The 113,089-nt window shown below is 69.2% G+C and carries 110 protein-coding genes and 1 pseudogene (1 of these 111 only partly in view); 46 read left to right on the top strand and 65 right to left on the bottom strand.

What is annotated here, in order from left to right; all coding sequences use genetic code 11:
- Positions 1–577, top strand: partial view of a pirin family protein gene (locus ACZ6YV_RS28060; protein ID WP_465512444.1) — the 3' portion only. Its footprint begins 401 nt before the window's first position; 577 of the gene's 978 nt are visible here — the last part of the coding sequence; the start codon falls outside the window, past its left edge; the stop codon is at positions 575–577.
- Here the strand turns inward: ACZ6YV_RS28060 and ACZ6YV_RS28055 are convergent.
- The 5 genes from ACZ6YV_RS28055 to ACZ6YV_RS28035 form a co-directional block, all read right to left on the bottom strand.
- Positions 574–1,794 carry a GNAT family N-acetyltransferase gene (locus ACZ6YV_RS28055; RefSeq protein WP_465512443.1) on the bottom strand — a complete coding sequence of 407 codons (1,221 nt, stop codon included), beginning with the start codon at positions 1,792–1,794 and terminating at the stop codon, positions 574–576. The two genes, ACZ6YV_RS28060 and ACZ6YV_RS28055, sit on opposite strands and share 4 nt — an antisense overlap.
- A 45-nt stretch (positions 1,795–1,839) precedes the next feature.
- The gene (locus tag ACZ6YV_RS28050) at positions 1,840–2,235 is read right to left on the bottom strand and encodes a DUF4333 domain-containing protein (protein ID WP_465512442.1); all 396 of its coding nucleotides are present in this window, start codon (positions 2,233–2,235) and stop codon (positions 1,840–1,842) included.
- Positions 2,236–2,270: 35 nt separating this feature from the next.
- Positions 2,271–3,470, bottom strand: a complete 1,200-nt coding sequence (locus tag ACZ6YV_RS28045) for a GNAT family N-acetyltransferase (RefSeq protein ID WP_465512441.1) — start codon at positions 3,468–3,470, stop codon at positions 2,271–2,273.
- Between the two features lie 41 nt (positions 3,471–3,511).
- Positions 3,512–4,291 carry a DUF4333 domain-containing protein gene (locus tag ACZ6YV_RS28040; protein WP_465512440.1) on the bottom strand — a complete coding sequence of 260 codons (780 nt, stop codon included), beginning with the start codon at positions 4,289–4,291 and terminating at the stop codon, positions 3,512–3,514.
- Positions 4,292–4,808: 517 nt separating this feature from the next.
- Positions 4,809–7,586 carry a DEAD/DEAH box helicase gene (locus ACZ6YV_RS28035; protein WP_465512439.1) on the bottom strand — a complete coding sequence of 926 codons (2,778 nt, stop codon included), beginning with the start codon at positions 7,584–7,586 and terminating at the stop codon, positions 4,809–4,811.
- Between the two features lie 112 nt (positions 7,587–7,698).
- On the opposite strand from ACZ6YV_RS28035, the gene ACZ6YV_RS28030 reads away from it, so the two are divergent.
- Positions 7,699–8,286, top strand: a complete 588-nt coding sequence (locus tag ACZ6YV_RS28030; RefSeq protein WP_465512438.1) for a hypothetical protein — start codon at positions 7,699–7,701, stop codon at positions 8,284–8,286.
- On the opposite strand, the gene ACZ6YV_RS28025 is transcribed toward ACZ6YV_RS28030, so the two are convergent.
- The 7 genes from ACZ6YV_RS28025 to ACZ6YV_RS27995 form a co-directional block, all read right to left on the bottom strand.
- Positions 8,270–9,145, bottom strand: coding sequence for a diacylglycerol/lipid kinase family protein (locus ACZ6YV_RS28025; protein ID WP_465512437.1), 876 nt, complete (start codon positions 9,143–9,145; stop codon positions 8,270–8,272). The genes ACZ6YV_RS28030 and ACZ6YV_RS28025 overlap by 17 nt on opposite strands.
- An 8-nt stretch (positions 9,146–9,153) precedes the next feature.
- Positions 9,154–10,122: a twin-arginine translocase subunit TatC gene (tatC, locus tag ACZ6YV_RS28020; RefSeq protein ID WP_378240246.1), complete on the bottom strand. Its 969-nt coding sequence runs from the start codon at positions 10,120–10,122 to the stop codon at positions 9,154–9,156.
- A 110-nt stretch (positions 10,123–10,232) separates the two neighbouring features.
- Positions 10,233–10,577 carry a Sec-independent protein translocase subunit TatA gene (gene tatA / locus ACZ6YV_RS28015; protein WP_378240245.1) on the bottom strand — a complete coding sequence of 115 codons (345 nt, stop codon included), beginning with the start codon at positions 10,575–10,577 and terminating at the stop codon, positions 10,233–10,235.
- A 37-nt stretch (positions 10,578–10,614) separates the two neighbouring features.
- Entirely contained in the window at positions 10,615–10,824 is a 210-nt protein-coding gene (locus ACZ6YV_RS28010) for a bacteriophage holin (RefSeq protein WP_005150907.1), read from the bottom strand.
- Between the two features lie 9 nt (positions 10,825–10,833).
- A complete protein-coding gene (locus ACZ6YV_RS28005) occupies positions 10,834–11,811 on the bottom strand; it encodes a helix-turn-helix transcriptional regulator (RefSeq protein WP_378240244.1) in 978 nt (325 codons plus the stop codon).
- On the bottom strand, positions 11,808–12,788 hold the full coding sequence (locus ACZ6YV_RS28000) for a helix-turn-helix transcriptional regulator (protein ID WP_465512436.1): 981 nt from the start codon (positions 12,786–12,788) through the stop codon (positions 11,808–11,810). The genes ACZ6YV_RS28005 and ACZ6YV_RS28000 overlap by 4 nt, the downstream gene beginning before the upstream one ends.
- Positions 12,789–12,797: 9 nt before the next feature.
- Positions 12,798–13,229: a winged helix-turn-helix transcriptional regulator gene (locus tag ACZ6YV_RS27995; protein ID WP_465512435.1), complete on the bottom strand. Its 432-nt coding sequence runs from the start codon at positions 13,227–13,229 to the stop codon at positions 12,798–12,800.
- Between the two features lie 103 nt (positions 13,230–13,332).
- Between ACZ6YV_RS27995 and ACZ6YV_RS27990 the strand changes: the two are divergent.
- The 3 genes and pseudogenes from ACZ6YV_RS27990 to ACZ6YV_RS27980 all read left to right on the top strand — a co-directional run bounded on the left by ACZ6YV_RS27990 (position 13,333) and on the right by ACZ6YV_RS27980 (position 15,442).
- A pseudogene (locus tag ACZ6YV_RS27990) lies at positions 13,333–14,273 on the top strand (NADP-dependent oxidoreductase).
- A gap of 21 nt (positions 14,274–14,294) precedes the next feature.
- Positions 14,295–14,747, top strand: coding sequence for an SRPBCC family protein (locus ACZ6YV_RS27985; protein WP_465512434.1), 453 nt, complete (start codon positions 14,295–14,297; stop codon positions 14,745–14,747).
- On the top strand, positions 14,744–15,442 hold the full coding sequence (locus ACZ6YV_RS27980) for an SDR family oxidoreductase (RefSeq protein ID WP_465512433.1): 699 nt from the start codon (positions 14,744–14,746) through the stop codon (positions 15,440–15,442). The genes ACZ6YV_RS27985 and ACZ6YV_RS27980 overlap by 4 nt, the downstream gene beginning before the upstream one ends.
- 3 nt (positions 15,443–15,445) lie before the next feature.
- Here the strand turns inward: ACZ6YV_RS27980 and ACZ6YV_RS27975 are convergent, their stop codons facing one another.
- The 7 genes from ACZ6YV_RS27975 to pafA all read right to left on the bottom strand — a co-directional run bounded on the left by ACZ6YV_RS27975 (position 15,446) and on the right by pafA (position 21,476).
- On the bottom strand, positions 15,446–16,306 hold the full coding sequence (locus tag ACZ6YV_RS27975) for a TIGR03620 family F420-dependent LLM class oxidoreductase (RefSeq protein ID WP_465512432.1): 861 nt from the start codon (positions 16,304–16,306) through the stop codon (positions 15,446–15,448).
- A 71-nt stretch (positions 16,307–16,377) separates the two neighbouring features.
- A complete protein-coding gene (locus ACZ6YV_RS27970) occupies positions 16,378–16,719 on the bottom strand; it encodes an ArsR/SmtB family transcription factor (protein WP_378240237.1) in 342 nt (113 codons plus the stop codon).
- A 12-nt stretch (positions 16,720–16,731) separates the two neighbouring features.
- Entirely contained in the window at positions 16,732–17,775 is a 1,044-nt protein-coding gene (locus tag ACZ6YV_RS27965; RefSeq protein ID WP_465512431.1) for an oxidoreductase, read from the bottom strand.
- A 76-nt stretch (positions 17,776–17,851) separates the two neighbouring features.
- Positions 17,852–18,412: a hypothetical protein gene (locus tag ACZ6YV_RS27960; RefSeq protein WP_465512430.1), complete on the bottom strand. Its 561-nt coding sequence runs from the start codon at positions 18,410–18,412 to the stop codon at positions 17,852–17,854.
- Entirely contained in the window at positions 18,409–18,846 is a 438-nt protein-coding gene (locus ACZ6YV_RS27955; protein ID WP_465512429.1) for a hypothetical protein, read from the bottom strand. Before ACZ6YV_RS27955 ends, ACZ6YV_RS27960 begins: the two co-directional genes overlap by 4 nt.
- Positions 18,847–19,084: 238 nt before the next feature.
- On the bottom strand, positions 19,085–19,813 hold the full coding sequence (locus tag ACZ6YV_RS27950; protein ID WP_465512428.1) for a hypothetical protein: 729 nt from the start codon (positions 19,811–19,813) through the stop codon (positions 19,085–19,087).
- A gap of 304 nt (positions 19,814–20,117) precedes the next feature.
- Positions 20,118–21,476: a Pup--protein ligase gene (gene pafA, locus ACZ6YV_RS27945; RefSeq protein ID WP_465512427.1), complete on the bottom strand. Its 1,359-nt coding sequence runs from the start codon at positions 21,474–21,476 to the stop codon at positions 20,118–20,120.
- 147 nt (positions 21,477–21,623) lie between these two features.
- On the opposite strand from pafA, the gene ACZ6YV_RS27940 reads away from it, so the two are divergent.
- Positions 21,624–23,099 (top strand): phosphatase PAP2 family protein, encoded by a 1,476-nt coding sequence (locus tag ACZ6YV_RS27940; RefSeq protein ID WP_465512426.1) that lies wholly within the window; start codon positions 21,624–21,626, stop codon positions 23,097–23,099.
- On the opposite strand, the gene ACZ6YV_RS27935 is transcribed toward ACZ6YV_RS27940, so the two are convergent.
- Positions 23,096–24,070 carry an ArsR/SmtB family transcription factor gene (locus tag ACZ6YV_RS27935; protein WP_465512425.1) on the bottom strand — a complete coding sequence of 325 codons (975 nt, stop codon included), beginning with the start codon at positions 24,068–24,070 and terminating at the stop codon, positions 23,096–23,098. The genes ACZ6YV_RS27940 and ACZ6YV_RS27935 overlap by 4 nt on opposite strands.
- A 288-nt stretch (positions 24,071–24,358) precedes the next feature.
- Here ACZ6YV_RS27935 and ACZ6YV_RS27930 point away from each other — a divergent pair, with 288 nt between their 5' ends.
- On the top strand, positions 24,359–24,997 hold the full coding sequence (locus tag ACZ6YV_RS27930) for an RICIN domain-containing protein (protein WP_465512424.1): 639 nt from the start codon (positions 24,359–24,361) through the stop codon (positions 24,995–24,997).
- Positions 24,998–25,464: 467 nt separating this feature from the next.
- On the opposite strand, the gene prcA is transcribed toward ACZ6YV_RS27930, so the two are convergent.
- From prcA to dop, 4 genes are all read right to left on the bottom strand, one after another.
- Positions 25,465–26,226 (bottom strand): proteasome subunit alpha, encoded by a 762-nt coding sequence (gene prcA / locus ACZ6YV_RS27925; RefSeq protein WP_378240230.1) that lies wholly within the window; start codon positions 26,224–26,226, stop codon positions 25,465–25,467.
- 51 nt (positions 26,227–26,277) lie between these two features.
- Positions 26,278–27,114 carry a proteasome subunit beta gene (gene prcB, locus ACZ6YV_RS27920; protein WP_465512423.1) on the bottom strand — a complete coding sequence of 279 codons (837 nt, stop codon included), beginning with the start codon at positions 27,112–27,114 and terminating at the stop codon, positions 26,278–26,280.
- A 72-nt stretch (positions 27,115–27,186) separates the two neighbouring features.
- Positions 27,187–27,381 (bottom strand): ubiquitin-like protein Pup, encoded by a 195-nt coding sequence (locus ACZ6YV_RS27915; protein WP_037319666.1) that lies wholly within the window; start codon positions 27,379–27,381, stop codon positions 27,187–27,189.
- 97 nt (positions 27,382–27,478) lie between these two features.
- The gene (gene dop / locus ACZ6YV_RS27910) at positions 27,479–28,981 is read right to left on the bottom strand and encodes a depupylase/deamidase Dop (protein ID WP_465512422.1); all 1,503 of its coding nucleotides are present in this window, start codon (positions 28,979–28,981) and stop codon (positions 27,479–27,481) included.
- 43 nt (positions 28,982–29,024) lie between these two features.
- Between dop and ACZ6YV_RS27905 the strand changes: the two genes are divergently transcribed.
- Complete coding sequence (locus tag ACZ6YV_RS27905; RefSeq protein WP_465512421.1) at positions 29,025–29,543, top strand: NUDIX hydrolase; 519 nt, start codon at positions 29,025–29,027, stop codon at positions 29,541–29,543.
- On the opposite strand, the gene ACZ6YV_RS27900 is transcribed toward ACZ6YV_RS27905, so the two are convergent.
- Genes ACZ6YV_RS27900 through ACZ6YV_RS27890 form a run of 3 tightly spaced genes read right to left on the bottom strand, consistent with a single transcriptional unit; the run spans position 29,540 to position 31,495 of the window.
- Complete coding sequence (locus ACZ6YV_RS27900) at positions 29,540–30,145, bottom strand: hypothetical protein (RefSeq protein ID WP_465512420.1); 606 nt, start codon at positions 30,143–30,145, stop codon at positions 29,540–29,542. The genes ACZ6YV_RS27905 and ACZ6YV_RS27900 overlap by 4 nt on opposite strands.
- Before the next feature lie 55 nt (positions 30,146–30,200).
- Entirely contained in the window at positions 30,201–31,154 is a 954-nt protein-coding gene (locus ACZ6YV_RS27895) for an aldo/keto reductase (protein WP_465512419.1), read from the bottom strand.
- Positions 31,151–31,495 (bottom strand): hypothetical protein, encoded by a 345-nt coding sequence (locus tag ACZ6YV_RS27890; RefSeq protein WP_465512418.1) that lies wholly within the window; start codon positions 31,493–31,495, stop codon positions 31,151–31,153. The genes ACZ6YV_RS27895 and ACZ6YV_RS27890 overlap by 4 nt, the downstream gene beginning before the upstream one ends.
- 142 nt (positions 31,496–31,637) lie before the next feature.
- Between ACZ6YV_RS27890 and ACZ6YV_RS27885 the strand changes: the two genes are divergently transcribed.
- The gene (locus tag ACZ6YV_RS27885) at positions 31,638–32,549 is read left to right on the top strand and encodes a DMT family transporter (protein WP_465512417.1); all 912 of its coding nucleotides are present in this window, start codon (positions 31,638–31,640) and stop codon (positions 32,547–32,549) included.
- 59 nt (positions 32,550–32,608) lie between these two features.
- Here ACZ6YV_RS27885 and arc read toward each other — a convergent pair whose 3' ends face one another.
- Positions 32,609–34,411, bottom strand: a complete 1,803-nt coding sequence (gene arc, locus ACZ6YV_RS27880; RefSeq protein WP_378240221.1) for a proteasome ATPase — start codon at positions 34,409–34,411, stop codon at positions 32,609–32,611.
- A 363-nt stretch (positions 34,412–34,774) separates the two neighbouring features.
- On the opposite strand from arc, the gene ACZ6YV_RS27875 reads away from it, so the two are divergent.
- Together ACZ6YV_RS27875 and ACZ6YV_RS27870 are read left to right on the top strand one after the other, a co-directional pair.
- A complete protein-coding gene (locus ACZ6YV_RS27875; RefSeq protein WP_465512416.1) occupies positions 34,775–35,623 on the top strand; it encodes a hypothetical protein in 849 nt (282 codons plus the stop codon).
- 10 nt (positions 35,624–35,633) lie between these two features.
- On the top strand, positions 35,634–36,083 hold the full coding sequence (locus ACZ6YV_RS27870) for a hypothetical protein (RefSeq protein ID WP_465512415.1): 450 nt from the start codon (positions 35,634–35,636) through the stop codon (positions 36,081–36,083).
- 190 nt (positions 36,084–36,273) lie between these two features.
- On the opposite strand, the gene ACZ6YV_RS27865 is transcribed toward ACZ6YV_RS27870, so the two are convergent.
- Positions 36,274–37,098, bottom strand: a complete 825-nt coding sequence (locus ACZ6YV_RS27865) for a tRNA (adenine-N1)-methyltransferase (RefSeq protein WP_465512414.1) — start codon at positions 37,096–37,098, stop codon at positions 36,274–36,276.
- A 98-nt stretch (positions 37,099–37,196) separates the two neighbouring features.
- Complete coding sequence (locus ACZ6YV_RS27860) at positions 37,197–38,348, bottom strand: M50 family metallopeptidase (RefSeq protein ID WP_465512413.1); 1,152 nt, start codon at positions 38,346–38,348, stop codon at positions 37,197–37,199.
- 128 nt (positions 38,349–38,476) lie between these two features.
- Between ACZ6YV_RS27860 and ACZ6YV_RS27855 the strand changes: the two genes are divergently transcribed.
- From ACZ6YV_RS27855 to ACZ6YV_RS27845, 3 genes are all read left to right on the top strand, one after another.
- Positions 38,477–39,370 (top strand): RecB family exonuclease, encoded by an 894-nt coding sequence (locus ACZ6YV_RS27855; RefSeq protein ID WP_378240215.1) that lies wholly within the window; start codon positions 38,477–38,479, stop codon positions 39,368–39,370.
- 10 nt (positions 39,371–39,380) lie between these two features.
- A complete protein-coding gene (locus tag ACZ6YV_RS27850; protein ID WP_465512412.1) occupies positions 39,381–40,166 on the top strand; it encodes a thioesterase family protein in 786 nt (261 codons plus the stop codon).
- Between the two features lie 67 nt (positions 40,167–40,233).
- Positions 40,234–41,169, top strand: a complete 936-nt coding sequence (locus tag ACZ6YV_RS27845; protein ID WP_465512411.1) for a ParA family protein — start codon at positions 40,234–40,236, stop codon at positions 41,167–41,169.
- Positions 41,170–41,235: 66 nt separating this feature from the next.
- On the opposite strand, the gene hisG is transcribed toward ACZ6YV_RS27845, so the two are convergent.
- From hisG to ACZ6YV_RS27820, 5 genes are all read right to left on the bottom strand, one after another.
- The gene (gene hisG, locus ACZ6YV_RS27840) at positions 41,236–42,081 is read right to left on the bottom strand and encodes an ATP phosphoribosyltransferase (protein ID WP_465512410.1); all 846 of its coding nucleotides are present in this window, start codon (positions 42,079–42,081) and stop codon (positions 41,236–41,238) included.
- Positions 42,082–42,113: 32 nt separating this feature from the next.
- Positions 42,114–42,377 (bottom strand): phosphoribosyl-ATP diphosphatase, encoded by a 264-nt coding sequence (locus tag ACZ6YV_RS27835; protein ID WP_020635144.1) that lies wholly within the window; start codon positions 42,375–42,377, stop codon positions 42,114–42,116.
- 72 nt (positions 42,378–42,449) lie between these two features.
- Positions 42,450–42,941 (bottom strand): methylated-DNA--[protein]-cysteine S-methyltransferase, encoded by a 492-nt coding sequence (locus ACZ6YV_RS27830; RefSeq protein ID WP_378243605.1) that lies wholly within the window; start codon positions 42,939–42,941, stop codon positions 42,450–42,452.
- A 15-nt stretch (positions 42,942–42,956) separates the two neighbouring features.
- Complete coding sequence (locus tag ACZ6YV_RS27825; protein WP_465512409.1) at positions 42,957–44,420, bottom strand: DNA-3-methyladenine glycosylase 2 family protein; 1,464 nt, start codon at positions 44,418–44,420, stop codon at positions 42,957–42,959.
- Positions 44,421–44,476: 56 nt separating this feature from the next.
- Positions 44,477–45,157: an HAD family hydrolase gene (locus ACZ6YV_RS27820; RefSeq protein ID WP_465512408.1), complete on the bottom strand. Its 681-nt coding sequence runs from the start codon at positions 45,155–45,157 to the stop codon at positions 44,477–44,479.
- Positions 45,158–45,346: 189 nt separating this feature from the next.
- Here ACZ6YV_RS27820 and ACZ6YV_RS27815 point away from each other — a divergent pair, with 189 nt between their 5' ends.
- The 5 genes from ACZ6YV_RS27815 (at position 45,347) to ACZ6YV_RS27795 (ending at position 50,480) form a co-directional block, all read left to right on the top strand.
- Entirely contained in the window at positions 45,347–46,246 is a 900-nt protein-coding gene (locus ACZ6YV_RS27815) for a PAC2 family protein (RefSeq protein ID WP_465512407.1), read from the top strand.
- A 722-nt stretch (positions 46,247–46,968) separates the two neighbouring features.
- Positions 46,969–47,895, top strand: coding sequence for an ACP S-malonyltransferase (locus tag ACZ6YV_RS27810; RefSeq protein WP_465512406.1), 927 nt, complete (start codon positions 46,969–46,971; stop codon positions 47,893–47,895).
- The gene (locus tag ACZ6YV_RS27805; protein ID WP_465512405.1) at positions 47,892–48,875 is read left to right on the top strand and encodes a beta-ketoacyl-ACP synthase 3; all 984 of its coding nucleotides are present in this window, start codon (positions 47,892–47,894) and stop codon (positions 48,873–48,875) included. The genes ACZ6YV_RS27810 and ACZ6YV_RS27805 overlap by 4 nt, the downstream gene beginning before the upstream one ends.
- Before the next feature lie 68 nt (positions 48,876–48,943).
- Positions 48,944–49,189 (top strand): acyl carrier protein, encoded by a 246-nt coding sequence (locus ACZ6YV_RS27800; protein ID WP_004559006.1) that lies wholly within the window; start codon positions 48,944–48,946, stop codon positions 49,187–49,189.
- A 40-nt stretch (positions 49,190–49,229) separates the two neighbouring features.
- Entirely contained in the window at positions 49,230–50,480 is a 1,251-nt protein-coding gene (locus ACZ6YV_RS27795) for a beta-ketoacyl-[acyl-carrier-protein] synthase family protein (protein WP_465512404.1), read from the top strand.
- Positions 50,481–50,596: 116 nt separating this feature from the next.
- Here the strand turns inward: ACZ6YV_RS27795 and ACZ6YV_RS27790 are convergent, their stop codons facing one another.
- From ACZ6YV_RS27790 to ACZ6YV_RS27775, 4 genes are all read right to left on the bottom strand, one after another.
- A complete protein-coding gene (locus ACZ6YV_RS27790) occupies positions 50,597–52,957 on the bottom strand; it encodes a cation-translocating P-type ATPase (RefSeq protein ID WP_465512403.1) in 2,361 nt (786 codons plus the stop codon).
- Between the two features lie 66 nt (positions 52,958–53,023).
- A complete protein-coding gene (locus ACZ6YV_RS27785) occupies positions 53,024–53,617 on the bottom strand; it encodes a hypothetical protein (RefSeq protein ID WP_465512402.1) in 594 nt (197 codons plus the stop codon).
- A 41-nt stretch (positions 53,618–53,658) separates the two neighbouring features.
- Positions 53,659–54,162 carry a DUF3145 domain-containing protein gene (locus tag ACZ6YV_RS27780; protein ID WP_005154552.1) on the bottom strand — a complete coding sequence of 168 codons (504 nt, stop codon included), beginning with the start codon at positions 54,160–54,162 and terminating at the stop codon, positions 53,659–53,661.
- 434 nt (positions 54,163–54,596) lie between these two features.
- Positions 54,597–56,069 (bottom strand): S8 family serine peptidase, encoded by a 1,473-nt coding sequence (locus ACZ6YV_RS27775; protein WP_465512401.1) that lies wholly within the window; start codon positions 56,067–56,069, stop codon positions 54,597–54,599.
- Between the two features lie 193 nt (positions 56,070–56,262).
- Here ACZ6YV_RS27775 and ACZ6YV_RS27770 point away from each other — a divergent pair, with 193 nt between their 5' ends.
- Entirely contained in the window at positions 56,263–57,783 is a 1,521-nt protein-coding gene (locus ACZ6YV_RS27770; protein ID WP_465512400.1) for a hypothetical protein, read from the top strand.
- Here the strand turns inward: ACZ6YV_RS27770 and ACZ6YV_RS27765 are convergent.
- Complete coding sequence (locus ACZ6YV_RS27765; RefSeq protein ID WP_465512399.1) at positions 57,780–59,153, bottom strand: dihydrolipoyl dehydrogenase family protein; 1,374 nt, start codon at positions 59,151–59,153, stop codon at positions 57,780–57,782. The genes ACZ6YV_RS27770 and ACZ6YV_RS27765 overlap by 4 nt on opposite strands.
- Positions 59,154–59,311: 158 nt before the next feature.
- Here ACZ6YV_RS27765 and ACZ6YV_RS27760 point away from each other — a divergent pair, with 158 nt between their 5' ends.
- Complete coding sequence (locus ACZ6YV_RS27760) at positions 59,312–60,016, top strand: Lsr2 dimerization domain-containing protein (RefSeq protein ID WP_465512398.1); 705 nt, start codon at positions 59,312–59,314, stop codon at positions 60,014–60,016.
- A 54-nt stretch (positions 60,017–60,070) separates the two neighbouring features.
- Here the strand turns inward: ACZ6YV_RS27760 and ACZ6YV_RS27755 are convergent, their stop codons facing one another.
- The 5 genes from ACZ6YV_RS27755 to ACZ6YV_RS27735 all read right to left on the bottom strand — a co-directional run bounded on the left by ACZ6YV_RS27755 (position 60,071) and on the right by ACZ6YV_RS27735 (position 64,604).
- Entirely contained in the window at positions 60,071–60,814 is a 744-nt protein-coding gene (locus ACZ6YV_RS27755; protein WP_465512397.1) for a lipoate--protein ligase family protein, read from the bottom strand.
- Positions 60,811–62,196, bottom strand: coding sequence for an NAD(P)(+) transhydrogenase (Re/Si-specific) subunit beta (locus ACZ6YV_RS27750; RefSeq protein ID WP_465512396.1), 1,386 nt, complete (start codon positions 62,194–62,196; stop codon positions 60,811–60,813). The genes ACZ6YV_RS27755 and ACZ6YV_RS27750 overlap by 4 nt, the downstream gene beginning before the upstream one ends.
- The gene (locus ACZ6YV_RS27745) at positions 62,193–62,492 is read right to left on the bottom strand and encodes an NAD(P) transhydrogenase subunit alpha part 2 (RefSeq protein WP_007032801.1); all 300 of its coding nucleotides are present in this window, start codon (positions 62,490–62,492) and stop codon (positions 62,193–62,195) included. The genes ACZ6YV_RS27750 and ACZ6YV_RS27745 overlap by 4 nt, the downstream gene beginning before the upstream one ends.
- On the bottom strand, positions 62,492–63,610 hold the full coding sequence (locus ACZ6YV_RS27740) for a Re/Si-specific NAD(P)(+) transhydrogenase subunit alpha (RefSeq protein WP_465512395.1): 1,119 nt from the start codon (positions 63,608–63,610) through the stop codon (positions 62,492–62,494). Before ACZ6YV_RS27740 ends, ACZ6YV_RS27745 begins: the two co-directional genes overlap by 1 nt.
- A 337-nt stretch (positions 63,611–63,947) precedes the next feature.
- Positions 63,948–64,604, bottom strand: coding sequence for a TetR family transcriptional regulator (locus ACZ6YV_RS27735; protein ID WP_465512394.1), 657 nt, complete (start codon positions 64,602–64,604; stop codon positions 63,948–63,950).
- A gap of 90 nt (positions 64,605–64,694) precedes the next feature.
- Here ACZ6YV_RS27735 and ACZ6YV_RS27730 point away from each other — a divergent pair, with 90 nt between their 5' ends.
- Genes ACZ6YV_RS27730 through ACZ6YV_RS27710 form a run of 5 tightly spaced genes read left to right on the top strand, consistent with a single transcriptional unit; the run spans position 64,695 to position 69,093 of the window.
- Complete coding sequence (locus ACZ6YV_RS27730) at positions 64,695–65,786, top strand: ferredoxin reductase (RefSeq protein ID WP_465512393.1); 1,092 nt, start codon at positions 64,695–64,697, stop codon at positions 65,784–65,786.
- Between the two features lie 13 nt (positions 65,787–65,799).
- On the top strand, positions 65,800–66,915 hold the full coding sequence (locus tag ACZ6YV_RS27725; protein ID WP_378248081.1) for a fatty acid desaturase family protein: 1,116 nt from the start codon (positions 65,800–65,802) through the stop codon (positions 66,913–66,915).
- Between the two features lie 10 nt (positions 66,916–66,925).
- Complete coding sequence (locus ACZ6YV_RS27720) at positions 66,926–67,129, top strand: hypothetical protein (protein WP_101609572.1); 204 nt, start codon at positions 66,926–66,928, stop codon at positions 67,127–67,129.
- Positions 67,130–67,176: 47 nt separating this feature from the next.
- Positions 67,177–68,433, top strand: coding sequence for a sensor histidine kinase (locus ACZ6YV_RS27715; RefSeq protein WP_465512392.1), 1,257 nt, complete (start codon positions 67,177–67,179; stop codon positions 68,431–68,433).
- 15 nt (positions 68,434–68,448) lie between these two features.
- The gene (locus ACZ6YV_RS27710; protein WP_465512391.1) at positions 68,449–69,093 is read left to right on the top strand and encodes a response regulator transcription factor; all 645 of its coding nucleotides are present in this window, start codon (positions 68,449–68,451) and stop codon (positions 69,091–69,093) included.
- A 20-nt stretch (positions 69,094–69,113) separates the two neighbouring features.
- Here ACZ6YV_RS27710 and ACZ6YV_RS27705 read toward each other — a convergent pair whose 3' ends face one another.
- Positions 69,114–69,644, bottom strand: coding sequence for a GNAT family N-acetyltransferase (locus ACZ6YV_RS27705; RefSeq protein ID WP_465512390.1), 531 nt, complete (start codon positions 69,642–69,644; stop codon positions 69,114–69,116).
- Between the two features lie 31 nt (positions 69,645–69,675).
- Here ACZ6YV_RS27705 and ACZ6YV_RS27700 point away from each other — a divergent pair, with 31 nt between their 5' ends.
- The 3 genes from ACZ6YV_RS27700 to ACZ6YV_RS27690 all read left to right on the top strand — a co-directional run bounded on the left by ACZ6YV_RS27700 (position 69,676) and on the right by ACZ6YV_RS27690 (position 71,238).
- Positions 69,676–70,239 carry a helix-turn-helix domain-containing protein gene (locus ACZ6YV_RS27700; protein WP_465512389.1) on the top strand — a complete coding sequence of 188 codons (564 nt, stop codon included), beginning with the start codon at positions 69,676–69,678 and terminating at the stop codon, positions 70,237–70,239.
- Between the two features lie 10 nt (positions 70,240–70,249).
- Positions 70,250–70,654 carry a DUF3626 domain-containing protein gene (locus ACZ6YV_RS27695; protein WP_465512388.1) on the top strand — a complete coding sequence of 135 codons (405 nt, stop codon included), beginning with the start codon at positions 70,250–70,252 and terminating at the stop codon, positions 70,652–70,654.
- Positions 70,655–70,827: 173 nt separating this feature from the next.
- On the top strand, positions 70,828–71,238 hold the full coding sequence (locus tag ACZ6YV_RS27690; protein WP_378248073.1) for a YjbQ family protein: 411 nt from the start codon (positions 70,828–70,830) through the stop codon (positions 71,236–71,238).
- Here the strand turns inward: ACZ6YV_RS27690 and ACZ6YV_RS27685 are convergent.
- Complete coding sequence (locus ACZ6YV_RS27685; protein ID WP_465512387.1) at positions 71,176–72,174, bottom strand: YhgE/Pip domain-containing protein; 999 nt, start codon at positions 72,172–72,174, stop codon at positions 71,176–71,178. The two genes, ACZ6YV_RS27690 and ACZ6YV_RS27685, sit on opposite strands and share 63 nt — an antisense overlap.
- 127 nt (positions 72,175–72,301) lie before the next feature.
- On the opposite strand from ACZ6YV_RS27685, the gene ACZ6YV_RS27680 reads away from it, so the two are divergent.
- The 4 genes from ACZ6YV_RS27680 to ACZ6YV_RS27665 all read left to right on the top strand — a co-directional run bounded on the left by ACZ6YV_RS27680 (position 72,302) and on the right by ACZ6YV_RS27665 (position 77,161).
- Positions 72,302–72,988: an HAD hydrolase-like protein gene (locus tag ACZ6YV_RS27680; protein ID WP_465512474.1), complete on the top strand. Its 687-nt coding sequence runs from the start codon at positions 72,302–72,304 to the stop codon at positions 72,986–72,988.
- 95 nt (positions 72,989–73,083) lie between these two features.
- Complete coding sequence (locus tag ACZ6YV_RS27675) at positions 73,084–74,040, top strand: DUF8017 domain-containing protein (RefSeq protein WP_465512386.1); 957 nt, start codon at positions 73,084–73,086, stop codon at positions 74,038–74,040.
- Positions 74,037–74,900 carry a DUF8017 domain-containing protein gene (locus ACZ6YV_RS27670; RefSeq protein WP_465512385.1) on the top strand — a complete coding sequence of 288 codons (864 nt, stop codon included), beginning with the start codon at positions 74,037–74,039 and terminating at the stop codon, positions 74,898–74,900. The genes ACZ6YV_RS27675 and ACZ6YV_RS27670 overlap by 4 nt, the downstream gene beginning before the upstream one ends.
- Positions 74,901–74,971: 71 nt before the next feature.
- Entirely contained in the window at positions 74,972–77,161 is a 2,190-nt protein-coding gene (locus tag ACZ6YV_RS27665) for a bifunctional lysylphosphatidylglycerol flippase/synthetase MprF (protein ID WP_465512384.1), read from the top strand.
- On the opposite strand, the gene ACZ6YV_RS27660 is transcribed toward ACZ6YV_RS27665, so the two are convergent.
- Both ACZ6YV_RS27660 and ACZ6YV_RS27655 read right to left on the bottom strand, forming a co-directional pair.
- A complete protein-coding gene (locus ACZ6YV_RS27660) occupies positions 77,098–78,033 on the bottom strand; it encodes a DUF8017 domain-containing protein (protein ID WP_465512383.1) in 936 nt (311 codons plus the stop codon). The two genes, ACZ6YV_RS27665 and ACZ6YV_RS27660, sit on opposite strands and share 64 nt — an antisense overlap.
- On the bottom strand, positions 78,033–79,781 hold the full coding sequence (locus ACZ6YV_RS27655) for a proline--tRNA ligase (protein WP_465512382.1): 1,749 nt from the start codon (positions 79,779–79,781) through the stop codon (positions 78,033–78,035). The genes ACZ6YV_RS27660 and ACZ6YV_RS27655 overlap by 1 nt, the downstream gene beginning before the upstream one ends.
- Positions 79,782–79,907: 126 nt before the next feature.
- Between ACZ6YV_RS27655 and ACZ6YV_RS27650 the strand changes: the two genes are divergently transcribed.
- The gene (locus tag ACZ6YV_RS27650) at positions 79,908–80,261 is read left to right on the top strand and encodes a VOC family protein (protein WP_465512381.1); all 354 of its coding nucleotides are present in this window, start codon (positions 79,908–79,910) and stop codon (positions 80,259–80,261) included.
- Positions 80,262–80,292: 31 nt separating this feature from the next.
- Positions 80,293–81,207, top strand: coding sequence for a 2-hydroxyacid dehydrogenase (locus ACZ6YV_RS27645; protein ID WP_465512380.1), 915 nt, complete (start codon positions 80,293–80,295; stop codon positions 81,205–81,207).
- A 270-nt stretch (positions 81,208–81,477) separates the two neighbouring features.
- Here ACZ6YV_RS27645 and ACZ6YV_RS27640 read toward each other — a convergent pair whose 3' ends face one another.
- Both ACZ6YV_RS27640 and ACZ6YV_RS27635 read right to left on the bottom strand, forming a co-directional pair.
- Positions 81,478–82,413 carry an aminoglycoside phosphotransferase gene (locus tag ACZ6YV_RS27640; protein WP_465512379.1) on the bottom strand — a complete coding sequence of 312 codons (936 nt, stop codon included), beginning with the start codon at positions 82,411–82,413 and terminating at the stop codon, positions 81,478–81,480.
- Positions 82,414–82,486: 73 nt separating this feature from the next.
- Positions 82,487–83,455 carry a GNAT family N-acetyltransferase gene (locus tag ACZ6YV_RS27635; RefSeq protein ID WP_465512378.1) on the bottom strand — a complete coding sequence of 323 codons (969 nt, stop codon included), beginning with the start codon at positions 83,453–83,455 and terminating at the stop codon, positions 82,487–82,489.
- 59 nt (positions 83,456–83,514) lie between these two features.
- On the opposite strand from ACZ6YV_RS27635, the gene yaaA reads away from it, so the two are divergent.
- Positions 83,515–84,270, top strand: coding sequence for a peroxide stress protein YaaA (gene yaaA / locus ACZ6YV_RS27630; RefSeq protein WP_465512377.1), 756 nt, complete (start codon positions 83,515–83,517; stop codon positions 84,268–84,270).
- A gap of 87 nt (positions 84,271–84,357) precedes the next feature.
- Positions 84,358–85,809 (top strand): trypsin-like serine protease, encoded by a 1,452-nt coding sequence (locus tag ACZ6YV_RS27625; protein WP_465512376.1) that lies wholly within the window; start codon positions 84,358–84,360, stop codon positions 85,807–85,809.
- A gap of 61 nt (positions 85,810–85,870) precedes the next feature.
- On the opposite strand, the gene ACZ6YV_RS27620 is transcribed toward ACZ6YV_RS27625, so the two are convergent.
- The 3 genes from ACZ6YV_RS27620 to ACZ6YV_RS27610 all read right to left on the bottom strand — a co-directional run bounded on the left by ACZ6YV_RS27620 (position 85,871) and on the right by ACZ6YV_RS27610 (position 90,176).
- Positions 85,871–87,394, bottom strand: a complete 1,524-nt coding sequence (locus ACZ6YV_RS27620) for a phytoene desaturase family protein (RefSeq protein WP_465512375.1) — start codon at positions 87,392–87,394, stop codon at positions 85,871–85,873.
- Between the two features lie 71 nt (positions 87,395–87,465).
- A complete protein-coding gene (locus ACZ6YV_RS27615; RefSeq protein ID WP_465512374.1) occupies positions 87,466–89,013 on the bottom strand; it encodes a S8 family serine peptidase in 1,548 nt (515 codons plus the stop codon).
- Positions 89,013–90,176, bottom strand: a complete 1,164-nt coding sequence (locus tag ACZ6YV_RS27610; RefSeq protein ID WP_465512373.1) for a S8 family peptidase — start codon at positions 90,174–90,176, stop codon at positions 89,013–89,015. Before ACZ6YV_RS27610 ends, ACZ6YV_RS27615 begins: the two co-directional genes overlap by 1 nt.
- A 309-nt stretch (positions 90,177–90,485) precedes the next feature.
- Here ACZ6YV_RS27610 and ACZ6YV_RS27605 point away from each other — a divergent pair, with 309 nt between their 5' ends.
- The 4 genes from ACZ6YV_RS27605 to ACZ6YV_RS27590 all read left to right on the top strand — a co-directional run bounded on the left by ACZ6YV_RS27605 (position 90,486) and on the right by ACZ6YV_RS27590 (position 97,838).
- Positions 90,486–93,311 carry an ATP-binding protein gene (locus ACZ6YV_RS27605; protein WP_465512372.1) on the top strand — a complete coding sequence of 942 codons (2,826 nt, stop codon included), beginning with the start codon at positions 90,486–90,488 and terminating at the stop codon, positions 93,309–93,311.
- Between the two features lie 382 nt (positions 93,312–93,693).
- A complete protein-coding gene (locus ACZ6YV_RS27600) occupies positions 93,694–94,635 on the top strand; it encodes a serine protein kinase RIO (protein ID WP_465512371.1) in 942 nt (313 codons plus the stop codon).
- A gap of 355 nt (positions 94,636–94,990) precedes the next feature.
- Positions 94,991–96,499: a DEAD/DEAH box helicase gene (locus ACZ6YV_RS27595; protein WP_465512370.1), complete on the top strand. Its 1,509-nt coding sequence runs from the start codon at positions 94,991–94,993 to the stop codon at positions 96,497–96,499.
- Positions 96,500–96,656: 157 nt separating this feature from the next.
- Positions 96,657–97,838, top strand: coding sequence for an 8-amino-7-oxononanoate synthase (locus tag ACZ6YV_RS27590; protein WP_465512369.1), 1,182 nt, complete (start codon positions 96,657–96,659; stop codon positions 97,836–97,838).
- Here ACZ6YV_RS27590 and ACZ6YV_RS27585 read toward each other — a convergent pair.
- Positions 97,804–98,286, bottom strand: a complete 483-nt coding sequence (locus tag ACZ6YV_RS27585; RefSeq protein ID WP_465512368.1) for a GNAT family N-acetyltransferase — start codon at positions 98,284–98,286, stop codon at positions 97,804–97,806. The genes ACZ6YV_RS27590 and ACZ6YV_RS27585 overlap by 35 nt on opposite strands.
- Before the next feature lie 33 nt (positions 98,287–98,319).
- Positions 98,320–99,153: a S1 family peptidase gene (locus ACZ6YV_RS27580; RefSeq protein WP_465512367.1), complete on the bottom strand. Its 834-nt coding sequence runs from the start codon at positions 99,151–99,153 to the stop codon at positions 98,320–98,322.
- 132 nt (positions 99,154–99,285) lie between these two features.
- Here ACZ6YV_RS27580 and ACZ6YV_RS27575 point away from each other — a divergent pair, with 132 nt between their 5' ends.
- The 3 genes from ACZ6YV_RS27575 to ACZ6YV_RS27565 all read left to right on the top strand — a co-directional run bounded on the left by ACZ6YV_RS27575 (position 99,286) and on the right by ACZ6YV_RS27565 (position 101,656).
- Complete coding sequence (locus ACZ6YV_RS27575; RefSeq protein WP_465512366.1) at positions 99,286–99,534, top strand: hypothetical protein; 249 nt, start codon at positions 99,286–99,288, stop codon at positions 99,532–99,534.
- The gene (locus ACZ6YV_RS27570; RefSeq protein ID WP_465512365.1) at positions 99,524–100,186 is read left to right on the top strand and encodes a M15 family metallopeptidase; all 663 of its coding nucleotides are present in this window, start codon (positions 99,524–99,526) and stop codon (positions 100,184–100,186) included. Before ACZ6YV_RS27575 ends, ACZ6YV_RS27570 begins: the two co-directional genes overlap by 11 nt.
- A 75-nt stretch (positions 100,187–100,261) precedes the next feature.
- Positions 100,262–101,656: a mycothione reductase gene (locus tag ACZ6YV_RS27565; protein ID WP_465512364.1), complete on the top strand. Its 1,395-nt coding sequence runs from the start codon at positions 100,262–100,264 to the stop codon at positions 101,654–101,656.
- A 122-nt stretch (positions 101,657–101,778) separates the two neighbouring features.
- On the opposite strand, the gene ACZ6YV_RS27560 is transcribed toward ACZ6YV_RS27565, so the two are convergent.
- Positions 101,779–102,291: a hypothetical protein gene (locus ACZ6YV_RS27560; protein WP_465512363.1), complete on the bottom strand. Its 513-nt coding sequence runs from the start codon at positions 102,289–102,291 to the stop codon at positions 101,779–101,781.
- Positions 102,292–102,346: 55 nt separating this feature from the next.
- Positions 102,347–103,594, bottom strand: coding sequence for a CynX/NimT family MFS transporter (locus tag ACZ6YV_RS27555; RefSeq protein WP_465512362.1), 1,248 nt, complete (start codon positions 103,592–103,594; stop codon positions 102,347–102,349).
- Positions 103,595–103,642: 48 nt separating this feature from the next.
- On the opposite strand from ACZ6YV_RS27555, the gene ACZ6YV_RS27550 reads away from it, so the two are divergent.
- Positions 103,643–104,332 (top strand): FadR/GntR family transcriptional regulator, encoded by a 690-nt coding sequence (locus tag ACZ6YV_RS27550; protein WP_465512361.1) that lies wholly within the window; start codon positions 103,643–103,645, stop codon positions 104,330–104,332.
- A gap of 167 nt (positions 104,333–104,499) precedes the next feature.
- Here the strand turns inward: ACZ6YV_RS27550 and map are convergent, their stop codons facing one another.
- From map to dxr, 6 genes are all read right to left on the bottom strand, one after another.
- The gene (gene map, locus ACZ6YV_RS27545; protein WP_465512360.1) at positions 104,500–105,357 is read right to left on the bottom strand and encodes a type I methionyl aminopeptidase; all 858 of its coding nucleotides are present in this window, start codon (positions 105,355–105,357) and stop codon (positions 104,500–104,502) included.
- Between the two features lie 23 nt (positions 105,358–105,380).
- Complete coding sequence (locus ACZ6YV_RS27540; RefSeq protein WP_465512359.1) at positions 105,381–107,186, bottom strand: penicillin-binding transpeptidase domain-containing protein; 1,806 nt, start codon at positions 107,184–107,186, stop codon at positions 105,381–105,383.
- 63 nt (positions 107,187–107,249) lie between these two features.
- On the bottom strand, positions 107,250–108,104 hold the full coding sequence (locus ACZ6YV_RS27535) for a GNAT family N-acetyltransferase (RefSeq protein WP_465512358.1): 855 nt from the start codon (positions 108,102–108,104) through the stop codon (positions 107,250–107,252).
- A 154-nt stretch (positions 108,105–108,258) separates the two neighbouring features.
- Positions 108,259–109,410 carry a flavodoxin-dependent (E)-4-hydroxy-3-methylbut-2-enyl-diphosphate synthase gene (gene ispG / locus ACZ6YV_RS27530; protein WP_465512357.1) on the bottom strand — a complete coding sequence of 384 codons (1,152 nt, stop codon included), beginning with the start codon at positions 109,408–109,410 and terminating at the stop codon, positions 108,259–108,261.
- 118 nt (positions 109,411–109,528) lie between these two features.
- Positions 109,529–110,764 carry a M50 family metallopeptidase gene (locus ACZ6YV_RS27525; RefSeq protein WP_465512356.1) on the bottom strand — a complete coding sequence of 412 codons (1,236 nt, stop codon included), beginning with the start codon at positions 110,762–110,764 and terminating at the stop codon, positions 109,529–109,531.
- 3 nt (positions 110,765–110,767) lie between these two features.
- Entirely contained in the window at positions 110,768–111,973 is a 1,206-nt protein-coding gene (dxr, locus tag ACZ6YV_RS27520) for a 1-deoxy-D-xylulose-5-phosphate reductoisomerase (protein ID WP_465512355.1), read from the bottom strand.
- 95 nt (positions 111,974–112,068) lie between these two features.
- Here dxr and ACZ6YV_RS27515 point away from each other — a divergent pair, with 95 nt between their 5' ends.
- Positions 112,069–112,338, top strand: coding sequence for a DUF2631 domain-containing protein (locus tag ACZ6YV_RS27515; protein ID WP_378248013.1), 270 nt, complete (start codon positions 112,069–112,071; stop codon positions 112,336–112,338).
- 13 nt (positions 112,339–112,351) lie between these two features.
- Here ACZ6YV_RS27515 and ACZ6YV_RS27510 read toward each other — a convergent pair whose 3' ends face one another.
- A complete protein-coding gene (locus tag ACZ6YV_RS27510; RefSeq protein WP_465512354.1) occupies positions 112,352–112,954 on the bottom strand; it encodes a hypothetical protein in 603 nt (200 codons plus the stop codon).
- Positions 112,955–113,089: the final 135 nt, after the last annotated feature.

Here is a 113,089-nt window from a genome sequence, read left to right as displayed (position 1 = left end):
GCACGGCGTCCAGCTCTGGATCGCGCTGCCGGACGAACACCGCGACACCGCACGGGACTTCCGGCACTACGCGCCACCCTTGCGCCACCTGTCCGGTGCCACCGCACGGGTCTTTCTCGGCACACTCGCCGGCTCCACCTCACCGGTCCCGGCGTTCACTCCCCTGCTGGGCGCTGAACTCACCGTCGAGCCCGGGGCCACCGTGACCCTCGACGTCGACCCCGCCTTCGAACACGGTGTCCTGCAGGACATCGGCTCCGTCACCGTCGCCGGAACCGCGCTCGGCACCGGAGAGCTCGCCTATCTCGCGCCCGGCCCCGGACGGCTGGCGCTGGCGAACACCGGCGGCGAACCGGCCCGGGTGCTCCTGCTCGGCGGGACCCCATTCACCGAGGAACTCGTCATGTGGTGGAACTTCGTGGGCCGCAGCCACGAAGAGATCGCCGAGTACCGCGAAGCGTGGCAGGCACAGGCGGACCGGTTCGGCTCCGTGGAGGGTTATCAGGGCACCACGGCGTGGTTGCCCGCACCCACGCTCCCGCAGGTGCGGATCAAACCGCGGCGCAATCCGGCTTAGAAGAACGTCCCGCACCACGGGGCACGCGCGGTGTGGAACAGCGTGTCGGCACGGCCGACCGCGGCCTCGTCCAGAACCTCGACACGGCCTGACAACGCCAGGTCGGCGAAGAGGCCGTGGCCGAGATACAGCGACGACAGGGTGGCGACGTCCAGCCGCAGATCCGCCTCTGCGGTCGTGCGTTCCGCACCGCCGGGGCCGACGAGGTAGCGGCCGTTGTTGTCCGGAAGCTGCCTGTCGAGCACTTCGAGCACCACGGATTCGGCGGCGCCGTAGGTGCGCGCCCGCAGTGCCGCGAGCACGTCGACGAGCCGCACCCACAGGTCGTCGATGACTTCGGTCGTGTTCACCGCACGCGGGTCGGTGAGCAGTTCGGCGACGGGCTCGTCCATCGGGCGCCCCCGTCCAGCGACGGCGGAGACCAGGTCGACCGACAGCAGGAACCGCCACAATCCCGCCCAGGCCCGCGGTGTCGCGGCATCGAGTTCCCGGATGTCCAGGATCGCTCCGCGTTCCGGCGCCTGCCGATCGCGCGCGTCGATGGTCTGGTAGACGACGTAACCGTCGTCGCCGTCCGGTCCACTGTGGATGGCGACGCGATAGCCGTCGTTCCCGGTGACCAGCCTGTCGAAGAAGCCCGGCCACCAGTGGGCCGGGCGGGCGACGAATCCCGGCCGCGTTCCCGCGAAGCGGTTGTACAGCGCGGGAACGCGCTCGACGGCCTCGGCCGGGGTCACGAACCTGACCTCCCCGTCCCGCCCCACGCCGTCACGAAGCCGGGCACGCGGGCGTTCGACGGAGACGCCCTTGCAGAAGGTGGCCGCGCCGTAACCGAAGCGGCCGTAGATCACGCCTTCCGAAGCGTGGAGCGCGGCCAGCGGGACGCCGCGCGCGGCGAAGTCCTCCAGCTGGACGGCCATCATCGCGGTGAGGATCCCGCGGCGGGTCCAGTCGGCGCGGACGGCGATACCGTCGACGGCCGCGGTGGCGAGCTTCTGTCCACCGGGGACGGTGAGCTCGGTGTCGAAGGAACTCGCGATCCCCACCGGGGCGCCGTGGTCGTCGAACGCGGCGAACTTCCCGGCGGCGGGCCAGCTCGGCGCCATCTTGGCCCAGGCCTCGTCCGAAACCGGTTTGGCGTGCAGGGCCTGTTCGAGGACTTCGAGGCAGGCCCGTTGCTCGCCTTCGGCCACGACGCGGACATGGAATTCGCTCATGCCAGGAGATCCTGCCGTCCGTCACCGGCGAACCCCAACCGGTTTTCAGCCGGGCGCGCCGACTTCGTACCGGCCGTCTTCGCCGGTGACGGTGATCGTGACGGTCTTGCCCGCCCCGCCGACCTGGACGGTGCAGCTGAACGTGCTGCCGTCCTTGACCGTCTGGTTCGCCGGGCAGAGCACGTCGCCGACTTCGCCCACCTGATAGGTCTCGGTGAGGATCTTCCGCACATCCGCCTGCATGGTCCTCGGGTCGAACACCCTGCCCGGAGCGCTGGAGGACGAACCGCCGGTGGCCGGCGCGCTCGACGAGGCACTCGTCGTGGGCGGGACCGTGACGGTCTTCGTCGCCGGTGCGGGTGCCGGGCTGTCCGAACACGCCGCCAGCACCGCGAAAGCGGCACAGCACAGACCGACCGTCGCGACGGCTCGCCTGCTCAAGCTTCTCCACCCCCACCGAATGTGATCATCCAACGTCAGAAGAAGGTACCGCACCAGGGGTTCACACGCGTGCCGAACAGCAGGTCCGCTCGCTCCAAGGCCGCCTCGCCGGTGGCACGGACGCGTCCGGCGGCCGCGAGCTCCGACGCGCGCCAGCCCCCGAGGTACAGCATCGACAGGGTGTCGACGTGCATTTCGAGATCCGCCGGGTCGGTGGTGCGGGCGGCACCGTCCCCGGACAGGCGGTAGCGGCCGGAGTTGTGGTCCAGGAAGGGATCGGTGACTTCGATGACGACCGGTTCGCCCCGGTAAGTGCGGGCGTCGAGCATCGTGGCGACGTCGACCAGCCGGAGCCAGCCCTCGTCCTGGATCTTCTGCACGCTCACGTGCCGCGGATCCGCGAACAGCAACTCGACCGGTTCGTCGAGCGGCCGCTTTTCGGCGGTGATGCGGTCGACCAGGTCCACGGACAGCAGATACCGCCACAACCCGGCGAACGCCTCCGGGTTCGCGTGGTGGAAGTCCTGGATCTTCAACTGCGACGGATCACCGAATTTGGCTCTCTCGACGGTGTAGGTGGCGTAGCCGTCGATGCCGTCCGGGCCGCGATGCACGGCTGTCGTGACCGGCGTGGTCGCCCGGCGCACGTCCCGCTCGTAACCCGGCCACAGATGCGGGCTCCGCGCGATCATGCCGGGCCGGGTGCGCGGAAGGGCGTCGAAGAGCGACGGCCACTGCTCGATGGTGCTTTCCGGGTCCAGCAAGGAGATCTGTCCGCCCGCCGGGACCTCGGGGCGGAACCGGGCGCGGTGCCTGTCGACGTCGATCGTCTTGCCCCGTGCGGCGATGCCGTAACCGAACCTGCCGTAGATGGCGCCCTCGGACGCGTGCAGCATCGCCGCCGGGACGCCGCGAGCGGCGAAATCCTCGAACTGGGCGCGCATCAACGCGGTCAGGACACCACGCCGGATGCGGTCGGCGCGGACACCGACGAGGCTGACCGCGGCGAGCGGCGTGCTGCCGCCGCCGGGCAGCGTCACCTCCGAATCGAAGGACCGCACGGTGCCGATCAGGTCCGGGTCGAACGCACCGAACCCACGGTCCGGCTGCATCGACTCGCCGATGGCCGACCATTCCTCGTCGGTCATCGCCTTCACGTGCAAGGCGTGCCTGAACAGATCGATCGCGGCCCGTTCCTCGTCGGACCGCAACAGCCGCACTGAAAAGTCGCTCATGGGACGATCATGCAGGATCGACCGTCCCCGGCGCCCGCCGTTTACTTGGTGACGGCGGGTGGCGAGACCTCGTAGTTGCCGGTGTCACCCTTCACGGTGATCGGCACCTCCTGCGGCTTGCCCTCGATCGTGGCGGTGCAGGTGAACTTCACCCCGTCCTTGACCTCCTGGCCCGCAGGGCAGGTGACCGCGCTGATCTCCTTGATCCCGTAGGTCTCGGTGAGCAGCTTCTGCACGTCGGTCTGCATCTGGGTGTTGTTGAAGACCTGGGTGTTGAACCAGCCCGGCGTGACGAACCCGAGGACGCCGACCGCGGCGATGATCACCACGAGCGCGCCGATCCCGATGAACAGGCCCTTCTTCGACTTCGGCTTGTCCTGTGCCTCGCCCTGCGTGCCCGGGAACTGGCTCTGGCCGTACTCGTACTGGCCAGGCTGCTGCTGTTGCGGCTGCCCGTACTGCGGCTGCTGCTGCGGGCCGCTCTGCGGGTAGCCAGGCTGCTGCTGGGGGCCGCTCTGCGGATAACCCGGCTGCTGGCCCCACTGAGGCTGCTGTTGCTGCGTCTGGGAGGGGTCGTAGCCGGGCTGCTGCTGTTGCGGGTACCCCGGTTGCTGCTGGGACGGGTCGTAGGGTGCGGGCTGCTGGCCCCACTGGGGCTGCTGCTGCGTCTGCGACGGGTCGTACTGCGGCTGCTGACCCCACTGCGGCTGCTGCTGCGGACCGCTCGGCGGTTGAGCGCCGCCCGGCTGTTGCCCGTAGCCCGGCTGCTGGCCCCACTGGGGCTGCTGCTGCGGGTCGTTGCCGCCATACGGCGTGCTCATCGTTTCGCCTCCGCCTGTTCCGCCATCGTCACCGGCCGACCTGCATGGCCGTCGTGGGCGATCCAACCACAGGTCGGCGCCCCTGCCCACTGTTCCCGGGTGGTGTCGGGGCAACTGGCCGCGACCGTGCTCACACCGGTGGCGGCATCCGGTCCGCCGGTCAGCCCAATGCCTCGTGAATGGCGAGGCTGGTTCCAGCGGACTCGTAGTTGCCTGCCCACCGGGATCCGGTGTCTTCGTGCTGAGTGGAAGGTGTGACGATGGAGGAATCGGGACACTGAACGTCCCGATTCCTCCATCGTCGATCCCGGAACTCTCCCGAAACGCCACCTTCGCCGAGGTCAGGCGCAGGTAGGTAAATACCGGATCGCACTAACCGTCCTTGCCACCTGCTCGGCTGTCGGCCGCAGGGCTGGGTGGCACGACCTCGCGACGGTGAAGGATTTGGGACGTTGAGTGTCCCGATTCCTTCACCGTCGATCGGACCTCCGCTGGAATCGTGCAGGTCAGCGGCCGGTCAGGCGCCGCCGGCCGCCACGACTCCGCGCCTCAAAGCCTTCACCGCGTCCGAAGCGGCCGCCCCGACCGGATCGGCCCGCCCGAGGACGTCGCGGATCTGGTCCAGCAGGTCGATGACCTGCCGCGACCAGCGCACGAAGTCGCCTGCGGAGATTTCCTGCCCGTTCGCCTCGGCGGCGGTGAGGACCTTCTCCAGCGATTCGCCGCGCGCCCAGCGGTAGATCGGCCAGGCGAACCCGGCGTCGGGCTCGCGGGTGCGGTCCAGCTTGTGCTCTCGCTCGTCCTCGGTGAGCTCCATCCACAGGCGGGTGGTCGCCTGCCAGGCGTCGAGCACCTTGCCCGCGGGCAGTCGAGGCTCCCCCGCCGTGTCCCGGCGCGCCTCGAAGACCAGCGTCGAGACGACCGCCGCGAGTTCGGCGGGCGCCAGGCCTTTCCAGACGTCGTGCCGGATGCACTCGGCGGCGAGCAGGTCGGACTCGCTGTAGAGGCGGGTGAGCCGCTTGCCGTGTTCGGTGACGCGATCCTCGCCATCGCCCTTGGACTCGGGACCGAGGTAACCGCGCTCGCCGAGCAGGCGCAGGATGCGGTCGAAGGCGCGCGCGAGCGAATGCGTCGTCGCGGCGACCTTGCGTTCCAGCTGCTCGGTCTCCGCCGAGAGACGCTGGTACCGCTCGACCCAGCGCAGGTTCGCCTCGCGCTCGGCCAGGCCGTGGCACGGATGCGCGCGCAGCGCACGTCGCAGCGCGGCGAGCTCACCGTCCTCATTGGCCCCGGCGCGGCGCTTTTGCCTGCCGGGCAAGGAGATTCCCGCGTTACGGAGGCTCGCGGCGATGTCACGGCGGGTCTTGGGCGAACGCAGCTCGATGTGCTTCGGCAGCTTGATGTTCCCCAGCGCTTCCACCGGCGCCGGGAAGTCGGCGACCGAGAGCGGCCCGGACCACCGGTCCTCGGTGACCACGACGGGCCGCGGTTCGCGGATCGGGTCGAGCCCCGGGTCGACGACGACCGCGAGCCCCGCGCGCCTGCCCGCGGGCACGGCGATGACGTCACCCTTGCGGAGCTTCTCCAGCGACTCGGCCGTGCCTGCCCGGCGAGCGGAGGTGTTCTGCCGCGAGAGCGCCTTCTCCCTGGCGGAGATCTTCGCGCGCAGCTCGACGTACTCCAGCATCTCGTCGAATTCGCCGGTGATGGCGGTGGTGTAGCCCCGCAGGGCCTCCTTGTTCCGCTCGATCCGCCGCGCCGTCCCGACCACCGCCCGGTCGGCCTGGAACTGCGCGAACGACTGTTCCAGCAGGTCACGGGCCGCCTCGGCGCCAACCTGGGCGACCAGGTTCACCGCCATGTTGTAGCCGGGCCGGAAGGACGACCGCAGCGGGTACGTCCGGGTCGAGGCGAGACCGCCGACCTGCTTCGGGTCGATCCCCGGCTGCCAGGCGACGACGGCGTGGCCTTCGACGTCGATCCCGCGGCGCCCGGCGCGGCCGGTGAGCTGCGTGTACTCCCCCGGCGTCAGGTCGACGTGCGCCTCGCCGTTGTACTTGACCAGCCGTTCCAGGACGACGGTGCGCGCGGGCATGTTGATGCCGAGCGCGAGCGTCTCGGTGGCGAAGACGACCTTCACCAGACCCTGGACGAACAGTTCCTCGACGGTCTCCTTGAACGCCGGGAGCAGCCCCGCGTGGTGCCCGGCGATGCCGCGTTCGAGCGCCTCGCGCCATTCCCAGTAGCCGAGGACACCGAGGTCGCCTTCGGGCAGGTCCTTGGTGCGCTCCGCGACGATGCGACGGACCTTCTCGACCTCTTCGGGGCCGTTGAGCCGCAGACCGGATCGGACGCACTGGCCGACGGCGGCGTCGCAGCCCGCGCGCGAGAAGATGAACACGATGGCCGGGAGCAGACCGGCGCTGTCCAGGCGCTCGACCGTGTCGGTGCGGGACGGCGGCCGGAACCGCGGCATCCGTGACGGCGCGCCGCGCCGGCCCCTCGGCCCGCGCATCCCCGCCGGGGCGAAACCACGGCCGACCTCTTCGGTGCGGCGCAGCAGGCTCGGGTTGATCCGCAGTTCGGCGCCGGGCGCGTGTTCCTCCTGGCCGGCGAACAGGTCCATCAGCCGGTTGCCGACCAGCATGTGCTGCCACAGCGGCACGGGGCGGTGCTCGTCGACGACGACGGTGGTGTCGCCGCGGACCTCGACGAGCCACTCGCCGAATTCCTCGGCGTTGCTCACCGTGGCCGACAGGCCGACGACCCGGACGTGCTCGGGCAGGTGGAGGATGACCTCTTCCCAGACGGCGCCGCGGAACCTGTCGGCGAGGTAGTGGACCTCGTCCATCACCACGTACGCGAGCTCCCCGATGGTCGAGGACCCGGCGTAGAGCATGTTGCGCAGGACCTCGGTGGTCATGACCACGACCTGGGCGTTGCCGTTGATCGAGGTGTCGCCGGTCAGCAGGCCGACGGCGTCGGCGCCGTAGCGGCCGACGAGGTCGGCGTACTTCTGGTTCGACAACGCCTTGATAGGTGTCGTGTAGAAGCATTTGCGGCCCTCGGCGAGGGCGAGGTGCACCGCGAACTCGCCGACCACGGTCTTCCCGGCGCCGGTGGGCGCGCAGACGAGCACGCCGTGCCCGTCCTCGAGCGCCTCGCAACCGCGGACCTGGAAGTCGTCGAATTCGAACGACGACTCGGCCGCGAAGCGGGTCAGCTGGGGATACTGCGCACGGCGCTTGGAGGCGGCGTATGCCTCGGCCGGGGTCTGTGAAGGGCTATTGACCACTTCGTCAGCGTTCCATACCCCACCGACAGTTCGCACCCGGTGTGACGATCTCGGGAACGGCCGACACGGCTCTGTCATCCAAGAGGCTGATCCGTGATCGAGAGGGGACACCGTGGAGATCGCTTGCCCGCAGTGCGCGCAGGTCGACCAGGTGCAAAGCGTGCCGGCCGTGTTCCAGGGCGGGCAGACCACCTACCGGGTGCAAGGGGGCATGACGGCCGTCCCCGCCGGTGACGGCGTGGTCTACACCGCGACGACACACCGCGGCGTGTCGGTGACCGCGACCGCGGCGGCGCTGAATCCGTACCCGGTGGTCCGCGGCGGCGGGTGTTTCCTGGCGCTCGCGCTGGTCCTGCTGATCCCGGCCTTCGTGTTCGTCTCGTTCGCCACGGACATGCTCGCCGAGGACCCCGCGCCGACCGAAACCGGCCGCGTCGGGCAGGCCATCGGGGCCTGGATCTTCCCATTCGGAGCCTTCGCACTGGTCGCGCTGTTCGCCGTCCTGTTCGTGCTCCGGCTCCGGCGCAACGCGCGGATCCGGCGGGGCATCCCCGACGCGCTGGCGTACTGGCGGCAGGCGTGGTTCTGCCACCGGTGCGGCGGGGTGTTCTTCCCGCGCGGCGACCTCATGTCGGCCGCGACGTTCCGGGGGCAGGTGTGGCGCGCGGGCGACTACGCCGGGCTCAACCGACGACGGTGAGCGCGCCGGGGACGCAGGTGATGTCGATCGGCAGGCCGCCCAGCGGCTCGCCGTCGGCGTAGACGGGCAGGTCACTGCCCGCGACATGCAGCCGGGCAGCCTTGAGGGTCCGGACCGCCGGATGCTCGATGTGCCGGCCGGAGCGGACGCCGGGCAGCATGCGGAGAAGGTCGCGCCGGGTCGCGGCGCCCACGACGGTGACGTCGAACCGGCCGTCTTCCGGATCGGCTCCGGGGCAGATCCGCATCCCGCCGCCGTAGAACGGGGTGTTGCCGACGGCGATCATGGTGGCGTCGAGTTCGAGTGTCTCGACGTCGGTGCGGAGCACGACGGGCCGGGGCCGGAACGCGGCGAGTTCGGCCAGGATCGCGACGTCGTAGCGGCGCGGGCCGCGAGGCCAGGTCAGCCGATTGGCGCGTTCGGTCACGAGGGCGTCGAAGCCGGAGCACAGCACGGTGGCGAACCATTCGCCTCCGGCCCGCCCGAGGTCGATCCTCCGGCGATCGCCTTTCGCGAGTCGCCTGGCGACGAGATCGACGGCCGCGTGCGGGTTCTCCGGGATGCCGAGCGCCCTGGCGAAGTCGTTGCCGGTACCCGCGGGGACCACACCGAGGGCCACGCCGGATTCGGCGCAGAACTGGACGCCTTGGTGCGCCGCGCCGTCACCGCCGAGGACGACGAGGGCGTCCAGCCCGGCCGTGCGCGAGTCGGTCATCAGCGCGCGGGATTCCTCGACCGTTTCGGCGACGAGGACGTCGAGCCGGTCCACGACGGGCCGCAGCCGCGCCGCGACCGACTCCATCAGCCGTCCCGCGGCCCCGTTCCCGGAAGCGGGGTGGACGGCCAGTGCTGCGTGCATCCCGGGGATCAGGTGACGTCGTCGGTGTTGGTCCGCTTGCCACCCGTGGTGGCCGGGGGCTCGTCGTCGATCGTGCTCGGCGTGTAGTCGAACGGCGCGGCCTCGTCGTCTTCGAGCTTGTCCCAGCCCTCGGTGCCGCGTTCCTTGTCGAGCTTGCGGTCGTGGAAGCGCGCGATCTGGATGGACATCTCCAGCAGCAAGATCAGCGCCACGGCCAGGCCGAGCATCGAGAACGGGTCCGAACCGGGTGTCGCGAACGCGGCGAAGACGAACAGGGCCATGATCAGGCCGCGGCGCCACTTCTTCAGCATCTGGTACTTCACGACGCCGACGCGGTTCAGCATCACCACGAGCAGGGGCAGTTCGAAACTGACGCCGAAGATCAGCAGCAGCGACAGGATGAACGAGACGTACTTGTCCGCGGTGAGCGCGGTGATGAACTGATCGCCACCGAAGTCCATCAGCAGTGCGAGAGCGTGCGGGACGAGGAGGTACGCCAGCACGGCGCCGGCGGCGAAGAGCGCCGACGCGAACGCGACGAAGGTGAGCGCGTACTTGCGCTCCTTCGAGTACAGACCGGGCGCGATGAACGCCCAGATCTGATAGAGCCACAACGGCGAAAGCAAGACCGCGCCACCGGCGAGACCGACCTTCAACTGCGTCATGAACGCTTCGAAGGGCACCGTCTGCAGGAGCTTGCAGCCACCCGTGGGGCCGTCGAACCGGCGATCCGCGGGAACGGCGCAGTAGGGATCGGTCAGCAGCTTGCCCAGCGACGGGATCGGGCCGATCGTCGTCTGGAACCAGATGAAGCCGATGATTCCGCCCGCGACGAGGGCGAGCAGCGCGAAGCCGAGACGGCGCCGGAACTCGTAGATGTGCTCGACGAGTGTCATCGTGCCGTCGGGGTTGCTCCGACGACTGCGCTTGCTCCGCTTCGACCCGCGGTGCTCGTCACCTGAGGCGGAATCCGCCACTGAACAGTCCGTTCTCGTCAGGGTCCACCATGAGCGCGCCGTGATTCGGCGCGCTCATCCGCGAACAGGCTCAGCTGGGCTGGCTGGAAGCTGCTTGGCCGGAAAACCGCTCAGCTGGCGTTCTTCTGCGCCTGCTCGGCCGGAGCGGGCGTCGGGGCCTGCTGCTTCTTGAGCTCGTCGAGCTGACGCTGGAGGTCGGCGACCTGCTTGTCCTGTGCGGACGCGGCAGGAGCGGCGGGCGCGGGCGTGGTGGCCTGCGGCAGCTGCTTGGTGTCGACCTCTTCGGTCTCGGCGGCCTTGTCCTTGTCTCCGCCGGCCATGTCCTTGGTCTCGGCCTTGAAGATCTTCATGGACTTGCCGATGGACCGCGCGGCGTCCGGAAGCCTCTTGGCGCCGAACAGCAGAACAACGACGAGCACCAGGATGATGATGTGCCACGGCTGCAGCGCGTTCATCGTTTGCGGCCTCCTTCTCGAGTCTCTGGGTGAGATGTTACCGGTCTTCGAGCCCACGTCGTTGCGCGATCGCCACGCGGAGCGCGGCCGACCGGGCACGAAGCAGCCCTGTCCGTTTTCGGGTGTTCGTAGCCACCATGCTCATCGTATGGGTGAGTACGCGCAAGACTCTGCGTAATTTGATTAGCAGAACGAAGAGCAGGATCAGCCCGGCGACGGCGAGCGCGATGCTCGGCAGGTACGACACGGCGTCACCCTACTGCTCGTAGGTTGACGCAAGGTGACGAGCCCGGGCCAGCGCGTCGGCGGCCCGTCGACGAACCGCCTCACCGAGTGTGGCGGGGCTCTCGACCTGCGCGTCTCCCCCGAGACCGAGGATCAGCCGGACCATCCACGACTCGTCGGCGTAGCGCATCCGGATCCGCAGGCGCCCGCCGTCGAGCTCGTCGAGTTCCTCGCAGGGGTAGTACTCGGCTACCCAGCGTGCGTCGGGATCGAGGACGAGGACGGCTTCCTGCTGATCGGGACGCGGGCGGAAAACACCATCGGAAAGGTCAGTGGGCCGGGCGTGCGCCGGCGGCACCGCGGGTTCGTCGAGCACGGTGTGCTCGTCGATGCGGTCGAGCCGGAACAACCGGACCCCTTCGGCGCGGCGGCACCACGCTTCGAGGTAGCCGACCGCCTGGACGATGAGCAGCCGCATGGGATCGACGGTGCGTTCGGTGATCTCGTCCTTCGACGCGGTGTAGTACCGGATCCGCAACGCGCGCCTCGCGGTGAGAGCGGCGCGGACGGCTTCGCGGGTGCCGGCGGTCTTCTTGCCTTCCCGCACTCCCCCTCCGACGACGATCCCCGACGGCTGGGCCTGCCCTGCGGCGGCCTCGATCTTCGCGATGGCGCGGCGGACCGCGTCGGCGTCGACCACGCCGGGCGTCTCGGCGAGCGCCCGCAGCGCGACGAGCATGGCCGTCGCCTCGCCACCGGTGAGCCGCAGCGGGCGGTTCATGCCGGCGTCGTGCGTGACGACGATCGTGTCGCCCTCGAACGAGAGGTCGATCAGGTCGCCGGGGCCGTAGCCGGGCAGCCCGCACATCCACAGCAGTTCGAGGTCCTTGCGCAACTGCTTGGGCGTGACGTCGAAGTCGTGGGCGGCGTCGACGATCTTGATCCCCGGCCGGGCGAGCAGGTACGGCACGAGCGCGAGCAGGCGCGGCATCCGTCCGGTGGCGCTCATCGGGCACCACCGGCGTGCGCGACGGCTTCGAGGCGGCTGAGTACCGACTTCGCGAGGACCTCGGGTTCGAGGACCAGGACGTCCGGGCCGTGGGCGGTGAGCCAGTCGGCGGCGGATTCGGGGTAGTACAGCTCGATCTCCACGAGGTCGCCTTCTTCTCCCCCGGCGGTGCTGCGGCCGACCACCCGGCCGCGGCGGCGGATCCCGGCGGCCCGGCCGTCGGCGACCCAGACACTGGCGGTGGTCGGCGCGGACGGATCCTCGCTGCTGCTGGCGGACACCATCTGCAGCAGGTTGATCCCTTCCGGGCGCTCGACGACGCCGGTTTGCCCGAAGGCGTCGACCTTCCCTGTCACGCGCGACAAGCGGAAGCACCGCGGCGCGCCACGGTCCCTGTCGTGCCCGACGACGTACCAGCGGCCCCGCCACGACACGACGCCCCACGGTTCGAGGGTGCGGATCTTGCGCTCGGCCGAACCGCTGCGGCGGTACTCGAAGCGCACCGCCTGCCCGGCTTGGACAGCGGCGAGCAACGGGCCGAACGCCGGTTCGGCGCGGACACGGGGTTCGACGACGGTCGGGGCGTGGTCATCGACCTCGACCCCGGCGGCGCGGAGCTTCACCAGCGCGCCCTGGGCCTCGCCGGTCAGTTCCGGTGAATCCCAGAGCCGGACGGCAAGGCCGACTGCGGTCGCCTCGTCCGGCGCGAGGTCGATTTCGCCGAGTTCGTAGTCGCGGCGCGCGATGCGGTAGCCGTCGATCCCGTCGAACGCGGAGTTGCGGCCGGTCTCCAGCGGGATGCCGAGTTCGCGCAGTTCGGTCTTGTCGCGCTCGAACATGCGGAAGTAGGCCTCGTCGCTGGCCGCGTCGGCGTACCCGGGCACGATGCCCCGGATCCGCTCGGCGGTGAGGTACTGCCGGGTGGACAGGAGGGCCAGAACCAGGTTGACCAATCGTTCGGCGCGTGCGGTGGACACCCGGTTACCCTAGCCCGCGCCGTCCGACCCGATGGTGAGAGCCGCCGATCGCGCGTCGTAATGAACCCTGGCGGACTCGACCTCGTCGAACCGAGACTCGGCCCAGTCCTTGATCCCGGCCACCAGTTGCCGGAGGCTCCGGCCGAGATCGGTCAGTTCGTAGTCGACGCGGACCGGCACGCAAGCGGTGACGGTGCGGGTCAGCAGACCGTCCCGTTCCAGGGTGCGCAGGGTCTGCGTGAGCATCTTCTGGCTGACTCCGGCGATCCGGCGGGAGAGATCGCTGTAGCGCTGGGGCCCGTCGCCGAGGGCGACGAGGACGAGACTGACCCATTTGCCCGAGACCTCGTCGAGCAGCTTCCGGGCCGGGCAGGCAGCGAGATAGGCGTCGTAGGCCCGTTTCTCCTCGTCCCGCCGTTCCTGTGCCGTGCGCGTGACCACGTGCGCGTACCTCCGCGTGGGTTGGGCACCTCGAGGTGCGTACTTCCCGATGGAGAGTAACTCCCCATACGTTCGCCGGGTACGACACCTTGGAGGAGAAACGATGCGTGCGGTGGTGGTCCGCCGGTTCGGCGGCCCGGAGGTCCTGGAGCTCGCCGAGATGCCGGTCCCGACGCCGGGGACCGGTCAGGTGCGGGTGAAGGTGGCGGCGGCCGGGGTCAACCCGGTCGACGCCGCGACCCGGTCTGGATTCCTGACCGGGGCGGGGATCATCCCGCCCCGGGCGGTGCTCGGGATCGGCTGGGACGTGGCTGGAACGATCGACGCGGTCGGCGACGGTGTCACCGAATTCGCCACGGGCGACGCCGTGATCGGCCTGCGGGATCGGCCGTCGACAGCGCTCGGCGCGCAAGCCGAGTTCGTCGTACTCGACGCGGACGCGGTCGCCGCCGCCCCGCGGACCGTGTCCCTCGTGGAGGCCGCGACCCTGCCACTGAACGGGCTCACCGCGGCACAGGCGCTCGACCTGCTCGACCTGCCGCCGGGAGCGACGGTCCTGGTGACCGGCGCGGCGGGCGCCGTCGGCGGCTACGCGGTCGCCTTGGCCAAGGCCCGCGGTTTCCGCGTGGTGGCGGTCGCCGGTTCCGCCGACGAAGCGCTGGTCCGAGGCTTCGGCGCGGAGTTTTTCGTGCCACGCGGCGACTTCCTGGCCGATCGCGTGCGGGCGGCGTCGACGCGGCGCTCGACCCGGCCCTGCTCGGACTCGAAGCCTTGGACGCCGTGGCGAGCCGCGGCCGGTTCGTGGTGTTCGCGGCAGGCGCGGCTCCGATTCCCTTGCGCGGCATCAGGGTCGAGCACGTCTGGATCCGCGCGGACGGCGCCACACTGAAGGACCTCGCAGCCTTGGTCGACGACGGCGTGCTCACCCCGCGGGTCGCGGGCACCTTGCCGCTGACCGAGGCGGCGGAAGCACACGAGCGCTTGGCGTCGGGAGGGCTTCGCGGGCGGCTGGTCCTGACAAACGATAAGTTGACGCTTAATTAAGCCCACGGTTATCTTCACCTCATGGACAACGACGAGACCCGGCTCGAACTCCGGCGCGAGTACCCGGACCCGATCGAAGACGTCTGGTCGGCCCTCACCGAATCCGACCGCATGGCCCGGTGGATCGGCACGTGGACCGGCGAGGCCGGGGTCGGCAACACGATCATGCTGCTGATGACCGCGGAGAAGGAGACCGAACCGGGGCCCGCCGTCATCCGCGAATGCGATCCGCCGAAACGGCTGGTGGTGGATCTGGGCGTGACCGGGCAGGCCGCGTGGCGAGTGGAGCTGACCCTGACCCCGCGGGGCGACGGGACGGTGCTCGACTTCGTGCACCATCTGCCCGCGACCGACTGGGACACCTCGGACATCCTCAAGGGCTGGCACTTCTACCTCGACCGGCTCGGCGCTTCCCTGGTCGGCGAGCCGGTGCCCGAGTGGGAGACCTACACGCCGCCTAGTTTGGACGCATGAACGATCGAGTACTGCTGATCACCGGCGCCTCCCGTGGTCTCGGCGAGGCCACCGCACGCCGGGCCGCGGCGGCCGGATTCCGGCTGGCGTTGCTCTCCCGCGACCGCGAGGCGCTGCTCCCTCTCGTCGCCGAGTTCGGCGAGGACAGGGCTCTCGCGCTCGCGGTGGACGTCACCGACTGGGCATCGCTGTCCTCCGCCGTGGAGACGGTGAAAAAGACCTTCGGCGGACTGGACGCGGTGTTCGCCAACGCGGGGCAAAGCGTCGTGGTCTCGTTCTTCGGAGACGGCGGCGCGGACCCCGAGCAGTGGCGGGACATGGTGCTGACGAACGTCTACGGCACCGCGCTCACCGCGCGGGCGACCCTGCCGTCATTGGCAGAGTCGAAGGGGCATCTCGTGCTCACCGGCTCGGTCGCCGGGCGCTACCACCGGCCGGGCAACCTCTACTCGGCGACGAAATGGGCGGTGACCGGACTGGCCGGCTCCATCCGTGAGGAAGCCATCGGCACCGGGGTCCGGGTCACCGTGGTGCAGCCGGGACTGGTCGACACCTCGATGATCCCGGAGGACTCGAAGTCCAAGCCGAAACTCGAACCCGACGACATCGCGAGGGCGGTGCTCTACGCGCTGGAGCAGCCGCCCTCGGTCGACGTCAACGAGATCGTGGTCCGCCCGACCGGCCAGGTCCGCTAGTGGTCAGGACAGCAGCGACTCGGCCAGCCGCCGCCAGTGCGGCATGGCCGACTCGCCCGGTTCGACACCGATGACCTGGATGCCGACGTGGTCGGCGCCCGCGTCGAGATGCCCGTGCAGTTTCGCGGTGACGGTGTCGAGATCGCCCCAGAACACGAGGTCGTCGACGAGCCTGTCGCTGCCGCGGCCGCCGTCGATGTCGGCTTCGGTGTAGCCGAGACGGAGATACTTGGCGACGTTGTACTTCGACGTCAGGTACCCGTGCAGATGCTCACGGGCGATCTCGCGCGCCTTGCCCGGGTCGGTTTCGAACAGGACGGCGTGCTCGACGCCGAGGAAGGCCTTCTCCCCCAGCACTTCCCTCGCCTGGGCGGTGTGCGCCACCGTCACGTGATAGGTGTGCGCGCCTTCGGACCGGTCGCGGGCCAGTTCCAGCATCTTCGGCCCGTACGCGGCCAGCAGCCGCCGCATCGGCGCGGCGGGCAGCGGGTTCGCGCTGGTGACGGCGTCGAGTTCGTCGAGGTAGCCGTTCATCGCGTCCAGCGGCTTCACTCCGGCCTGAGCGCCGCCGAAGCCGAGCCCGAGGACGTGCCGGTCCGGATAGGCGTCGGCCAGCAGGACCGCCGCGCCGCGGGTCCAGCGCGCACCACGGGATCCGATCCGCGCGATCCCGTTGACCACGGCGATGCGATCGGTGGACGCGAGCAGGAACCCGGCGTGGGTCAGCGCCTCACGGCCGTCCCGCTCCGGGATCCAGATCGCGGGCCAGCCGAGCTCTTCCAGTTCCCTCACCGAATCGCGGAGCAGGCTCGCGGGCTGCTCCTCGAAGTCGAACGTCCAGATCCCGAAACGCCCCAGTTCCATCTGTCTCTCCTCAAGTCGGGTCTTACATATCGAAGTATCGCAGATTCTCGATATGTTATTCCCGACCGGATTCAGATGGAGCGTCCCAGCAGGTCGACGAGCTGGGCGATCCGCTGTTCGTCACGCCGATAGTGCGTCCACTTCCCCACCCGGGTGGACTGGACGAGCCCGGCGCGCTGCAGCAACGCCAGGTACGCCGACACCGTGGATTGCGCGAGCCCCAGCTTCTCCTGGAGATGGCTGACGCACACACCGACCTCGTTCTGGTCGGCGATCGCCCGCTCCGGCGGGAAATGCCTGTCCGGTTCGCGCAGCCAGCCGAGCACCTGGAGCCGGATCGGGTTGGCGAGCGCCTTCAGCACCTCGACCAGATGCTCGGTGGTCTCCGGGAGGGGTTCGGCGTGTGCGGTCATGGTCCTTCGAGTTTAGACCCCGCCGAGCCGGGCGGCCCGCCCCTTGGCGCCGCTCGCCCAGCACGCGCCGCGAGCGCAGTCGACCGAGTCCAAGGATCCGGTGTCGAACGACTTCCAGTGCCGTCCGCCGTCCGGGCTCAGGTCGCTCCCGCCGGGGCCGACGGCGATGACCGTGTTCCCCAGCCACGCCAGGCCGGAGCGGTAGCCGACCGGGGCCTCCGGCGGCGTCCGCCAGGTGCGGCCCTTGTCCGCGCTCAGCGCGACCGCCGGACCGGGCGCGTTCGGCGCCGCGTAGTCGCCACCGATGGCCACGCCGTGCCGCGGATCCCGGAACGTCACCGAGAAGACCCCGGCGGAAGCGCCGCTGGGCAACGGGGTGTCGGCGGCTTCCCAGGTGGTGCCGCCGTCGCCGGAGTGCAGGACCCGCGCACGGACCCCGCCTCCGGTGGCGATCCAGGCGTCACGCGGGCCCGCCGTGGTGAGACATTGGCCGCTGGCGGCAAACCCGAACTCGCCGTCGAGCGCGGGGACCATCCCCTCGGCGGGCACCGGCTTCCACGTCCGGCCACCGTCCGAAGTGGACTGCAACCGGAACTTGCCGTCCACCGGATCGCTCATCGCGAGGCCACGCCGGTGGTCGAAGAAGGCGACACAGTCGTAGAACGCGGCCGGGTCACTGTTCTGGAAGGACAGTGACCAGCTCTTGCCACCGTCGTCGGTGCGGTAGATGCGGGACGCGTCGCCGGGCCCGATGGACAGGGCGACCGCGTGATCGGCGTCGAAGGCCTCGATGTCACGGAAGTCGAGCGCCTCGGTGCCGGCCGGGGCGACCGGCTTCCAGGTGCGCCCGCGGTCGATGGTGCGCAGGATCGTGCCCTTGCTTCCGCTGACCCACGCCGTGCGGGAATCCACCGCGGAGAGCCCACGCAACTGCGCGTCCGTGCCCGTCGGGGTCTCCGTCCACGCGGGCTCGGGACAGTCCGGTGCGGCGTGCGCGACGCCGGTGAACGCCAACGGGACGATCGCTCCCAGCACGACCAGCAACGCACGGCGCATCGGCGTACCTCTCCCTCGGTCGAAGAATCGCGCGGGCCACCCTAGCCCGGCCGACGGCGACCTGGCGAGACCCGAGTCAGCCGGACTCCCGCGCCAGATGCTTCCGCGCCTTCCCGACGGTCGGGAAGAACAACCGGTGGGCGACGACGAGGTTGACGACCGTCAGGATCATCGCGAGCACCGGCAGGAGCGTGTACATCACGATGCCGGGCGTCACGTCGATGCGATCTTGCGGGTTGTACCGCCCGGACGAAGCCACCCCGGGCACAGAGAAGAACAAGAAAACTGCCATCGTGAAAATCGCGCCTGTGCACAGCCCCGCCTCGACTCCTCGCAGGAGGATGGCGCCTTTGGTATCGATCTGGCCGGTTCTCACGAGCGTCCGTGCGATCAGCATGGCGATTCCCGACAACAGCAACGCGCCGGCCGCGAAGGTGGCCATCCCCATGGTGACGACATTGGCACCATCGGTCGAGGTCGGAAGAACTCGCCCCGCGATCTGGATGGCGACCACCATGGCCAGTCCGATCGCGCCCGTTCCGACCCCGAGGCTGGTGGCGATTTCGCGAATGGTTCCGATCATTCCAGGCGGGAGGCGACGGTAGGGCTCCTCCGGCCACGCGGTCGAGTAGGTCACGGTTGTCGCTTCCAGTCAGTCGAGTGCGACATCGATTCCGTGTTGGTCCTGGGCCACGTGGCACCAAGAGAGTTCACCTTGTCCTGAATCGCGGTTTGTTCCACCCCGATGCCGTTGGTGAGCGTATCCACCGCGCTGATGGTGGTGATGATCGACGCGATGCCAGTGCCGATCATCCCGACCAGAATCGCGACCGCGGCCGGAATGCCGACAACACTGATGGCACTGAGGATGGCAGTGACGGCAGCGATAGCCAGGGCCGCGAAGGTTCCATATATCTGAGTCCAGAAGCTGTCCAGGCCGTTGGCGAGGTTGACCAGGGAGTTCCTGATCTGCAACCCCAGTTCCTTGAGTGAGTTCAGCCCCGCGACTTGAGCGGACACAGTGACTTTGTACGCCTCTGCCGCCTTGCCACTCCATTCGATGTTCGTCATTGATGAACCGGTTGATCGAGTCCCAGAACTCGGTCATCTTCCCGTTCAGCGCGTTCATTCCCCGGCGGACAGGTTCGATCAAATCCGAGAGAACGTCCGGCACCCAGCTCATCACGTCGTTCACTTTGTCGAACAGCTCACGGATCTTCTCTTCGATTTCACGAAGCTTTTCCAGCGACTGATCGATGACCGGATTGGCTCCAGCGGCCGTCATGGTGGATTCCCCTCGGATGTTCCGCTAGCCGCGGCCGACGCGATCGATGTCGGCCGCGCGCTGGTCCTCGTCGTGCGCGTACCGTTCGGCGGCCGCGCGCAAGGAAGTGGACAGTGCGCGGAAGTTGCTTCCGGCCTGGTCGATCATGTCCTGGATGAGCGCACGGGTCTGGTTGTATTGCTTGTCGAGCCCCTTCGCCGCCGCATACGACATGACGTCTCGCGGGGTCAGGCCCAGTGGCTCGATCGCCGCCCGCGGAGGGGCGAGAGCGTCCGCGGCCGCGTCCCAAAGGTCCACTCCACCCGAAGCGCGTCCAGCGCCAACGCGATGTCGTAGGCGTCCGCCATTACGGCCGCTCCTTACTGATCGATGGCTCCAGGCCGACCCTGCGCGCCATTCGGTGCGGATCGAAGAGCAGTCCCATGATCTCGGCGATCGCAGGACCACCACCCATGAAGGGTCGATTTCCACGGCGACGATCTGCCCGTTGGCCACCGTGCCCTGGACATGGCCGCCGCCGCTCTCGGCGGTGAGGCGGCGATCGACGACCGCGGCGGCCAGCTCGGTGAACTTCGCCAGCTCGGCGGTCGCGGCCTCGACGAGGCGAACCATGTCCTGAGTGCCGAGCGGCGACTCGTCGGCGTCGGACTCGGGTGTCGCGCCGAAGGTCGGCATCGGGGGCGGGTTGCGGACGACGTCGTCCACTTGCCTGCCCAAGGCGGCGATGGTGGCGGCGTTCGCGGCCGCCGTCACCGCGCTGTGCAGTCCGCGCGGGTCGACCGACTGTTTCCACTACCGCGAGAGGGCCACTGAGAGGGCATCGGCATCAGGCGACACGACCACGGTGACGACACCGTCCCGATCCTGCCCGCTGATCCGGTCCTCCTCGGGAACCTAGTCAGCCGCCGGCTACCTCGGTGGATCGTCGTCCAGTTCCAGCTCTTCCTCGAAAGCCCACCGCTCGTCGTCCATCCTCGCCCTCCCCGGCTCAGAACCCACAGCGATCTCCACGGTACCTGGAGTGACGATCACCTGTCGGTTCTGAGCCGGGTGCCGGTCAGAGCGAGGAGATGAGCCTTTCGACCCGTTCGTCCACCGAGCGGAACGGGTCCTTGCACAGCACGGTCCGCTGCGCCTGGTCGTTCAGCTTGAGGTGCACCCAGTCCACGGTGAAGTCACGCCCGGCGGCCTGCGCGGCGGCGATGAAGTCACCGCGCAGCTTCGCCCGCGTGGTCTGCGGCGGGGTGTCCTTGGCCAGCTCGATCTCGCCGTCGTCGGTCACCCTGCGCACGAGGCCCTTGCGCTGCAGCAGGTCGAAGATGCCGCGGCCACGCCGGATGTCGTGGTAGGCGAGGTCGAGCTGAGCGATCCTGGGGCTCGACAGGTCGAGGTCGTGCTTGTTGCGGTAGCGCTCGACGAGGCGGTGCTTGATCGCCCAGTCGATCTCGGTGTCGATCTTGCTGAAGTCCTGCTGCTCCACCGCCTCCAGCGCCCGGCCCCACAGCTCGACGACGCGCTCGGACTGCGGCGACGAACCGGTCTCCTTGACGTGCTGGACGGCGCGGGCGTGGTACTCGCGCTGGATGTCCAGCGCGGACGCCTCACGGCCGCCGGCGAGCCGCACCTGACGACGGCCGGTGAGGTCGTGACTGATCTCGCGGATGGCCCTTATCGGGTTGTCCAGGGTGAAGTCACGGAACTGGACGCCGGCCTCGATCATCTCCAGCACCAGGTTCGCCGACCCGACCTTGAGCAGTGTGGTCGGCTCGGCCATGTTCGAGTCGCCGACGATCACGTGCAGGCGCCGGTAGCGCTCGGCGTCGGCGTGCGGCTCGTCGCGGGTGTTGATGATCGGCCGCGAACGCGTGGTGGCGCTGGAGACGCCTTCCCAGATGTGTTCCGCTCGCTGGGACAGGCAGTACACCGCGCCGCGCGGCGTCTGCAGCACCTTGCCCGCGCCGCAGATCAACTGCCGGGTCACCAGGAACGGCAGGAGCACGTCGGCGATCCGCGAGAACTCCCCGGCACGGGTCACCAGGTAGTTCTCGTGACAGCCGTAGGAGTTGCCCGCCGAGTCGGTGTTGTTCTTGAACAGGTAGATGTCGCCGCCGATGCCCTCGTCCGCCAGCCGTCGCTCGGCGTCGACCAAGAGGTCTTCGAGGATCCGCTCCCCGGCCTTGTCGTGCGTGACGAGCTGCACCAGGTCATCGCATTCGGCCGTGGCGTACTCCGGGTGGGAGCCCACGTCGAGGTAGAGCCGCGAGCCGTTGGACAGGAAGACGTTCGAAGAACGCCCCCAGGACACGACACGCCGAAACAGGTAACGCGCCACTTCGTCCGGGGAGAGCCTGCGTTGCCCGTGAAAGGTGCACGTCACCCCGTACTCGGTCTCGATGCCAAAGATCCGCCGCTGCATTCCACCAGAGTAGGCGGTGAAGACCCACCGAAGGTGCGCCGTTCGGGCGGCGACACGCGGTCGGTACGTTGCATTCGGTGAAAGGTGTGCGGGAAGTCCCGATCGGGTATCACGCACATGACGTCCCGGCCCGGAAGTGGGGAACCCGTGTTAAAGCAGCTCAAGCGCCCTTTCCGCAAGGTCGGGCGGACCGACCGACGGCTGATGGCGCGCAGTGCCGCCCTGCCGAGGACCAGGACCGACGACGTGATCACCGCACTCTCCAGAAGTGCGGACAAGTCCAAGCTCTGGTGGTGTGTCGCGATCTTGCTCGCGACGAAGAAGGGGCCGACGCGCCGGGGCGCGCTCCGCGGCGTGGCCGCCATCGCCGGGGCCAGCGCCGCGGCGAACCTGATCGGCAAGCCACTGTTCCCCCGCCGCCGCCCCGCGGCCGAGGAGGTGCCGGTGCACCGCCGCCTCGTCCGGCGTCCGACCTCGTCGTCGTTCCCCTCCGGCCACTCGGCGTCGGCGGCCGCCTTCGTCACCGCCGTCGCGATGGAATCGCCCAAGGCGGGGGCGGCCCTCGTGCCGCTGGCCGCCGCCGTGGCCTATTCCCGGGTCCACACCGGCGTCCACTGGCCCAGTGACGTCGGCGTCGGGATCGGCATCGGCATCGGCGCGGGCCTGCTGACGCGGCACTGGTGGCCGCTGAACCCCGACTCCCCGGGCCGCACCGCGCACACCGCGGAAGCGCCCGAAATGCGCGATGGCGAGGACATGCTCGTCCTGGTCAACCCGCATTCGGGGATCGACGGCCAGGACCCGACCGAGGAAGCCCGCTTCGCCTGGCCCAAGGCCACCATCCTGTACCCGGACTCCAAGCGGGACCTGCGCGAGCAGCTCTGCGACGAGATCGCCGCCCGAGACAACACGGTGCGCGCGCTCGGTGTCGCGGGCGGCGACGGGACGGTCGCCGCGGTGGCCGCCGTCGCGGCCGACCACGACCTGCCGCTCGCGCTCATCCCGGCGGGCACCCTCAACCATTTCGCCCGCGACGTCGGCATGCGCTCGATGCCCGACGCCGACGCCGCCACCGAAGCGGGCAACGCCGTCGGCGTCGACCTCGGCGAGGTCGAGATCAACGACGACGACCACCGCTACTTCGTCAACACCGCCAGCCTCGGCGGCTACCCGGAAATGGTGCGGATAAGGGAAAAGCTGCAGAAGCGGCACCCGAAGTGGCCGTCCGCGGCGATCGCGCTCGCCCGCACCCTCCGGCGCGCGAAACCGCTGGAAGTGACCCTCAACGGCAAGCACACCAGCATCTGGCTGCTGTTCGTCGGCAACGGCACCTACTCGCCGAAGGGGTTCGCGCCCTCGCACCGCCCGGCACTCGACACCGGCCTGCTCGACGTCCGCTACCTGCGAGCCGACCTGCCCTATTCGCGGGCGCGGTTCATCCTCGCGACGATCACGAACAGCCTCAACGCCAGCCACGTCTACCAGGAACTCGACGTCCCGGAACTGCACGTCCGGCTGCTCGACGGCAACCGTCGCGTCGCCACCGACGGCGAGGTCGGCCCGCTCGGCAACGACTTCCTGTTCCGGTCGCGGTCCAGCGCGCTCACCATCTACCGGCTCTAAGCTTCGAGCAAGGCACTGCCCAGCGGCGTCAGCGAGTGCAGCACGGCGTTGCGGTCGCGTGCGGTGGTGATCAGCCCCGCGCGCCGCAACACGGTGGTGTGCTTGCTGGCGGCCGACGGTGACACTCCCAGCCTCGCGGCCAGCTCCGACGTGCTGCAGCCGACGGCGAGGACAGCGAGCGTGGCCGCGCGGGTCGGCCCGAGCAGGTCGGCAAGCGCGGCTTCCGGCGATCTCCGCACGTCGCGGCCGTACCCGGTCGACGGGGCCGCCTGCCGCACGGACGGATACAGCAGCCGGGCCGGCGCCCGTCCCGACGGCGGGACGACCACCGGGCACACCGCGAAGTACGTCGGCGAAATCAGCAGCCCCGCACCGTCCGTGCCACAGGAGCCGACGATCCCGTCGCCGATCTCCAGCACCGGGGACGACCAGCGCACCAGCGGCCGCAGGCTCGCCAGCACCGCGTCCACCCCGTCGTGCAGCAGCAGCTGCGCCCGCATCCCCCGGTCCGCGTCGACCTGGGCCCGTGCCGGTTCCCAGCCCGGCGCCAGCGACAGTTCGAAGTAGTCCTGCATCGCCTGGACGAGCTTCGGCAGCCCCGCGGTGTCCCCGTCCGGCAATCCCGCCGCCCAGGCGGGCAGCTCCCGGTTCACCGGTGCGTCGCGCAAAGCCGACTTCAAGCACACGGATTCGGTGCGGGCGATCTCCGCGAGCCCGGCCTCCAAACCGCATTCTTCCGCGCCCGGGACAAGGAACGCCGGGATAGGCGCGTACGGGCGGCACAGCCACAGCAGTACCGAAGCCGACTCCGCCAACCCGAGCCGGACCCGGTATCGCCATCGGTTGAAGAACGCCGAACCCGCGTCACGCCGCTGCAGGATCTGCAGGCTGGAAACGAGCTCGGCCAAGGGATCGGCTTCGGGCGCGAGCCGGACGCGCGTCAGGTCCTGCAACGTCAGCTCGATACGCACGGATGGTCCTCGCCTTTGCTCGGAGTCGTTGCCGTGTGATCGCGAGCCAGGTCATTCCGTTACATCGCTGAACTGCGGTATTGCCGCCATCGGAAATCTCCTCGACGGCCGTGGTTCAGACCTGAATGATGTTCACAGAAGGTCCGCTTCTCGGGGGTTTACGCGGAGCCTTCCACGAGGGGGATTCACCGGCAAGGCCACCAGGCCGCGTTTCGTCGCGGCCTGACGAGCCCTGCCGTTCCCCTTCACTTCACTGGGAGAAAACGCTTTCCACAAAGGGGAAAGAAAATGACGAAAATGAAGCGCCTGGCGGGAATCATCGCCGCCGCCGCGGGTGTCCTGACCCTGGCCACCGCGCCCGCCGCCACCGCGGCCCCGCAGCCCACCGGCGACGGGTTCAAGACGGTCACCGTGAACGGTATGAAGCTCATCCCGGTCAAGCGGACCTCCACCGGCGCCCGCACGCAGGCCGCCGGTGTCGCGGACGCGGACATGTTCCTCATCCCGTCCGGACTGGACTCGAACAAGTGCTGGGACGCCGATCTCGGCACCCTCAACCGCAACGGCACCAAGATGCAGGTCTGGGACTGCAACTTCGACGCGGACCACCAGGCGTTCTACATCACCGACAACCCCGAGGGCTTCACCCGCTTCCAGAACGTGGCCAGCGGCCGCTACCTGGACGCGGACCTCAACACCATGAACCAGAACGGCACCATCGTGCAGCTGTGGGACTACATCCCCGGTGCCAAGAACCAGTGGTGGGGCGGCAGCGTCAACCCCGAGAACTACATCCGCTTCCAGAGCCCGAGCAGCGGCCGTTACCTGACCGCGGAAGGCAACTCGGCCTCCAACGGCACGCGGCTCCAGCTGTGGAGCTTCATCGCCGGTGGCCGCAGCCAGTGGTGGGGCACCGGCGCCGCCTGATCGCAGGCAGGCCGCTGATCGTCCCGGCATAACGCCGTGAAGGCCTCCTTCCCTACTGTCAAGGTAGGGAAGGAGGCCTTCACGGGCTTTCGCCTCTGTTGCCTGTCGAGGGCTTGCCTGTCGAGGGGCAAGGCAAGGTGTCGTACGGGTGGTCGTGAGTGGCAAGTGTCGGGCTGGCGAAGGGGACTCTCGCCGCATCGCACGCGGGGAAGGTTCCCTTCACCAGCCCGACACGTTTGCCTTACCCGCCAATAACGCTCTTTGCCACTCACGACCACCCGCACCGACACCTCACCGCCGCCCCTTCGCACCACGAGTTCCCTAGTCCGTGAAGGCCTCCTTGAGGGACCCAGAGTCCCTCAAGGACTACGCCATGGGTTGCGTCCACTGTGTACGGCGGGCCGAATAGGTGAAGGCCCCCTTCCCCGCGTCCAGCGGGCAAGGGGGCCTTCACATACTGAAGAGACTCAGTCCTTCTTGGACTCGCCTGCGGGCTTGTCGCCCTTGGACTCGTCCTCCTCCGGCTCTTCCGGCTCGGCCGGCAGCAGCGCGTCCAGCGCCGCGCCGGTGACCCGGCGGAACTTGCGGCCGCGCCGCTCCCGTTCGAGGACGGCGACCTCGAGCTTCACCGGGTCCGAGTCGCCGTTGGCGGGCGCCGGGGTGTTGTCGCGCAAGGCCTTCACCGCGACACCGAGCGCCACCTCCAGCTCCAGGTCCGCTTCGTAGCTTTCCTTCAACTTCGTGCTGAGCGTGTCGGCCTGACCGCCCATCACGACGAACTTCGGCTCGTCGAAGATCGAGCCGTCGTAGGTCAACCGGTACAGCTGGTCTTCGGCAGCGGTCGCGCCGACCTCCGCGACGCAGACCTCGACCTCGAACGGCTTCAGCTGCTCGGTGAAGATGCTGCCCAGCGTCGCGGCGTACGCGTTCGCCAGCGCACGCGCGCTGACGTCCCGCCGGTCGTACTGGTAACCCTTCAGGTCCGCGTGCCGGATCCCGGCGACACGGAGATTTTCGAACTCGCTGTAGCGGCCCACGGCCGCGAAACCGATCCGGTCGTAGATCTCCGACACCTTGTGCAACGTCGCCGAGGGGTTCTCGGCCACGAACAGCACGCCACCGCGGTACTTGAGCACGACCACGCTCCGGCCGCGCGCGATGCCCTTGCGCGCGATCTCGGAACGCTCCCGCATCAGCTGCTCGGGAGAGGCGTACAACGGCATCGTCACTGTGGTGCTCCGCTCTTTCTGGCTCTCATCGGAAAGGGACAGGGAGGACGGCTAACGGCCGCGCTCGGCTCGCGCGGCCACGATGGCCTCGGCCACCGCTGTCGTCTGCTCGAGCGGCAACGCCACCGCACCCTGCTCCGCGGTGACCGTCACGATCGTCGGGAAGATCCGGCGCACCAGATCCGGCCCGCCGGTCGCGGTGTCATCGTCCGCCGCGTCGTACAACGCCTCCACCGCCACCCGGATCGCGCCTTCGGCGTCCGCGTCCGGGTCGTGCAGCTTCTTCAGCGACCCCTTCGCGAACAGCGAACCCGAGCCGATGGCGTGGTAACCGGCGCTCTCTTCGTAGCGCCCGCCCGTCGCGTCGTACGACACGATCCGGCCCGCGTGCTTCGCGTCCTCCGCGTCGAGGTCGTACCCGACGAACAGCGGCAGCACGGCCAGCCCCGCCATCGCCATCTCGAGGTTGGACTTCACCAGGCCCGCGAGTTTGTTCGTCTTGCCGTCGAGCGAGAGCGAAACACCCTCGATCTTCTCGTAGTGCGCCAGTTCGACCGCGTACAGCCGCACCATCTCGATCGCCAGCCCGGCCGAGCCGGCGATGCCGACCGCCGAGTGCCCGTCGGTGACGTGAACCTTCTCCATGTCGCGCGAAGCGATCAGGTTGCCCGACGTCGCCCGCCGGTCACCGGCGATCAGCACCCCACCCGCGAACTTGACCGCGACGATCGTCGTACCGTGCGGCGCGTCCAGCCCGCCCGCACCGGCCGCGATACGCCGCTCCGGGAGCAGCTCGGGCGCCTGCGCCCGAAGGAAGTCCGAGAACGACGAGGTCGCCGACGAGAAGTACGCGGCGGGCAGCGCCGACTTACCCGAGGTGTGTTCCATACGTGCTCAAAGTTCCAATCTGTGTGATCCGACGGCTCCGCGCAGGCGGCCGCGCGGGCCGCCGGAAGACGGTTACTCGCCGCCCTTTTGCACGTACGCACGCACGAAGTCTTCGGCGTTCTCTTCGAGTACGTCGTCGATCTCGTCGAGGATCGTGTCGACGTCCTCACCGAGCTTCTCGCGCCGCTCCTGGCCCGCCGGACCGCCGTCCTCGAACTCTTCGTCCGAGTCGCCGCCGCCGTGCTTTTCGATCTTTTCCTGAGCCATCTCGCCTCCCGGTGTGGCCGATGTTTCCTAGCCTACCCAGCGGTCCCGACATTCCGTGGGATCCGTGATCGCTTAACCCCGATGAAAGGAAATACCGCTAGTCCGAACCGGTGAGCGCCTCCACCAGCTCCTCGGCGGTCGCGGAGTCGTCCAGCAACTTCCCCACGTGGGCCTTCGTGCCCCGCAACGGCTCCAACGTCGGGATCCGCACCAGCGACTCCCTGCCGACGTCGAAGATGACCGAATCCCAGGACGCCGCGGCGATGGAGTTGGCGTACTTCTCCAACGCGCGGCCCCGGAAGTAGGCCCTGGTGTCCGAAGGCGGGGTCGTGATCGCCTCCAGCACCTCCTCCTCGGACACCAGGCGCTTCATCGAGCCCCTGGTGACGAGCCTGTTGTACAGGCCCTTGTCCAACCGGACATCCGAGTACTGCAGGTCGACCAGCCGCAACCGCGGCGCGCCCCAGGCCAGCTGATCCCGCGCGCGGTAGCCCTCGAGCAACCGCAGCTTCGCCGGCCAGTCCAGCCTGTCCGCGCATTCCTGGGGGTCCCGCGCCAGTGCGTCCAGGATCTCGCCCCAGACCCGCAGGACCTCCTTCGAGGCCTCGTCCGCGCCGGTGCGCTCCAGGTTCGCCGACGCGATCTCGTGGTAGGCGAACTGCAGGTCCAGCCCGGTGTACTTCCGTCCGTTGGCCAGCGACACCTTCGCCTTGAGCGTCGGGTCGTGGCTGATCTGGTGCACCGCCCGCACCGGTTCGTCCAGTTTCAGGTCGTCGAACCGGATGCCCGCCTCGATCAGGTCCAGCACCAGCGCCGTCGTCCCGACCTTGAGGTACGTCGAGTACTCGGCCAGGTTCGCGTCGCCGATGATGACGTGGAGGCGGCGGTACTTGTCCGCGTCGGCGTGCGGCTCGTCGCGGGTGTTGATGATCCCGCGCTTGAGCGTCGTCTCCAGGCCGACCTCGACCTCGATGTAGTCGGAACGCTGCGAAAGCTGGAAGCCCGCTTCCTCGCTCTGCTGCCCCACACCGACGCGGCCCGAACCGGTGATCACCTGGCGGGACGCGAAGAACGGCGTCAGCCCCGCGATCACCGCGGTGAACGGTGTCGAGCGCTGCATCAGGTAGTTCTCGTGCGTGCCGTAGCTCGCGCCCTTGCCGTCCACGTTGTTCTTGTACAGCTGCAGCGGCGGCTGGCCGGGGACGGTGGCGGCCTTGCGCGCCGCCTCCTCCATGACCCGCTCCCCCGCCTTGTCCCAGATGACCGCGTCGCGCGCGTTCGTCACCTCGGGCGCCGAATACTCCGGGTGAGCGTGGTCGACGTACAGCCGCGCTCCGTTGGTCAGGATCACGTTCGCCGCGCCGAGGTCCTCGACGTCCGGGTCGTGTCCAGGGCCGCTCGGACCGGTCAGGTCGAACCCGCGGGCGTCGCGCAAGGGCGACTCCACCTCGTAGTCCCACCGCGCCCGCCTTGCCCGCGGGATGTCCGCCGCGGCCGCGTAAGCGAGCACGACCTGGGTCGAGGTAAGTACCGGGTTCGCCGTCGCGTCGCCCGGCACCGCGATGCCGTACTCGACTTCGGTTCCCATGATCCGCCGCATACCCACCACCCTACGGGGTCGGAGGCGTGCGACGATGCCCCCCATGTCAGGCAGTGACGAACTCGTTGCGCTCTATGACCTCGACGGAACCGTGGTGGGAACGGCCACCCGCTCCCGGGTCCGTGCCGAAGGACTCTGGCACGCGGCGGGCGTGGTGTTGGTCCGTTCGGGTGACGGAAACCGCGTCTACGTGCATCTCCGTACGGCCACCAAGGATGTCTATCCCTCCACTTGGGACTGCTGGGCCGGCGGCATCGTCGCGGCGGGCGAGACGCCGGAGGACTGCGCCCGCCGTGAACTGGCTGAAGAACTGGGTGTTCACGGAGTGGAAATACGGCCGCTCTTCGTCCATGTCACCGACGACGAGACGATCCGGGCCCATAACTTCGCCTTCGAAGCGCGGTGGGACGGCCCCTTCGTCCATCAGGAGTCCGAAGTGGTCGAAGGACGGTGGCTGACGCTGCCCGAGTTGCGTTCGTGGCTCGACGATCCGGAGAGCCGGTTCATCCCCGACGGACGGCTCGGCGCGCTGGAGTGGTTCCGGCGGGAAGCCGGCCGCTAGGCCGAACGGAGGCGCTGCGCGACGATCGGCAGCAGCCGCTTCGCCGCGTCGGTCGCCCGTGCCTCGGTTCCGGCGGTCACGCTGAGGGCGGAGACGAGTTTCCCCTTGGCGAGCAGCACCGTGCATGTCGTGCCTTCGCACCAAGCGCGCTGGACTTCGACACCGGATTGCTTCGTCAGCGTAAGTTTCTTTCCTTCGCAGTCCGCCTGGGCGACGACGTCCGAAGCGTCCCGGTCGGTGTACTCGGTGACCTGATGTTCCAGCGTCGAACCGCTCGGGTACGACCACGCCGTCGACCGGCTGCTGCCGCGGGTGAGACCGGTCAGACAGCCGGACACCTTGCTCTCGCCGGGAACGACCTCTTCCTCGGCGACGTCCTCGTCGGTCAGCAGCGCGGCGGAAACGGCCGCGGGGACCGGAGCCCTGGTCGACGACGGCGGGACCGGGGCGGCCTGCGGCTTCACCGAAGGCTGCACGGGTTCGACCGTGGGCGTCGGTGTCGGGTCGTCGTAGTAGGTGTCGAGGTCGTTGGGACGATCGGCGCATCCCGACAAACCGAACAGCGCGACCGTCGCCACCGCGAGCACCTGACGATGACGCACCCTCGAGCCTCCCCGGTGTCCCGCCTGACGTTTGCCGCGAGACTAGTCCAGCTCCTCAGTGCCAGCCGAGGCAGGACCTGTGCCGCCAGTAGGCGACCGGCTCTTCGGCGAGTGTGGCCAGTTCGGCGAGTTCGTCAGCGGTCAGGTTCGTCTTCGCTGCAACGAGATTCTCCGCGAGCTGGGCCGTGCTCGACGGGCCGATGACCGCGACCGGCCGCCAGTCCTGCGCCAGGACCGCCGCGATCGCCACCGCGTCCGGGCCCGTCCCGTGCTCCCGCGCGATCCGCGCGAGCGACGGCGGAGGCTCGACCACCAGCCGTCCGTTCGCGACGGTTTCCTTGACCAGCACTCGGTTCCCGGCGGCGTGTGCCTCCGCGAGGGCCGGCCCGACGGAGGGTTCGAGCAGGTTCCACGTCGACTGCACGGCACTGAAGACCGGCGTTCCGGACACTTCCAGCTCGAACGCCCGGCGGACCGCGTCGGCCTGCGACGGCCCGGAAGTGGAGAATCCCACCGGGACGCCGTCGGCGGCGAGTTCGGCCAGCGCGCCGACGAGCCGCTCGTCGGTGAACAGCGGACTGTCCACAGTGAGCGAGTGGACCTGGTAGAGCGAGACGGCTTTCCCCAGCAGGTCAACGGTTTCCGCCCACTGCTCGGCGAAGCGCGCCGCGGTGTGCTCCTTGACCTCGTGCACGTCCGCGTCGAGCTTCCACTCCCCCACGTAGCGGTAGCCCCATTTGCTCGACACCGTCACGTCCCGGTGGCCGCGATCGGCGAGCCAGCCGGCGAGGAACTCCTCCGAAGAACCATACGAACGGGCGACGTCGATCCAGCGGACTCCCGCGCGGTACGCGTCGTCCAGGACGGCGTAGGTCGCCGCGCGCATCGCCTCGAATTCGCGACCGGGCGGCAGCGCCTCGACCCGGCCGAGGTTGATGTACGCGGGCCTGCCGAGCGCCGCGAGTCCGACGGCGATCCGTTCGCCGACGCGGATTTCCGAGTCTGTCACCGGGCTCCTTCGTTCTTGTGGCGGAGGATCGCGAGCCACTGGCCCGAGTTCTGCGCCTGCCGGTGGAGCTTTTCGAGGCGAGCCGCCGGAGCCCGAACGTAACCCTTGCCGAAGACCGGCGCGATCTGGCGGAGGCTGGCGCCTTCCTCCCTGGCGGCGAGCAGCGCCCAGTCGGACGCGTCGGCACAGGCCGCGGAGGCACGCCGCAACTCGCCCAGCAGCTCGATGAGCTCGGGAGCGCTCACCTCTCCCGCCTGGACGGCGGCGGCCGTCGTCTCCAGCCACGCCAGGACATCGGCCTCGGTGATCGGCGCGCGCGGGCGCCGGGGAGTTTCGCTCACGCCCCGGAGTATAGGTCGTTATACGGGAGATTCGAGCGATCGCCGCGCGCGAGGCGTCGGACACATCGTCCGAAAACCGCTGGAGTACAAAGCGGATTCCGGATTCACTGAGCCTGAAGTTGAAGACTCAGGAGAAGGACAATTGGGACGTTTCGGTATCGCGATCCGATTCGCGGCACTCGCGATCGTATGGGGCGCGAGTTTTCTGTTCATCAAAATCGGGCTCACCGGTTTGTCGCCCGCTCAAGTGGCGCTTTCCCGCGTCTGCCTCGGCGCGGTGGCGCTGATCGCCATCGCCACCTGGCGCCGCAAGCCACTCCCCCGTGATCCGGCGATCTGGGGCCATCTCGCGGTCGTCTCGGTGTTGCTGTGCGTGATCCCGTTCCTGCTGTTCTCCTGGGCCGAGCAGTACATCTCGTCCGGGCTCGCCAGCATCTTCAACGCGACGACGCCGCTGATCACCATGCTCATCGCCGCGGCCGCCCTGCCGTCCGAGCGGTTCACGAAGGCCCGCACGACCGGCCTGGTCCTCGGATTCCTCGGCGTGCTCACCATCGTCGGGGTCTGGCAAGGGATCGACGTCTCCCACGAACTGACCGCGCAGCTGGCGTGCCTCGGCGCGACGACCTGCTACGGGATCTCGTTCGTCTACGTGCGGCGGTTCATCTCCTGGCGGAACCTCGACGCGCCGACCATCGCGCTCGGGCAGGTCTGCTGCGGCGCCGTGGTGATGCTGGTGCTCGCGCCGTTCATCGCGACGACGCCGGTACGGCTCGACACGCCGATCGTGCTCAGCATGATCGCGCTCGGGGCACTGGGCACCGGACTCGCCTACGCCTGGAACGCGTCGATCATCGCGGCGTGGGGCGCGTCGAACGCGTCCGCGGTGACCTACCTCACACCCGTCGTCGGCGTGCTGCTCGGTGTCCTGGTCCTCGACGAACCGTTGGCGTGGAACCAGCCTGTCGGCGCATTACTCGTCGTTTCCGGGATCCTTGCCGCGCACGGGCGGCTGAGCCCACGTAAGAAGCTGAAGGACGCTGTACCCGCATAAGACGCGCCGAAGGGGCCCTTCACCGCGTGGCATGCGGTGAAGGGCCCCTTCGGCTCGCTCTACAGGTACTGACCGGTGTTCGTGGCGGTGTCTATCGCCCGCCCCGAATCCTGGTTCTTGCCGGTGACGAGCGTGCGGATGTAGACGATCCGCTCGCCCTTCTTGCCGGAGATCCGGGCCCAGTCGTCCGGGTTGGTGGTGTTGGGCAGGTCCTCGTTCTCCGCGAACTCGTCGACGATCGCGTCCAGCAGGTGCTGCACACGCAGGCCGGGCTGGTTGGTCTCCAGCACCGACTTGATGGCCGACTTCTTCGCCCGGTCCACGATGTTCTGGATCATCGCGCCCGAGTTGAAGTCACGGAAGTACAAGACCTCCTTGTCACCGTTGGCATAGGTGACCTCGAGGAACCGGTTCTCGTCCGTCTCCTCGTACATCCGCTCGACCGTGTGCTGGATCATCGCGTCGAACGTCGCCCTGCGATCACCACCGAACTCGGCCAGGTCGTCCGCGTGGATCGGCAGACCGTCGGACAGGTACTTGGAGAAGATGTCCTTCGCGCCTTCGGCGTCCGGACGCTCGATCTTGATCTTGACGTCGAGCCGGCCCGGCCGCAGGATCGCCGGGTCGATCATGTCTTCACGGTTGGAGGCGCCGATGACGATGACGTTCTCCAGGCCCTCGACACCGTCGATCTCCGAAAGCAGCTGCGGGACGATCGTGGTCTCCACGTCGGAGGACACGCCCGAACCGCGGGTGCGGAAGATCGAGTCCATCTCGTCGAAGAACACGATCACCGGGGTGCCTTCGGAGGCCTTTTCCCGAGCCCGCTGGAAGATCAGGCGGATGTGCCGCTCGGTCTCCCCGACGAACTTGTTCAACAGCTCCGGACCCTTGATGTTCAGGAAGTAGGACTTCCCGTCCTCCGCGTCACCGCGTGCTTCGGCGACCTTCTTCGCGAGCGAGTTGGCCACCGCCTTGGCGATGAGGGTCTTACCGCAGCCAGGAGGCCCGTAGAGCAGCACGCCCTTCGGCGGACGCAGCTGGTACTCCTGGTAGAGATCCGCGTGCAGGAACGGAAGCTCGACGGCGTCGCGGATCTGCTCGATCTGCCGGGTGAGGCCACCGATGTCCTCGTAACGGACGTCGGGCACCTCCTCCAGCACGAGATCCTCGACCTCCGCCTTCGGCACGCGCTCGTAGGCGTATCCGGCTTTCGAGTCGATCAGCAGGGAATCGCCCGGCTTGAGGGGCTGTTCGGCCAGCGGATCGGAGAGCAGGACGACCCGCTCCTCGTCCGCGTGCCCGACCACGAGCGCACGGGGGCTGCCGCCCTCGACGTCCGGGGCCAGCACCTCGCGCAGCGCGCAGACCTCGCCGATGCGCTCGAAGTCACCGCCTTCGACGACGGTGAGCGCCTCGTTGAGCCGCAACGCCTGTCCGCGCTGCAGCGACGAGACCTCGACCGCGGGTGAGACCGAAACCCGCATTTTGCGGCCCGCGGTGAACACGTCCACCGTGTTGTCCTCGTACGCGGTCACGAACACGCCGTAACCGCTCGGAGGCTGGGCCAGCCTGTCGACCTCCTCTCGCAACGCGAGCAACTGGCCACGCGCCTCGCGGAGCGTCTCGACCAGTTTCGTGTTGCGTTCCGTGAGTTGGCTCACTCGTTCCGACGCCTCGGCGAGTCGCTGCTCCAGCACTCGGTTCTGACGTGGCGAATCGGTGAGCTTCCGGCGCAGCAGAGCTACTTCCTCCTCGAGGAAGCGAATTTGACGTGCCTGCTCGTCGGATGTGGTTCCAGCTCCGGTCGTTTCTGAAGGGTCGGCCTCCTCGCGCCGACCTCCGGGAAGGTCATGATGCATTGGGCACCTCCTCGGAGTGCTTTTCATTCCACGGTACCGGCGATCACCGACAATAAAAGGCCTTTCCGCATCACAAGATCGGCGCGTCGCGTTCCGGACGACCTGACAGCACGTACGTTCGCGCCGCGCAAGGGGCCATCCCGGTGCCGGGTCCGGCACTCTACTCGTCACAATCCGTCCACCTGCCCTGACCTGCGGCGGGATACCCGGCTCCGTCCGGGTGGAAACGGGTTTCGGGTATCAGTTCGGCCCTAATCGAGCGGCGATCCGGCTCGGTGGCTAGCATCGGGCCACCGTTCGCCGGGGAGGCGGACCGGCAGGCCGAGTTGAGCATTTTCGCAGAACAGCTAGGGGGCAACAGCCATGACCTACCCGCCGCAACAGCCCGGCGGCCACGGACAGGATCCGTACGGCCAGCAGGGCGGGTACCCGCAGAGCGGTCCCCAGCCGCAGCAGGGATACCCCGGTGGCGGCCAGTACGGCCAGCAGCCCGGTCAGTACGGACAGGACCAGTACGGCCAGCAGCAGGGCGGGTACCCGCAGAGCGGCCCTCAGCCCCAGCAGGGATACCCCGGTGCCACGCAGCAGTTCGGCCAGGCGGACCCGTACGGGCAGCAGCAGGGCGGCTACAACGCCTACCCGTCGGAAGGCGGCTACGGGGGCGAGCCGCCGAAGAAAAAGAAGACCGGCCTGATCGTCGGGATCGCGATCGGCGCGGTCGTGCTGGTCGGCGGCGGTGTCACCGCCCTCGTCATCGCGCTGAACTCGGGCGACGACACCCCGACCGCCGCGCCACCCTCCGGCTCCAGCAGCGCCGCCCCGACGGGTTCCGCTTCTTCGTCGTCCTCGAAGCCGTCCACTTCCTCGACCCGGAGCAAGTCCAGCTCGCCGAGCACCTCGTCGGCCCCCAAGGGCTCCGGACCGGCCCCGCTGGGCAAGGCCACGCCGCAGGAAGTGGCGCAGGCGGTCATCGCCGCCTACAACGCCGGCGACGGGAAGACCGTGGCCCAGTCGGCCTGCCGCAGCGTGAACACGAAGGACGAAGTCCCCATCGGCAAGGACATCAAGATGGAGGCGACCGGCGACATGCAGATCACCGGGGACAGCGCCAAGCAGCCCGCGAAGGTCACCCAGGGCACCAAGACCGACTCGGGCAACTTGAACTTCAAGAAGGAGTCCGACCTCTGGTGCTTCACCGGCGGCAAGGGCTGACCCGGAACCGGTGTCCAGCAGGCTGATCGCCGTCCTCGCCGGATGCGGCGCGGTCGTGGTGGGTGTCGTGGTGGGGCTGCTCCTGGTGGCCCCGTCCGGCTCCGACCCGGCCGCGCCGGACACGGTGACACCCACGTCGTGGCCGAGTTCGTCCCGTCCGGTCCCGGTGGATCCGGACGTGGCGGCGGTCGAGGTGGTCGGCAAGGCGATCGCCGCGGCCATCGTCAATCACGACGCGACGGCGTTCGGCAAGCTCACCTGCGTCCAGCAGTCGTCGGCCGATCTGGCCGCGCTCAAGCGGAAGTGGGAGGCGGCGGGCAAGGTCTCCGCGACCGTCCCGGACCCGCCGACGGTCGGCGGCGATTCCGCCACCGTGACCGTGCACGTCGAGGGTGCGGGCGGCCAGAAGGACACTCCGTTCCCGCTCAAGAAGCGCGACGGCAAGTGGTGCGTGCCGTGAATTTCGCCGGGCGTGTCGCTTGCAACTTGCGTTGTGCGCGGGAGTGGTCGTGAGGGCGCTTTCGGCGGGCGCGTGTGCCTCTTTCACACCTTCCCCAAGTACGTGAAGGCCCCCTTCATTGCGCCTAGCGCAATGAAGGGGGCCTTCACGTACTTCAGGGGTGACGGCGCCGGCACCGAGCCGGTCCGGGTCAGCCCTTGCCAGAACGGCGGTGGACCCGCGGCGACACGGTCCCGTCGGCCAGACGGCGCGCTGTCAGCAGGAACGCGGTGTGCGCGACCATCCGGTGGTCCGGCCGCACCGCGAGGCTCACGACGTGCCAGGGCCGCATGAGGGTTTCCCACGATTCCGGCTCGGTCCAGCACTGCTGGTCCCGCAAGGCTTCCGTGATCCGCGAAAGCTGTGTGACCGTCGCCACATAGACCGTGAGCACGCCGCCGGGGACCAGATGCGCGGCGACCGTCTCCAGCTGGTCCCAAGGCGCCAGCATGTCGAGGACGACGCGGTCGACCTCGCCGGTGTGCGTCGACAGATCCGCGACCGTCAGCGACCAGTTGTCCGGTTTGTGGCCGAAGAACTTCTCCACGTTCCGTTCGGCGTGCTCGGCGTGGTCGTCCCGGATCTCGTAGGACTGCACGGTGCCTTCCGAACCGACCGCCCGCAGCAGCGAACAGGTCAGCGCGCCGGAACCGGCACCTGCCTCGAGCACCCGGGCGCCCGGGAAGATGTCGCCCCACATCACGATCTGCGCGGCGTCCTTCGGGTAGATCACCTGCGCACCGCGCGGCATCGACAGCACGTAGTCCGGCAGCAGCGGGCGCAGCGCAAGATAGTGGCTGCCGCCTGCCGAAGTGACGACCGAACCCTCCTGCGCCCCGATCACGTCGTCGTGCGCCAGCGCGCCGCGATGGGTGTGATACTGCTGTCCCTCGGCGAGCACCATGGTGTAGTGCCGCCCCTTGGAGTCGGTCAGCTGAACCCGGTCACCAATACGAAACGGCCCACGGACCGACACTGAACCTCCATACGCGCGAACACACTGAGCCCATGCGTCCTCGGCGGGAAAGATCGCCTCGGACGGGACGACCGATCCTCGCAGGTGGCCGTACCGCGCTACGCCGGGGGTCGGCTCCGCGTCATCGCGGCGCGGAGGTCCTCACGCCGAAGCACTCCCGCGGGCCTGCCCTCGTCGTCCACGACCAGGAACTGCCAAGCGGCGGTTTCCCGGACCCGCTCGGCGATCTCTTCGCCCGACTCCGACGAAAGCAGCACGGTGTCGGCGCGGATCGGCTCCGCGGCCATCTCCGCAGGCGCGTGCGGGGACGTTCCGGCCAGCTGCGCGGCGGCCTGCTCGTCGAGCAGTCCGGCCGCGACACCGTCGGCACGCACCAGGACCACCCCACGGCCCGCCGAAGCGGCCAGCGCGTCCGAGACGGGGCTTTCCGCCGGGAGCTGGAGAACGGGCCGGACGAGTTCGCTCAGCCGCACACCTTCGGGCCAGCCTCGACGTGTTTCGGCGGCGAGTTCGCTTCGCGCGCCGAGGATCACGAACCACGCTGTCACGACGCAGACACCGAGCCGGAGCCAGCGGTCCTCGCTGCCGGCCGCCAGGCCCCACAGCGCCCAGACGACGAGTCCCGCCGCGACCAGGCCACCACCGACGACGGCGGCCCGCGTGCCCTTGTCCCGGCGGCCGGTGGCGGCCCAGACCCCGGCGCGCACCAGGCGGCCGCCGTCGAGCGGGAGCCCGGGCAGGAGGTTGAAGATCCCGACGGCGAAGTTCGCGACGGCACATTCCGCGATGAGCAGCCACGCCGCGCTCTCCGGCGGGACGGCGAACATGAGCAGGCCGCAGAAACCGCCGAGCAGCAACGAAACCACCGGTCCCGCGGCCGCGACGAGTCCTTCCTGCCGCGGCTCGCGAGGGGTCCTGGCGACCTCGGAGAGACCACCGAGCAGGAACAAGCGCAGGCGCCGGACCGGGATACCCAGGCGCAACGCCACGAGACAGTGCCCGAGTTCGTGCGCGAGCACCGACAGTCCGAGCAGGACCGCGAACGCGGCCGCCAGCAGCCACGAGGTCAGCGTCGTCGCCCCGGGCAGGAGCCGTCCGACCAGTGGCGTGTAGAGCACCACGATGATCAGGGAGCCGATCCACCACGAAGGGGCGAGCAGCACGGGGATCCCGGAGACGCGGAACAGCAGGAGACCGCCCTCCGGCGCCACGCCTCGTCGAGGCGGGCCCTGCTCACCCGTCACCGCCATGTGTCAGAGCGTAGATGCCCAGGTGTGGGGTGCCGGTAACCAGCCCTTCCCGTCCGGGTGGTGTCGGTCATGCCGCTCCGGTGCGTTGCGGTCCCGAAACTGTCGGTGCCCGGCGATACCCTCCTCGTATGCCCGACACCGACACGGTCACCGCCGATCCGCCGCCCGGCGCCGAAGTCCCGCGCCGTCGGCCGGCCCTGTCCCCGTCGCGTGCCAGCGACTTCAAGCAGTGCCCGCTGCTCTACCGCTTCCGCGCGGTGGACAGACTGCCCGAGATCCCGACGAAGGCCCAGCTTCGCGGCACGCTGGTGCATTCCGTGCTGGAGCGCCTGTTCTCCCTCCCCCAGGCCGAGCGCACTCCTCCGCAGGCCAAGGAGCTGCTCGCGCCGGCGTGGGAGGTCCTGTCCGCGGAACGTCCGGAATGGATCGAACTGTTCGATCAGGAGGATCCCGAGGCCGTCACCTCGTGGCTCTCGTCGGCCGAGCAACTCGTCGACACCTACTTCGGTCTCGAGGATCCGCGCCGGCTGGAGCCCGAGGCGTGCGAGCTGCACGTCGAGATCGAGCTGGGCTCCGGGGTGCTGCTGCGCGGCTACGTCGACAGGCTGGACGTGGCGCCGACCGGTGAGATCCGCGTCGTCGACTACAAGACCGGCGCCGCGCCCCGCGAGATCGGCGAGGCCAAGGCGATGTTCCAGATGAAGTTCTACGCCGTGGTCCTCTGGCGGCTGCGCGGGATCGTGCCGCGCCAGCTGAAGCTGATGTACCTGACCGATGGCCAGTCGCTCGCCTACACCCCCGACGAGGGCGAACTGATCCGCTTCGAGCGCACGCTGGAGGCGATCTGGCAGGCGATCCTCAAAGCGGGCAAGACCGGCGATTTCCGGCCAAACCCGAGCAAACTCTGCGCGTGGTGCGACCACCAGGCGCTCTGTCCGCAGTACGGCGGCACTCCCCCGCCCTATCCCGGCTGGCCGGAACCGGATCCCGGCGAGGAGTCCGTATTGGACCGTGCGGACTAGGGTGCCCTTCGTGACAGAAGCCTTCTACGAACCATCAGGCGAGGGCCTCTTCTTCCCGACCCGGCACACCGCAGGTCCGTGGACCCCGGACGCGCAGCACTTCGGACCGCCCTCGGCGTTGCTGGTCCGCGCGCTCGAAGAGGTCGAGGCGCCGCACGCGAGCCAGCTGGCGCGGGTGACGATCGAGATCCTCGGGCCCGCACCGCTGAAGGAGCTTTCGGTACGGGCCCGGGTGGAGCGGCCGGGCCGGTCGGTCGAGTGGTTGGAGGCCGAACTCTCCCACGGGGAGCGGATCGTCGGCCGGGCCTCGGCCTGGCGCATCGCGACCTCGGACACCACCGCGGTGGCCACGGCGGAAGGTCCCGCGCTGCCGTCGCCGGAGGGTCTTCCGACGTCGAACTGGCCGGAGGGCTGGCATGGCGGCTACCTCGACGCCGTCGAGTGGCGGCGTGTCAGTGGCGCGCTGGACGAACCCGGTCCGGCGACGGTCTGGGGCCGTCAGCGCGTCGCACTCGTGGACGGGGAGAAGCCGAGCCCGCTGCAGCGGCTGTTCGTCCTGGCGGATTCCGGCAACGGGATTTCGAACTTTCTCGACCCGCGGGAATGGTGGTTCATCAACTCGGAGCTGACGGTGCACCTCCGCCGCCCGCCGCTCGGCGAGTGGATCGGCGTCGACGCGGCCACCCTGGTCGGCCCGAACGGCATCGGCACGGCGACGACGACGCTGCACGACGCGGCCGGCCCGCTGGCCTCCGGAGCACAGGCTCTGCTGGTGCGACCGCGACAGGCGGGCTGATAGACGCGCATTCTCGGCGTGTTTCCAATAGCCTTCCCGGAACAACAGACGCAGGGAGCGCTTCGGCATGCAGATCACCTCGGTGGTCAACCAGAAAGGCGGGGTCGGCAAGACCTCACTCAGCGTGGGCGCGGCGGCCGCTTTGGCCGAACGCGGCCGGCGTGTGCTGCTGATCGACCTCGACCCGCAGGGGCACGCGACCACCGAACTCCTCGGGCTGGACGAGGTGGCACCCGACAAGCCCAGCCTGGCAAAAGCCCTGACCAAGGTATGGAAGGGCCCGCTCGAGGAACTGGCCGTGCGGCATCCGCGCAGCAACCTCGGACGAGGTGGCGCGTTCGACGTCATCCCGACGTCGCCGGGAATGTTCGACCTGATCCGGCGGCTGGACCGGTTCCGAGTGCCGGGCTGGCAGCTGGCCAGGGTCATCCAGTTCGCCAACTACGACCACGTCATCATCGACTGCCCGCCCGCGCTCGACGTGCTGACCAACAACGCGCTCGCCGCTTCGCACGGGATCCTCGTGCCGGTGCAACCGGACCGGACGAGCATCCGGGCACTGCGCCTGCTTGCGGACCAGGTGCGTTACGTCGAACAGACCGTCGGCCGTCCGCCGATCGCCTACTACGGCCTCGTTCCCGGGCTGTACCGCCGTCCGGTCTCGCATTACGCGGCGGCCGCTCTGCAGGAGCTGTACACGTTCGGGATCCCGATGCTTTCGCACGTCCCGCTCGGCGTGGTGATGAACGAGGCCGCCGCGCACGGTGTGCCGGTGACGACGTACGCGCCGGAGACCCTGCAGGCGCTGTCGTTCCGGGAGATCGCGGAAACGCTGGACGGGTACCTGAAGAACCATCCGGCCCCGGCGATAGTGCCCGCGGACGAGGAGTTCGTCTTCGAGGACTTCATCACCGAGGTGTCGGTGACCCGCAGCGCCAACGACAACGGCGCCCGGAAGCGGCTCTACGACCTCATGCCCAAGAAGCCGAACCGGCCCCGGTAGCGCGTGCTGTGAAAGGCCCGTTACTCGCAAATTTTGCGAGTAACGGGCCTTTCACAGCGTCTGGGCCTAGAGGCGGCAGGCCCGGATGTCCGAGGCCAGGACGGCCTTGGCGCCGGTCTCGGCGAGCTCGTCCATGATCCGGTTGACCTCCTTGCGCGGCACCATCGCGCGCACGGCCACCCAGTCTTCGTGCGCCAGCGGCGCGACAGTCGGCGATTCGAGGCCCGGAGTGATCGCGATGGCCGCCTCCAGCAGCGAACGTGGGCAGTCGTAGTCCAGCATCATGTAGTGCTGGGCGAACACGACACCCTGCAGCCGCGCCTTCAGCTGGTCCTTGGGCCGGGTGTGCTCCGTGCCCGCCCGCTGCAGCAGCACCGCCTCCGACACGCAGATCGGGTCCCCGAAGGCCACGAGGTTGTGCTGGCGCAACGAACGCCCGGACTCGACTACGTCCGCGATGGCGTCGGCCACGCCGAGCTGGATCGAGATCTCGACGGCGCCGTCGAGCCGGATGACCTCCGCCTCCACCCCGTGCTGCTTCAGGTTCTCCCGCACGAGCCGCGGGTACGACGTCGCGAGCCGTTTGCCGTGCAGGTCCTCGGCCTTCCAGTCCCGGCCCGCGGGGGCGGCGTACCGGAAGGTGGAACCGCCGAAGCCGAGGCCGAGGATCTCCTCCACCGGGGCGCCGGAGTCGAGCGCGAGGTCGCGGCCGGTGATGCCGAGATCCAGCTCACCGGATCCGACGTAGATCGCGATGTCCTTGGGACGCAGGAAGAAGAACTCGACCTCGTTGACCGTGTCCAGCACGGTCAGATCACGGGCCTCATGTCGCTTGCGGTAGCCGGCCTCGCCGAGCATCTCCGTCGCGGCGGCGGCGAGGGCTCCCTTGTTAGGCACGGCGACACGCAGCATTGCTTCTCCTTGGTTCTCCGGACGCGGACGCGTCACAGGTACCGGTACACGTCCTCTTTCGACAGTCCACGGCCGATCATGAGCACCTGCAACCGGTACAGCAGCTGTGAAATCTCCTCCGCGAGCCTGTCGTCGGATTCGTGCTCGGCGGCGATCCACACCTCGCCCGCCTCTTCGAGCACCTTCTTGCCCTGTGCGTGCACTCCCGCGTCCAGCGCGGCGACGGTGCCGGAACCGTCGGGGCGCGTACGGGCGCGCTCGGCAAGCTCGGCGAACAGCTCATCGAAGGTCTTCACAGTCTGGAGATCCTTCCATCCGCGCTCGCGTCGCGCTGCCCCGGGCCGGTGTGTTGACACCAGCGTCACACCTCAGAACAGCACGGCGCCGCCCCGTTCGAAGTCGAGCAGGTGCCGCTTGCGTTCGACACCACCGCCGTAACCGGTGAGATCGCCGTTGGAGCCGATCACGCGATGGCACGGCACGATGATGCTGATCGGGTTCTTCCCGTTCGCGAGCCCGACCGCGCGGGACGCGGTGGGCCTGCCGAGCCGGTCGGCGAGTTCGCCGTAGGAGACCGTCTCACCGAACGGGATCCCGAGCAGGCCTTCCCAGACCGTCCGCTGGAATTCGGTGCCGCCGAAGCTCAGCGAGAGTGTGAAGTCCTTCCTCTGGCCTGCGAAGTACTCCTTGAGCTGTTTCTCGGTCTCCACGAAGATCGGCGAACCCGGATCCGGATGGCCGAAGCTCTCCTCGGCAGGCCGGTGCCGCTGCTGGACCATGTACAGACCGCAGAGGCTCTCGCCGTCCGCGACCAGGGTCAACCGGTCGTACGGGCTGTCGATGACGGTGTGCGTGCGCATGGTGCTCCTCGAAACTCAGGCGGCGGGCAGCCGGTTGATCGGGTGGTCCCCGGTCGCCCAGAGGTGTTGGACGGCGTAGGCGCGCCACGGCCGCCAGCGCTCGGCATGCGAGGCGAACTCCGCCGGAGTGAGCCCGAGCCCCTTCGCGGCGACTTTGACGCCGAGGTCGGTCGGCAGGAAGGCGTCCGGGTCGCCGAGCGAGCGCATCGCGATGCTCTCGACGGTCCACGGGCCGAAACCGGGCAGCGCGTGCAGCCGTCCCCGGGCCCGTTGCCAGTCACTGCCCGCGCCGAGGTCGAGTTCGCCGCCGTTCAGTTCGGCGACCAGGCCGAGCAGGGTCCGCTTGCGGCTCTGCGGCATCGCGAGGCTTTCCGGGTCGATCTCCGCGAGCGCGGCGGCGTCCGGGAAGACGTGGGTGAGGCCGCCCTCGGGATCGTCGACGAGATCGCCGTGCGCGACGACCAGCCGGGCGGCGTGGGTCCGGGCGGCGGCGGTGGAGACCTGCTGGCCCAGGACGGCGCGGACGGCGAACTCGTCGCCGTCGACCGTCCTCGGCACCCGTCTGCCCGGCGCGGCCCCCACGAGCGGCCCGAGCAGCTTGTCCGCGGCCAGGGCGTCGTCGACCGCGACCGGGTCGGCGTCGAGGTCGAGCAGGCGGCGGCAGCGGCTGATCGCGGTCGAGAGGTCACGCAGGTCCGACAAGGTGAGCCGGCAGCCGATGTGGCCGTCTCCGGGTTTGAGCGCGACGACGGCGGGGCCGTGCGGGAGCCGCAGCGTCCGGCGGTACGCGCCGTCGCGCCATTCCTCGACGCCGGGGACACCGGTCGCGACCAGATGCCCGAAGAGGTTGTCCGGGAACAACGGCTTCCGGTACGGCAGGCGTAGGTTCAGCGTCCCGGGCGCGGTCGCCGGCGCGGTGCGGACCCGGGCTCGCAGTTCGGTCGGGGACAGCGCGAAGACCTCGCGGACGGTGTCGTTGAACGTCCGGACACTGCCGAACCCCGCCGCGAGGGAGACGTCGATCATCGACAGGCCGGTCGTCTCGATCAGCAGCCGTGCCGTCTGCGCGCGCTGCGCGCGGGCCAGGCTGAGCGGGCCCGCGCCGAGTTCGGCGCGGACGTGCCGCTCGACCTGCCGGACGCTGTAGCCCAGCCGGGCGGCCAGCCCGCTCACGCCGTCGGTGTCGACGACGCCGTCGGCGATCAGCCGCATCGCCCTGGCCACCAGGTCCGCGCGTTCGTTCCACTGCGGCGAACCGGGACTCGCGTCCGGGCGGCACCGTTTGCAGGCGCGGAACCCGGCCTCCTGCGCGGCCGCCGCACTCGGGTAGAAAGTCATGTTCTCTGGCTTGGGCGGGACGACCGGGCAGCTCGCCCGGCAGTAGATCCGCGTCGTCAGGACGGCGGTGAAGAACCAGCCGTCGAACCGGGCGTCCTTCGCCTGGACCGCCCGCACGCAGCGCTCGAAATCCTCATGCACCCGGCAAGCATCACCGACCGCACGGGGTGTGGTCTAGCGGAAACGCGACACGGCGGTCAGGGCAGGAGTGCGGTCAGCGCGGGCACGTCGAGCCCGGCCAGTGTCGAACGGAACACCCGCCGCTCTCCCGGCTCGACGTCGACGTCGTTCGGGATCACCACCACGGTGCAGCCCGCCGCGGCGGCGGAAGCCGCTCCCGGCGGTGAATCCTCGATCGCGACGCACCGGGAAGCGGGGACTCCCAGCAGCTCCGTCGCCAGCTGATACGGCCTGGCGTCCGGCTTGTTCAGACCATCGACCTCGTCGCCGCAGACGGTGGCCGCGAAGTACTCGCGGCCGATGGTGTTGAGCGCGAGTTCGGTCAGCGACCGTTCGGTGGAGGTGACCAGCGCCATCGGGACACCGTTGGCGCGCAACAGTTCGAGCAGCTCCTGCGCGCCGGGGCGCCACGGGAGGGGACCGTCGAAGAGGTTCGCCGTGCGCTTGCGGATCCACTCCCCCATCTCCGCGATCGACTCGGACGTGACGGGTTCGGCGCACACTTCCAGCAGGAACGCGGCCGTGTCGTCCATATTGGACCCGACGAGGCTCAGGCGCTGCTCCTCGGTCAGCGTGCCGCCGAGGGTTTCGACGGCCTCGTAGAGGGCGACGTCCCACAGCTTCTCCGAATCGACCAGCGTGCCGTCCATATCCCACAGCACGGCGGCGAGTCCGTCCAGTGTGGACGGTTCGGTCACGGCTCCCCCTCGAGATCAGGTCTTGCATGAATCGACGTTCCGGGCCCACGGTAGCCGAGACGGGATCACTCCGATGCCGAGGCGTCTTGCCTGAAATATCGCATTGTGCCGGATCCGCGTAGTTCGCCCTGAGCGAAGGCGATCGGACATGCTCAACGGTGAACACCCGCCTGGTCGTAGGCTGGTCCGGTGAGTGAGCCCGTCGACGAGACCCAGCGGCCCGGCCGCGACGCCCCGGATGAGACCAAGCCGATCATGATCGTCGCCTTCGAAGGATGGAACGACGCAGGTGACGCGGCCAGCCGGGCGGTCGAGCATCTGCAGCTCAACTGGGATGCGACACCGCTGAGCGAGCTGAGTCCGGACGAGTACTACGACTTCCAGGTGAGCAGACCGACCGTACGCATGGTGGACGGCGTCACCCGACGGGTCGACTGGCCGACCACGCGGCTCTCGGTGTGCCGCCCGGAGGGCTTCAGCCGGGACATCGTGCTGGTCCAAGGGCCCGAACCGAACATGCGCTGGCGCGCCTTCTGCGCCGAACTGCTGGAGCACATCCAGCAACTGGACGTGTCGACCGTCATCACCCTCGGCGCGCTGCTCGCCGACACCGCGCACACCCGGCCCGTCCCGGTCACCGGAACGGCGTACGACAAGGACACCGCTTCGCAGTTCGGCCTGGAGCTGAACAACTACCAGGGGCCGACAGGCATCGTCGGTGTCCTGCAGGACTACTGCGTGCAGGCGGGCGTCCCGGCGGTGTCGATCTGGGCGGCCGTGCCGCACTACGTCTCGCACCCGCCGTCGCCCAAGGCCACGCTGGCGCTGCTGCACAAGCTCGAAGACGTCCTCGACGTCGAGATCCCGCTCGGTGCCCTTCCCGAGCAGGCCGAGGAGTGGCAGCGGACGGTCACCGAGATGGCCGAAGAGGACGAGGAGATCACCGAGTACGTCCGGGGGCTCGAAGAGCGCGGGGACGCGGAAACCGAGTTCACGCTCGACGACGTGAGCGGGGACAAGATCGCGGCCGAGTTCGAGCGGTACCTGCGTCGCCGGCGTCCCGGCCAGGACGGTCCCGGGCGGGGCTGAGAACGTGGGGTTCTGGGTGCGATCCGCAAGTACGTGAAGGCCCCCTTCACAGAGCTAGGCGCAATGAAGGGGACCTTCACGTACTGCAGGCGACCAGGGTGCCGCGCCGTGGTGGGTCCAGTCGGGGGGGGGGGGGGGGGGGGGGGGGGGGGGGGGGCGGGGCCCCCCCCCCCCCCCCCCCCCCCCCCCCCCCCCCCCCGACCCTCGCCTCACCGCCACTTTGGCCGCCTGAAGTACGTGAAGGCCCCCTTCATTGCGCCTAGCGCAATGAAGGGGGCCTTCACGTACTTGGGGAAGGTGCGAAGGTCGAGAGCGGCTGAGGCACCTGGGGCGAACGTGGCGATCACGGAGGCCTTCACGGACCCGGACGCGCGATCGACCGCAGCCAGAATGCGGTAGGCACGGAAGACACCCTTGCCCCTGAAAAGCGGCCCGGACGTCGACCACCCGAACGAGACATAGGGCGATCGAACCACCGAAACGGGCAAACCACTCGCCCCGGCACCCGCCGGACTCAGCCCGCACCCAAGGCCTCCGGTAAACCCGTTGGTAACTCTGCGCAGTGACAGACTTCATAGGGAAAGCTGGTTGAACCCGACAAGGCTTTTGGGTTAAGCGCAGAGATCAGGAAGGCACTTTTGGAGGGTTCCGACAATTACGTCGACCGGACTTGGTGAGCGTCGGCATCACGACCATGGTGGCCGAGAGTGTTCTCTAGTGGGGTGACAGTTGCAGTCCTCGCCCCCGGTCAGGGTTCCCAAGCCCCAGGCATGCTCACCCCTTGGCTCGAGCTCGACGGTGCCCGCGCACGCGTCGAAGCCTGGTCCGAGCGGGCCGGTCTCGACCTCGTCCGCCTCGGCACCGAGGCGGACGCCGAAGAGATCCAGGACACCGCGATCACGCAGCCGCTGATCGTGGCGCTGTCACTGCTGGCTTTCGAACACCTTCAGCGCGAAGCCCCGGTCGCCGCGGACTCGCCGGTCGCCGGTCACTCCGTCGGCGAGCTGGCCGCCGCCGCGATCGCCGGGGTGCTCAGCCCCGAGGACGCCATCGCGCTGGCCGCCATCCGCGGCGCGGAGATGGCGAAGGCGTGCGCGCTGGAGCCCACGAGCATGGCCGCGGTCATGCTCGGCGACCCGGATCAGGTCGTCGCCTGGCTCGACGGCCACGGTCTCGCCGCGGCGAACCGCAACGGAGCGGGCCAGATCGTCGCTTCCGGTGCCGCCGCCGCGATCGAGAAGATCGTCGCCGAGCCGCTGGAGGGCACCAAGGTCCGCGCGCTCAAGGTCGCGGGCGCGTTCCACACCTCGTACATGGCACCCGCGCGGGAAGCGCTGGCCGCCCAGGCTGCGAAGATCACCCCGGCGGACCCGACGCGTCCGCTGCTGTCGAACGCCGACGGCCAGGTCGTCACCAGCGGGGCCGAGTACCTCGACCGGCTGGTCAAGCAGGTCACGAGCCCGGTGCGCTGGGACCTGACCATGGACGGTCTGGTCTCCGCGGGCGTCACCTCGACGCTCGAACTGCCGCCGGCGGGCACGCTGACCGGGCTGGTCAAGCGGCAGCTCAAGGGAACCGTGACCACGACCATCGCGCTGAAGACGCCGGCCGAGCTGGCGAAGCTTCAGGGGCAGGAGGACGCTTCGTGACCGACCGATCCACCTTGCGGCAGGCGCCGGGCGCCGCCGGGACCCGCATCCTCGGTGTCGGGAGCTTCCAGCCCGAGAAGATCGTGACCAACGACGATCTCTCGCAGATCATGGACACCAACGACCAGTGGATCCGCGAGCGGGTCGGCATCGTCGAGCGCCGGTTCGCCGAGAAGGACGAGTCACTGGTCGACATGGCGGTCAAGGCGGGCGCCGCCGCACTGGCCGACGCCGGGGTGGATCCGTCCGAAGTGGACACGGTCATCCTGCCGAACTGCACGATGCCCACGCAGATCCCGAACGCCGCCGCCCAGGTCGCCGACCGGATCGGCATCACGCATCCGGCCGCGTTCGACCTCAACGCCGCCTGCGCCGGGTTCTGTTACGGCATCGGCGTCGCGTCGGACCTCATCCGGGCGGGCAGCGCGAAGAAGGCGCTCGTCATCGGTGCCGAGAAGCTCACCGACCACGTCGACCCGGTCGACCGCTCGAACGCGATCATCTTCGCCGACGGCGCGGGCGCGGCGGTCATCGGCGCGGCCGACACGGCGCAGATCGGCCCGGTCGCCTGGGGCAGCGCCGGCGAGCACGTCGACCTCATCTACATGCGCGACGACAAGTGGATCTACCAGGAGGGCCAGTCGGTCTTCCGGTGGGCGACCACGCAGATCGCGCCGATCGCCTTGCGGGCACTGGAACTGTCCGGGCTCGAACCGTCCGATGTGGACGTCCTGATCCCGCACCAGGCCAACCTGCGCATCGTCGAAGCCATCGCCAAGAAGCTGCGGGCCAAGGGCGCCCGCGACGACATGATCGTGGCCGACGACATCAGGTACTCGGGCAACACCTCGTCCGCGTCCATCCCCCTCGCGCTGGACCACATGCGCAAGGCGGGCACCGCGAAGCCGGGCGACGTCGTGCTCGCCATCGGCTTCGGGGCCGGACTCTCCTACGCGGGCCAGGCCTTCATCTGCCCGTGATGAATACTTCCCCCGCGGGCACCGTGTCCGCAGGGCAGCCCAAAGCATCACCGAGAAGGGAACAACCAGTGGCAGACAACGCAGAGATCCTCGCCGGCCTCGCCGAGATCGTCGAAGAGGTCGCCGGTGTGGCGCAGGACGACGTGACCGCCGAGAAGTCCTTCGTGGACGACCTCGACATCGACTCGCTGTCCATGGTGGAGATCGCTGTTCAGGCCGAGGACAAGTTCGGCGTCAAGATCCCGGACGACGAGCTGGCGAACCTGAAGACCGTTGGCGACGCGGTGAACTACGTGTCGGCCAACTCCAAGTAAGTCCGACTTCTTGATTGGCGCCGACCTTGGGGAGACTCCAATGAGCAACATCGACGTCGTGATCACCGGGATGGGCGCGACCACGCCGCTCGGCGGGGACGTCGCGTCCACGTGGGACGGCCTGCTCGCCGGGGCGAGCGGGATCCGCCGCATCGAAGCCGACTGGGTCGACGAACTCGAGCTGCCGGTGAAGATCGGCGCCATGCTCGCCGTCGACCCGTCCGAAGTCCTGCCGCGGGTCCAGGCCCGGCGGCTGGACCGCTGTGAGCAGGTGGCGATCATCGCCGCCCGCCAGGCTTGGGCGGACGCGGGTTTCGAGCAGCCGACCGATGAGCATCAGGATGTGGAACCCGAGCGCCTCGGGGTGACCATCGGTACCGGTGTCGGCGGTCCGGTCACCCTGATCTCCCAGAACGACCTTCTGCACAAGCAGGGACTCCGCAAGGTCTCCCCGCTGACCGTGCCGATGCTGATGCCGAACGGCCCCGCCGCACACGTCGGGATCGACCTGAAGGCGCGTGCCGGTGTGCACTCGCCCGCGTCGGCCTGCGCGTCGGGCGCCGAAGGCATCGCCGCCGGCTTCGAGATGATCCGGTCCGGCCGGGCCGACGTCGTGGTCGCCGGTGGCGCCGAGGCGTGCATCCACCCGATCACCCTCGCCGGCTTCGCGCAGGCGCGGACGGTCTCGACCCGCAACGACGACCCGGCGAAGGCGTCCAGGCCGTTCGACGTGAACCGTGACGGTTTCGTCCTCGGCGAGGGTTCCGGTGTCGTGATCCTGGAGCGGGCGGACCGCGCCAGGGCCCGCAACGCGCGGATCTACGCGCAGCTGAGCGGGTACGGGATCACGTCGGACGCCTACCACATCACGGGCAACCACCCGGAGGGCGTCGGCCAGATCACCGCCATGCGGCAGGCGATGACGATGGCCGGGGTCTCCCCTGCCGACGTCGGCCACGTCAACGCGCACGCGACCTCGACGGTCGTCGGCGACGTGGGCGAGGCTGCGGCGATCCGCAACGCCGTCGGCGAACACGCCGTGGTGACCGCGCCCAAGGGCGCGCTCGGCCACCTGGTCGGCGGTGCGGGCGCGGTCGAGGGCATCGCCACGATCCTGGCGATCTACCACGGCCTCGTTCCGGCGACGCTGAACCTCGAGGACCTGGACCCGAAGGTGCAGCTCGACGTCGTCTCCGGTGAGGCGCGCAAGGTCGAACTGGGCGCGGCGATCAGCAACTCGTTCGGTTTCGGCGGGCACAACACGGCTCTGCTGTTCACCCCGGCGGCCTGAGACTGGTTGTAACTACGTGAAGGCCCCCTTCACTGCGTCTAGCGCAGTGAAGGGGGCCTTCACGTACTTCGAGGCGCGCTGAGCGGTCCCGGATGTCACTTGAGCGGCGGTGCGCCTCAGGCTTCCGAGCGCTTCACCAGATGCCGCCCGATCCACCAGGCCGCCTCCACCAGCACGATCCCCACCCCGGCACACGCGAACGCTGAAAGCGTGTACGCGCTCACGCTCGGGTCCAGCGCGAAGAACTTCTGCGTGAACGGGATCAGGAACAGCGCGAGCGTCAGCACGACCATTCCGCCGATCAGCAGGATCTTCCACCACCGGTACGGCCGCGCGACGATTCCGAGCACCCACAGCGCGATCGTGATGAGCGTGATCAGCGCGGTCGTCCCCGCCTGGATCTTGTCCAGTTCGGACTGTCCGGATCCCTTGTACACCAGCAGGTAGCTCACGAAGGTCGCCGCGGCGATGACCAGCCCGGCAGGGACGGCCATCCGCATCACGCGGCCGACGAAGCCGCTGCGGGCGCGTTCGTTGTTCGGCGCCAGCGAAAGCACGAAGGCGGGCAGGCCGATGGTGAACCACGCGGTGATCGTGATGTGCCGCGGCAGGAACGGGAACGGCACCTGCGCGATGCCGACCATCAGCGCCAGCAGTACCGAGTAGACCGTCTTGGTGAGGAACAGGTTCGAGACGCGCTCGATGTTGCCGATCACCCGCCGACCCTCGGCGACGACGTACGGCAGGGTGGCGAACTTGTCGTCCAGGAGCACGATCTGCGCGACCGCGCGGGTGGCCGGGCTGCCGGCGCCCATGGCGACACCGATGTCCGCGTCCTTCAGCGCGAGGACGTCGTTCACGCCGTCTCCGGTCATCGCGACGGTGTGGCCCTTCGACTGCAGTGCACCGACCATCGCGCGTTTCTGCAGCGGCGTCACGCGGCCGAAGACGGCGCGATTCTCCACGGTTTCGGCCAGCTTTTCGGCGTCGTCCGGCAGTTTCCGCGCGTCGACGGGCTTGTCCGCGCCCGGCAGGTCGAGGGTGCCCGCGACGGCGCCGACCGAGATGGCGTTGTCGCCGGAGATGACCTTGACCGCGACGTCCTGGTGCGCGAAGAAGTCCAGGGTGTCCTTCGCGTCGGGGCGGACCTTCTGCTCCAGCACCACGAGCGCGACCGGTTCGATGTCGCCCGGGCCCTCGGCCGCGTCGACGGCCCGCTCGGCCCTGCCCAGCAGCAGGACGCGCAGACCGCGCGAGCCGATCTTCTCGGCCTCCGCCCGGTGCTCGCCCTCGGGCAGCAGGACGTCGGCCGCGCCGAGCACCCAGTCGCCGTCGGCGCCGAACGACGCACCGCTCCACTTGCGTGCGGAAGAGAACGGCATGGTCGTGGAGACCCGCCAGCCCGGATCGGTCCGGTGCGCTTCCGCGATCGCCTGCAGGCTCGCGTTCGGTCGGGGGTCGGCGGCGGTGAGCGCGGCCAGGACGTCGTCCACCGGGTGGCCCGGCGTGATCTCCCGGACCTCGGACAGCCGCATCGCGTTCTCGGTGAGCGTGCCGGTCTTGTCCGCGCACACCACGTCGACCCGGGCGAGTCCCTCGATCGCCGGCAGTTCCTGCACCAGACACTGGCGTTTGCCCAGCCGGATGACGCCGACCGCGAGCGCGACGCTGGTCATCAGGACCAGGCCCTCGGGCACCATCGGCACGAGCGCCGCGACCATGCCGCGCAACGCGTCCGGCCACGCCTGGTCGCCCGCGAGCTGGTTGTAGATGGTCAGCGCGCCCGCCGGGACGAGCAGGTAGGTGATGAACTTGAGGATCTTGTCGATGCCCTGTCGCAGCTCCGACTTCACCAGGGTGAACTTGCTCGCCTCCGCGGCCAGTTTCGCCGCGTAGGACTCGTCGCCGATGACGTCCGCGCGGTAGGTGCCGCTGCCCGCGACGACGAAGCTGCCGGACAGCACCTTGTCGCCGGGCTGCTTCACCACCGGATCGGATTCGCCGGTCAGCAGCGACTCGTCGACCTCGAGCGCCTCGGCCGTCAGCGTCGGGCCATCGACGACGATCTTGTCGCCGGGCCCCAGTTCGACGAGGTCGCCGAGCACGACGTCTTCCGGGGCGATCTCGGCGCTCTGCCCGTCACGGCGGACGGTCGGCTTCGCCTGTCCGACGATGGCGAGCCGTTCCAGGGTCCGTTTCGCCCGGAGTTCCTGGATGATGCCGACCGCGCTGTTGACGATGATCAGTCCGCCGAACAACCCGTCGATGAAGTACCCGGTCGACAGGATGAGGACGAACAGCACCCCGTAGATCGCGTTGATCCGGGTGAAGACGTTCGCGCGGACGATTTCGCCGGTGGTCCGGCTGGTCTTCGTCGAGACCGTGTTCGTCTGGCCCGCGGCCACCCGCTGGGCGACCTCTTCGCTGGTGAGCCCCCTCGAGGCGTCGGTCAGCACGGCCGGCTGGTCAATTGCCATGCCGGCGACTCTATTCGGCCCGGCCTTGCGCTCGCGTCAGCCTGGGGGACCATGTCGTCCCTTACTTCAGCATCTTTCGTGCTCGGGGTTCGTGCCGCCGTCGGTGGTGTCGACGCGCCATGACCCGTTCTCCAGCCGCAGCGGCAGCACCAGCCGCCAGCGGATGCATCCCTCCGGCAAGTACACCGGCGCGTCGTCGACCTCCTGCGTACTGGTGAAGGCGACCAGTACCCGGAGCGTGCTCGGCGCGCCCGGCTCGATGCGGTAGACGAGGATGGTGCCGTCCCGAGTGGACTGATAGTCCTTCTTCCACTCCGACGAGGTCTTGGTCTTGGCCCGTTCGCGGCTGACCACCGAAGTCCACTTCGGATAGTCGCGATCGTTGATGGAGTCGAAATACCCCTGCAGTACCTGCCGGACGCTCTGGTACTGCGGATGCGCGAAGACGTCGGGAGTCACCTCGACGGCACGCGGGCCCGGCTGCGCCTCCGGGGCGACCGACGTCGGCAACTCGCTGACGAGCGGTTCAGTGGGGGCGGCCTCCGGGCGGAGATAGAGATCGCGTGCCAGCAGCCCGACACCGACGGTCAGCGAGATCACGACCACGATGACGGGGATCAGCCACCGCTGGCGGGAGAGGGGGCGAGGCTGGGCGGTCACCCTGAAAGGTTAGCCGCCCGCCTCTTCCGTCTTCACCCCGTCTACCCGACCTGGTGCAGCCAGGTGACCGGGGCGCCGTCGCCGGCGTGCCGGTACGGCTCGAGCGCTTCGTCCCAATTGGCGGCGAGGAGCTCGTCGAGCTTGTGCGCCAAGGATTCGCCGGCGCGAACCTTGCTCACGAGTGCTCGCAACTGGTCCTCGCCCACGACGATGTCGCCGTTGGCACTGGTCCTGCCGTGCCACAGGCCGAGGCCCGGCGCGAAGCAGAACCTCTCACCGTCGACCCCCGCACTGGGCTCTTCGGTGACTTCGAACCTGATCATCGGCCACGCCTTGAGCGCGGACGCCAGCTTTCCGCCGGTGCCCGAAGGCGCACGCCAACCACATTCGGCGCGGAGCTGTCCTGGACTGGCGGGCTGCGCCGTCCACTTCAACTCGACTCGGGCACCAAGGGTGCCCGAAATAGCCCACTCGACGTGCGGACACACCGCAGACGGCGACGAGTGGACGTACACCACGCCACGGGTGTTGCCACGGGTGCTCACTGCTGACCTCCGCTACTCGACGAGGGGCGTCTTCCCCTACGACCTCGCGAGCTGCGCTGGTCAGGTGGCTCGTGCCGCCTCCCGGTACGCGTGAGCACATTGTGCACCCCAACTGTGCTGTTTGGCCACATGAACACCACAAGTCGCACCTGATTGGGACGCGGAACTCCTGCGAAGGCCCCCTTCTTTCGGCAGGGCAGGGAAAAAGATCCCGTGACGCGGGTTAACCCGGGGACGGCAATTGTGCCGCCCGGCGGAGCGAGGGGGTGACCTGGGTGACAGGACACCGCACTCGCGTGATCAGACACGTGACTCGCGTGATCAGGAACGGAACTCGCGTGATCAGACGCGTCACGTGTCTGATCACGTGAGTTCGCCGTCTGATCACGCGAGTCACGTGTGTAATCACGCGAGTCACGCCTTCCGTACCCGGCTCAGCCCTGGGCGCCGAGGGACTTGGCGGCGGCGAAAGTGTCCACCAGGCCGGCGCCCTTGTCGAAGCTCGACGTGTACGGCCCGGCCGCCACGTACGGCGAGCCGTTCGTGAACTTGTACGCCGTGCCCTTGATCGCGGCCTCGATGTCACCCGGGCTCGCGTTCGGCGCCACCTGGAACAGCTGCGCGACGATCCCGGTGATCTGCGGCGCCGCCATCGAGGTCCCGCTGATCACGTTGTAGGTGGCGAGGTCCAGCAGTCCCGGACCGTTCTTGGGTTGCAGGCCCTGCGTGCAGATCGGCTGGGTGGGACGGCAGGAAGAGAGGATGTTCTCCCCCGGCGCGGAAACGTCGGGCCAGGTCGCCTGGTCGGTCTTGAGGCCGCGCGAGGAGAAGTCGGAGACCGTGCCGTCGCGGGTGCCGGTCCCCAGGTCGTTGGACGACGCCACCGAGAGCACACCCGGCGTCTGGTCCTGCCCCGGCGGATTGGAGAGGTTCGCCGAACCGTCGCCGCCGTCGTTCCCGTTCGCCCACACCGTGACGACGCCTTCCGCGGCGAGCGCGCGCTGCAGCTTCACCGTCGCCGAGTTCGGGTCGAAGCCGCCGCCTCCGCTGGGACCGTAGGAGTTGTTGGTCACCTTGATCGGCGGGCACACCGACGCCGCGACACCCGCGCCGCAGGGCGCCTTGTGGTTCTCCAGCACCCAGTTCAGCGCCGCGTCCGTGCCGAGCACGAGCAGCGCCGCCCCTGTCGAGACGGAGACGATCTTCGAGCCCGGCGCCGAACCGCCGACCTTAGTGCCGTCCGGCAGCGTCAGCTGGTTCCCGGCGGCGATGCCGGTGACGTGCGTGCCGTGGCCGCCGAGGGACAGCGTGTCGGTGTCGACGACGGTCGGGAGGTCGACGATGCAGTCGGTCACCGTGCCGTCGAGGCAGAGGCTCTTGAGACTGCGCACCACCCGTGTCTTGCCGTCGGCGCCCTTGAACGCCGGATGCGTCGGGTCGACGCCGGTGTCGATGATCGCGACGGAGACGCCCCGGCCGTCCACCGGAGTGCCGCCGGAGTCCTTGAGCTGAGTCTGCGTCTGCAGGCTCCGGGTCGCCGTGGTTCCGGCACTGCCGTGTGCCTTGAGCTTCTCGTTGCCTTCGACGTAGGTGACTCCGGCGGCCTCGCGGACCGCGCGCACCTGGTCGGCGGTCCCGCGGACGGCGACGACACCGATCTTGCCGAACGAGGTGATCTTCGTCAGCCCGGCTCCGCGGGCGGCGCGTTCGGCGGTGGCGACGTCGTCGGCGTGCACGAGCGCGGTCACCCCCGTGGCGCCGGTGACGGCCGAGAGCAGACGGGAGAGTCCGGGGGCGACGGGTGCGAGCGGTCCCGCGGCCTGCGCGGGGACCATCCCCGCGGCCGGGACGGCGAGCAGGGCGACGACGAGTGCGGCGCGTCGACGCCAGGGGCGAGATACGGCCATGACGTTTCTCCTGGTGACAGGGGACAAAGGAGCTGCCACCTACCAACGAGTAATACCCGGACGGGTGACGGCGCTCACGTCGATGACAACTTCTCGGAGCAACATCACCGCACCTGCCTGCGCCGTGTCTTCCCGTTAGTCCGGATGGAGGCGCTACTTTGTGCATCGAGACCGACGAGATGGGGAGGGTTCGGTGCGACTCGTTCGCCTCGCTCAACAGCCGTCCCGGGTGGCCGAGGACGTCCGCGCCGCGCTGGCCTCACTCGGCCGGGGCAGCAACGTCGTGGGCGGGATCGCCCTGGTCGGCGCCAGCCCGGTCGAAGGAAGGCCCGTCGAGGCCGTCGTCGTCATGCCGAAGGGCGTCCTGATCGTCATCGGCGTCGACCTGCCCGACCCGGCGCTGAAACTCGAAGCCCCGCTCGGCGGGCCGTGGAAGGCCGACGGCTGGCCGCTGGTCCACGGGGACACCTCGATCAACCCGGCCACCGACGCGCTCTCGCTGTCCGCCGCGTGCACGCACAAGATCGCGGACGTCGCCCCCGGCGCCGGGCCGATCGGCACGATCATCGCCGTCGGCCCCTATGTGGAGACGGTCGATCAGCCCGCCGCGGACCTCGCCGGCTCGGTCCGTGTCCTCTACCCGACGGCGACGACGATGCTCGCCGCGACGGTCTCGCTGGCCACCGCGGCCCGGCCCCGCTCGGTCCAGCAGGCGCGGGAACTGATCGCCGCGCTCGCCCCGGACGCGCCGCCGATGCCCGAAGAGATGTTGCTCGGGGAAGGGTTCAGCGCCTATTCCGACGACGAGCCGACCGTGATCCGGGAGAACCCGCTCGTCGCGATCGCCCCGACGGTCCCGGTGCAGCATCCGGGGAAGGGGAAAAGACCGGCGAAACCGGCCGTCCGCCCGGTCAAAGCCGCTCAGCCCACACAGGCCGCTCCGCCCGTTCGGCCCGCCCCGCCGGTTCAGCCCGCTCGGCAGGCCGTCGCCGCGAATTCCGCTCCGCCGGTCCGGCAGGCCACGCCGCCGGCGGCGGCCGCTCCCGCCGCGGCCCCCGCTCCGGCTCCCGCCGAGCCGGCCCCGAAGGCGCCGCGTCAGTCCAAGCCGCATCAGTCCAAGACGGTGAAATGGCTCCCGGTCGCCGCGATCGGCCTGCTCATCGTGCTGCTGGTCGCGGCGATCAGCGTGGCTTCCGGCGGTGACGACACCGCGGCCACGCAGGCTCCCCCGCCGCCGACCGCGGAGACCAGTCCCCCACCGCCGAGCAGCAGCGCGGTGGAGAACATCCAATTCACCTCGCGGGCGTCGGCCGCCGACCAGAAATGCGCGTCGCACGCGTATGGCGACGTCCAGTCGAGCCTTCAGCGGACGAGTTGCTCCGCGGTGAAACGGGCCAGCTTCGCCAGTTCCATCGACGGCCGGGCCGCCGCGGTCACGATCGCCGTCGTCGATTTCCCGAACGCCGAACAGGCCACCGCGTTCAAGGCCGCCGCCGACACTCCCGGCGGTGGCGGCATCCTCGACGTCGCCACCGAGACCAATCAGTGGCAGGGCGACGTCCCGGTGTTCGAGAGCGCCGCCTACCAAAGCCACCTGGACGGGAATTCGGTCCGGCTGGTCCAGGTGGTGTGGGTGCCGGGACCGTCCACTCCGGACGATCCCGGCCTGGTCCGGGGTGCGAAGGCCGCCCTCGAACTCCCGGTCAACGGCTAAAGGCCGTACGCCTCCAGCAGTCGCAGCCACACCTCGCTGATCGTCGGGAACGACGGGACGGCGTGCCACAGTCGTGACAGCGGGACCTCGCCCACGATCGCGATCGTCGCCGAGTGCAGCAGTTCGGACACGTCCTGCCCGACGAAGGTCGCGCCGACGAGGACACCGCGTTCGGTGTCGACGACGATCCGCGCCTTGCCCGCGTAACCGTCGGCGTGCAGCGACGAACCGGCGACCGCGATGTCGATGTCGACGACGCGGTGCGGCTTGCCCTCCTCGGGTCCGGCGAGCCCGACCGAAGCGACCTCCGGGTCGGTGAAAACGACCTGCGGGATGGCGTGATGGTCGGCCGTGGCGCTGTGCGCGCTCCACGCGGCGGAGTCGACAGGCTTGCCCGCGGCCTGTGCGGCCACCGAGTCCCCCGCGGCCCGGGCGGCGTACTTGCCCTGGTGGGTCAGCGGTGCCCGGCCGGTGACGTCCCCGACGGCGAACAGCCAGTCACCGTCCACAGCGGACACACGGCCGTTGTCGTCCGTCGTGAGCGGCGCGCCCGCTTCGAGCCCCAGCGTCTCGACGCCGAGCCCGTCGGTCGCCGGGCGGCGGCCGGTGGCGACGAGCAGTTCGTCGACGAGCAACCGGTCGCCACCCTTCAAGGCCAATTCCTTACCACCGTCCACAGCGGACACGGAGTCGAGACCGGAGCCGGTGTGCACGGTCACCCCGGCTTCGCGGAGTCCCGCGATGACGGCGTCGCCCGCGAAGTCCGGCAGCCGGGGCAACGGACGCGCCCCCGAGATGATCAAGTGGACTTCGGCGCCGAGAGTCGCGAAGGCCTGCGCCATTTCGACGCCGACGACACCGCCGCCCAGGACGCCGAGGCGGCGCGGGACCGCTTCCGCCGAGGTCGCCTCTCGCGAACCCCAGGGGGAAATGGTGTCGAGCCCGGGGATCGACGGCGTCCGAGGGACACTGCCGGTGGCGACGATCACGGCGTGCCGCGCGGTGAGCACGTCACCGCCGTCGACCGTGACCTCCCGCTCACCGGTGATCCGGCCGTGCCCGCGGATCGGGGCGATCCCGACCCCTTCGGCCCACTTCACCTGTCCAGTGTCATCTCCCTTGCCGGTGAACCAGTCCCGGCGCGCGAACACCTGGGCGGGGTCGACCGCGTCGCCCACCGGGACGCCGGGGACCCGTTTGGCGGCGGCGAGGAGGTTACCCGGCCGAAGCAGTGCCTTGCTCGGAATGCAGGCCCAGTAAGAACATTCGCCGCCGAAACGTTCGTGTTCGACGAGGGCGACCTGAAGACCGCCGCGGGCGGCCCGTTCGGCGGCGACCTCGCCGACCGGGCCGCCTCCGATCACGATCACGTCAAAAGTCTGTGCTGACATGCATTCAGCGCACACCACCGCGCAGCTTCGCGCAACCTGCCGCTATCCTCGTGTCGCTGCGTGAGTCATCAGCCGCGGGTTCAGGTGTTCACCGTGCCGGTTACGCAGTAGAACGATCGAGCGCGGGAGGTTTTTTCATGGCCAGGAACACTGCTGTGCATTTGCTGGACGATCTGACCGGCGAGGCGGCCGAAGAAACGGTCGCTTTCGGTTTGGACGGAATCGCTTACGACATCGACCTTTCGGCCGACAACGCCGGCGCACTCCGGGAAATCCTGAGTGCCTATGTGGAGAACGGCCGCCGGATCGGTGGACGCAAACTGCGGCCGCGGGTCGTGCAGCGCCCCAAGGGCGCGCGGGTGTCGAAGTCGACCCCGAAGACCGCTGCCACCGCCGCGAAGGCCGAGGCGAAGACGGCCGCGAAGCCGGGCCGCAAGCCCGCCGCGAAGGGTGTCGCCGGCCGCAAGCCCGCCGCCGCCAAGAAGGCCGCCGCCCCCAAGGTGGAAGCCAAGGCTCCCGCCAAGACCACGGCGAAAGCCACCGCGGCCAAGGCGAAGTCGACCCGTGGCGCGGCTGTGAAGACCACCGCGGCCAAGGCTCCGGCCGGTCGCGCGAAGGCCGCCGCCGCGGCGAAGACCCCGGCCAAGGCAGCCCCGAAGACCACCGCCAAGACGACGGCCGCGAAAGCCGCCCCGAAGGCCGCGGCCGCGAAGGCGACCGCCGCCAAGGCAGCGCCGAAGACCGTCGCCAAGGCGCCGGTGAAGAAGGCGGCCGAGCCGAAGAAGACCACGCGCGGCTCCCGCAAGGTGCCCGCCGTCACTTTCTCGGCCACCGAAAAGTAGTTCATCGAAAAGGCCCTTTCGCGATTTTCGCGAAAGGGCCTTTTTCGTTTCACCTCATTTACGCTGAGCGCCTTCGGAATGCCATTCCGGATAGTGGTACCTCGTGTGCCGGAGCGAGCCGTGCCACTCCCGCTCCTGCGCCGACGGCTTCCGGGTGGTGAGTTCACCCAGTTGCGCGGCCGCCGCGAGGCGGACCGCGGCCGTGACTTCGGCAACACCTTTACGCAGGCCGTGCTCGGCGAGCGACGCGACCTGGCTCCGGTGGGAGTCGAGCGGACGGGGATCCGCGGGTGCCGAAGTGAGGTACCGGCCGACCCGTTCGGCCGCGGTCGAAACGAGCAGGGTGGAGTGCGCGAGCAAGCCCGTTCTCGTCCGGAACACGGCGAAACCGCACAGCTTCGAGTCACCGACGAACAGTCCCCGATCACCGAGCCGCGACGGCAGCCCGAGCTCGGTCACCGTCGCCGTCATCAGTTCTCCGAGCGCTTCGAGCGGTTTGACGGCTTCGCCGGACAAGCCGAGTCCCGGCAGGACAAGGGTGATGTTGAGATTGCCGGGATCGTGGAACACCGTGCCGCCGCCGCTGGCCCGGCGCAGCACCGGAACCCCGTCACTCGCACAGACATCCGCCTTGACCTCGCGTTCGATCTTCTGCCCTCGCCCCACGACCACACTGTCGGTGTTGCGCCAGATCCACAGGACCGGCGCCTCCGGTGCGGCTCGCAGGAGGGCTTCGTCGAACGCGAGGTTGTCGGCCGGGTCGTCGAACGCGGCGACGACTTCCGAGGGGCCGGTCACAGTGCTTTGAGTTCCTCCACGATCTCGCCCACCGACGATTTGGCGTCGCCGAAGAGCATGCTTGTCTTCGCATCGTAGAAGAGCTCGTTGTCGATGCCGGCGAAGCCCGAGCTCATCGAGCGTTTGAGCACGATCACCGACCGGCTGTGGTTCACCTTGAGGATCGGCATCCCGTAGATGGGCGAGCCCGGATCGGTCTCCGCGGCCGGGTTCGTGACGTCGTTCGCGCCGATCACCAGCGCGACGTCGGTCTGGGCGAACTCGGAGTTGATCTCGTCCATTTCCTTGAGCTGCTCGTACGGGACGTCGGCCTCGGCGAGGAGCACGTTCATGTGCCCCGGCATCCGGCCCGCCACCGGATGGATGGCGTAGGCGACCGTGATCCCCTTGGCCTCCAGCAGCTTCGCCATCTCGCGGACCACGTGCTGCGCCTGCGCGACGGCCATGCCGTAACCGGGGACGACCACGACCTTGTTCGCGTACGCCATCTGGATCGCGGTGTCGGACGCGCTGGTGCTGCGGACCGGCCGGACCTCGCCGGACCCGCCGCTCGTGACCGTCGTGCCGCCGCCGAACCCGCCGGCGACGATGGCCGGGATCGACCGGTTCATCGCCTTCGCCATCAGGTTCGTCAGGATCGAACCCGAGGCGCCGACGATCATGCCCGCCACGATCAGCGCGGTGTTGTCGAGCGCGAGCCCCATGGCCGCGGCCGACAGGCCGGTGAGCGCGTTCAGCAGGGAGATCACGACCGGCATGTCCGCGCCGCCGATCGGCAGCACGACCACCACGCCGAGCACGCCCGCCGCGACCAGCAGGCCGATCATCAGCAGTTCGGCGCTGCCGCCGGTGGCGATGACGACCGCGAAGACGATCGCGGCGACCAGAACCAGCGCGTTCACCGGCTGCTGCAGCTTGCCCAGGGTGATCGGACGGCCGGAGATGAGTTCCTGCAGTTTCCCGAACGCGATGTTCGAGCCCCAGAAGGACACCGAACCGACGACCGCGGCGAACAGCGACGCGATCGCGACATACGCCGGCTCGTGCGCGTAGCCCTCGGTGGTGCGGAACTCGACCCACGCGATGAGCGCGACCGCCCCGCCGCCGACGCCGTTGAACAGCGCCACCATCTGCGGCATCGCGGTCATCTTCACCTTGCGCGCGGACGGCACGCCGACGGCCACACCGATACCGACGCCGAGGGCGATCAGCAGCCAGTTGGTCATGCCCGGTGTCAGCAGCGTCGCGATCACCGCGATGCCCATGCCGACCGCGGCGATCCAGTTGCCGCGGACCGCGGTGCGCGGACCGGTCAGGCCCATCAGGCCGTAGATGAACAGTGCGAAGGAAATGATGTAGAGGACGGCGATGAAGGTCGTCACTTGTCACCACCGTCTTCCGGCTTCTTCGCCTTGAACATCGAGAGCATCCTGTCGGTGACGAGGAAGCCGCCGACCACGTTGATCGTGCCGAAGGCGATCGCGATCACCAGCAGGATCTTGTTCAGTACGCCGTCGACCCCGAGGCCGAGCACGATCAGCCCGCCGAGCAGGACGATGCCGTGGATGGCGTTGGTGCCCGACATGAGCGGGGTGTGGAGAGTGTTGGGCACCTTCGAAATGACGGTGAACCCCACGAATCCGGCGAGTACGAGGATCGCCAAGCTGCCTACGAGCATCACTCGCCTCCTTCTTCGCCGGAAACGCCGGCCCCGGCCACACAGGCCCCGGCGACGATCTCGTCGGAGAAGTCGAGCGCGAGCTTCCCCTCCTTGTCGACGAGCAGTTCCAGCAACTCGGTGACGTTGCGCGCGTAGAGCTCGCTGGAATGCGCGGGCATCTCCGCCGCGAGGTTGAGCGGCGAGCAGATGGTGACGTCGTGCTCGACGACCTCCTCGCCCGGTTTCGTCAGTTCGCAGTTGCCGCCGGACTCACCGGCGAGGTCGACCACGACACCACCGGCGGGCATCCCCTTCACCGCGTCGGCGGTGACGAGGGTCGGCGCCTTGCGGCCGGGGACGAGCGCGGTGGTGATCACGACGTCGAACCTCGTGATCGCCTCGGTCAGCCTGCGTTGTTGTTCGGCCTTTTCCTCATCGGTCAGCTCACGGGCGTACCCGCCTTCGCCGGCCGCCTCGATGCCTAGTTCGAGGAACTTCGCGCCGAGCGACTTCACCTGCTCGCCGACCTCGGGCCGGACGTCGTACCCGGTGGTCTGCGCGCCGAGCCGTTTTGCCGTCGCCAAGGCCTGCAGCCCGGCGACACCCGCGCCGAGCACGAGCACCTTCGCCGGTGGCACCGTCCCTGCCGCGGTGGTGAGCATCGGGAAGAACCGCGTGAGTTTCTCCGCGGCCAGCAAGACCGCGCGATAGCCCGCGACACTGCTTTGTGACGACAACGCGTCCATCGCCTGCGCACGGGAGATCCGCGGGATCGCCTCGACGGCGAAGGCGCGGACGCCCGCCGATTCGAGTGCCGCGATCCCCTCGGGGTCACCCCGTGGATTCAGGAAGCCGATGAGAATGGTGCCCTGCTTGAGCTTCGCGACTTCGGCCGCGCTCGGAGGCGCCACCTTCACCACGATGTCGGCATCCCACGGATCGCCGATCACCGCGCCCGCCTGCTCGAAGGTCTCGTCGGCGAGGAGCGCGCCGGCGCCCGCACCGGGCTCGACCACCACCCGCAGTCCGCGTCCGGAGACGCGCTCGATGAGTTTCGGTACCAGCGCGATGCGGCGTTCGCCTTGTCCGGTTTCCCGGACAACACCGACCGTGAGCTGCTCGTTTTCTGCCGCCACAGGCGACCTCCTCGCTGGAGAGGACCACACGAACCCGCACTGTTTACCACGTCCGACCGACAACTTTCCTGGCTGAACGTATCCGGACGGCATCTTTCCGTGACATCGCTCATCACGATCGATCCAGCCATCGATCCAGGTGCGCGATGTCATAAGGGGTCCCCACGGCGGCCGTGACGGGGCGCCGCACTCGCGTGATCAGGGACGTAACTCGCGTGATCGGAGACGGATCTCGCGTGATCAGGGGCCGAACACCGAGTGCGGCCTCTGATCACGTGAGTCACGGGTTCGATCACACTGGCTTTCAGCCAGACTTACGGAGCAACGGCTTCCCGGATCACGGAACGCTGCGCCAGTTCGGGACCCCCAGAAAGATCAACCGCAGCCGCCGTTCGGCCGTGCGGACGATCTCGTCGTCACGCGAAGGTGTTTCGAGCAACTCCAGCACCGTCGTGAGCATGGTCGTCACGATCAGGTCGGCCAACAGGTGCAGATCCTCGGTCAGCCATTCGCGGAGATTGTCGAACCGCGCGAGGTCGACGGCGAGTTCGCTGACGAAGAGCTTGAGTTCGAAGCCGATCGCCTGCCGGACCGGGCCGGTGCCGCCGTAGCGCTCCCTGGTCAGGAAGTGGAAGTGAGCCTCGTGCGCCCGCACGTGCTCGCGCAGGATGCGCACGGACGTCCGGATCATGTCGTTGTAGGCCGCGGGCCTCGTGCGCGCCGAGCGGATCATCGTGCGGAGCGTGCGCATCGACTCCTCGACGAGCGCCACCCCGAGTTCGTCCATCGAGGCGAAATGGCGGTAGAACGCCGTCGGCACGATCCCGGCCTGCTTCGCCACCTCGCGCAGACTCAGCCCGGAGAACCCGCGTTCCGCCACCAGGTCCAGCGCCGCGTCCAGCAGCGCCTGCCGGGTGCGCTGTTTGCGCTCCTGCCGGGAAACGGGCTCTGTTGTCACGACGGACAGCGTAATCGCCTCCGCGCTATCACCCACGTCACATCGCCGTCCTCTCGCGTTGACAAGCGGGACCATCGCCACTTCACTGTTGAGTGTACAAGCGTTCACTGAAATTGGGAGAAAGTGATGACGGCACTGGTACCGCGCAGGGCCAGGCGGCTGGCCTCGCTGGCCGAGGCCCTGCTCACGCCCCACGGAATGGACCGCTACCTCGAACTCGTCGATCCGATGCTGGTCCGCCGCGAGATCCGCGGCCTGGTCACCGGCGTCCGGCGGCAGACATCCGACACGGTCACGCTGACCATCCGGCCGAGCCGGGCCTGGCGGGGACACGTCGCCGGCCAGTACGTGCGGGTGACCGTCGAGATCGACGGCGTCCGCCGGACCCGCTGCTACTCACCCGCCGGTTCGGAGCACGACGGCGCACTGGAACTGACCATCAAGGCCGACCCGCAGGGCCTCGTCTCGCGGCATCTGAACCGCACGATCACCACGGGTTCGGTCCTCGGACTGTCCACTGCGGACGGTGAGTTCACCCTGCCGTCGCCGAGGCCCCGGCGGATCCTCCTGGTGAGCGGCGGGAGCGGGATCACGCCCGTCCTGTCGATGCTGCGCACGCTGGCGGACGAGAAGTACGACGGCGACCTCGTCTTCCTGCACTACTCCAACAGCGCCGAAGACGCGCTCTACCGCCCCGAGCTCGCCGACCTCGCCCGCCGCCTGCCCGCCCTGCGGGTGGTACACGCGTTCACTCACGCGAAAACCGGCGGCGACCTGCACGGGTTCTTCTCGAAGGAACACCTCACGGACGCCGCGCCGTGGTACCCCGACGCCGAGACCTTCCTGTGCGGTCCGAAGCCGCTGATGGATTCGGTCCGTGAGGCGTTCGAGGCCGACGGGCTCGGCGCACAGCTGCACACCGAGGAGTTCACGCCGCCGGCACTCACCTTCGACACCGAGAACGCCGAAGGACAGGTCCGGTTCGCGCGCAGCGGCCGCGAGTTCGAGAACTCCGGGAAACCGCTTCTGGAGCAGGCCGAAGACGCCGGGCTGAGCCCGGAACACGGCTGCCGGATGGGCATCTGCTTCTCCTGCACCCAGGTCAAGACCTCCGGCTGCGTGCGCAACGCCAAGACCGGCGAAACCTCCAGCGAAGAGAACGAAGAGATCCAGCTCTGCATCTCCGTCCCGGTCGGGGACGTCGAGATCAACGCTTAGAAAGGAGCCAGTCATGACGGGCTTGCAGGACAAGCTGACCCCGGCGCAGGTCGAGGAGTTCGGCCGCGAAGTGGACGAGATCCGGCAGCGGATCGTCGCCGACCTCGGCCAGGTCGACGTCGACTACATCCACAACATCATCAAGACCCAGCGCGCGCTCGAGGTCGCGGGCCGCGGGCTGCTGTTCGCCGGGTTCTTCCCGCCCGCGTGGATCGCCGGCGTGACCGCGCTTTCGGTGGCGAAGATCCTCGACAACATGGAGATCGGCCACAACGTCATGCACGGCCAGTACGACTGGACGCGCGACCCGGCGCTGAGCTCGCAGAAGTTCGAGTGGGACAACGTCGCCCCCGCCGAGAACTGGCGCCACTCGCACAACTACATGCACCACACGTACACGAACATCCTCGACAAGGACCGCGACATCGGTTACGGCGTCCTGCGGATGGACCCCGCGCAGAAGTGGAATCCGTACTACCTGGGCAACCCGGTGTACGCGACGCTGCTCGCGCTGTTCTTCCAGTGGGGCGTCATGCTGCACGACCTCGAGTTCGACCGCATCGTCAAGGGCGAGCGCAAGTGGTCGGACAACAAGGAGGTCGGCCTGAAGATGCTCAAGAAGGCCGGTCGCCAGGTCGGCAAGGACTACGTGCTCTTCCCGCTGCTGACCGGTCCGCTCGCGCCGCTGACCTTCCTCGGCAACGCCACCGCGAACCTGACCCGCAACCTGTGGGCGTTCTCGATCATCTTCTGCGGGCACTTCCCCGCCGACGTCGAGAGCTTCACCGAGGAGGAGACCGAGAACGAGTCGCGGGGCCAGTGGTACCTGCGGCAGATCCTCGGCTCGGCGAACATCACCGGCGGCAAGCTCTTCCACGTCATGACCGGGAACCTCTCGCACCAGATCGAGCACCACCTGTTCCCGGACATCCCGGCGCGCCGGTACCCGGAGATCGCGGGCGAGGTGCGGGCGATCTGCGAGAAGTACGGCCTGCCGTACAACACCGGCCCCCTGCACAAGCAGCTGTTCTCGGTGGCCAAGAAGATCGTGAAACTGGCCATGCCCTGGAACGGTGAACCCCGCACTCCCGCTACCGTGGAGAGCGACAAGACCCTCCGAGCGGCTTAAGGTGTCTGACATGGTCGGTCAGTTCGAAAGCACCAAGGACGTGGTCCAAGAGGTCACCGAGTCGGCGGCCACCCACATCGGCAACATCGCGACGATCATCACCGGCGCGATCCGGGACATCGCCCGCGAGACCGGCGACTGGCTGACGGACGTCATCGAGATGCGCGAAGCGTCCCAGCGGGCGCAGGCGGACGAAGAGCACCGCGAAGACTAGGGAAACCTGGATGGGCACGAGGCGGGTGGTCACGGCAAGGTGAAGCCGTGACCACCCGCCTCGTCCCGCGTGTCCTCGGCGCACAGCTGAGCCGCGCGTACTGGGCGGAGCTGGCGTGGGTGCTCATCGGCGCGCCGCTGACGCTGGTGTTCGTCGCGCTCGTCGTCGTCGGCCTGGTCCTCGGGATCGGCCTGAGCCTGCTCACCGTCGGGCTGCCGGTGCTCATCGGGGTCGTGGCGGGCGCGCGGCTGATCGGCATCGCGCACATCGGCCTGGCGCGTGCCCTGCTCGGGACGACGGTCACCCCACCCACCCGGCCCGAGCTGCGGCCGGGTCTGTGGAACGGGATCAAGAGCAAGATCGGCGATCCGATCGGCTGGCGGTCGATCGCCTACCTGGTGATCCGGCTGCCGCTGTCGTTGATCGAGTTCTTCTTGGTCGCGATCCTGTTCGTGTACGCCGTGAGCACGCTGACGTACCCGCTCTTCTGGTTCACCCTGAACGGGGAGGCGATGCCGACGTTCGACCTCCATGTCGACGCCTGGCCCCTCACCCTGCCGCTCGCCCTCACCGGGCTGGCCGTGCTGCTGGCGATGCCGTGGGTGGTCCACGGCCTGACCGAGTTCGACCGCCTGCTGGTGCGCGGAGTCCTCGGCGCGGAGGACCTCTCCAAACGGGTGCGCGACCTCGAACGCAGCCGGGCGACCGCCGTCGACGACGCGACGCGGCGGCTGCGGCGGATCGAACGCGACCTGCACGACGGCGCGCAGGCCCAGCTGGTGGCGCTGGCGATGAAGCTCGGCATCGCGAAGGACGAACTGTCCGGCGGCGGCGACGTCGACCAGGCCACCGCCCTGGTCACCGCCGCGCACGCCAACGCGAAACAGGCGCTGGTCGAACTGCGTGACCTCGCCCGCGGCATCCACCCCGCCGCGCTCGACGCCGGCCTCGACATCGCACTGTCCACTTTGGCCGCGGGCTCGGGCATCGACGCGCGGATCACCGTGGACCTGCCGAGCAGGCCGTCGCCGTCGATCGAGACCATCGCCTACTTCACCGTCGCCGAACTCCTGACCAATGCCGCCAAACACACTTCCGCCGCGATCGATGTCGACGTGGGTATCGTCGGTGACGCCTTGCGGCTCGTGGTGCGCGACGGCGGCGAAGGCGGGGCCCGGCCGGAACGCGGCGGAGGGCTCGCCGGGATCTCCGAGCGGCTCGCGACGGTGGACGGCAGGCTCGACATCGACAGCCCTCCTGGAGGGCCTACGGTGATCAGCGCGGAAATACCATTACGGAAATAGGACATGGGGGGCGGCGTGCGCGTCGTGATCGCGGAGGATTCGGCCATCCTTCGGGCGGGGCTCGTCGAACTGCTGAACCTTCGGGGGCACAAGGTCGTCGCGGCCGTCGCCGACGGCGACAGCCTGTGCGCGGCGGTGCGCGAGCACCGGCCGGATGTGTCCATTGTGGACATCCGGATGCCGCCGACGCACACCGACGAAGGGCTGCGTGCGTCGATCACGCTGCGCGCGGAACTGCCGGGGTGCGCGATCCTGCTGTTCTCGCAGTACGTCGAGACGCAGTACGCGACGGAACTCCTGGCCGACCGCGCTGGCGGCGTCGGCTACCTGCTGAAGGACCGCGTCGCCGAGGTGTCGGACTTTCTCGACGCGCTTCGACGGGTCGCCGACGGGGAGACAGTGCTCGACCCGGAAGTGGTCAGCCAGCTCTTCACCGCCACCAGGAAGACGGACGCACTCGCCGGGCTCACGCCACGGGAGCGGGAGGTGCTGGGCCTGATGGCGGAGGGGCGGTCGAACTCGGCGATCGCCGCAGCGCTGTTCCTTTCGGCGGGCTCGGTGGAGAAATACGTGTCGAGCATCTTCGGGAAGCTGGCGCTGCCTCAGTCCGAAGGGGACAACCGGCGGGTTCTCGCTGTGCTGCGTTACCTGGAGTCCTAGGGCCGGGCTGAAGGGCCCCCTTACCGAGGCTCGGCGGGCACCCCGTCCGCTTCCGGCAGGCAAAGCTGCACCCACGCGACATCCCGCCAGGCCCCGTGCTTGTACCCGATCCGCCGGTACGTCCCCACCGGCTCGAATCCCAGCGCGCGATGCAGCCCGGCGCTCGCGTCGTTCGGCAGCACCATCCCCGCGCAGAAGTTCCGGAAACCGCGCGCCGCCAGCCTGTCCAGCAACGCCTGATAGAGCGCGCGGCCACCACCGGTCCTCCGGCGGCCGAGCTCCAGATAGATACTGACTTCGCAAGACCAGCGATAGGAAAGACGTCCGCTGAAGGGCCCACCGTAGGCGTAGCCCGCGACGCTGCCTTCGTCGTCTTCGAGCACGAGCCAAGCGTGCGATCGCTGCGCCTCGGCGATGCGCTCGGCCATCTCGTCCGGCTTGGGCGGCTCGGTCTCGAACGAGATCGCCGTGTCGGTGACGTACGGCGCGTAGATCTCCGCGCACGCCGTCGCGTCGGCTTCCGTCGCTTCCCTGATCACCATGGCGACCATAGTAACCGAGACTGCCACTATAGTAAGCAGCATGTCGGATCCCTTGTCCGCGTCGCTCGCCGCGACGCTCCAGTCCGCGAGGCTTGACCAGAACCTCTCGGCCAACGCCCTCGCCGAGTCCTCAGGCGTGTCCAGGGCGATGATCGGCAAGATCGAACGGGGCGAGGCGCAGCCGACGGCCGTCCTGCTCAGCAGGCTTTCCGCCGCGCTCGGGATGACGTTGTCCGAGCTGATCGCGCGCGCCGAACACGGCGACCGGCGGCTCGCGCGCGCGGCCGATCAGCCGACCTGGACCGACCCCGACACCGGCTATGTGCGCCGAGCGGTGTCACCGTCGCTCGGCGGGCCGCTGGAACTGGTCGAGGTCGTGCTGCCCGCGGGCGCCGAAGTCGCCTTCCCCGCCCACACCTACACGCTGACCCACCATCAGATCTGGGTACTCGACGGGCATCTGCGCTTCCGCGAGGGCGATGTCGACCACGAACTCGACGCGGGCGACTGCCTGCAGCTCGGCACTCCGCAGCAGTGCGCCTACGTCAACCCGAACGACGAGCCGGTCCGATATTTGGTCGCCCTCGCCCGGCGGCACGCCTGATACTCGATTGATGGATTCCCTGGCCCTCACCTACATCGCGGCGAAAGCTCGCGGCGGGCACGAGGCCGGACTGCCGGTGACCCTGCACTTCCATCCCGATCGATCCACTATGGACGGATGCATGGTTCTGGCGGCGATGGCCGAGGACGGCTTCTGCCGCAGCCAGTTCGAAACCGGGTCGAGCAACGGCGGACTGACCGCGCACACCGCCGCGCGGACGACGTTCTGCTATCCGGACAGCGTGCCACGTCCGGCGGATTTCGGTTACGGCACCAGGGTTTCGGCACTGATCGCGCTGGCCGAGCGAGACGACACGGACCTTCTCGACGACTACGTCGAGGCGCATGTCCACGACCCGAGTCACCGCGGCACCGACGTCGAAAAGGCCGCGCTGCGGCTGGACCGCCCGGTCTAATGGCATCCGGGATTCCACCTGTCGACCGAAGAACTCGAACGGCACCTCGCGTACCGCGGTCCCGAATTCGTCGAACTTGCGGACCGCACTGGCGAGGCCGGCCACCTCGATCCGCAAGCCCTCAAACGCGTCTGGCACTACGTGGCCCGCTTCGGGGCACTACCGTGACGGGCATGTATTCCACGGAGATCGAGGTGCGCACCGGCAGCGTGGCCGTGGTGCACGACCTGACCAAGGACGCCGAGACCTTCCTGCGCGACGCGGACGCCGAGGACGGGATCCTGCACGTCTTCGTCCCGCACGCGACGTCCGGGCTGGCGATCCTCGAGACCGGCGCGGGCAGTGACGAAGACCTGCTCGCGGCGCTCGACGACCTGCTCCCCCGCGACGGCCGCTGGCGGCACCGGCACGGCAGTCCCGGTCACGGCCGTGACCACGTCCTGCCCGCGCTGCTGCCGCCGTTCGCGACGATCCCGGTGCTCGGCGGCGTGATGACGCTGGGCACCTGGCAGTCGGTCTGTCTAGTGGACACCAACCTGGACAACCCGGTCCGGCGCGTCCGCTTCAGTCTTCTCGAGGGCTGACCGGCCCGGCCACAGCGCGAGCACCAGCCCCACCGCGAGAAGCCCGGCGAGCACCCAGGCCCCGGTCGCGACGTCCGGCGCGCCGGGCACGCCCTGCAGCAGGCTCCGGAGTCCTTCCGCGGAGAACCGGAACGGCGTCCAGGACCACAGGATCGCGCGGTAGGCGGGGTTCAGCAGCTCCGGCACCTGGCCCGCGACGGCGGGCGCGACCAGGTACAGCGGGCCGAGGATCGCCATCGCCCGCACGCCGAGCAGCCGCAGTAGACCGGTCTGCAGGGCGGCGAACCCGGTCGAGGCCAGGAAAAGGAAGCCGAGGACATCCCAGCCGAGCGGGAGCGCGGAGTCCCACAGTTTCAGGAATCCGGCCAGGACACCGGTGACCAGGACGCCCGCCGAAACGATCTGCGTGAAGCGCGCCGCGGATCCCGCGTCCCGGCCGATCCGCCGTCCGGCCAGGATCAGCACGGCGCCGGCGGCCAGGCAGCCGACCCACGCCAGCGCGCTCAGCGCGAGCGGTGCGATCCGGCCCGCCGCGCTCGCGGGATGCAGCGTTTCGACCTTCGGCGTGCCACCCAGCGCCTGCGCGGCGCCGCTCAGGACCTGCTGCGCGAGCTGCGCGCCGGACGGGTTCACCGCCCCGGAGACCACGACCGTCGACGGGAGTTCGAGGACGCCGTAGACCTCCTTGTCCTCCAGCAGTTTCCGGCCTTCCCCGGGCGAGGTCACCCGCCAGGAGACCTGCCCTCCGCCGTGGGACGCGATCCCGTTCGCGGCCGCCTGGAGCGGTCCCGGCGGCGCGGCCACGGCGACGGGGAGGCCGTCGGGCGCGACGGTGGCCTGTGCGCCGAAGGTGAGAAAGCCGAGTACGACGGCGACCAGCGCACCGGCCACCGCGGCGACCAAGGTGAAGGCCCCGGCGGGGCGACGGGTCGGCATGACCTTCCTCCAGTTATTCGTCACTTGTTGAATTAGCTGCCAAGGTAGGCGCCTGCCCCCAGGAAGTCAACAGACGTTGAATTAGCTCACCGGTACCGTCGACGGCGTGACTACTCCGCACCGGCTAGTGCTGTGGGACATCGACCAGACCCTCGTGGACCTGCGCGGCCTCGGCGCCGCCTGGTACACGGCCGCGCTCGCCGAGGTCGCGGGCGTCGAACTGCGGGCGCTGCCGAACTTCGGCGGCCGCACCGAACGCGCCATCAGCGCGGACATCCTGACCTCGCACGGCGTCGAGCCCACCGAGGAGAACGTGCGCAAGCTCTGGCTCGCGCTGATCGCGGTCTCCGAAAGCCACGCCCCGACGCTGTCCTCGAACGGGCGGGCGCTCCCGGGTGCCAAAGAAGCGCTGAACGCCTTCGCCGGCCACGGCGGCGTCGTCCAGACGCTGGTCACCGGGAACCTGCCGGAGATCTCCGTGCACAAGCTGACCGCGTTCGACCTGCACGAGCACGTGGACTTCGAGATCGGCGGCTACGGCTCGCTCTCGGCGCACCGGCCCGACCTGGTGCCCGCCGCCGTCGGCCAGGCTTCGGCGAAACACGGCACCGACTTCGCTCCCACGTCGGTCGTCGTCATCGGCGACACCCCGGACGACGTGCGCGCCGCGCTCGACAACGGCGCCGTCGCGGTGGCCGTGGCGACGGGGCAGTTCAGCGCGGAGGAACTGGCCGACGCGGGCGCGCACACCGTGCTCGGCGACCTGTCCGACCTGGCAGCGGTACGTGCGGCTGTGCTGGGGGACGACAACTAGTGGTTGCCGTCGGAAGTCCTTCGGGGGTATTCGGCGGAAACCTGGGCCGTCGAGACCTCCGGAGGACTTCCGACGGTGACCACTAAACTCACTTCATGGCATACCCAGGCGGCAACGGCTGGCCGGAGCAGCAACCGCAGCAGCCCTATCAGCAGCAACCCCCGCAGCAGGGGTATCCGCCGCAGGGCCCGCCTCAGTACGGCCAGTACCCGCAGGATCCCCAGCAGCAGTACCAGGACTACCAGCAGCAGGGGTTCCAGCAGTTCCCTCAGCAGACGTACCAGGGCTTCGCGCCGGAGCCGCCGAAGAAGAGCAAGAAGGGCCTCTGGATCGGCCTCGGCGCGCTCGTCCTGGTGATCGCCGTCGGCGCCACGCTCTTCTTCGTCCTGCGTGACGGCGAAGACCCGCAGCCTCAGGCCGGTCCGCCGCCTTCGTCCGCGCCGGTGCCGCCGTCGTCCTCGGCGTCGAAACCGCCGTCCACGAGCAGCGGTGCCCCGAAAGACAACAAAGTGCCCTCGACGACGCCCGGCTGGCAGGGGATCCTGTCAGCCAAGGACAAAGCCGCCTACGATCTGCCCGCGTCCGGCTGGGAGACCAAGCCGGGCCAGATCGTCGGCTACAACGAGGGCGAGTTCAAGATGGTCATCCACGAGGCGTCGACGTACAAGCTCGGCGCCTGCCCGGATGCCCGAGGCTCGAACCGCGGCGTCGTCGGCTTCGCCACCGCGGGCCAGATCCCGGTCGAAAACGCGGCCAGGGGCGCCGTCCGGCTCTGGATCCAGTCCGCCACCGGCAAGGCCGACGTCCCGATGCCCGACGTCAAGCAGGTCCCGATCGCGAGCGGAGCGATCCAGGCGACCAGTTCGACCGGGACGTTCACCCCGCCCGAGACCGAGGAGTGCCGGGCTCCGAGCGTGAAGATCACCTCGGCCGCGTTCCAGTCCGGTGAGCAGACCATCTGCTTCGTCATGGCCATCGACCAGGGCACTCCCGACGCACTTCCCGAGGCGGAGGTCCAAAAGATCCTCGCGAGTTTGAGGCCACAGCGATGACCGGCCCCGGTGGGCGCCCCGACGAACCGCGAACGTGGTTCGTCGATCCGCTCACCGGGAAGCCGCTCGAAACCGAAGCCGAGCAGACGGGGCCGCTCCCGGTCGTCCAGGACGCCGTCCCGCCGCGCCGTCGCTTCCGCCTCGGGCCGGCGCTGGGTGTGCTCGGGCTGGTCGTCGTCCTCGCCGTCGGCACGACGGCCACCTACCAGGCCAGGACCGCGGCCCCGCCGCCCTCGGCGCAGGACCTCGTCCTGCCCGATCCGGAGGTGCCCACCAGGATCGAGCCCGTGATCGCGGGCTGGCAACCCGTGCAGTCCGACGACCATCCGCTCGTTTTCGACGTCCCGCCGGACTGGAAGATCGAAGAGCCCGACGTCGCCGTCGGGTACGAGACACCGGCCGGGGACCTCGTCACCCTGCAGGGTGTCGCCAGGTACCACCGCGACTTCTGCCCCGGCTCCGATCTCTCCGCGCGGGCGATGGCGGGGTTCACCACCATCGACGAGGGCGAAGTCGGCGGCATCACCCAGGCGGCGGAAGAAACGACCCTGCGCTGGGCGGAAGCCGCGTATGGCGCCGACGGCGGCCGGTCCCCGAAGACCGAAATCGGCAAGGCGGGCCCGGTGAGGATGCTCGACGGCGACACGACCGCCACCGCCGTGACCACCACCGTCGTCCCCGCCGCGGACGGGCCGTGCCCCGCCCCTTCGGTCGCGATCACCGCGATCGCCCTCCCCCTGCGCGCCCTGCCCGGGTCCGGCCGCTACCACGTCCTTCTGGTGCTGGCGGACCAGGAGATCCCTGACGCGGTAGCCAGGGACATCGTCCTCAAGATGGGTGAGAGCATCCGCCGCGAGTAGCACTCCCCTAAGGGAAATATGGGTCCCGTGCCGGATGTGTCGGACCGGCCTCCGCGCCTACCTTGATTTCCATGCCAAAAGGGGGAAGCGGGACGGCCGCGCCGGGCCGGACGCACAAGATCGCCACGGTGCTGAGGCACCGGCTGCCTTTCACCACCCTCGTCACGCTGACCATGCTCGCGCTCGCCTTGGCCACGGGCGCGCTCTGGTCGGCCGCCGAGGATCGCGCGGTGTACCCGTACATCGCGTATGGGCTGCCGTCGCTCGAATCAGGCCGGTGGTGGGCCTTGCTCACCGGACCGCTGTTCGCGGTCGTCCCGCTGTACTACCTGCCGATGGTACTCAGCTTCGCGTTGTTCGCCGGGTTCGCGGAATGGCGGCTCGGCACCCGCCGGGCGATGGCCGTCGCCATCGGTGGCCAGTTCGTCAGCGTGCTGGTGGCGGTCCAGTTCCTGGCCTTGAGCCGCAACTCCGGCTGGGAGTGGGCGGAACGGATCGCGGGCAGCCTCGACGTCGGGTTCTCCGGCGGCGCGCTCGCCGCGGTCGCGGTCGCCAGCGCCACCCTCCGCCCGCCGTGGCGCCTGCGGTTGCGCGCCGGGCTGTGCGTCTACGCCGGGATCGCGATCATCTTCGTCGGCACGCTCGCCGACCTCGTCCACTTCTTCGCCCTCGTCCTGGCCCTGCCGTTCGGGCGCCGGTTCCTCGGTTCGAAGGATTCCAGCCGCGAACGGCGGCCGAGCCTGCGCGAGTGGCGGTTCTACGTCGTGGCCGGCCTGCTGGTGCTGACGGTCGCCGAACTGGTGATGTCCTTCGTGCCGGGCAACGGCCCCTTCGGTTCGTCCGAGGAGCTTTCGCTGTCGACCTGGGAAGTCATCGTCCTGTGCCTGATCGTCGTGCCGATCATGAACGGCCTGCGCAAGGGCAGCCAGGTCGCCTGGTGGTGCGCGATGATCCTGACCTCGTTCGTCATCCTGCAGGTGCTGGTCTACGGCGGGGTGCTCACGCTCGCGGAGATCTTCGGTGACGACAGCGAACTGATGGATCCGCCGCTGTTCTTCGTGGACAACCTGCTGTGGACGGTCGAATTCGCACTGCTGGTCTCCTCTCGCGGCGCCTTCCGCGTGCCGTCGCGCCGCAAACGCCGCCGTCTCGGCCGGATGGGCAACCCCGCGCTGGCCCGCACCCTGCTCAGCCGTCACGGCGGAAGCACGCTTTCGTGGATGACGACGTGGCCGCAGAACTCCTACTTCGTGGCCGCGGACGGCAAGTCCTATCTCGCCTACCGGCGCCACGCCGGGGTCGCCATCGCCCTCGGCGACCCGATCGCCCCGGACGGCGCCGCCGACCGGACGATCGCCGAGTTCATCACGATGTGCGAGAACACCGGTCTCGTGCCGTGCCTGTTCTCCGCGACCGGTGACACCACCGCCAAGACCGACGAACTCGGCTGGAAGCAGGTCCAGGTCGCCGAAGACACTCTGATCGAGCTGGAGACGCTGGAGTTCCGCGGCAAGCGCTGGCAGGACGTGCGGACCGCGCTCAACCGCGCCAAGAAGGACGGCATCGAGTTCCGGCTCGTCCGGCTCGCCGACCAGCCGCGCGCGGTGATCTCGCAGGTGCGCGCGATCTCCGAAGAGTGGATCAGCGACAAGGGCATGCCGGAAATGGGCTTCACCCTCGGCGGGGTCGACGAGGCGATGGACCCCGAGACCCGCGTGGGTCTAGCGGTGGACGCCGACGGCGTGGTCCACGGTGTGACGTCGTGGATGCCGGTCTACACCGGCGCGGGCGCCGTCGGCGGCTGGACGCTCGACGTCATGCGCAAGCGCGCCGACGGATTCCGCCCGTCGATGGAGTTCCTGATCGCGTCGTCGTGCCTGGCCTTCCGCGACGAAGGCGCGAAGTTCGTCTCGCTTTCCGGTGCCCCGCTGGCGAGTTCCGGCGAACCCGCGCACGCCGTCGAGCGGGTGCTGGACGCGCTCGGCACGATGATGGAACCGTTCTACGGATTCCGTTCGCTGCACGCGTTCAAGGCGAAGTTCCAGCCGCGGCATGTCCCGCTGTACCTCGCGTTCCGCGACGAGGCGGATCTGCCGCGGATCGGGATCGCGCTCGGCCGGGCCTACCTGCCGAACACCGGACTGCTGAGACTGGCGAAGCTCGCGCGCTCAGGTAAGAAGCCCCGGCCCCAAAAAGATCAGCGCAAGGTCGAAGGCGGCGGCGTGATGGTCTTGCGGTCGGCCTCCGGGACACCCCGGTAGGTCTTGAGGATCTTCAGGATCTGCTCGCGGTCCGCACTGCCCTGCTGGTCTTGGTCCGAATAGACGAGCAGGGCGGCGGACGCGTCGCCCATGTCCACGGCCTGCACGCCGACGAGGGCGCGCTTCGGGATACACGGCCCGGTGTACCCGAGGGTCACTTCGGCGATCAGGATGTTCGCGGGGGCCTTCTTGCCGGTGCCCAGGGTGAACTCCGTCGCCTGCGGCGGGTCCGCGACGATCTTGGCCGACAACGGGCCGTCCTCGGGGTTGTACGCGCTGACCACGAGGTCGTACAAGGCCTTGTTCGCGGCGCCGGGTGCGTCGGCGACCTTCACGGTCGTCAATCCGCTGCCCCCGATCCTGCTCCCCCGGACCGCCGGGCAGTAGTCGTCGCCGACGAAAGCGCTGGAGAACAGGGAGATGCCGGGGACGAGCGCGGTCTTCTCCCAGCCGTGGATCGTGCCGGGTTTCGGCGTCCAGTTCGGCGGGACGTCGTAAGCGACCTGACCGTCCGCCCCGGCCACCGACTGCCAGCCATCGGTCACCGGCGGCGCGACGACGCGCGGCGACGGCGTGTAGACGATCGGAGTCCGGGAGGTCGGCGCGCTGCTGTCCGACGAGCGGTCACTGTTGTTCGCGAGCGCGGCGACCGCGATGACGCCGAGCGTGGCGAAGAAGCCGAACATGGCCCTTCGCCCGCTTCGCGACATCGGCTGCTTCGCCGGCTTCTGAGGCTCAAGCGTGGGTTTCGGTGCGGGCTCGACAGGCGACGGCGTGTAGCCGGGCGAGTCCGAGGGCTCATAGCCCCCGAACCCGCTCAGCGCCTGCTTGTCCTCGTAGCCCGGGGAATCCCCGCGCTTCTTGCCGAACATTACGAGCGGACGAGCTTGACCAGGTGCTCCACGACCGCGTCGACGGCGATCTCTTCGCGGTCGCCGGTGCGGCGGTCCTTGACCTCGACGACGCCGTTCGCCAGGCCGCGCCCGACCACCAGGATCGTCGGGACGCCGACGAGTTCGGCGTCCGCGAACTTCACGCCCGGAGAGGCCTTGCGGTCGTCGAGGACGACCTCGATCCCGGCGGCGTCCAGTTCGGCGGCGAGCTTCTCCGCGCCGGCGGCGATCGTCTCGTCCTTGCCCGCGATGACGACGTGCACGTCGAACGGCGAGACCTCGCGGGGCCAGATGATGCCGAGGTCGTCGTGGTTCTGCTCGGCGAGCACGCCGACCAGCCGCGAAACGCCGACGCCGTACGAGCCCATGGTGATGCGGATGGGCTTGGAGTCCGGGCCCAGCGCGTCCAGAGAGAACGCGTCGGCGTACTTGCGGCCCAGCTGGAAGATGTGCCCGATCTCGATGCCGCGCGCGGCGACCAGGGTGCCCTTGCCGTCGGGCGAGGCGTCGCCTTCGCGGACCTCGGCGGCTTCGATGGTGCCGTCACCGGTGAAGTCGCGGCCCGCGACCAGGTCGACCACGTGGTGGTCACGCTCGTCGGCGCCGGTGACCCAGGCGGTGCCGTCGGCGACGCGCGGGTCGAGCAGGTAGCGGACGCCGTTGTCCTTCAGCGCCTTCGGGCCGATGTAGCCCTTGACGAGGAACCGGTTCTTGGCGAAGTCGGCCTCTTCGAGCAGCTCGAACTCGGCGGGCTCGAGCGACGCTTCGAGGCGCTTCGTGTCGACCTCGCGATCTCCGGGGAGGCCGATGGCCAGCAGCTCCCATTCCTTCGCGCCCGGCTGGCGGGTCTTCACCAGGACGTTCTTGAGCGTGTCCGCGGCGGTGAAGGTGCGGCCGAGGTCGGCGTTGTTCAGGAACGCGACCAGCGACTCGATGGTCGGGGTGCCCGGCGTGTGGTGGACCTTCGCCTCGGGGAGCCCCTCGACCGGCTTCGCCTCGGGAGCGGGCGTGGTGACCGCTTCGACGTTGGCGGCGTAACCCGATTCGGTGCTGCGGACGTAGGTGTCCTCACCCGTCGCTGCGACGGCGAGGAACTCCTCGGAGGCAGAGCCGCCCATCGCGCCCGAAGTCGCCTTCACGACGACGTACTCGATGCCGAGACGGTCGAACAGCTTGGTGTACGCCTGCCTGTGCAGCTCGTACGACTTCGCGAGGCCTTCGTCGTCGAGGTCGAAGGAGTAGGAGTCCTTCATGACGAACTCGCGGCCGCGCAAAATGCCGGCGCGGGGACGCGCCTCGTCGCGATACTTGGTCTGGATTTGGTACAGGACGACGGGGTAGTCCTTGTATGAGTTGAATTCACCCTTCACGGTGAGCGCGAAGAGCTCTTCGTGCGTCGGGCCGAGGAGGTAGTCGGCGCCCTTGCGGTCCTTGAGACGGAACAGCGCGTCGCCGTACTCGGTCCAGCGGCCGGTGGCCTCGTAAGGCTCCTTCGGCAGCAGCGCGGGGAACTGGATCTCCTGCGCGCCGAAGGCGTTCATCTCTTCACGGACGACGTTCTCGATACGGCGCAGCACCCGCAGGCCCAGCGGCAGCCAGGAATAGCCGCCCGGGGCCACCCGGCGGACGTAGCCGGCGCGTACCAGGAGCCGGTGGCTCGGTACCTCGGCGTCCGCCGGATCCTCACGCAGGGTGCGAAGGAACAACGACGACATCCTGGTGATCACTTCTGGGCTCCTCGCTGGAATTACGTGCTGAGACGTTCTGCGCAGCGTAGTCACCCCGCCCCGGGGCTGTTCAACCGGTTATCGCGGGTGCCCGGTTTTGTCGGTGGGTACCGCTAGCTTGCCGTCATGGGTATCGAGCTGGGAATGATCACGATCGACTGCGCGGATCCGCGCGGGCTCGCGGCGTTCTGGACGAAGGCGCTCGGCGTGGAGGTGGATCAGGACCACGATGGCGAGTTCCTGATCCTGCACCCCAAGGTGGAGAACGGGCCCGTGTTCGCGTTCCAGCGTGTGCCGGAGCCGCGGGCGGGCAAGAACCGGGTCCATATGGACTTCGGTTCCGAAGACATGGAGAAGGAGGTGGAACGCCTGATCGGATTGGGCGCGAAGAAACTGGACGAGCACAAGATGCCGGGCTTCGCCTGGACGGTGCTGGCCGATCCCGTCGGCAACGAATTCTGCGTCGCCACCCACGGGTAGTGAGGCCGGTCCCGATGGTCAGAATGGCGGAATGAAGGAGCAAGCCATCCTGCCCTGGGCCGACATCGAGCTACCCGAAGGCCTGAGCGTCCGGTTGTACGACGGCATCGGTCCACTGCCTGAGAGCGGCCTCGATGACGTCGAGGTCTACGTGCTGCCCTACGACACCGGAGCGGAGCCGACGAAGCTGATCGACCGGCTTCCGTCGCTGAAGCTCGTGCAGTCGCTTTCGGCCGGGGTGGAGAGGCTGGTCCCGCTGGTGCCGGCGGGGGTGCGGCTGGCCAACGGCCGAGGCCTGCACGACCTCAGCGTGGCCGAGCACGCGCTGGCGCTGATCCACGCGTCGCAGCGGGATCTGCCGCGCTGGTTCGCGCAGCAGGCGGCGGCGTCTTGGGAGCGCGAGCACACGCGCTCGCTGGCGGACAGCCGTGTACTGCTGGTCGGCCACGGCTCGATCGGCCAGGCCATCGAGCGGCAGCTGGTCGCGGCCGAGGCCGTCGTGACCAGGGTGGCGAGCACGGCCCGGCCCGCGGAGCGGGTGCACGGCGTCGGCGAGCTGGCGGAGCTGCTGCCGTCCGCCGACATCGTGGTCCTGATCCTGCCCGAAACACCCGAGACCATGGGTCTGTTCGGCGCCGCGGAACTCGCCGCACTGCCGGACGGCGCCCTGGTGGTGAACGTCGGGCGAGGCTCGGCGATCGACACCGCAGCGCTCACCGCCGAGACCGTCGCCGGGCGGCTGCGCGCGGCGCTGGACGTCGTCGATCCGGAGCCGCTGCCCGCCGGGCATCCGCTGTGGACCGCGCCGGGCGTGATCGTCACGCCGCATATCGCGGGTGGGTCGGCGTCGTTCTACCCGCGCGCGAAGCGGCTGGTCGCCGAGCAACTGCGCCGGTATGTCGCGGGCGAAACGCTGCTGAACGTGGTGAGCGGCAAGGACGGTTAGGGCGGACCGTGCCCCGGGTACCGATGGTGGTCGAGTCTGGACCGTGGTGTCCGTGAATCGCCACGTGCGCCCCACGCGCCCCAGCAGTCACAGCGGCTGCGCTTGCCGAGGTATGTGAAGGCCCCCTTCATTGCGCCTAGCGCAATGAAGGGGGCCTTCACATACCTCAAGTGGGCAGGGTGCAGGTACCGCGTGGGTCGGGGTGGTCGTGAGTGGTAAGTGGGGTTAGAACGACACTTGCCACTCACGAGGCTTTCTATGCGCCGGGCGCTACGGCCAGTGGGTCCGGTAGGCGAGCCAGTCACGCATGGCCGCGGCGAGACGGCGCTGCGCCGCGCGGACACCGGTCGTCGCAGGCGGTTCCGGTAGCCGCGAGGCCCGTTCCGCGTGCCCTGCCAGGGCGACGCCGAACGCCGTGACCGCCCAGACCGGGACACCCGCGAGCACGGGGCGCCGCCGCAGCAGGCGATCGACGTCTGCGGGCTCGTGCCCGGCGTCGAGCAGATAGGGAACGAGCGCGACCAGGTCGAGCCAGCCCGCACCCCTCGCCGGGTAGCGCCAGTTGGTGACGAGCACCCTGCCCAGTCCGGTCCGCACCAGGTATTCGGGCTGGATGTCGTTGTGCAGCAACGTGTCCCCGGCCGACCAGGGATGCCAGGACGTCTCCAGCTGGACGAGCCTGTCGAGGTTGCGGACGGCCCAGTCGTCGAGGTCGTCGGGGAGTTCCTTCGCCAGTTCGTGCCAGCCGCGCAGGAGCGGGCCGAGATCGTCGAGCGCGTCCGGGACGTCGGGCAGCGGGCACGGCGTGAGCGTGCGTCCGAGCGCGCCGAAGGTGGCCAGGACCGCGGAGAGGTCCGGCGACCCTGGGCGCAGGTTCGGCTTGGCGCCGTCGAAGTCGGCGAACGCGAGCACCAGCCAGTCACCATCCACAAAGGACAGCAGCTTCGGCGTGGGCGCCTCCGGCGGAAGCCGTCGCGCGATGGCGGCCTCCGTCCGGAAACCGCCCGCTCGCGGGCTGTCCGCCGGGATGGCCTTCAGGAAGACCCAGCGATGACCGCGGTCGAGTTCGAGCCTCGCGGCGACACCGCCGTCGAATTCCGGGTTCTGCCACAACGAACGACGGACCACCGACCCGAGCTCACGCTCCACGGTGTCACGCGTCGCCGAAGGCAGGTCATGCCAGCCGAGGCGTGCGGAAACCGGCAACGCCCTAACACCCCCAGCGATCTCTCCGAGAAGATCGACTGTACCGAAATCCACCCTTTCGGGTGACAACCGGTCAGGTCGGAACGGGCTTCACGTACCCGGCCCAGCGCTGATGCTCGCTGAACCCGACGCGTTCGTAGACCCCGAGGGCGCGGTGGCTGTTGTCCTGATCGACGTTGAGCGAGGCCCGCTGGAATCCCTTGGCCTTGGCCTGGACGAGCGTGTGCCCGAGCAGGGCCCCCGCGATCCCGCGCCCGCGAAGGCTCGCGTCGGTCGCGACGTGACTGGCATACAGCTCTTTCACGCCCGTGACGGCCTCGTCCGAGGCGAAATACGCGGTCAGCACCATCGCGATCACCCGGTCCCTGGCCGGGCTCAGCAGCAGGAACGACAGGTCCGGCTGGAAGTCCTTCCCGCCGACCACCAGATGCCGCCAGGCCTCCGGGGACTGTGCCGTGCTCCCCCAATGGTTCGCGAAGGTCTCGTTGCGGGACCGCAGGGTGAGTTCCTCGTACTTCTCCTCGTAAGCGACGAGAGGGAACTCTTCGGGCAGCGGTTCGGCGGGCGGGATCGACGCGAGGTCGGCCCGCATGTCGACGAACCACCGCGCGTGCTCGTATCCGGCGTCCACCAGCACGTCGGAGATCCACCGCTGGTTGGTGTTGGCCGCGGCGTGCAGCTCCAGCGGTGCGTCCGGGAAGGACTTCGCGTGGACCTCCTTGCCCGTCTCCTCGAACCAGCCGATGAGGTGCGCGGCGATCGCTTCGTCGCGATATTCGGGATGGACGAGCGTCTCGACCCGCACCATATGGGCCGGATTCGCCGCGTCACGACGCCTGAGCAAGCCGTAAGCGGCCAGCTTGTCGCCGTCCCAGGCGCTGGTGGTCGCCGTCGGCAGGTCGACGTTCGGCGAGCCGATCTCTTCGGCGAGGTCCTCGGCGTTGTAGTGCTCGCCGATCGGCTCGACACGCTCCGCCGCGGCGAAGGTCTCGGCCAGTCGCGGCATGTCGTCCATGGTCAGCGGGCGCCAGGTCAGGCTCATGCGGAGGAGGCTAAGCCCGCGCCTCGGGGTGACGCACTCCATTTAGTTACGCTTCCGTGGTGCTCGTGCTGCTCCCCCCTTCCGAAACCAAGGCCGCCGGTGGCACCGGCGCGCCGCTGGACCTCGGCGCCCTGTCGTTCCCGGAACTGAACCCGACGCGGGCCAAGCTCGCCGACGCGCTGTCCGAACTGGCGGCCGACGTCCCGGCCAGTGTCGCCGCGCTCGGCATCACGCCGCGGCAGGCCGACGAGGTCGCCCGCAACGCCGAGCTGTGGGCCTCGCCCACGATGCCCGGGCTGCGCCGCTACACCGGGGTGCTCTACGACGCGCTCGACGTGAAGTCCTTCACCAAGGCGACGCTGGCGAAGGCCGAGAAGCGCCTCGCCGTCGCTTCGGCGCTGTTCGGTGTGGTCGCGGCGACCGACCCGATCCCCGCGTACCGGCTTTCCGGCGGGAACGCGCTGCCGTCGCTCGGGACCGTCCGCAGCGTGTGGAAGCCGGTGCTCGAACCGGTGCTCCAGGGCATCGAGGGGCTCGTCGTCGACCTGCGCTCCGGGACGTACTCGGCCCTCGCGAAGCTCCGCCCGGACGCGGTGACGGTGCGTGTCGTGACCGAGGACGCGAAGGGCAACCGGACCACGGTGAGCCACTTCAACAAGGCCTACAAGGGACGGCTGGCCGCCGAGCTGGTGAAGTCCCGCAGCGAGCCGTCCACTGTGGAACAGCTGGTGCGACTGCTGTCGAAGGCAGGCCTCGACGTCGAACGCACCGGCGACCACAGTCTCGAACTACTCACCGGTGACGGCGTGCATTAGTTCCGTACCCCTACGGGCTTCTTCCTCGATTGTTCCACCAGGCGCGGATGCGGAAAGTGATTTCCAGCCACCTGGAAAGGAACCACCGTGAACAGAAGACAACGGCTGCTGGGGATCGCCACCGCCACCCTCGGCTGCCTCTCGGTCCTCCTGCCCGCGCCGGCGGCCGCCGCGAACCTGCCCGCGGTCACCCCGACGGACCAAGCTGTCGTCCCCAGTGGACCGCACACGAACTCCGTCGGCGGCACGCCCGCCTCGGTCAAGGACCATCCGTTCATCATCGCGGGCCTGCGCCAAGGCGGCGCCCGGCCGCAGGGTCAGACGTGCACCGGTTCGGTCGTCGCACCGCGCAAGATTCTGATCGCCGCGCACTGCAAGGCCGCGGACGGTGAGAAGAGCTTCCTCTATGGACTGGACGATCTCAACGCGGGTGGCGGGACGAGGATCGGCGTCGTCAGCTACGACATCCATCCGAAGTACGTCAACTTCGACCAGGGTTACGACGTCGCGGTGGTCACCACCGACGCCGACATCCCGGTGCCGGGTGGCCAGTACGCGAAGGTCGCGACGTCTGCCGACACGGACCTGAACAAGCCGGGCAAGTCCGGGCTGGGGCTCGGCTACGGCAAGAAGGACTTCAACGACGACACCCGCAACGTCGAACTGCACAAGTTCACCCTGCCGGTCGTGCAGGGCAGCAACTGCAACGGTGTCGGCGCGGGCTTCAAAGACGCCACGATGATCTGCAGTGGCTACAGCGACGGCCACGTCACGATCCTGCCGGGTGACAGCGGCGGCCCGCTCGTCGTGGACGGCAAGGTCGTCGGCGTCGCGTCGTGGAGCCGCAGTGACTTCAAGTGGTACAGCGTCTACGGCCGGCTCAACAACGACATGGGCGACTGGGTCAAGCAGCAGATCGGCGAGCCGCAGAACCCGGAGACGTTCTCCCTCGCGGTGACGCCGTCCTCGCTCAAGGTCGAGCCGGGCAAGTACGTTTCGGCGACGGTGACCAGCAAACCGGGCAAGAACGGCGCGGAGAAGGTCGACCTGAGCGCTTCAGGGCTTCCGGACGGGGCGAAGGCCACGTTCCAGCCCGCGTCCATCACCTCCGGCGAGTCGGCGAAGGTGAGCATCGAGGTTCCCGCCGGGACGGCCGAAAAGGACTACGCGGTCACGATCTCGGGCAAGGGGACCGCCGACACGGCGACCACGAAGCTGACGCTGACCGTCGGCAACGGTGGACCGCAGCCCGGCAACCTCCAGGTGAGCGTGAGCCCCGGCAGCGGGACCGTCCAGCCCGGCTTCTTCAGCAACGTCACGGTTTCCGCCACCGGCGGGACCGGCACGATCACGCTGTCGGCGTCCGGACAGGGCCTGCCGTTCGCACCGTTCTTCAACCCGAAGACGATCTCGAGCGGCGGCAACTCGACCATGCAGGTGGTCGCGCCGTTCCAGCGCGGCACGTACCCGGTGACCGTCACCGCGACGGACTCGGCGGGCAAGACCGCCACGGCGACCTACACCCTCACCGTCCAGTAGCGCGTGTCATGAAAGGGTCGTTCAGGACATATCTTGTCCTGAACGACCCTTTCATGACACTTCAGGAGTGGGAAAGCACCGCCATCGCGGCATTGTGCCCAGGGATGCCCGACACACCACCGCCCCGCACAGCGCCCGCACCGCAGAGCAGCACCCGTTCGTGCGCGGTCTCGACACCCCAGCGACCCACCTGAGCGGCATCGGCCGCGTAGGGCCACGACAGGTCCCGATGGAAGATGTGCCCCGCGGGCAGCCCCAGCTCGGCCTCCAGGTCCAGCGGCGTCTTGGCTTCGACGCACAACCGGCCGTCCGGCGAGCGCAGCACGCAGTCCTCGATCGGCTCTCCCAGCACACTGTCCAAAGAGGACAAAGTCGCCCGCAAAGCCTCTTCGCGAGCGGCGTCGTTGCGTCCCTCGAACAGTCGCGCGGGCATGTGCAGCCCGAACAAGGTCAGCGTCTGCACCCCGGCGGCCTGTTCGGCAGGGCCGAGGATCGACGGGTCGGTCAGCGAATGGCAGTAGATCTCGCACGGCGGCAGCGACGGGATCCTGCCCGCGGCGGCCTCGGCATAGGCCGTCGCCAGCTGCTCGTAACCCTCGTTGACATGGAACGTCCCTCCGAACGCCTCCCGCGGATCCACACCCGGATCGCGCAGCCGCGGCAGCCGTGACAGCACGATGTTCACCTTGAGCTGCGCGCCTTCCGGCGCTTCCGGCGGCTCCTCCCCCAGCAGGCGCGCGAGCGTCCGCGGCGCGACGTTCGAGAGCACATGCCCGCCCCGCACGGTGAACTCGTCGTCGCCGAGCCGATAGCGCACCGAGCCGTCCGGATCGACGGACAGCACCTCGGCCCCGGTCACCAACCGCGCCCCGGCTTCGCGCGCGGCCGACGCGAGCGCCCCGGTCACCGCGCCCATGCCGCCGACGGGCACGTCCCAGTCACCGGTCTCGTTGCCGATCACGTGATAGAGCAGGCAGAGGTTCTGCCGGAAGTCTCCGGCGTCGGCGAAGGTCCCGATCAGCGCGTCGGTCAGGACGACGCCGCGCACGGTGTCGTTGCCGAACATCCCGGTGAGCGTCTCCGAGATCGGCCTTTCGAACAGCGCGTCCCAGGCCTCGTCCCCGACGCGCGAACGCAGTTCCTCCCTGGAGACCAGTGGGTCGGTCAGCGTGGGGAACGTCGCCTCGGCGACCCGCGACGTCATCGCGTAGAACCGTCGCCAGGCCTCGAAGTCCTTTGTGGACCCGGTGAGCGCGGAGAACGACGCCGCGGTGCGGCCGTCGTCGCCCGTGTCGACAAGGAGACCGCCGTCCCCGACAGGCGTGTACGACGACATCCGCCGCCGCCGGAGGGCGAGTTCGAGCCCGAGGTCCGCGATGATCTTCCGTGGCAACAGGCTCACCAGGTACGAGTACCGCGACAGGCGAACGTCGACGCCGGGGAAGGCCCGGAACGAGACCGCCGCCCCGCCGACCTCGTCCCGGCGTTCCAGCACCAGCACCGAGCGACCGGCTCTGGCCAGGTAGGCGGCCGCCACCAGGCCGTTGTGCCCGCCACCGACGATCACGGCGTCGTAGGACTCCATCCAAAACCTCCCGAACCAACGACAATGCGCCGCGGTCATCGTGACCGCGGCGCACCGACGTTCGCAAGGACTCAGAAGGTGATGGAGAAGCCTTCGATCGTCCCGCTGTCGAACCGGTAGACGTCACGGACCCGCAGTTTCCAGGTCCCGTTCGCCGGTTCGGACGAGGCGTTCACCGTGTAGGAGGTATGCACGCCGCTCGCCTCGCCGATCCCTCCCGCCTGCTTGAGGCCGAACACCGCACCGCTCGGCCCGATCAGGTCGATCGCCAGGTCACCGGTGTAGGTGTGCGCGATGTCGACCTTGACCGGCAGCGTCGCCGACGCCTTGCCGTCGCAGCCTTCCTGCGTCACCGAACTGGTCACCGCGTCACCCGCGTCCGGAATGGACACCGGTGTCGTGTTGGATTTGGCGCCGCACTTGGGGCCGGGGCCGCCTCCGCCGATGAACGACACGTTCAGCAGCTTGTTCACCGTTCCGCTCGGCAGGCCCTTGAGCACACCGTCCGAGGAGTTGTTCACCAGCGCGTCCCGCGTCTGCTGCGGGGTGGCGCCGGAGTTGGCGGACAGGTAGAGCGCCACCGCGCCCGCCACGTGCGGCGTGGCCATCGAAGTCCCGCTCATGTTCGCCGAACCACCGTTGGACGTGGACAGCGACGTGATGTTGCTGCCAGGGGCGAAGATGTCCACGCACGAACTGTGGTTGGAGAACGAGGACTTGTTGTCGTTCTCGTCCGAGGCGCCGACCGTGATCGCCTCGGGGATGCGGGCGGGGCTGACGTTGCAGGCGTTCTGGTTCTCGTTGCCCGCCGCCACCGCGTAGACGAAGCCCGCCGCGATGGACTTCTTGATGACGTCGTCGCCGAGCCCGACCTGGTCCATCTTCAGGCTCAGGTTCGCCACCGCCGGTTTGGTGCCGTTCGCGGTCAGCCATTCCGCCGCGTCCACGATGGCGGAGTCGGGACCGTTGCCCGAACAGTCGTTGCCCAGCACCTTCAGCCCGACGATCTTGACCTTCTTCGCCACGCCGTAGGTCTTGCTGCCGATGGTGCCCGCGGTGTGACTGCCGTGCCCGTTGCAGTCCTTCCCGTCGCCGCCGACGAAGTCCTTGCCGATGGACGCGCGGCCTTCGTACTCCGGGTTGTCCGGGTTGATGCCGGTGTCCATGTCGTACGCGGTCACGCCTTCGCCCGTGTTCGGGTACGTGAAGCTCTTGTCACGCGGCAGGTTCTTCTGGTCGATCCGGTCCAGGCCCCAGGTGGGGTTGGTCTGGGTGCCGACGGCACGCGCGGTGCCGTCCTGGTAGACCGCCTTGACCGCCGGATCCGCCGCGAGGCGCCGGGCCTGCTGCTCGGACATGCCCTTGACCGAGAAGCCGCGGAGCACGTTCTTGTACGCCGAGCGGACTTCGCCGCCGTAGCGGCCGGTCAGCGCCGCCGAAGACTGCTCGACGGCCATCGTGCCGACCTCGTGGAGCGCGACGATGTACTGGTTCCCATAGTGCTGGTTCGCCTGCACGACAACGCCTTCCGCCTGCGCGGCGACGGCGTTGCCGGCGGCGAGCGCGGCGAGTGCGGTGGCCGCGAAGACCACCACACCGCCGCGCACGCCGCGGCGCATCAGAGGCCTGCCACGTTCAGCAGTTTGTTGGTCGAACCGGAACCCGGGCTGGTCACGACGCCGTTGGTGGCGGCGGCGGCCAGACCGGAGGCCACGGCGGCGGGGTTGGCCGACGGGTGCGAGGTCAGGTAGATCGCGGCCGCGCCGGCGACGTGCGGCGTCGCCATCGAGGTACCGCTCATCTGCTGGGTGCCGCCACCGTTGCGCAGCGAGGTGATGTTGGTGCCGGGCGCGAAGATGTCGGTGCAGCTGCCGTAGTTCGAGAACGTGGACCGGCGGTCGTCGTTCTGCGTGGCGTTGACGGTGATGGCCTCCTTCACGCGGGCAGGGCTGGTGCTGCAGGCATTCGTGTTGGAATTCCCGGAGGCCACCGTGTTCGTGATGCCCGCCGAAACCGCGCGGCGCACGGCGGCGTCGACGCCGTTGTCTGCCGGGCCACCGAGGCTCATGGTGAGCACCGACGGGCCCTTGGCGTTCTTCACGACCCAGTCGATCCCGCTGATGATCTGCGAGTACTGGCCGCTGCCCTGGCAGTTCAGCACGCGGACCGCGACGATCTTGGCGCCCTTGGCCACGCCGTAGGTGGCGCTGCCGACCGTGCCGGCGACGTGCGTGCCGTGGCCCTGGCAGTCCTTGGCGTCGGCGTCGTTGTCGATGAAGTCGTACCCGCTGGACGCGCGGCCGCCGAATTCGGACTGGCGGTAGTCGACACCGGTGTCGACCACGTAGACCGTCGCCCCCGCCCCGTCGTTCGGGTAGGTGTACTTCTTGTCCAGCGGCAGCTTCTGCTGATCGATCCGGTCCAGGCCCCAGGTCGGGTTGTTCTGGGTGCCGGTCATGTGCGCGACGGCGTCCTGCTGGACGAAGTCGACGGCTGGGTCGGCGGCGAGCCGTTTGGCCTGGGCCTCGGTCATCTTCGCCGAGAAGCCGTTCAGCGCGGCGCTGTAGGTCGCCTTCACCTGGCCGCCGTACTTGGCGGCGAGGCCGGCGTCGCCGCTCTTCAGCGAGACGATGTACCCGTCCGTGACCGCTCCCGGCACACCGGCGCCGAGGATCTGCCCCTCGGCGGCCGTCGCCGATCCGGCGAAGGCCAGCGAGGCCGCCACACAGGCCCCGGTGAGCACCGCACCCGCGATCCGGTGACGTCGAAGTTCTCCACGCATTTCCTGAGCTCCGTTCACTCGAACAGGTGGTTCGCGCCGACGGGAATCCCGCCTCGCGCCGTGACGAGCAGTCACAGTGAAATCACTTTCGGGTGGCGGCACCTGCGCGAACAAGCGAGGCAACGGTCCGTAGGACTACGTATCTAATAGGGAAATTCACCATCCCTACGAAAGTTGTGTGACCGTCCGAGCGGGTTCCGTGATCGCCGAGCCCGCCCTTAAGCTGCGTTCACTCGAACGGTGTTGTTCGTGAAGCGGGGGTGACCCGGCATGGTGATCGGTGGCTGCCGACGCAGGACGAGTTCTCCCGTGCTCGTCGGCCGTGATGCGGAACTGAACGAGCTCCTCGACGGCGCGATGCGCTCGCCGTCGGTGCTCATGCTCGAAGGTGAAGCGGGGGTGGGCAAGACCAGGCTCGCCACCGAGCTGCTGGCCTGCCCTGAACTCGCCGGGCGGCCGGTCCTGACCGGGAGCTGCCAGCCGCTGCGCGAGCCCTTCCCGTACGGCGTGATCTTCGACGCGCTGAAGGACGCCCGTCCGGCGCGCGAACTCAACCCGGTGACCGGCGTGCTCGGGCCCTACCTGCCGGAACTCGGGGCGATCCTGCCCCAGCCGCCCGCCCGGCTCGGCGATCCGCGCGCCGAACGGCACCGGCTCTTCCGCGCCGTCCGGGAGCTGCTCGGCTCGCTGGGCCCGCACATCCTCCTCATCGAAGACCTCCACTGGGCAGACGACGGCTCGCGCCGCCTGCTGCGGTTCCTGATGACCGACCCGCCCGCGGGCCTGACCCTCCTGCTCACCTACCGGCGCGAAGAGACGCCCGGCGGCATCCCGCTCGGCAGCGCGCACCGGCCCGCTCACGGCACCTCGCACACGCTCGTCACCCTCCGTCCGCTCGACCGTGACGGCGTTCAGTCGCTGGTTTCGGCTCTGCTCGGCGAGGCGAACGTCTCGGCCGAGTTCGCCGCGCGGCTGCACGAACGGACCGCGGGCATCCCGTTCGTGGTCGAAGAGATCGTGCACGCGATCGGTGGCGTCGAGGGCGCGGTGCACGCCGACGGCGCGACCGCGCGGCGCCTGCTCGACACGGTCGAGGTCCCGGCGCTGCTGCGGGAGGCGACGGTCGAGCGCCTCACGACGCTGCCGTCGGCCGCCCGCCGGATCACCGAAGCCGCCGCCGTCCTCGGCACACCGTCCACTTCGGACCTGCTGACCGCCGCGGCCGCACTCGCCCCCGAACGCGCCCGCCGCGCGCTCGTCCTCGCGCTCGAACGCAACGTCCTGGTGGAGACCGGCGAGAGCACGTACGGCTTCCGGCACGCTTTCGCCCAGCAAGCCGTCTACCGCACCATCCCCGGCCCCGATCGCCAGGAACTGCACCGGCGGGCCGCCCGGCTGCTGCGCGACCGCCTCCCACAGTCCCTGACGCGGCTCGCCGAACACTGCCGCAAGGCGGGCGACCGGGCAGGTGCCCTGAAGTACGGCGAAGCGGCCGCCGATCAGGCGTCGACTGTCGGCGACCTCGCCACCGCGACGGATCTGCTCCGCACCCTGCTCGACGAACCGGGCCTGCAACCGTCCGATGTGGACAGACTGGCGGTCAAGTTCAGCTCGGTGGCGTGCAACGGCCTCGCCCAGGCCGAGGTCGTCCCGGCGCTGGAGCGGCTGCTCACCGACGGGAGGCTGTCCGGGCGGCTGAGCGGCGAGGTCCGGCTGGGGCTCGGGCTCCTGCTGGTGCGCCAGGCCGGCGGGCTGGAGGCGGCGAGGACCGAGATCGAGATCGCCGTCAACGACCTCGCCCACCGGCCCGACCTGGCCGGACGCGGGATGGGCGTCCTCGCTCAGCCGTGGGTCGGCGCGACCCCGCTGCGGGAACACCGGCGGTGGATGGACCGGGTGGACGGCCTCATCGCCGAGGCCACCGACCGGCGGCTGAAGATCATCCTGCTGGCCAACAACGCGGCGTCGCGGCTGCACATCGGGGACGCGCGCGGCTGGGACATGCTGGATCGGGCACCCACCAGCGTGGGTTCCGCCGACGAGCAGCGGCATCTCGCGCGGCTGCACTGCAACAGCGCCGACGCCTGCGCCTGGACGGGCCACCACCGGCGGGCCAGGAGCCTGCTGCGCAGCGGGATGCAGCTGGCCGCCGACTGCGGGGCGCCGTACGTCGTCAGCACCGCCCGCACGACGGCCGTCCACACCGACTGGCTCACCGGCAACTGGGACGGCCTCGCCGAACGGGCGGACGCGCTGATCGACGAGTACCGCGACCTCCTGCCGGTGACCAGCGAACTGTGCCTGGTGCTGGGCCTGCTCGCCGCCGCCCGCGGCGAATGGGACGAAGCCGCGGCCAGATTCGCCGGCACCGCCGCGGACCAGCCGGAGAACGCGTACACGCCGGTCGCGATCGCCGCGCACGCCGGGATGGCGGGCATGCTGCTCGCGCAGGACCTCGGCGAGGCCGCCGTCACGCAGGCCGAAAAGGGACTGGAACTCTTGCGCGCCAAGGGCGTCTGGGCCTGGGGCGCGGATCTGCTCGTGGCCGCCGTCGACTCCTACTGCGTCACCGGCCGGGACGACGAAGCGCAGACGCTGACCGACGAGTTCGAACGCGAGATCGGCGGCCTCGACGCGCCGTCGACCCGTGCCGCGCTGGCCGCGAACCGTGGGCTCATCGCGGCGTCCCGCGGCGACCACGCGGACGCGATCAAGGCCTTCGAGCAGGCGCGGACCCGGTTCGAGGCCCTCCCCGCGCCCTACCACGCGGCGCTGATCGCCGAACGGGCCACGCGGTGCCGGCTGGCCTTGAACGAGGACGTCGCCGAGACGTTCGCCGCGCTCGCCGAAGCGTTCGACCACCTCGGCGCGACCCGCGACGCCGCGCGCTGCCGCCACGCGTTCCGGTCCACCGGCGCGGTCGCCCCCTCGCGGCGGGGCCGCCGGGGCTACGGCGACGAACTGTCCCCGCGCGAGCGCGACGTCGCCCGCCTGCTGGCCGCCGGGCACACCAACCGGGAGATCGCCGAGGTGCTGTTCCTGTCCCGGCGCACGGTGGAACAGCACGTCGCGAGCGTTTTGCGGAAGCTGAAGGTGCGGTCGCGGAGTGAGCTGGCGGGGCTTCGGTCGGCTTAGGCGCTCGGCAGGTACGTGAAGGACTCCTTCATTGCGCCTAGCGCAATGAAGGGGTCCTTCACGTACAGCAGGCGACCAGGGCGGCGGTGACGCGTGGGTCGGGTTGGTCGTGAGTGGCAAGTGTCGTTCTAACCCCACTTGCCACTCACGACCAACCGGACCGACCGGGGCCCGCACCCGAAAACAATTCGGTTGCGCGCGTCCGACGGCGTCGGAGATGATCGTGCGCGAACCGGCAGGGAGCCGGTGGATGCGACAGGGAGGTGCCTCGTGCTGATGACTGTCCGGGGCGTTGTCCGCCCCCATCCACTCGCCCCTCGCGGCTGAGCGCGGAGCCACGACGCTCGCCCGGTGGGGCACCCCTGACTAGGAGAACCCACCAGTGCGCAAGCACGATCTCGAAGAAACCCACGAACAACGCCCTCGCCGTACTCGTCGCGCCCGTTTCGACGACGAACCCGAACCCACCCGCGGCGGGCGGCTCACCGAAGCCGAACGTGTCCGGCTCGCCCGGCTGCGCGAAGACGCCTACACCGAAACCGCCATCCCCGACGGCGCCGACCGCTGGAGCACCTGGGGAGACGCGGAGCAGGGGCCTCAGCCTCGACCCGACTGGGTGATCACCGAACTGGCGGCGGTCGACACCGAGCTCGGCATCCTCAAAACCGGCAAGGAGGCCGACGTCCACCTCGTCCGGCGCAATCTGCCCGGCACCGAGGGCAGGGTGCTGGCGGCCAAGCGGTACCGCAGTGGCGAGCACCGGTTGTTCCATCGCGACGCCGGCTACCTCGAAGGCAGGCGGATGCGGCGTTCGCGGGAGATGCGGGCCATGGAGTCGCGCAGCAGCTTCGGCCGCAACCTCATCGCCGAGCAGTGGGCGGTGGCCGAATTCGGCGCGCTGAGCAGGCTCTGGGCCGTCGGCGCCCCGGTGCCGTACCCGGTGCAGCGTGACGGCACCGAGCTGCTGCTGGAGTTCCTCGGCGACGGCGAGACCGCCGCGCCGCGGCTGGCGCAGGTCCGGCCGGAGCCGGAACAGTTGCGGGAGCTGTGGTTCCAGACCTCGGCGATGCTGGAACTGCTGGCGTCGCAGGGGCTCGCGCACGGCGACCTCTCGGCGTACAACCTGCTCGTCCACCGCGGGCAGATCATGGTGATCGACCTGCCCCAGGTGGTCGACATCGTGGCCAATCCGGGCGGGCTCGAGTTCCTCGCGCGGGACGTGCGGAACATCGCCACGTGGTTCCACTCGCGGGGACTGCCGGAACGGCTGACGGCGGCCGACGAGCTGATTGAGGAGCTGCAGGAGATCGCCGGCCTTCGGTAGCCGGGGGCCGAAGGCTCCGATACCCGGAGCCTTCGGCCTGACCGTCCACAGTGGCTCTTGCCGGCCGCCGACTGGAGACCCTGCCCACAATCGGTCCCTCCAGTTGGGAGGCCGGATAACGGTCCGGTACAGTAGTACTAGACCGCAACCGGCGGCGTGGATGAGTGGTGTCCGTCGCCTCCAAAGCCAACCGAATGGCTCGCGGTATCCGTATCAACCAATAGGCGCGCGGTGTCATGCAGACGCGGTGTGCCGGGTTCGTCCCTGTGAACGCCCATCTGTGCACACCATCTTGCCCTGCCTGCGTGCGGGCAGCCCGGGCCTCCTTGCGACGTGCCACGTCCGAGAGGCATTTGTGACAGTCACGTTCAACTCCGGCCACACCTCACCGTCGGCGCGTCAGCACCGCAAGCCGCGCACCCGCCCCGCGGGTGACGCGATGCTGCACGATGACGCCGTCGAGACGGTCAAGGCGACGACCTGGGAGGAGCTCGGCCTTCCCGAGCCGCTGCTGAAGGCACTGGCCGACGGCGGAATCACCACCCCGTTCCCGATCCAGTCGGCGACCATCCCCGACGCGCTCGCCGGCCGCGACGTGCTCGGCCGCGCGCAGACCGGTTCCGGCAAGACCCTGGCCTTCGGCCTCGCGATGCTGACCCGGCTCAACGGCGGCCGCGCCCGTCCGAAGCACCCCCGCGCGCTGATCCTCGTCCCGACCCGTGAGCTGGCCATGCAGGTCGCCGACTCGCTGACCCCGCTGGCCAAGTCCCTCGGCCTGTGGTGCCGCACCGCCGTCGGCGGCATGGCCTTCACCCGCCAGGCCGACGCGCTTTCCCGCGGCGTCGACCTGCTGATCGCCACCCCCGGCCGGCTGTCGGACCACGTCCGCCAGGGCACCGCGTCGCTGTCCGACATCAACTTCGTCGCACTCGACGAGGCCGACCAGATGGCCGACATGGGCTTCATGCCGCAGGTTCGCGAGATCCTCGACCTGACCCCGCGTGACGGCCAGCGCCTGCTGTTCTCCGCCACCCTCGACGGTGACGTCGACCGCCTGGTCCGGGCGTACCTGACCAACCCGGTCACCCACTCGGTCGCCCCGTCGACCGCGAGCGTCACCACCATGGATCACCACGTGCTCCAGGTGTCGCACCAGGACAAGCAGGACATCATCACCGAGATCGGCGCCCGCGAGGGCCGCACGATCATGTTCGTCCGCACCAAGCACCACGTGGACCGCCTCACCGAGCGCCTGCGCGAGAAGGGCGTCCACGCGGCCGCTCTGCACGGCGGCAAGACCCAGGGCCAGCGCAACCGGGTCCTCTCGGACTTCAAGGAGGGCTACGCCCCGGTCCTCGTCGCCACGGACGTCGCCGCGCGCGGTATCCACGTCGACGACATCTCGCTGGTGTTGCACGTCGACCCGGCCGCCGACCACAAGGACTACCTGCACCGCGCGGGCCGCACCGCGCGCGCCGGGGCGTCCGGTGTCGTGGTCACGCTGGTCACCCACGACCAGCGCCGCATGGTGCGCCGGATGACCGACCGCGCCGGTGTCCGCGCCGAGCAGACCACGGTCCGCCCGGGCGACGCCGAACTCGGTCGCATCACCGGTGCGCAGCAGCCCAGTGGCGAGCCGGTCGTCGAGCGTCGTCGTGAGTCCCCGCGTCGTGGCGGTGGCCGCGGCTACGGTGGCGGCGACCGCGGTGGCTACCAGGGTTCGCGCGAGGGTCACGGTCACCGCGAAGGCGGCCGTCCCGGCGGCTTCCGCGGCCGCCCGCAGCGTCGTGGCGAGTCCGGTGGCGGCAGCGGCCGCCCGCAGCGGCCGGGCACCGGTCGCCCGCGTCGCAGCTACGACAGCTGATCGGAGCCGGCTCGCCCGGCACCACCGCATGACATGAAGGCCCGTTACTTGCAAAATTTGCGAGTAACGGGCCTTTCATTGCGTCGGCCAGGAGACCACCGCGTCCTGTAGGGACCACCACGTCCATCGGGAAACGGCGAGTGGGAGACTGCGGGACGTGACTTCTCCCGCTCCCCAGAACCTCCCGCCCGAGCAGGTTTTCGACTGGCTCGACGTGGAGGCGGAGAAGCGGGCCGAGGCCGGGCTGGTGCGCAAACTGCGCATCCGGCTGGCGCAGGAATCGGAGCTCGACCTCGCAGGCAACGACTACCTCGGGCTCGCCCGGGACAAGCGTGTCGCCGGTGCGGCCGCGGCGGCCGCGTTGCGCTGGGGCGCCGGGTCGACAGGCTCCCGGCTCGTCACCGGCACCACAGAGATCCACGCGGAGCTGGAGCAAGAACTCGCCCGCTTCTGCGGCGCGCAGGCCGCGCTGGTCTTCTCGTCCGGCTTCACCGCGAACCTCGGCGCCGTCACGGCCCTGTCCGGCGCGGATTCCGCGATCGTCACGGACAAGTACATCCACGCGTCGCTGATCGAAGGCTGCCGGCTGTCCCGATCGGACATCGCCGCCGTCGCGCACAAAGCGCCGAGCGCCATCAAGCACGCGCTGGCGACCCGCCGCAAACCGCGCGCGCTCGTCGTCACCGATTCCGTGTTCTCCGTCGACGGTGACATCGCCCCGCTGGAGGAGCTCGCCGGTGTCTGCCGGGAGCACGGCGCGTCACTGCTCGTCGACGACGCTCACGGTTTCGGTGTCCTCGGCGAAGGCGGCCGCGGTGCCGTCCACGCGGCGGGGCTCGCCGGAGCGCCCGACGTCGTCACCACCATCACGCTGTCGAAATCCCTTGGGGCACAAGGCGGAGCGGTACTCGGTCCGCGTCGTGTGATCAAACATCTCGTCGATACCGCGCGCAGTTTCATCTTCGACACCGCGCTCGCGCCCGCCAGTGCCGCGGCCGCGCTGGCTGCGCTCAGCGCGTTGAAGGCCGAGCCGGAACTGGCCACCAAGGTGACCGAAGCCGCCGGAAACCTCGCGATGCAGCTGAAAGCGGCGGGATTCCGGGTCAGCCTCCCGGACGCCGCGGTGATCTCGATCCAGGCGCCGTCGCCCGAATCGGCCGTCGCGTGGGCTGCCGAGTGCGCGGATCAGGGCGTGCGGGTCGGCTGCTTCCGGCCGCCGTCCGTGCCCGACGGCATCTCCCGCCTGCGCCTGACCGCGCGGGCCGACCTCACCGAGGCCGATGTGGACCGCGCGGTCGGGGTGATCACGGCCGCGGCGCCTCCCGGCGCCACATCGTGATGTGCGGGATCCCGTCTTCCATGAACTCGTCGCCTTCGACCACGAAGCCGAACTTGGCGTAGAAGTCCTTCGCGTACGTCTGCGCGTCGAGGACGCACGGCGCGTCCCCGATCCCCGCGAGCGCGGTCTCCATCAGCCGTCCCGCCAGTCCCTTGCCGCGTGAGCGGACGGATGTGCACACCCTGCCGACACGGAAGGTGCCGCCGGCGTCCTGCAGCACCCGCAGGTACGAGTCGACGGCGACGGAACCTCCGATCCAGAGATGCCGGGTTCCGGGCAGCAGGTCGCGCCCGTCGATCTCGTGATAGGCGCAGTCCTGCTCGACGACGAACACGTCCACGCGCAGACGGAGGATGCCGTGCAGCTGCGCGGCGGTGATCTCGTCACCGGCGACGGACAGCGGGAACGACGTGGTCTCGATGATCGGGGTGTCGGTGCTCACGCCCACTTGTTAGCACATCGGACGTGAAGAAGGCATCGATCAGCCGATGAGCCCTCGGCCGTTTTGCTGGGAGATCTCGTTCGCGAAGTGGGAGACGCGGGTGTACACACCCGGTTTGCCCGCCTTGGCGCAGCCTTCGCCGAAGGACACGATCCCGATCAGCGTGTCGCCCACCATCAGCGGTCCGCCCGAATCGCCCTGGCAGGCGTCGACCCCGCCTTCGGGGTAACCGGCGCACACCATGTCACTCGGGTCGTAGCCCGAGTACGCGGTGCGGCAGGTCTTGTCGCTGACCACCGGGACGACCGCGCTGCGCAGGTAGTCCGACCGCGCGCCGCCGTCGGCGACACGGCCCCAGCCGAGCACCGTCGCCTTCGTGCCTTCGCTGTACATGTCGGCGTTGCCGTTGTCCGCGACCTTCGCGGGGCGGTACGGCAGCTGGCCGTTGACCGTCATCACCGCGATGTCGTCGCCCTTGCCGGGGTCGCCGCTGTAGTCGGGGCTGACCCAGACCCGCGAAACGCGCAGTTCCGTCCCGTCCCGCGAACTCTTGTCGTCGCGTCCCGCGACCACGCGGACGTCGCTCTTCTTGACCGCGACCGCGCAGTGCGCCGCCGTCGCGATCGTCGTGGAGCTGACGATCACCGCGCCGCAGTACTGGTTTCCGCTGCGATCGGCCAGGTAGACCGCGTAGGGATACTGCGAGACCGAAGCCTTGCCGCCGCCGACGATCCTCGGCTCGGCGGCCTTGTCCGGGCCGCTCACCGCGCTGTCGTCCGCCGACGCGCTGCTGACCACGACCGGCACCATCACGGCCGTCGCCAATACCGCTCCGACCGCGAGCAGCAGGGTGCGACGTGACTTTTTGGGCATTTTCGGTCCCTTCACCGGGGCGTACGTACGGTCAGACCCTGGGAAGTCATTCGACTCCAGCGCGTACACAAGCGATCGCAAATACCATAATCGGAGAGAGCCCGATGCGGTGTCACTGAAACGGGTGGACCTGTGCTCACCGAACGCATCTGTCAGGCTGGGCCTCGTGCGGGCGACGGCGACGATTCTGGCGGCAACGGCCTTTCTCCTTTTTTCGTGTTCCAGCCCGGCGCCGCCCGAAACGACACCGGCGCTGTCCACATCGGCCGCTGCCACCAGCTCCGCGAAAATCTCTTCACCAGCACCGATACCGAGTACCTCGACCCCGCCGCCCGCACCGGCCTGGCAGGTCGGCGCGAAGCCGCTTCCCTTGCGCCCTGACGGTTTCGGGCAGATCCTCCCGACTCCTCCCGTCCTGGCCGATCGCTCTCTGCCGACCGCAGACCTGCTTCCCCCGCCCGCCGGGAACCGGTTCGCGGGCACGGTGAATCCCGTTCCCGCCGACGTGCTGGCGCGCAGCACCTGGCAAGCGGGCTGTCCGGTCAAAGCCGGCGAACTGCGTTATCTCACCCTGTCGTTCTGGGGTTTCGACGGCCGCGCGCACACCGGCGAAATGCTCGTGAACGCTTCCGTGGCGAATCCCGTCGTGACCGTGTTCAGCCGGTTGTTCGCCGCGAAGTTCCCGCTCGAAGAAATGCGGGTGACCGCCCCCGCCGAACTCACCGCTCCCCCGACGGGCGACGGGAACAACACCAACGCCTTCGTCTGCCGCCCGGCCCGCGGCCAGACGAACTGGTCGGCGCACGCCTACGGGCTCGCGATCGACGTCAACCCCTTCTGCAACCCGTACACCAAGGGTGACCTCGTCCTGCCCGAACTCGCGTCGGCGTACCTCGATCGGGGAAACCGGCGGCCGGGGATGATCACCCCCGGGGATCCGGCCACGGCCGCCTTCTCCGCGATCGGGTGGACCTGGGGCGGCACCTGGACGACGCCGAAGGACCGGATGCACTTCAGCTCCACCGGACGCTGACCGGGAACAACCGGACGTCGTGACAAGTTGGCTAGAGTCGGAACCACCCCGCTCCCCGCCGCAAAGGAAGACAGCGTGCCCCACTACGACCTGGTGATCGTCGGTACCGGATCGGGTAACTCGATCCTCGACCCGCGTTTCGCGGACTGGAACACGGCGATCGTGGAGAAGGGCACGTTCGGCGGCACCTGCCTGAACGTGGGCTGCATCCCGACGAAGATGTTCGTGCACGCCGCCAACGTCGCGGCCACCCCCGCGTCGTCGCCGAAATTCGGCGTGGACGAGGAACTGACCGGGGTCCGCTGGCGCGACGTGCGCGACCGGGTCTTCGGGCGGATCGACCCGATCGCCGCGGGCGGGCGCGAGTACCGCGTCAAGCACGAGGACAACAAGAACGTCACCGTGTACGAGGGCGAAGGCCGCTTCACCGGGCTCAAGGAGCTGCAGGTCAGCTACCCCGACGGCCGCCCCGCCGAGACGATCACCGCCGAGAAGTTCGTGCTCGCCGCGGGCGGGCGCCCGGTGATCCCGGACGTCCCGGGGCTCGCCGAAACCGGGTACCACACCTCCGACACGGTGATGCGGCTCGACGAACTGCCCGCCAGCATGGTGATCCTCGGCGGCGGGTACATCGCGGCCGAGTTCGCGCACGTCTTCACCTCGTTCGGGGTGAAGGTGACGGTGGTCAACCGGTCCGGCGCGCTGCTGCGCTCCGAGGACGACGACGTCAGCGCCCGGTTCACCGAACTGGCCGCGCAGCGGTTCGACGTCCGGCTCGACCGGAAGACCGTCCGCGCGCGCAAGACCTCGTCGGGCGTCGCCCTGGACCTCGAAGGCCCGAAGGGTGCCGAGACCGTCGAGGCCGACGTGCTGCTGGTCGCCACCGGCCGCACGCCGAACTCCGACATCCTCGACGTCGCCGCCACCGGCGTGACCACGGGCGAGCGCGGGCACGTCGTGGTCGACGAGTACCAGCAGACCGTCGTCGACGGGATCTACGCGCTCGGCGACATCTCGTCGGTCTTCGAACTGAAGCACGTCGCGAACCACGAGCAGCGCGTCGTGCAGCACAACCTGCTGCACCCGGACGAGCGGATCGAGTCCGACCACCGGTTCGTCCCGCACGCGGTGTTCACCTCGCCGCAGGTCGCTTCGGTCGGGCTGACCGAACGCGAGGCCCGTGAGCGCGGCGTTGCGTACGTGACGTCGCACCAGGACTACGCCGGCATCGCCTACGGCTGGGCGATGGAGGACAACACCGGCTTCGCGAAACTGCTCGCCGACCCGGCCACCGGGCAGCTGCTGGGCGCACACATCATCGGCCCGGAGGCGTCCTCGGTGATCCAGCCGCTGATCCAGGCGATGAGCTTCGGTCTCGACGCGAAGAGCATGGCGCGTGGGCAGTACTGGATCCACCCGGCGATGCCGGAACTGATCGAGAACGCGCTGCTGAACCTTCCGCTGGACTGAGCTCCCGCCGCCCAGATGTCATGAAAGGGTCGTTCAGGACGAAAACGTCTTGAACGACCCTTTCATGACATTTCCGAGACGGACCCCCGAACGAGCGCGTTTAGTCCCCTGAACGCGCTCGCTCAGACGACGCGTTCGCAGCCGCGGGCCCCGTTCCGCACCGCGAGCTCGCTCACCGCGTTCATCTCGATGTCCGAAGCGCCCATCAAGACGGCCGAGCGGGCCCCGTCACGATGGAACCGCTCGCCCGCCTCGACGTACCGGCGGACCGCCGCCAAGAACTCCTCACGCGCCGATGCCGCCCCTCCGGGCACCGTGCGGACCCCCGTCGCCCCCTTGAGGACGTCCTTGGCGTCGTCCACCTTCGTCGCGACGTAGTGCTGCCACTTGCGCAGCTCCGTCGCGGCGTCCCCCTCCGGGTCCGGCCAGTAGCGCTCGATCGCCGCGCTGCTTTCCGCCCCCACCTGCACGCACACCCGGTCGACGGCGCGGTAGAACTCGAGCGGCGAGATCGCCGGCGCGGGCCGCTCCGACGCCACCCCGACGCACACCGCGACGAAGCAGGCCAGAGCCGTCCCGTACGCCAGTTCTTCCACCACGCCGACCCCCAGGACCGAGCTTTTGAACAGGTTCAACTCGATCAGGTTATGGCTCCGCCCCGGACGGGGTCAAGAAGTTTTTTGAACGCGTTCAGACGAAGCGACGACGGCCGGCCAGCGCGCCGAAGGTCATCTGCGCGACGAAGACCACGAGCATCATGATCCAGGGCACGGTCCAAGCGCCGGTGAGGTCGTGAAGCAGCCCGAAGAGGAACGGCCCGACGGCCGCCATCAGATAGCCGATGCCTTGCGCCATCCCCGACAGCCGCGCGGTGTCCTCGCCGGTGCGCGCCCGCAGCGCGATCACCGTCAGCGCGAGCGAGAAGACGCTCATCCCGAGCCCGATGAGGACACACCAGAGCAGCGGCGAGAAGGACGGGGCGACCATCATGCCGAGCATGCCCGTGAAGCCGAAGACGCCCAGCCCGAGGATCCACGGGCTCTGGCTGCCGTGCCGCGCGGCCATCGGCGCCACCACGAGGCTGATCGGGACCGCGATGAGCGACATCAGCCCGAGCAGCAGACCGGAATCGCCCTTGCTCACCCCGGCGTCGATCATCACTTCCGGCAGCCAGCCCATCACGACGTAGGCCAAAAAGGCCTGAGTGCCGAAGAAAAGCGTGACCATCCACGCAAGCGGGCTACGCAGGAGCGATCGCCCGCTACCCTGCTTGCCTGCCTCGGCGACGGGTGCACGCCCCACACCGCGGGCTGCGAGAATCCAGACGAGGAGTGCGAGCACAGCCAGCACCGACCAGGCGCCGAGACCTTGGCGCCAGCCGCCGAACGCGTTCTCCAAGGGAGGGGTGAGCGCGGACCCCAGGGCGCCTCCGCCCTGCAGAGCGGCGGTGTAAACGCCGGTCATCATGCCAACACGCGCCGGGAAGGAGTCCTTGATGACGACCGGGATCAGTACGTTCGCCAAGGCGATTCCCGCCGTGGCGACCAGGGTTCCCCCGAGCACGACGTACGGTCCGTCGATCACGCGCAGCACCAGGCCGACGGCCAGCACCGACAGCGCGGCCGCGATGGCCGCGCCGATGCCGAACCGGCGTGCCAGCGCGGGCGCGGCGAGTCCGGCGGCGGCGAAACAGAGACCGGGGAGCGTGGTGAGCACGCCCGCCCAGGTCGCCGTGGCGCCGAGGTCGTCGCGCATCTCGCCGAGGATGGGGCCGACACTGGTGATGGCCGGGCGCAGGTTGAAGGCGACCAGGACCACCGCGAGGCCGAGCAGAAGGCCACCGGTGATCACCCCCGGCCGCCACTCCGTTTCGATCGAGCCTTCGAGTTCAAGACTTTCATCGAACGGGGAAACGGATTCTCGGGAGTCGACACGCACGTCGGCTAGTATCACATACATAGGATGATTGGATGAAGGGACAACGCTGTGCCATTGGCCACCACGCGCCGTGCCGGCCTGGTCGATCAGGTCATCGAGCAGCTGCGTGACGCCGTCACGCAGGGAGAATGGCCCATCGGGGAGCGGATTCCGACCGAACCGGAGCTGGCAGGACAGCTCGGTGTCGGACGCAACACCGTCCGCGAGGCCGTTCGCGCGCTCGCGCACACGGGACTGCTGGAAGTCCGCCAGGGCGACGGCACCTATGTGCGGGCGACGAGCGAAGTCTCGGGCGCCATCCGGCGGTTGTGCGGTTCGGAACTGCGTGAGGTGCTGCAGGTGCGGCGCATCCTCGAGGTCGAAGGCGCCCGGCTCGCGGCCGCGTCGCGGACCGAGGAGGAAGTGGTCGAGCTGCGGTCCCTGCTCGAACGCCGCAACGCCGAACTGCGAGAGGGCCACTGGGAGGATTTCGCCCGCCTGGACGCGGAATTCCACTTCGCGGTCGTCCAAAGTGGACATAACACCCTGCTGACCGAAATGTACCGCGGGCTCACCGAGGTGATCACGGCCAGCGTGGCCACGACGTCGAACGTGACGCCGGGACACGAGTACCTGCCGGAGATAGGGCACGAAGGGCTCGCCGAGGCCATCGCGGACGGCGACGCCGACCGGGCCGCCAGCGAGGCGTGCGGTTTCCTGGACGAGCTCCTGGCTCGCGTGGAGCACGACGAGAGCTGACCGACACGCGGTCTCCCCAAGGGCGCCCTGCGCCCGACGGAGACTTCACGTCGCGCGCCCTCTTTGGGCCGGAGGCCACGTGGACACGATGAAGGGGCGCCTTCACACTCACCGTGACGTTGAGTGTGAACCGGCGCCCCTTCGGCGTGTCCACGTCAGCGCGCGACCTAGGGCACTGTGAGGATTTCCGCGCCGTCCTCGGTCACCACGAGGGTGTGCTCGAACTGCGCGGTCCACTTCTTGTCCTTGGTGGTGACGGTCCAGTCGTCGGCCCAGATGTCGTAGTCGATGGTGCCGAGGGTGATCATCGGCTCGATCGTGAAGGTCATGCCCTGCTCGATGACCGTTTCGACCGACGGCTCCTCGTAGTGCAGGACGGTCGGCGCGGTGTGGAACGCCGGGCCGACACCGTGGCCGGTGAAGTCGCGCACGACGCCGTAGTCGAACCGCTTCGCGTACGCCTCGATGACGCGGCCGATGACGTTGAGCTGCCTGCCGGGGCGGACGGCCTTGATGGCGCGCATGGTCGCCTCGCGGGTGCGCTCGACCAGCAGGCGCGCCTCCTCGGAGACGTCACCCGCCAGGAACGTCGCGTTGGTGTCGCCGTGGACGCCGCCGATGAACGCGGTGACGTCGATGTTGCAGATGTCGCCGTCCTCGATCACCGTCGAGTCCGGGATGCCGTGGCAGATCACCTCGTTGAGCGAGGTGCAGCACGACTTCGGGAACGCGCGGTAGCCGAGGGTGGACGGGTACGCGTGGTTGTCCAGCAGGAACTCGTGGATCACCTTGTCGATATCGTCGGTCGTCGCGCCGGGTTTGACGGCCTTGCCGCCCTCTTCGAGCGCCTGCGCCGCGATCCGGCTCGCGACCCGCATCGCCTCGATCACCTCGGGCGTGCGGACCCCGTTGCCCGTGTCGCGTTTCGGCGACGGCCGGTCGACGTACTCGGGTCGGGCGATGCTGGCGGGGACGAGTCGCCTCGGCGTCTGGACGCCGGGCTTCAAGGGGGAGCGAACGGACATGTGTCCAGCCTACGACCTGGCGGCTAACCCAGCCCCGCCAGGAACCGCTGGGCGGCCTCGACAGCCGGTTTGGAAGTCCCCGCGTCGGTGGTCAGCACCGCGAAGGCGAGGTCTCCGGTGTAGCCGACGAACCAGCCGTGCGCGTGCGTGCCGTCGCCGAACTGGGCCGTCCCGGTCTTGCCCCGGACGTCGGGCAGGGGTTTGAGCAGGGTCGCCGTGCCGTCGGTGACGACCTGGCGCATCATCCCGCGGAGGGCGTCGAGGACCTCCGGACGGATCGGTTTCCCGAGCCCGGACGACGTCGCGGCCATCCCCCGCACCAGCGTCGGCACCGGGACCTTCCCGGACTGAACCGTCGCGGCGGCGACAGCCAGCCCGAACGGGCTCGTCACGACTGTCCCCTGGCCGAATCCGTTCTCCGCCCGTTGCGCGACGGTGTTCGCCGGCGGTACCGAACCGGTGATCGTGGTCAGGCCGGGGACCACGAAGTCGGCGCCGATGCCGAGGTCGCGCGCGGCGTCGGTCAGCGCGGCGGGCGGCAGGTCGGTCGAGAGCTTCGCGAACGTCGTGTTGCAGGATTTGGCGAACGCCGTGGACAGCGGGACGACGCCGAGGGCGAACTTGCCCTCGTTCGGCACCGTCCGGTTCTCGAAGGTGGCTGTGCCGGGACAGTCGACGGGGCTGTCCGCCCGCACCGAGCCCGCGGACAGCGCCGCGACGGCGGTCGCGATCTTCATCGTGGAGCCCGGCGGGAACCGGCCGGTGAGCGCGATCGCGCCCTGGGGGTCTGCCGGGGCGTTCTGTGCCACGGCCAGGAGTTCGCCTGTCGACGGCTGGATCGCGACCAGCGCGGAGGCCGTCGGGACCGGGGTGAGCGCCCGCTCGGCCGAGCCCTGCGCCTTCACGCTGAGCGTGCTGACGACAGCGGGGGCCGGTTTGGGGTGTTCGGTGTGCAGGTCGATGAGCTCGCCGCCGCCCGTGTCGAGCGTGACGACGCGCCAGCCCGCCGAACCCTCCACCTGGTCCTCGACGAGCGAACGGACGGCGGGGAGCACCTGTTTGCCGAAGTTCTTGTCGTCGGGCAGCAGCCTGTCCTGCTGGCTGAACCGGACGCCCGGCAGGTCGTAGATCTCGGGTTTCACCTCTTGGTAGCTGCTCGCCCGCAGGCTCACCACCGGATAGCCGGCTCCGGGCTTGAGCGCCTTCACCCCGTCGCGGATCGACTGACCGGTCACGGAGGCTTCGAACCGGTTGAGCGCCGCGCCGAGTTTGTCGGAGACCGCCACCAGGTCGCCCGCCTTCGCCGGGTCGAGCACCACGCTGACAACGTTCTGCGGGCGCAGCAACGGCATTCCGTCGCGGTCCAGCACCGGCGCGAGGTCCGGCGGCTCGGACTTCAGCGTGATGCTCTGCTGCACGGCCAGCTGCGGATGGAGCACGGTGGGCAGCCAGCGCACCTTCCAGCCGTCCTGGGTGGAATAGACCTGCGCGTCGGCCTTGTACGTCCAGACCCGGCCGCGCGGGAGGTTCCAGGTGAGCTGATAGGTCGCCGTCCCGTTGTCCGCGCCGGACGCGTGCTGGACCTCGTCTGCCGCGACCTTGATCGACTCGGGGGAAAGCGCCTTTCGCGCCATTTCCAGAGACGTCCGCGCTGCGTCCGGAGAATCGGTGAAGAACGCGGCGGCGCCGACGTCACCGGAAGAAAGACCTTCGAGGAAGCCCGTGATCGCGTCTTCGGGACCGGAATCGGTGAAGAGTCCGCACCCGGCGGCCGAAAGGCCCACCACCCCCGCGAGCACGACGACGGCGAAACGACGACCTGCTGGCATGCCCCGGATCCTGCCAGTCCCGGCGGCTTCCGACCGGAAGCAACGCCGGTCTGGCTGTGTCCTCTAAAAGAGAACTGTCGCGTACTGTCCGACCTGCTGGAAGCCGATCCTGCGATAGGCGGCGAGCGCCGGGCTGTTGTAGGCGTTGACGTACAGGCTCGCGGTGCGGCCCATCCCGCGGACGAGCCTGTTCACCACGGACGCCGTCCCGGCTGTGCCGAGGCCGCCGCCTCGACGTTCCGGATGCACCCAGACCCCCTGGATCTGGCCGACGGTGGAGGACATCGCGCCGATCTCGGCCTTGAAGACGACCTCGCCGTCCTCGAACCGGGCGAACGCCCTGCCGCCTGCGATCAGCTCCGCGACGCGGGCGCGATAACCGGCGCCGCCGTCACCGTTGCGGGGATCGACGCCGACTTCTTCGATGAACATGGCTATCGCGGCCGGGAGATATCTGTCGAGTTCCTCGGGGCGCACCGCGCGGACCGCCGGATCGGCGGCGACGGACGGGACCCCGTCGAGCGCCATCAACGGCTGGTCGTGCCGTACTTCGCGGGCGGGACCCCATTCGGACTCGAGTTCGTCCCACAACCCGAGTACCTGCTCGGCCGGGCCGACCAGTGACGAACAGCTCCGCTGACGGCGCAGGGCGCGATCGGCGAAGGAGCGCAGAGCGGAGGGGTTGCCGCGCAACGGGATCAGGTTCGGCCCGGAGAAGCACAGCCCCTGGAGTCTGCCCGCGCGCACCGGCCGGGAATCGGCGGCCCAGAGCTCACCACCGAGCCGCCAGGGGTCGAGACCCGCGGTCTCCACCCTGGCACTCACCATGCAGCTGCCGACCGGGTCTGTGGCGAGCGCGGCACGGACCGCCGGATAGTCCCGATCATCGAGCAGCCGTGCACCTGCAAGCCGCAACACCACTCCAGGGTGCCAGATGAGCGGCGTAAACGGAACGCAAGCTTTACGACACGCTGAGAGAACCTCAGCAGGTCGGGCCCACAAGCGACATGAACGGCCCGTTACTTGCAAAATTTGCGAGTAACGGGCCGTTCACAGCACTGGTCTCGACCACTCAGCCGACGGTGACGGTGGGCTCTCCCTCGCCGATCGTCTGGCCCGACTCCTCGGCGATCCGCATGGCCTCTTCGATCAGCGTCTCGACGATCGCGTGCTCGGGGACGGTCTTGATGACCTCGCCCTTGACGAAGATCTGGCCCTTGCCGTTGCCGGACGCGACGCCGAGGTCGGCCTCGCGCGCCTCGCCGGGACCGTTGACGACGCAGCCCATGACCGCGACGCGCAGCGGGATCTCCATGCCTTCGAGCCCGGCGGTGACCTGCTCGGCGAGCGTGTAGACGTCCACCTGCGCGCGGCCGCAGGAGGGGCAGGAGACGATCTCGAGCTTGCGCTCCTTGAGGTTCAGCGACTGCAGGATCTGGATCCCGACCTTGACCTCTTCCACCGGCGGCGCCGAAAGCGAAACGCGGATGGTGTCGCCGATGCCCTGGCGCAGCAGCGCGCCGAAGGCCACGGCCGACTTGATGGTGCCCTGGAACGCCGGGCCCGCCTCGGTGACACCGAGGTGCAGCGGGTAGTCGCACTGCTCGGCGAGGATCTCGTACGCGCGCACCATGACCACCGGGTCGTTGTGCTTCACGGAGATCTTGACGTCGTGGAAGTCGTGCTCGGCGAACAGCGACGCCTCCCACAGCGCCGACTCGGCCAGCGCCTCCGGGGTCGCCTTGCCGTACTTGTCCATGATCCGCTTGTCGAGCGAACCCGCGTTGACGCCGATCCGGATCGGGGTGCCGTGGTCCTTCGCGGCCCGCGCGATCTCCTTGACCTGGTCGTCGAACTTGCGGATGTTGCCGGGGTTCACCCGGACCGCCGCGCAGCCCGCCTCGATCGCGGCGAAGACGTACTTCGGCTGGAAGTGGATGTCGGCGATCACCGGGATCTGCGACTTCTTCGCGATCGCGGACAGCGCCTCGGCGTCGTCCGCCGACGGGCACGCGACGCGCACGATGTCACAGCCCGCAGCGGTCAGCTCGGCGATCTGCTGCAGGGTCGCGTTGACGTCCGAGGTGAGCGTGGTGGTCATCGACTGCACCGAAATCGGGTGCTCGCTGCCGACGCCGACCGACCCGACCTGCAGCTGTCGGGTCTTGCGACGCTCGGAGAGGACGGGAGGAGGAAGCGCTGGCATACCAAGAGCGACAGTCACGCCTTCAAGCGTACCTACCCCGATCGGCGGACATACACGACGTCAGCCGTCACGGTGAGCAGCATTACCTGGGCAGCCCAACGGTCTTAACCGTGCGCTCCGTAATCGGCCCTCCGCGTCACTGGAACAGCTTGACCGGGTTCACGATGTCGGCGGTAACGGTGAGCAGAGTCACCGCGCCACCGATGAAGACGAGCACCATCGTGACCGCGGAAAGCTTCGTGTAGTCGACCGGACCACCCGCCGACTTCCCGCGCAGTTTCCGGAACCAGTCCCGGACCCGCTCGTACCAGACGACCGCGATGTGCCCGCCGTCGAGCGGGAGCAGCGGCAGCAGGTTGAACACGCCGATGAAGAAGTTCAGGCTCGCCAGCAGGAGGACGAAGACCTCCCACAGCCCGCGCTCGGCGGCCTCGCCACCGATCCGGCTGGCACCGACCACGCTGACCGGGGTGTTCGGATCGCGTTCGCCGCCGAAGATGGAATCCACCACCGCGGGGATCCGCGACGGGAACTCGATCAGCCGCTTGGCGGTCTCGGAGAACATCGTGCCGGTGAAGCTGAAGGTCGCCCCGACCGCGTCGACCGGGCCGTAGGTCGCCACCAGCGTCTTCGGCACCGGTGAGGCGCCGATCATGCCGACGTCCTTGACCGTGGTCTTGTTGGCGCCGTCGGCCACCAGCCGCTGTACGCGCGGCACGTCGACGGTCAGGTCGAGCCGCTGTCCGTTGCGCTCGACGACGAACGGCGTCGGGCCGCTGGCGACCTGGACGGCGGCGAGCATGTCGGTCCAGGCAGGCGTCGGCTTGCCGGCCACCGACAGGATCCTGTCGCCCGCCTGGATACCGGCGGTCTTGGCCGGGGTCGGCGCACCCGCCGGGCAGGTGGTGTCGTTGAGCTGTTCCAGCGTGGTGGCCGTCCGGGCGCAGGAGGTGGCGCTGATCACCGGCTCGGTGGGCGCCTTCGCCGCATCCGGGTTCGGCAGGCCCATGGTGACGGCCATCAGGTAGAGGATGACGAAACCGAGGATGAAGTGCATGGCCGAGCCCGCCGACATGACGACGGTGCGCTTCCACGTCTTGAAGCGCCACATCGCGCGCTTCGACTCCTCCGGGGTGACCTCGTCGAGCGCGGTCATGCCGGCGATGTCGCAGAACCCGCCGAGCGGGATCCACTTCAACCCGTACTCGGTCTCGCCGCGGCGGAAGGAGAAGACCGTCGGCCCGAAGCCGATGAAGTAGCGCCGGACCTTCATGCCGAAGGCCTTGGCCGCCCACATGTGACCGGCCTCGTGCAGCGCGACCGACAGGCAGATGCCCAGCGCGAACAGCACGATCCCGAGAATGAAGACCACGCGCTACTTCCCCTTACCGATCAGCGAACCGGCACGCTCGCGAGCCCAGCGCTCGGCGGCCAGTACGTCATCCACGTCGCGAGGCTCGCGACGCCATTCGTCGGCGGCTTCCACCACCTGGGCAATAGTGTCCACAATCGAGGTGAAGCCGGTGTTCTGTGCCAGGAAGGCGGCCACCAGTTCCTCGTTCGCGGCGTTGTAGACCGCCGGAACGCAGCCACCGACGGTCCCGGCGTGCCTCGCCAGCTCGACGGCGGGGAACGCCTCGTTGTCCAGCGGCTCGAAGGTCCAGCTCGCCGGCTTGTCCCAGACGCACGCGGCCGCGGCGCCGGGGACGCGGTCCGGCCAGTGCAGGGCCAGCGCGATCGGCAGCCGCATGTCGGGCGGGCTGGCCTGGGCGATCGTCGAGCCGTCCACGAAAGTCACCATCGAGTGAATGATCGACTGCGGGTGGACGACCACGTCGATGCGGTCGGTCTCGATGTCGAACAGGAGCTTCGCCTCGATCAGCTCCAGCCCCTTGTTGACCAGGGTGGACGAGTTGATCGTGATGAGCGGGCCCATCGACCAGGTCGGATGCGCCATCGCCTGCTCGACGGTGACGTCGGCCAGCTCCTCGCGTTTGCGGCCGCGGAACGGGCCGCCCGAGGCGGTGAGCACCAGCCTGGCGACCTCGGATTCGCGGCCCGCGCGCAAGGCCTGCGCGATCGCGGAGTGCTCGGAATCGACCGGGACCAGCTGACCGGGCTTGGCCGCGGCCAGCACGAGCGGCCCGCCCGCGATCAGCGACTCCTTGTTGGCCAGCGCGAGTGTGGCGCCGGTGGCGAGTGCGCGCAGGGTCGGCGGGAGCCCCTGGGAGCCGGGAAGCGCGTTGAGCACGACGTCGACCGGGGTGGCGTCGATCATCTCGACGACCGCGTCGGCCCCGGCGAAGATGCGCGGAAGCTTGAAGTCGCCGCTGGAGTAGCCGCGCTTCTGCGCCTCGGCGTACAGCGCGAGCTGCAGGTCTTCCACCGCCGTCGGCCTGCTGACGGCGACGGCGTCGACCTCGTGCGCCAGGGCCTGCGCGGCCAGCGCGGCCGGGTCGGAGCCGCCCGCGGCGATCCCGGCGACCCGGAACAGGTCCGGGTTACGGGCCGCGACGTCGAGGGCCTGGGCGCCGACCGAACCGGTCGAACCGAGCACGAGCACACTTCGCGAGGTAGTCATCGGGGCTCATTGTCGCTTGGGGCCCGTCGGGCACGTGCAGCCAGGTGTGGGATCATTCGCGGGCAAGCGAACCATCGGGTTTTGAGGAGTTGATCGTGGCGAGCAAAGCGGTCGAAAAGCGCGGCCGGGTGGGCGTCGACACAGTCGACCCCCGCGACGAGCCGTCGGCCGAGTGGGGCTGGCACGGTTCCTTCCCGAAGGCGACGCGGATCGCGGGCTGGCTGAGCGCGATCATCCTGCTGGTGATGCTGTACGGCAACCACCACGGCTGGACCGAGAACCTTTGGCTGATCGGGCTGTCGCTGCTGATGATGTTCGGGCTGGTGCTCGACATGCGCAAGCAGCGCACGGCCTGGCGCAAGTAGTTCCTTCACGGCTTCACCGGCCCCCGTTCTCCTTCGAGGACGGGGGCCAGTTGCCGTTCTGGGCCCACAGCTCGCCGACGATCTTGACCGCGTCGTCGGCCTCGACCCCGTAGCGATGCCGGTACTTCGCCGCGGGCCGCTGGATCGCCGCGGCGACGTCCCCGATGGCGACGTCGTTCCAGGAGCCGTTCGGGAAGAACTGCCGCATCACGGCGAGGAACCGGCCGGTCGCCCACTCCGGGTCGGTCCGCTGCTCGAAACTCCCCCAGCTCGCGCGCTGCTGAAAGAGCCCGACCGAGTCACCGAGGCCGCCGTCGAGGTTGGCGATGCTCGACTCGACGATCACCGTGGCGATCGCGATCGCCGCCGCGCGTTCGTTGAGGCCCGATCTCTGGACGGTTTCGACGACGGCTCTGGCGCACGAGGTGTTGTAGGGGTTCATGTAGCCGCGCATCTTGGTGGCGAGCTGCTGGTTGAGCGCTCCCGCGGTGTCGATGTCGTCGGCGGACGAGCCCGCTTGGGCGCAGGGCAGGGCGACGTGCTCGATCTGGTCGGGCCGGATCTCGGTGGGCGGGATCAAGACGAGCGAGAGGGCGAGGAAGGCTGCGGTGAACATGCGGCTCCGTTGGTCGTGAGTGGCGATTCGTGTTCTAACCCGAATCGCCACTCACGACCACCAGGACCCACCGCACCCCGCCCCCCTCCCCCCCCCCAACTAAAAGAACGGGGGCATCAACACGCAAGGCGCAAA

Source organism: Amycolatopsis sp. NPDC102522, from assembly GCF_055584485.1.
Note: the sequence above shows the minus strand (reverse complement) of the source record. Positions and strands in the feature narration are given on the sequence as shown.

Excerpts from the sequence above, each read along its gene's own strand:
- ACZ6YV_RS28055 (WP_465512443.1), bottom strand. The coding sequence starts at position 1,794 with ATGAGCGAATTCCATGTCCGCGTCGTGGCCGAAGGCGAGCAACGGGCC.
- ACZ6YV_RS28045 (WP_465512441.1), bottom strand. The coding sequence starts at position 3,470 with ATGAGCGACTTTTCAGTGCGGCTGTTGCGGTCCGACGAGGAACGGGCC.
- ACZ6YV_RS28040 (WP_465512440.1), bottom strand. The coding sequence starts at position 4,291 with ATGAGCACGCCGTATGGCGGCAACGACCCGCAGCAGCAGCCCCAGTGG.
- ACZ6YV_RS28025 (WP_465512437.1), bottom strand. The coding sequence starts at position 9,145 with ATGCACGCAGCACTGGCCGTCCACCCCGCTTCCGGGAACGGGGCCGCG.
- tatA (WP_378240245.1), bottom strand. The coding sequence starts at position 10,577 with ATGAACGCGCTGCAGCCGTGGCACATCATCATCCTGGTGCTCGTCGTT.
- ACZ6YV_RS28005 (WP_378240244.1), bottom strand. The coding sequence starts at position 11,811 with ATGAGCGCCACCGGACGGATGCCGCGCCTGCTCGCGCTCGTGCCGTAC.
- ACZ6YV_RS27985 (WP_465512434.1), top strand. The coding sequence starts at position 14,295 with ATGGACAACGACGAGACCCGGCTCGAACTCCGGCGCGAGTACCCGGAC.
- ACZ6YV_RS27980 (WP_465512433.1), top strand. The coding sequence starts at position 14,744 with ATGAACGATCGAGTACTGCTGATCACCGGCGCCTCCCGTGGTCTCGGC.
- ACZ6YV_RS27975 (WP_465512432.1), bottom strand. The coding sequence starts at position 16,306 with ATGGAACTGGGGCGTTTCGGGATCTGGACGTTCGACTTCGAGGAGCAG.
- ACZ6YV_RS27970 (WP_378240237.1), bottom strand. The coding sequence starts at position 16,719 with ATGACCGCACACGCCGAACCCCTCCCGGAGACCACCGAGCATCTGGTC.
- ACZ6YV_RS27965 (WP_465512431.1), bottom strand. The coding sequence starts at position 17,775 with ATGCGCCGTGCGTTGCTGGTCGTGCTGGGAGCGATCGTCCCGTTGGCG.
- ACZ6YV_RS27955 (WP_465512429.1), bottom strand. The coding sequence starts at position 18,846 with ATGACGAACATCGAATGGAGTGGCAAGGCGGCAGAGGCGTACAAAGTC.
- pafA (WP_465512427.1), bottom strand. The coding sequence starts at position 21,476 with ATGCAGCGGCGGATCTTTGGCATCGAGACCGAGTACGGGGTGACGTGC.
- ACZ6YV_RS27930 (WP_465512424.1), top strand. The coding sequence starts at position 24,359 with ATGACGAAAATGAAGCGCCTGGCGGGAATCATCGCCGCCGCCGCGGGT.
- prcB (WP_465512423.1), bottom strand. The coding sequence starts at position 27,114 with ATGGAACACACCTCGGGTAAGTCGGCGCTGCCCGCCGCGTACTTCTCG.
- ACZ6YV_RS27915 (WP_037319666.1), bottom strand. The coding sequence starts at position 27,381 with ATGGCTCAGGAAAAGATCGAAAAGCACGGCGGCGGCGACTCGGACGAA.
- dop (WP_465512422.1), bottom strand. The coding sequence starts at position 28,981 with ATGCGGCGGATCATGGGAACCGAAGTCGAGTACGGCATCGCGGTGCCG.
- ACZ6YV_RS27905 (WP_465512421.1), top strand. The coding sequence starts at position 29,025 with ATGTCAGGCAGTGACGAACTCGTTGCGCTCTATGACCTCGACGGAACC.
- arc (WP_378240221.1), bottom strand. The coding sequence starts at position 34,411 with ATGCATCATGACCTTCCCGGAGGTCGGCGCGAGGAGGCCGACCCTTCA.
- ACZ6YV_RS27875 (WP_465512416.1), top strand. The coding sequence starts at position 34,775 with ATGACCTACCCGCCGCAACAGCCCGGCGGCCACGGACAGGATCCGTAC.
- ACZ6YV_RS27860 (WP_465512413.1), bottom strand. The coding sequence starts at position 38,348 with ATGGCGGTGACGGGTGAGCAGGGCCCGCCTCGACGAGGCGTGGCGCCG.
- ACZ6YV_RS27855 (WP_378240215.1), top strand. The coding sequence starts at position 38,477 with ATGCCCGACACCGACACGGTCACCGCCGATCCGCCGCCCGGCGCCGAA.
- ACZ6YV_RS27845 (WP_465512411.1), top strand. The coding sequence starts at position 40,234 with ATGCAGATCACCTCGGTGGTCAACCAGAAAGGCGGGGTCGGCAAGACC.
- hisG (WP_465512410.1), bottom strand. The coding sequence starts at position 42,081 with ATGCTGCGTGTCGCCGTGCCTAACAAGGGAGCCCTCGCCGCCGCCGCG.
- ACZ6YV_RS27830 (WP_378243605.1), bottom strand. The coding sequence starts at position 42,941 with ATGCGCACGCACACCGTCATCGACAGCCCGTACGACCGGTTGACCCTG.
- ACZ6YV_RS27795 (WP_465512404.1), top strand. The coding sequence starts at position 49,230 with ATGAGCAACATCGACGTCGTGATCACCGGGATGGGCGCGACCACGCCG.
- ACZ6YV_RS27790 (WP_465512403.1), bottom strand. The coding sequence starts at position 52,957 with ATGGCAATTGACCAGCCGGCCGTGCTGACCGACGCCTCGAGGGGGCTC.
- ACZ6YV_RS27775 (WP_465512401.1), bottom strand. The coding sequence starts at position 56,069 with ATGGCCGTATCTCGCCCCTGGCGTCGACGCGCCGCACTCGTCGTCGCC.
- ACZ6YV_RS27760 (WP_465512398.1), top strand. The coding sequence starts at position 59,312 with ATGGCCAGGAACACTGCTGTGCATTTGCTGGACGATCTGACCGGCGAG.
- ACZ6YV_RS27745 (WP_007032801.1), bottom strand. The coding sequence starts at position 62,492 with ATGCTCGTAGGCAGCTTGGCGATCCTCGTACTCGCCGGATTCGTGGGG.
- ACZ6YV_RS27730 (WP_465512393.1), top strand. The coding sequence starts at position 64,695 with ATGACGGCACTGGTACCGCGCAGGGCCAGGCGGCTGGCCTCGCTGGCC.
- ACZ6YV_RS27725 (WP_378248081.1), top strand. The coding sequence starts at position 65,800 with ATGACGGGCTTGCAGGACAAGCTGACCCCGGCGCAGGTCGAGGAGTTC.
- ACZ6YV_RS27720 (WP_101609572.1), top strand. The coding sequence starts at position 66,926 with ATGGTCGGTCAGTTCGAAAGCACCAAGGACGTGGTCCAAGAGGTCACC.
- ACZ6YV_RS27705 (WP_465512390.1), bottom strand. The coding sequence starts at position 69,644 with ATGGTCGCCATGGTGATCAGGGAAGCGACGGAAGCCGACGCGACGGCG.
- ACZ6YV_RS27700 (WP_465512389.1), top strand. The coding sequence starts at position 69,676 with ATGTCGGATCCCTTGTCCGCGTCGCTCGCCGCGACGCTCCAGTCCGCG.
- ACZ6YV_RS27695 (WP_465512388.1), top strand. The coding sequence starts at position 70,250 with ATGGATTCCCTGGCCCTCACCTACATCGCGGCGAAAGCTCGCGGCGGG.
- ACZ6YV_RS27690 (WP_378248073.1), top strand. The coding sequence starts at position 70,828 with ATGTATTCCACGGAGATCGAGGTGCGCACCGGCAGCGTGGCCGTGGTG.
- ACZ6YV_RS27685 (WP_465512387.1), bottom strand. The coding sequence starts at position 72,174 with ATGCCGACCCGTCGCCCCGCCGGGGCCTTCACCTTGGTCGCCGCGGTG.
- ACZ6YV_RS27675 (WP_465512386.1), top strand. The coding sequence starts at position 73,084 with ATGGCATACCCAGGCGGCAACGGCTGGCCGGAGCAGCAACCGCAGCAG.
- ACZ6YV_RS27670 (WP_465512385.1), top strand. The coding sequence starts at position 74,037 with ATGACCGGCCCCGGTGGGCGCCCCGACGAACCGCGAACGTGGTTCGTC.
- ACZ6YV_RS27665 (WP_465512384.1), top strand. The coding sequence starts at position 74,972 with ATGCCAAAAGGGGGAAGCGGGACGGCCGCGCCGGGCCGGACGCACAAG.
- ACZ6YV_RS27660 (WP_465512383.1), bottom strand. The coding sequence starts at position 78,033 with ATGTTCGGCAAGAAGCGCGGGGATTCCCCGGGCTACGAGGACAAGCAG.
- ACZ6YV_RS27650 (WP_465512381.1), top strand. The coding sequence starts at position 79,908 with ATGGGTATCGAGCTGGGAATGATCACGATCGACTGCGCGGATCCGCGC.
- ACZ6YV_RS27645 (WP_465512380.1), top strand. The coding sequence starts at position 80,293 with ATGAAGGAGCAAGCCATCCTGCCCTGGGCCGACATCGAGCTACCCGAA.
- ACZ6YV_RS27635 (WP_465512378.1), bottom strand. The coding sequence starts at position 83,455 with ATGAGCCTGACCTGGCGCCCGCTGACCATGGACGACATGCCGCGACTG.
- ACZ6YV_RS27620 (WP_465512375.1), bottom strand. The coding sequence starts at position 87,394 with ATGGAGTCCTACGACGCCGTGATCGTCGGTGGCGGGCACAACGGCCTG.
- ACZ6YV_RS27615 (WP_465512374.1), bottom strand. The coding sequence starts at position 89,013 with ATGCGCCGCGGCGTGCGCGGCGGTGTGGTGGTCTTCGCGGCCACCGCA.
- ACZ6YV_RS27610 (WP_465512373.1), bottom strand. The coding sequence starts at position 90,176 with ATGCGTGGAGAACTTCGACGTCACCGGATCGCGGGTGCGGTGCTCACC.
- ACZ6YV_RS27580 (WP_465512367.1), bottom strand. The coding sequence starts at position 99,153 with ATGCCCAAAAAGTCACGTCGCACCCTGCTGCTCGCGGTCGGAGCGGTA.
- map (WP_465512360.1), bottom strand. The coding sequence starts at position 105,357 with ATGTCCGTTCGCTCCCCCTTGAAGCCCGGCGTCCAGACGCCGAGGCGA.
- ACZ6YV_RS27540 (WP_465512359.1), bottom strand. The coding sequence starts at position 107,186 with ATGCCAGCAGGTCGTCGTTTCGCCGTCGTCGTGCTCGCGGGGGTGGTG.
- dxr (WP_465512355.1), bottom strand. The coding sequence starts at position 111,973 with ATGACTACCTCGCGAAGTGTGCTCGTGCTCGGTTCGACCGGTTCGGTC.
- ACZ6YV_RS27510 (WP_465512354.1), bottom strand. The coding sequence starts at position 112,954 with ATGTTCACCGCAGCCTTCCTCGCCCTCTCGCTCGTCTTGATCCCGCCC.